Source organism: Sphingomonas sp. SRI_018, from assembly GCF_057586275.1.
In genome coordinates this window covers 111,493-223,446 of record NZ_JBYCZO010000001.1, presented here as the reverse complement: position 1 = coordinate 223,446, position 111,954 = coordinate 111,493, and the positions used below count along the sequence as shown (strand labels likewise).

Annotated in this window: 112 protein-coding genes, 2 tRNA genes and 1 riboswitch (2 of these 115 cut by a window edge); of the genes, 64 read left to right on the top strand and 50 right to left on the bottom strand. The window is 68.2% G+C overall.

Features of this window, described 5'->3' with window-relative positions:
• Positions 1–556: the beginning of a chromate efflux transporter gene (gene chrA / locus AC2YHA_RS01105; RefSeq protein ID WP_487400041.1), read on the bottom strand. The gene continues 635 nt to the left of window position 1, outside the view; the window shows 556 of its 1,191 coding nt (coding positions 1–556); its start codon is at positions 554–556; its stop codon lies off the left edge, out of view.
• 118 nt (positions 557–674) lie between these two features.
• Positions 675–1,583: a LysR family transcriptional regulator gene (locus tag AC2YHA_RS01100; RefSeq protein WP_487400040.1), complete on the bottom strand. Its 909-nt coding sequence runs from the start codon at positions 1,581–1,583 to the stop codon at positions 675–677.
• Between the two features lie 102 nt (positions 1,584–1,685).
• Between AC2YHA_RS01100 and AC2YHA_RS01095 the strand changes: the two genes are divergently transcribed.
• Complete coding sequence (locus AC2YHA_RS01095) at positions 1,686–2,678, top strand: aldo/keto reductase (protein WP_487400039.1); 993 nt, start codon at positions 1,686–1,688, stop codon at positions 2,676–2,678.
• 163 nt (positions 2,679–2,841) lie between these two features.
• On the opposite strand, the gene AC2YHA_RS01090 is transcribed toward AC2YHA_RS01095, so the two are convergent.
• Positions 2,842–4,005, bottom strand: a complete 1,164-nt coding sequence (locus AC2YHA_RS01090; RefSeq protein ID WP_487400038.1) for a hypothetical protein — start codon at positions 4,003–4,005, stop codon at positions 2,842–2,844.
• 136 nt (positions 4,006–4,141) lie between these two features.
• On the opposite strand from AC2YHA_RS01090, the gene AC2YHA_RS01085 reads away from it, so the two are divergent.
• On the top strand, positions 4,142–4,786 hold the full coding sequence (locus AC2YHA_RS01085) for a DUF4893 domain-containing protein (RefSeq protein ID WP_233783449.1): 645 nt from the start codon (positions 4,142–4,144) through the stop codon (positions 4,784–4,786).
• A 59-nt stretch (positions 4,787–4,845) separates the two neighbouring features.
• The gene (locus AC2YHA_RS01080; RefSeq protein ID WP_487400037.1) at positions 4,846–5,997 is read left to right on the top strand and encodes a lipase family protein; all 1,152 of its coding nucleotides are present in this window, start codon (positions 4,846–4,848) and stop codon (positions 5,995–5,997) included.
• 112 nt (positions 5,998–6,109) lie between these two features.
• Here the strand turns inward: AC2YHA_RS01080 and AC2YHA_RS01075 are convergent, their stop codons facing one another.
• From AC2YHA_RS01075 to AC2YHA_RS01060, 4 genes are all read right to left on the bottom strand, one after another.
• Positions 6,110–7,354: a threonine synthase gene (locus AC2YHA_RS01075; RefSeq protein WP_487400036.1), complete on the bottom strand. Its 1,245-nt coding sequence runs from the start codon at positions 7,352–7,354 to the stop codon at positions 6,110–6,112.
• 44 nt (positions 7,355–7,398) lie between these two features.
• On the bottom strand, positions 7,399–8,553 hold the full coding sequence (locus tag AC2YHA_RS01070; protein ID WP_487400035.1) for a helix-turn-helix transcriptional regulator: 1,155 nt from the start codon (positions 8,551–8,553) through the stop codon (positions 7,399–7,401).
• Positions 8,554–8,767: 214 nt separating this feature from the next.
• Positions 8,768–10,696, bottom strand: a complete 1,929-nt coding sequence (locus AC2YHA_RS01065; RefSeq protein WP_487400034.1) for a CocE/NonD family hydrolase — start codon at positions 10,694–10,696, stop codon at positions 8,768–8,770.
• Positions 10,697–10,777: 81 nt separating this feature from the next.
• Positions 10,778–12,163, bottom strand: coding sequence for a hypothetical protein (locus AC2YHA_RS01060; RefSeq protein WP_487400033.1), 1,386 nt, complete (start codon positions 12,161–12,163; stop codon positions 10,778–10,780).
• Between the two features lie 339 nt (positions 12,164–12,502).
• On the opposite strand from AC2YHA_RS01060, the gene rpoB reads away from it, so the two are divergent.
• Positions 12,503–16,657 carry a DNA-directed RNA polymerase subunit beta gene (gene rpoB / locus AC2YHA_RS01055; protein WP_233783462.1) on the top strand — a complete coding sequence of 1,385 codons (4,155 nt, stop codon included), beginning with the start codon at positions 12,503–12,505 and terminating at the stop codon, positions 16,655–16,657.
• 131 nt (positions 16,658–16,788) lie between these two features.
• Entirely contained in the window at positions 16,789–21,063 is a 4,275-nt protein-coding gene (gene rpoC, locus AC2YHA_RS01050) for a DNA-directed RNA polymerase subunit beta' (RefSeq protein ID WP_487400032.1), read from the top strand.
• An 84-nt stretch (positions 21,064–21,147) separates the two neighbouring features.
• Here rpoC and AC2YHA_RS01045 read toward each other — a convergent pair whose 3' ends face one another.
• Positions 21,148–21,438: a hypothetical protein gene (locus AC2YHA_RS01045; protein ID WP_487400031.1), complete on the bottom strand. Its 291-nt coding sequence runs from the start codon at positions 21,436–21,438 to the stop codon at positions 21,148–21,150.
• Positions 21,439–22,620 (bottom strand): family 16 glycosylhydrolase, encoded by a 1,182-nt coding sequence (locus tag AC2YHA_RS01040; protein ID WP_487400030.1) that lies wholly within the window; start codon positions 22,618–22,620, stop codon positions 21,439–21,441.
• 529 nt (positions 22,621–23,149) lie between these two features.
• Here AC2YHA_RS01040 and AC2YHA_RS01035 point away from each other — a divergent pair.
• Both AC2YHA_RS01035 and AC2YHA_RS01030 read left to right on the top strand, forming a co-directional pair.
• Positions 23,150–25,357 (top strand): TonB-dependent receptor, encoded by a 2,208-nt coding sequence (locus tag AC2YHA_RS01035; RefSeq protein ID WP_487400029.1) that lies wholly within the window; start codon positions 23,150–23,152, stop codon positions 25,355–25,357.
• 19 nt (positions 25,358–25,376) lie between these two features.
• Entirely contained in the window at positions 25,377–26,450 is a 1,074-nt protein-coding gene (locus tag AC2YHA_RS01030; protein WP_487400028.1) for a PepSY-associated TM helix domain-containing protein, read from the top strand.
• 26 nt (positions 26,451–26,476) lie between these two features.
• On the opposite strand, the gene AC2YHA_RS01025 is transcribed toward AC2YHA_RS01030, so the two are convergent.
• The 3 genes from AC2YHA_RS01025 to metE all read right to left on the bottom strand — a co-directional run bounded on the left by AC2YHA_RS01025 (position 26,477) and on the right by metE (position 31,313).
• Positions 26,477–27,436 carry a hypothetical protein gene (locus tag AC2YHA_RS01025; RefSeq protein ID WP_487400027.1) on the bottom strand — a complete coding sequence of 320 codons (960 nt, stop codon included), beginning with the start codon at positions 27,434–27,436 and terminating at the stop codon, positions 26,477–26,479.
• Positions 27,437–28,182: 746 nt separating this feature from the next.
• The gene (locus tag AC2YHA_RS01020; RefSeq protein ID WP_487400026.1) at positions 28,183–29,001 is read right to left on the bottom strand and encodes an acyl-CoA thioesterase; all 819 of its coding nucleotides are present in this window, start codon (positions 28,999–29,001) and stop codon (positions 28,183–28,185) included.
• Positions 28,998–31,313, bottom strand: coding sequence for a 5-methyltetrahydropteroyltriglutamate--homocysteine S-methyltransferase (gene metE / locus AC2YHA_RS01015; protein ID WP_487400025.1), 2,316 nt, complete (start codon positions 31,311–31,313; stop codon positions 28,998–29,000). The genes AC2YHA_RS01020 and metE overlap by 4 nt, the downstream gene beginning before the upstream one ends.
• A 108-nt stretch (positions 31,314–31,421) precedes the next feature.
• A riboswitch (cobalamin riboswitch) is annotated at positions 31,422–31,631 on the bottom strand.
• A gap of 104 nt (positions 31,632–31,735) precedes the next feature.
• On the opposite strand from metE, the gene AC2YHA_RS01010 reads away from it, so the two are divergent.
• Positions 31,736–32,251, top strand: coding sequence for a DUF1993 domain-containing protein (locus tag AC2YHA_RS01010; protein ID WP_487400024.1), 516 nt, complete (start codon positions 31,736–31,738; stop codon positions 32,249–32,251).
• On the opposite strand, the gene AC2YHA_RS01005 is transcribed toward AC2YHA_RS01010, so the two are convergent.
• The 5 genes from AC2YHA_RS01005 to AC2YHA_RS00985 form a co-directional block, all read right to left on the bottom strand.
• Positions 32,224–33,183, bottom strand: coding sequence for a bifunctional helix-turn-helix transcriptional regulator/GNAT family N-acetyltransferase (locus AC2YHA_RS01005; RefSeq protein WP_487400023.1), 960 nt, complete (start codon positions 33,181–33,183; stop codon positions 32,224–32,226). The two genes, AC2YHA_RS01010 and AC2YHA_RS01005, sit on opposite strands and share 28 nt — an antisense overlap.
• 55 nt (positions 33,184–33,238) lie before the next feature.
• On the bottom strand, positions 33,239–33,838 hold the full coding sequence (locus tag AC2YHA_RS01000) for an ATP-binding cassette domain-containing protein (protein ID WP_487400022.1): 600 nt from the start codon (positions 33,836–33,838) through the stop codon (positions 33,239–33,241).
• The gene (gene modB / locus AC2YHA_RS00995; protein ID WP_487400021.1) at positions 33,828–34,505 is read right to left on the bottom strand and encodes a molybdate ABC transporter permease subunit; all 678 of its coding nucleotides are present in this window, start codon (positions 34,503–34,505) and stop codon (positions 33,828–33,830) included. The genes AC2YHA_RS01000 and modB overlap by 11 nt, the downstream gene beginning before the upstream one ends.
• A 141-nt stretch (positions 34,506–34,646) precedes the next feature.
• Positions 34,647–35,396, bottom strand: a complete 750-nt coding sequence (gene modA / locus AC2YHA_RS00990) for a molybdate ABC transporter substrate-binding protein (RefSeq protein ID WP_487400020.1) — start codon at positions 35,394–35,396, stop codon at positions 34,647–34,649.
• Positions 35,397–35,633: 237 nt separating this feature from the next.
• The gene (locus AC2YHA_RS00985) at positions 35,634–35,963 is read right to left on the bottom strand and encodes a phasin family protein (RefSeq protein ID WP_233783481.1); all 330 of its coding nucleotides are present in this window, start codon (positions 35,961–35,963) and stop codon (positions 35,634–35,636) included.
• 144 nt (positions 35,964–36,107) lie between these two features.
• On the opposite strand from AC2YHA_RS00985, the gene AC2YHA_RS00980 reads away from it, so the two are divergent.
• The 8 genes from AC2YHA_RS00980 to AC2YHA_RS00945 all read left to right on the top strand — a co-directional run bounded on the left by AC2YHA_RS00980 (position 36,108) and on the right by AC2YHA_RS00945 (position 42,264).
• Positions 36,108–36,248: a hypothetical protein gene (locus AC2YHA_RS00980; protein WP_233783482.1), complete on the top strand. Its 141-nt coding sequence runs from the start codon at positions 36,108–36,110 to the stop codon at positions 36,246–36,248.
• 217 nt (positions 36,249–36,465) lie between these two features.
• On the top strand, positions 36,466–37,245 hold the full coding sequence (locus tag AC2YHA_RS00975) for a CDP-alcohol phosphatidyltransferase family protein (RefSeq protein ID WP_487400019.1): 780 nt from the start codon (positions 36,466–36,468) through the stop codon (positions 37,243–37,245).
• Positions 37,246–37,252: 7 nt separating this feature from the next.
• Positions 37,253–38,344: an inositol-3-phosphate synthase gene (locus tag AC2YHA_RS00970; RefSeq protein WP_487400018.1), complete on the top strand. Its 1,092-nt coding sequence runs from the start codon at positions 37,253–37,255 to the stop codon at positions 38,342–38,344.
• Position 38,345: 1 nt separating this feature from the next.
• Complete coding sequence (locus AC2YHA_RS00965; RefSeq protein WP_487400017.1) at positions 38,346–39,074, top strand: phosphocholine cytidylyltransferase family protein; 729 nt, start codon at positions 38,346–38,348, stop codon at positions 39,072–39,074.
• A gap of 72 nt (positions 39,075–39,146) precedes the next feature.
• Positions 39,147–39,632: a hypothetical protein gene (locus AC2YHA_RS00960; protein ID WP_487400016.1), complete on the top strand. Its 486-nt coding sequence runs from the start codon at positions 39,147–39,149 to the stop codon at positions 39,630–39,632.
• 145 nt (positions 39,633–39,777) lie between these two features.
• Positions 39,778–40,185 carry a hypothetical protein gene (locus tag AC2YHA_RS00955; protein WP_487400015.1) on the top strand — a complete coding sequence of 136 codons (408 nt, stop codon included), beginning with the start codon at positions 39,778–39,780 and terminating at the stop codon, positions 40,183–40,185.
• The gene (locus tag AC2YHA_RS00950; RefSeq protein ID WP_487400014.1) at positions 40,185–41,246 is read left to right on the top strand and encodes a hypothetical protein; all 1,062 of its coding nucleotides are present in this window, start codon (positions 40,185–40,187) and stop codon (positions 41,244–41,246) included. The genes AC2YHA_RS00955 and AC2YHA_RS00950 overlap by 1 nt, the downstream gene beginning before the upstream one ends.
• A 34-nt stretch (positions 41,247–41,280) precedes the next feature.
• A complete protein-coding gene (locus AC2YHA_RS00945; RefSeq protein WP_487400013.1) occupies positions 41,281–42,264 on the top strand; it encodes a hypothetical protein in 984 nt (327 codons plus the stop codon).
• A gap of 177 nt (positions 42,265–42,441) precedes the next feature.
• Here AC2YHA_RS00945 and lepA read toward each other — a convergent pair whose 3' ends face one another.
• Complete coding sequence (lepA, locus tag AC2YHA_RS00940; RefSeq protein ID WP_487400012.1) at positions 42,442–44,247, bottom strand: translation elongation factor 4; 1,806 nt, start codon at positions 44,245–44,247, stop codon at positions 42,442–42,444.
• A 162-nt stretch (positions 44,248–44,409) separates the two neighbouring features.
• Between lepA and AC2YHA_RS00935 the strand changes: the two genes are divergently transcribed.
• Positions 44,410–45,423 (top strand): CsgG/HfaB family protein, encoded by a 1,014-nt coding sequence (locus tag AC2YHA_RS00935; RefSeq protein ID WP_487400011.1) that lies wholly within the window; start codon positions 44,410–44,412, stop codon positions 45,421–45,423.
• 54 nt (positions 45,424–45,477) lie between these two features.
• Here AC2YHA_RS00935 and AC2YHA_RS00930 read toward each other — a convergent pair whose 3' ends face one another.
• Positions 45,478–45,996 (bottom strand): AAA family ATPase, encoded by a 519-nt coding sequence (locus AC2YHA_RS00930; protein WP_487400010.1) that lies wholly within the window; start codon positions 45,994–45,996, stop codon positions 45,478–45,480.
• Positions 45,993–46,550, bottom strand: a complete 558-nt coding sequence (pnuC, locus tag AC2YHA_RS00925) for a nicotinamide riboside transporter PnuC (RefSeq protein WP_487400009.1) — start codon at positions 46,548–46,550, stop codon at positions 45,993–45,995. The genes AC2YHA_RS00930 and pnuC overlap by 4 nt, the downstream gene beginning before the upstream one ends.
• A gap of 123 nt (positions 46,551–46,673) precedes the next feature.
• Between pnuC and AC2YHA_RS00920 the strand changes: the two genes are divergently transcribed.
• Both AC2YHA_RS00920 and AC2YHA_RS00915 read left to right on the top strand, forming a co-directional pair.
• Positions 46,674–47,972 (top strand): FAD-dependent oxidoreductase, encoded by a 1,299-nt coding sequence (locus tag AC2YHA_RS00920; protein WP_487400008.1) that lies wholly within the window; start codon positions 46,674–46,676, stop codon positions 47,970–47,972.
• Positions 47,973–48,175: 203 nt separating this feature from the next.
• A tRNA-Pro gene (locus AC2YHA_RS00915) sits at positions 48,176–48,252 on the top strand.
• 32 nt (positions 48,253–48,284) lie between these two features.
• Here the strand turns inward: AC2YHA_RS00915 and AC2YHA_RS00910 are convergent.
• The 10 genes from AC2YHA_RS00910 to AC2YHA_RS00865 form a co-directional block, all read right to left on the bottom strand.
• The gene (locus AC2YHA_RS00910; protein ID WP_487400007.1) at positions 48,285–50,156 is read right to left on the bottom strand and encodes an ABC-F family ATP-binding cassette domain-containing protein; all 1,872 of its coding nucleotides are present in this window, start codon (positions 50,154–50,156) and stop codon (positions 48,285–48,287) included.
• A 40-nt stretch (positions 50,157–50,196) separates the two neighbouring features.
• Positions 50,197–51,585, bottom strand: coding sequence for an efflux transporter outer membrane subunit (locus AC2YHA_RS00905; RefSeq protein ID WP_487400006.1), 1,389 nt, complete (start codon positions 51,583–51,585; stop codon positions 50,197–50,199).
• Between the two features lie 3 nt (positions 51,586–51,588).
• On the bottom strand, positions 51,589–52,668 hold the full coding sequence (locus AC2YHA_RS00900) for an ABC transporter permease (RefSeq protein ID WP_487400005.1): 1,080 nt from the start codon (positions 52,666–52,668) through the stop codon (positions 51,589–51,591).
• Positions 52,669–52,822: 154 nt separating this feature from the next.
• Positions 52,823–53,938, bottom strand: coding sequence for an ABC transporter permease (locus AC2YHA_RS00895; RefSeq protein ID WP_487400004.1), 1,116 nt, complete (start codon positions 53,936–53,938; stop codon positions 52,823–52,825).
• A gap of 118 nt (positions 53,939–54,056) precedes the next feature.
• Positions 54,057–55,781 (bottom strand): ATP-binding cassette domain-containing protein, encoded by a 1,725-nt coding sequence (locus tag AC2YHA_RS00890; RefSeq protein WP_487400003.1) that lies wholly within the window; start codon positions 55,779–55,781, stop codon positions 54,057–54,059.
• A 134-nt stretch (positions 55,782–55,915) separates the two neighbouring features.
• Positions 55,916–56,923, bottom strand: a complete 1,008-nt coding sequence (gene hlyD, locus AC2YHA_RS00885) for a secretion protein HlyD (protein WP_487400002.1) — start codon at positions 56,921–56,923, stop codon at positions 55,916–55,918.
• The gene (locus tag AC2YHA_RS00880) at positions 56,920–57,540 is read right to left on the bottom strand and encodes a CerR family C-terminal domain-containing protein (protein ID WP_233783501.1); all 621 of its coding nucleotides are present in this window, start codon (positions 57,538–57,540) and stop codon (positions 56,920–56,922) included. Before AC2YHA_RS00880 ends, hlyD begins: the two co-directional genes overlap by 4 nt.
• A 66-nt stretch (positions 57,541–57,606) precedes the next feature.
• Entirely contained in the window at positions 57,607–58,494 is an 888-nt protein-coding gene (locus tag AC2YHA_RS00875) for a type II secretion system minor pseudopilin (RefSeq protein WP_487400001.1), read from the bottom strand.
• Positions 58,491–59,063 carry a type II secretion system protein GspJ gene (locus tag AC2YHA_RS00870; protein ID WP_487400000.1) on the bottom strand — a complete coding sequence of 191 codons (573 nt, stop codon included), beginning with the start codon at positions 59,061–59,063 and terminating at the stop codon, positions 58,491–58,493. Before AC2YHA_RS00870 ends, AC2YHA_RS00875 begins: the two co-directional genes overlap by 4 nt.
• A 118-nt stretch (positions 59,064–59,181) precedes the next feature.
• Positions 59,182–60,114: an ABC transporter substrate-binding protein gene (locus AC2YHA_RS00865; protein ID WP_487399999.1), complete on the bottom strand. Its 933-nt coding sequence runs from the start codon at positions 60,112–60,114 to the stop codon at positions 59,182–59,184.
• Between the two features lie 206 nt (positions 60,115–60,320).
• Between AC2YHA_RS00865 and gspN the strand changes: the two genes are divergently transcribed.
• Genes gspN through AC2YHA_RS00850 form a run of 3 tightly spaced genes read left to right on the top strand, consistent with a single transcriptional unit; the run spans position 60,321 to position 61,329 of the window.
• On the top strand, positions 60,321–60,950 hold the full coding sequence (gspN, locus tag AC2YHA_RS00860) for a type II secretion system protein N (protein ID WP_487401675.1): 630 nt from the start codon (positions 60,321–60,323) through the stop codon (positions 60,948–60,950).
• Between the two features lie 8 nt (positions 60,951–60,958).
• Positions 60,959–61,147 (top strand): YkvA family protein, encoded by a 189-nt coding sequence (locus tag AC2YHA_RS00855; protein ID WP_487399998.1) that lies wholly within the window; start codon positions 60,959–60,961, stop codon positions 61,145–61,147.
• Positions 61,117–61,329, top strand: a complete 213-nt coding sequence (locus tag AC2YHA_RS00850; RefSeq protein WP_487399997.1) for a hypothetical protein — start codon at positions 61,117–61,119, stop codon at positions 61,327–61,329. Before AC2YHA_RS00855 ends, AC2YHA_RS00850 begins: the two co-directional genes overlap by 31 nt.
• A gap of 105 nt (positions 61,330–61,434) precedes the next feature.
• On the opposite strand, the gene AC2YHA_RS00845 is transcribed toward AC2YHA_RS00850, so the two are convergent.
• Positions 61,435–62,667: a polyhydroxyalkanoate depolymerase gene (locus tag AC2YHA_RS00845; RefSeq protein ID WP_487399996.1), complete on the bottom strand. Its 1,233-nt coding sequence runs from the start codon at positions 62,665–62,667 to the stop codon at positions 61,435–61,437.
• Positions 62,668–62,956: 289 nt separating this feature from the next.
• Between AC2YHA_RS00845 and AC2YHA_RS00840 the strand changes: the two genes are divergently transcribed.
• Positions 62,957–64,732, top strand: a complete 1,776-nt coding sequence (locus AC2YHA_RS00840; RefSeq protein ID WP_487399995.1) for an ABC transporter transmembrane domain-containing protein — start codon at positions 62,957–62,959, stop codon at positions 64,730–64,732.
• Positions 64,733–64,877: 145 nt separating this feature from the next.
• On the opposite strand, the gene AC2YHA_RS00835 is transcribed toward AC2YHA_RS00840, so the two are convergent.
• Positions 64,878–65,519: a hypothetical protein gene (locus AC2YHA_RS00835; protein WP_487399994.1), complete on the bottom strand. Its 642-nt coding sequence runs from the start codon at positions 65,517–65,519 to the stop codon at positions 64,878–64,880.
• Between the two features lie 94 nt (positions 65,520–65,613).
• Here AC2YHA_RS00835 and ispH point away from each other — a divergent pair, with 94 nt between their 5' ends.
• On the top strand, positions 65,614–66,558 hold the full coding sequence (gene ispH, locus AC2YHA_RS00830) for a 4-hydroxy-3-methylbut-2-enyl diphosphate reductase (RefSeq protein ID WP_233783509.1): 945 nt from the start codon (positions 65,614–65,616) through the stop codon (positions 66,556–66,558).
• A gap of 257 nt (positions 66,559–66,815) precedes the next feature.
• Positions 66,816–68,126 (top strand): cation:proton antiporter, encoded by a 1,311-nt coding sequence (locus AC2YHA_RS00825; RefSeq protein ID WP_487399993.1) that lies wholly within the window; start codon positions 66,816–66,818, stop codon positions 68,124–68,126.
• An 81-nt stretch (positions 68,127–68,207) separates the two neighbouring features.
• Here the strand turns inward: AC2YHA_RS00825 and AC2YHA_RS00820 are convergent, their stop codons facing one another.
• Together AC2YHA_RS00820 and AC2YHA_RS00815 are read right to left on the bottom strand one after the other, a co-directional pair.
• On the bottom strand, positions 68,208–68,543 hold the full coding sequence (locus tag AC2YHA_RS00820) for a hypothetical protein (RefSeq protein WP_487399992.1): 336 nt from the start codon (positions 68,541–68,543) through the stop codon (positions 68,208–68,210).
• Between the two features lie 159 nt (positions 68,544–68,702).
• Positions 68,703–70,097 carry an NAD-dependent succinate-semialdehyde dehydrogenase gene (locus tag AC2YHA_RS00815; protein ID WP_487399991.1) on the bottom strand — a complete coding sequence of 465 codons (1,395 nt, stop codon included), beginning with the start codon at positions 70,095–70,097 and terminating at the stop codon, positions 68,703–68,705.
• A gap of 193 nt (positions 70,098–70,290) precedes the next feature.
• On the opposite strand from AC2YHA_RS00815, the gene thrB reads away from it, so the two are divergent.
• Both thrB and rnhA read left to right on the top strand, forming a co-directional pair.
• Complete coding sequence (gene thrB, locus AC2YHA_RS00810) at positions 70,291–71,247, top strand: homoserine kinase (protein ID WP_487399990.1); 957 nt, start codon at positions 70,291–70,293, stop codon at positions 71,245–71,247.
• Positions 71,244–71,693, top strand: coding sequence for a ribonuclease HI (rnhA, locus tag AC2YHA_RS00805; RefSeq protein WP_487399989.1), 450 nt, complete (start codon positions 71,244–71,246; stop codon positions 71,691–71,693). The genes thrB and rnhA overlap by 4 nt, the downstream gene beginning before the upstream one ends.
• Here rnhA and AC2YHA_RS00800 read toward each other — a convergent pair whose 3' ends face one another.
• Genes AC2YHA_RS00800 through AC2YHA_RS00790 form a run of 3 tightly spaced genes read right to left on the bottom strand, consistent with a single transcriptional unit; the run spans position 71,694 to position 73,933 of the window.
• Positions 71,694–71,864: a YegP family protein gene (locus AC2YHA_RS00800; protein ID WP_233783516.1), complete on the bottom strand. Its 171-nt coding sequence runs from the start codon at positions 71,862–71,864 to the stop codon at positions 71,694–71,696.
• A gap of 57 nt (positions 71,865–71,921) precedes the next feature.
• Entirely contained in the window at positions 71,922–72,989 is a 1,068-nt protein-coding gene (locus AC2YHA_RS00795) for an NAD(P)/FAD-dependent oxidoreductase (protein WP_487399988.1), read from the bottom strand.
• Complete coding sequence (locus AC2YHA_RS00790) at positions 72,986–73,933, bottom strand: alpha/beta fold hydrolase (protein WP_487399987.1); 948 nt, start codon at positions 73,931–73,933, stop codon at positions 72,986–72,988. The genes AC2YHA_RS00795 and AC2YHA_RS00790 overlap by 4 nt, the downstream gene beginning before the upstream one ends.
• A 50-nt stretch (positions 73,934–73,983) precedes the next feature.
• On the opposite strand from AC2YHA_RS00790, the gene AC2YHA_RS00785 reads away from it, so the two are divergent.
• From AC2YHA_RS00785 to AC2YHA_RS00755, 7 genes are read left to right on the top strand one after another with little or no spacing between them, the layout of a single operon-like run.
• A complete protein-coding gene (locus AC2YHA_RS00785) occupies positions 73,984–74,454 on the top strand; it encodes an A24 family peptidase (protein WP_487399986.1) in 471 nt (156 codons plus the stop codon).
• Positions 74,455–74,503: 49 nt separating this feature from the next.
• Complete coding sequence (gene cpaB, locus AC2YHA_RS00780) at positions 74,504–75,580, top strand: Flp pilus assembly protein CpaB (protein WP_487399985.1); 1,077 nt, start codon at positions 74,504–74,506, stop codon at positions 75,578–75,580.
• A 1-nt stretch (position 75,581) separates the two neighbouring features.
• Positions 75,582–77,213 carry a type II and III secretion system protein family protein gene (locus AC2YHA_RS00775; RefSeq protein ID WP_233783521.1) on the top strand — a complete coding sequence of 544 codons (1,632 nt, stop codon included), beginning with the start codon at positions 75,582–75,584 and terminating at the stop codon, positions 77,211–77,213.
• A gap of 11 nt (positions 77,214–77,224) precedes the next feature.
• Complete coding sequence (locus AC2YHA_RS00770; RefSeq protein WP_487399984.1) at positions 77,225–77,860, top strand: CpaD family pilus assembly protein; 636 nt, start codon at positions 77,225–77,227, stop codon at positions 77,858–77,860.
• Positions 77,860–79,170, top strand: coding sequence for a CpaE/TadZ family protein (locus AC2YHA_RS00765; RefSeq protein WP_487399983.1), 1,311 nt, complete (start codon positions 77,860–77,862; stop codon positions 79,168–79,170). Before AC2YHA_RS00770 ends, AC2YHA_RS00765 begins: the two co-directional genes overlap by 1 nt.
• Positions 79,171–79,202: 32 nt before the next feature.
• A complete protein-coding gene (locus AC2YHA_RS00760) occupies positions 79,203–80,180 on the top strand; it encodes a type II secretion system F family protein (RefSeq protein WP_487399982.1) in 978 nt (325 codons plus the stop codon).
• 40 nt (positions 80,181–80,220) lie between these two features.
• Positions 80,221–81,189, top strand: a complete 969-nt coding sequence (locus tag AC2YHA_RS00755; protein ID WP_487401674.1) for a type II secretion system F family protein — start codon at positions 80,221–80,223, stop codon at positions 81,187–81,189.
• A gap of 107 nt (positions 81,190–81,296) precedes the next feature.
• Here AC2YHA_RS00755 and AC2YHA_RS00750 read toward each other — a convergent pair whose 3' ends face one another.
• The 13 genes from AC2YHA_RS00750 to AC2YHA_RS00690 form a co-directional block, all read right to left on the bottom strand.
• Positions 81,297–82,430, bottom strand: coding sequence for an HD-GYP domain-containing protein (locus tag AC2YHA_RS00750; protein WP_487399981.1), 1,134 nt, complete (start codon positions 82,428–82,430; stop codon positions 81,297–81,299).
• A gap of 150 nt (positions 82,431–82,580) precedes the next feature.
• Positions 82,581–82,835, bottom strand: coding sequence for a hypothetical protein (locus tag AC2YHA_RS00745; protein ID WP_233783526.1), 255 nt, complete (start codon positions 82,833–82,835; stop codon positions 82,581–82,583).
• Between the two features lie 109 nt (positions 82,836–82,944).
• Positions 82,945–83,018: transfer RNA gene (locus AC2YHA_RS00740), tRNA-Gly, on the bottom strand.
• A 17-nt stretch (positions 83,019–83,035) separates the two neighbouring features.
• Entirely contained in the window at positions 83,036–84,097 is a 1,062-nt protein-coding gene (locus AC2YHA_RS00735; protein WP_487399980.1) for a tyrosine-type recombinase/integrase, read from the bottom strand.
• A gap of 101 nt (positions 84,098–84,198) precedes the next feature.
• Positions 84,199–84,411 (bottom strand): hypothetical protein, encoded by a 213-nt coding sequence (locus AC2YHA_RS00730; RefSeq protein WP_487399979.1) that lies wholly within the window; start codon positions 84,409–84,411, stop codon positions 84,199–84,201.
• The gene (locus AC2YHA_RS00725) at positions 84,408–84,932 is read right to left on the bottom strand and encodes an MmcB family DNA repair protein (RefSeq protein WP_487399978.1); all 525 of its coding nucleotides are present in this window, start codon (positions 84,930–84,932) and stop codon (positions 84,408–84,410) included. The genes AC2YHA_RS00730 and AC2YHA_RS00725 overlap by 4 nt, the downstream gene beginning before the upstream one ends.
• Positions 84,929–85,390 carry a hypothetical protein gene (locus AC2YHA_RS00720; protein WP_487399977.1) on the bottom strand — a complete coding sequence of 154 codons (462 nt, stop codon included), beginning with the start codon at positions 85,388–85,390 and terminating at the stop codon, positions 84,929–84,931. The genes AC2YHA_RS00725 and AC2YHA_RS00720 overlap by 4 nt, the downstream gene beginning before the upstream one ends.
• Before the next feature lie 18 nt (positions 85,391–85,408).
• Positions 85,409–86,419 carry a hypothetical protein gene (locus tag AC2YHA_RS00715; protein ID WP_487399976.1) on the bottom strand — a complete coding sequence of 337 codons (1,011 nt, stop codon included), beginning with the start codon at positions 86,417–86,419 and terminating at the stop codon, positions 85,409–85,411.
• Positions 86,416–87,114: a hypothetical protein gene (locus tag AC2YHA_RS00710; RefSeq protein WP_487399975.1), complete on the bottom strand. Its 699-nt coding sequence runs from the start codon at positions 87,112–87,114 to the stop codon at positions 86,416–86,418. The genes AC2YHA_RS00715 and AC2YHA_RS00710 overlap by 4 nt, the downstream gene beginning before the upstream one ends.
• Positions 87,114–87,419, bottom strand: coding sequence for a hypothetical protein (locus tag AC2YHA_RS00705; RefSeq protein ID WP_487399974.1), 306 nt, complete (start codon positions 87,417–87,419; stop codon positions 87,114–87,116). Before AC2YHA_RS00705 ends, AC2YHA_RS00710 begins: the two co-directional genes overlap by 1 nt.
• Complete coding sequence (locus tag AC2YHA_RS00700) at positions 87,416–88,189, bottom strand: hypothetical protein (RefSeq protein ID WP_487399973.1); 774 nt, start codon at positions 88,187–88,189, stop codon at positions 87,416–87,418. The genes AC2YHA_RS00705 and AC2YHA_RS00700 overlap by 4 nt, the downstream gene beginning before the upstream one ends.
• A complete protein-coding gene (locus tag AC2YHA_RS00695; protein ID WP_487399972.1) occupies positions 88,186–88,560 on the bottom strand; it encodes a hypothetical protein in 375 nt (124 codons plus the stop codon). Before AC2YHA_RS00695 ends, AC2YHA_RS00700 begins: the two co-directional genes overlap by 4 nt.
• Positions 88,561–88,881: 321 nt before the next feature.
• Entirely contained in the window at positions 88,882–89,469 is a 588-nt protein-coding gene (locus AC2YHA_RS00690; protein WP_487399971.1) for a LexA family protein, read from the bottom strand.
• Positions 89,470–89,562: 93 nt separating this feature from the next.
• Between AC2YHA_RS00690 and AC2YHA_RS00685 the strand changes: the two genes are divergently transcribed.
• From AC2YHA_RS00685 to AC2YHA_RS00540, 30 genes are all read left to right on the top strand, one after another.
• Positions 89,563–89,865: a carph-isopro domain-containing protein gene (locus tag AC2YHA_RS00685; RefSeq protein WP_487399970.1), complete on the top strand. Its 303-nt coding sequence runs from the start codon at positions 89,563–89,565 to the stop codon at positions 89,863–89,865.
• Positions 89,858–90,349: a phage regulatory CII family protein gene (locus AC2YHA_RS00680; RefSeq protein ID WP_487399969.1), complete on the top strand. Its 492-nt coding sequence runs from the start codon at positions 89,858–89,860 to the stop codon at positions 90,347–90,349. The genes AC2YHA_RS00685 and AC2YHA_RS00680 overlap by 8 nt, the downstream gene beginning before the upstream one ends.
• Positions 90,346–90,921, top strand: coding sequence for a hypothetical protein (locus AC2YHA_RS00675; protein WP_487399968.1), 576 nt, complete (start codon positions 90,346–90,348; stop codon positions 90,919–90,921). The genes AC2YHA_RS00680 and AC2YHA_RS00675 overlap by 4 nt, the downstream gene beginning before the upstream one ends.
• 48 nt (positions 90,922–90,969) lie before the next feature.
• A complete protein-coding gene (locus tag AC2YHA_RS00670; RefSeq protein ID WP_487399967.1) occupies positions 90,970–91,527 on the top strand; it encodes a hypothetical protein in 558 nt (185 codons plus the stop codon).
• Positions 91,524–92,642, top strand: coding sequence for a DNA polymerase III subunit beta (dnaN, locus tag AC2YHA_RS00665; protein ID WP_487399966.1), 1,119 nt, complete (start codon positions 91,524–91,526; stop codon positions 92,640–92,642). Before AC2YHA_RS00670 ends, dnaN begins: the two co-directional genes overlap by 4 nt.
• Before the next feature lie 12 nt (positions 92,643–92,654).
• Positions 92,655–92,906 (top strand): hypothetical protein, encoded by a 252-nt coding sequence (locus tag AC2YHA_RS00660; protein WP_487399965.1) that lies wholly within the window; start codon positions 92,655–92,657, stop codon positions 92,904–92,906.
• Positions 92,907–93,163: 257 nt separating this feature from the next.
• On the top strand, positions 93,164–93,400 hold the full coding sequence (locus AC2YHA_RS00655) for a DUF2312 domain-containing protein (protein ID WP_487401673.1): 237 nt from the start codon (positions 93,164–93,166) through the stop codon (positions 93,398–93,400).
• 1 nt (position 93,401) lies between these two features.
• Positions 93,402–93,953: a hypothetical protein gene (locus AC2YHA_RS00650; RefSeq protein WP_487399964.1), complete on the top strand. Its 552-nt coding sequence runs from the start codon at positions 93,402–93,404 to the stop codon at positions 93,951–93,953.
• On the top strand, positions 93,950–94,393 hold the full coding sequence (locus AC2YHA_RS00645) for a hypothetical protein (RefSeq protein ID WP_487399963.1): 444 nt from the start codon (positions 93,950–93,952) through the stop codon (positions 94,391–94,393). The genes AC2YHA_RS00650 and AC2YHA_RS00645 overlap by 4 nt, the downstream gene beginning before the upstream one ends.
• Positions 94,390–94,701 carry a hypothetical protein gene (locus AC2YHA_RS00640; protein ID WP_487399962.1) on the top strand — a complete coding sequence of 104 codons (312 nt, stop codon included), beginning with the start codon at positions 94,390–94,392 and terminating at the stop codon, positions 94,699–94,701. The genes AC2YHA_RS00645 and AC2YHA_RS00640 overlap by 4 nt, the downstream gene beginning before the upstream one ends.
• A gap of 217 nt (positions 94,702–94,918) precedes the next feature.
• On the top strand, positions 94,919–95,413 hold the full coding sequence (ssb, locus tag AC2YHA_RS00635) for a single-stranded DNA-binding protein (RefSeq protein ID WP_487399961.1): 495 nt from the start codon (positions 94,919–94,921) through the stop codon (positions 95,411–95,413).
• A 108-nt stretch (positions 95,414–95,521) separates the two neighbouring features.
• Positions 95,522–98,290, top strand: a complete 2,769-nt coding sequence (locus tag AC2YHA_RS00630; RefSeq protein WP_487399960.1) for a phage/plasmid primase, P4 family — start codon at positions 95,522–95,524, stop codon at positions 98,288–98,290.
• Between the two features lie 233 nt (positions 98,291–98,523).
• The gene (locus tag AC2YHA_RS00625) at positions 98,524–99,072 is read left to right on the top strand and encodes a hypothetical protein (RefSeq protein ID WP_487399959.1); all 549 of its coding nucleotides are present in this window, start codon (positions 98,524–98,526) and stop codon (positions 99,070–99,072) included.
• Positions 99,020–99,616 (top strand): HNH endonuclease, encoded by a 597-nt coding sequence (locus AC2YHA_RS00620; RefSeq protein ID WP_487399958.1) that lies wholly within the window; start codon positions 99,020–99,022, stop codon positions 99,614–99,616. Before AC2YHA_RS00625 ends, AC2YHA_RS00620 begins: the two co-directional genes overlap by 53 nt.
• 66 nt (positions 99,617–99,682) lie before the next feature.
• Positions 99,683–100,315, top strand: coding sequence for a P27 family phage terminase small subunit (locus AC2YHA_RS00615; protein WP_487399957.1), 633 nt, complete (start codon positions 99,683–99,685; stop codon positions 100,313–100,315).
• A 1-nt stretch (position 100,316) separates the two neighbouring features.
• Positions 100,317–102,044 (top strand): terminase large subunit, encoded by a 1,728-nt coding sequence (locus AC2YHA_RS00610; RefSeq protein ID WP_487399956.1) that lies wholly within the window; start codon positions 100,317–100,319, stop codon positions 102,042–102,044.
• A complete protein-coding gene (locus AC2YHA_RS00605) occupies positions 102,044–103,405 on the top strand; it encodes a phage portal protein (protein WP_487399955.1) in 1,362 nt (453 codons plus the stop codon). The genes AC2YHA_RS00610 and AC2YHA_RS00605 overlap by 1 nt, the downstream gene beginning before the upstream one ends.
• A gap of 2 nt (positions 103,406–103,407) precedes the next feature.
• Positions 103,408–104,124 carry an HK97 family phage prohead protease gene (locus AC2YHA_RS00600; RefSeq protein ID WP_487399954.1) on the top strand — a complete coding sequence of 239 codons (717 nt, stop codon included), beginning with the start codon at positions 103,408–103,410 and terminating at the stop codon, positions 104,122–104,124.
• 11 nt (positions 104,125–104,135) lie between these two features.
• On the top strand, positions 104,136–105,449 hold the full coding sequence (locus AC2YHA_RS00595) for a phage major capsid protein (protein WP_487399953.1): 1,314 nt from the start codon (positions 104,136–104,138) through the stop codon (positions 105,447–105,449).
• Between the two features lie 53 nt (positions 105,450–105,502).
• Positions 105,503–105,715: a hypothetical protein gene (locus AC2YHA_RS00590; protein ID WP_487399952.1), complete on the top strand. Its 213-nt coding sequence runs from the start codon at positions 105,503–105,505 to the stop codon at positions 105,713–105,715.
• Positions 105,716–105,718: 3 nt separating this feature from the next.
• Positions 105,719–106,300, top strand: coding sequence for a head-tail connector protein (locus AC2YHA_RS00585; protein ID WP_487399951.1), 582 nt, complete (start codon positions 105,719–105,721; stop codon positions 106,298–106,300).
• Entirely contained in the window at positions 106,300–106,647 is a 348-nt protein-coding gene (locus AC2YHA_RS00580; protein WP_487399950.1) for a phage head closure protein, read from the top strand. The genes AC2YHA_RS00585 and AC2YHA_RS00580 overlap by 1 nt, the downstream gene beginning before the upstream one ends.
• A complete protein-coding gene (locus AC2YHA_RS00575; RefSeq protein ID WP_487399949.1) occupies positions 106,647–107,183 on the top strand; it encodes an HK97 gp10 family phage protein in 537 nt (178 codons plus the stop codon). The genes AC2YHA_RS00580 and AC2YHA_RS00575 overlap by 1 nt, the downstream gene beginning before the upstream one ends.
• A complete protein-coding gene (locus tag AC2YHA_RS00570) occupies positions 107,180–107,575 on the top strand; it encodes a hypothetical protein (protein WP_487399948.1) in 396 nt (131 codons plus the stop codon). Before AC2YHA_RS00575 ends, AC2YHA_RS00570 begins: the two co-directional genes overlap by 4 nt.
• Before the next feature lie 15 nt (positions 107,576–107,590).
• Positions 107,591–107,785: a hypothetical protein gene (locus AC2YHA_RS00565; protein WP_487399947.1), complete on the top strand. Its 195-nt coding sequence runs from the start codon at positions 107,591–107,593 to the stop codon at positions 107,783–107,785.
• A gap of 67 nt (positions 107,786–107,852) precedes the next feature.
• Entirely contained in the window at positions 107,853–108,302 is a 450-nt protein-coding gene (locus AC2YHA_RS00560) for a hypothetical protein (protein WP_487399946.1), read from the top strand.
• Positions 108,303–108,401: 99 nt separating this feature from the next.
• Positions 108,402–108,842, top strand: a complete 441-nt coding sequence (locus AC2YHA_RS00555) for a hypothetical protein (protein WP_487399945.1) — start codon at positions 108,402–108,404, stop codon at positions 108,840–108,842.
• Positions 108,843–108,859: 17 nt separating this feature from the next.
• The gene (locus tag AC2YHA_RS00550; RefSeq protein ID WP_487399944.1) at positions 108,860–109,270 is read left to right on the top strand and encodes a phage tail assembly chaperone; all 411 of its coding nucleotides are present in this window, start codon (positions 108,860–108,862) and stop codon (positions 109,268–109,270) included.
• Positions 109,271–109,308: 38 nt separating this feature from the next.
• On the top strand, positions 109,309–109,794 hold the full coding sequence (locus AC2YHA_RS00545; protein WP_487399943.1) for a hypothetical protein: 486 nt from the start codon (positions 109,309–109,311) through the stop codon (positions 109,792–109,794).
• Positions 109,795–109,888: 94 nt separating this feature from the next.
• Positions 109,889–111,954 carry the 5' end (the start) of a phage tail length tape measure family protein gene (locus AC2YHA_RS00540; RefSeq protein WP_487399942.1) on the top strand. Its footprint extends 2,881 nt past the window's final position, so the window shows 2,066 of its 4,947 coding nt (coding positions 1–2,066); the start codon lies at positions 109,889–109,891; its stop codon lies beyond the right edge, outside the window.

The window sequence follows — 111,954 nt, the reverse complement described above, 5'->3', positions numbered from 1 at the left end:
GCCGGATCGCGAAGGCATAGACCAGCCCTGCCGTGGCGAGCGGGATCCAGAAGGAGCCGCCGGCCAGCGTGGCGATCAGGCTCGCCAGCGCGAGCAGGCCCAGCAGCCGGTCGGTAAGCGCATGCCGGCCGATCCGCTCGACCGCGCGGGCGATGATCGCGACCACGACGATCTGCACGCCGAGCAGCACGCCGGCGAGCCCTGCCCGCCCCGCGATCAGCGCCTGATAGGCCGCGGCGCACCCCAGCATCAGCACGAAGCCGGGCAGCATGAAGCCGAGACCGGCGAGCAGCCCTCCCCAGCGGCCGCGGGCGACCATGCCCATATGGACGCAGAGCTCGTGCGCCTCGGGTCCCGGCAGGACCTGCATGACGGCGAGCAACCGGTTGAAGCGGGCGCCGGTGATCCACCGCTCCTCTTCGACCAGCGCCTGGCGGACCATCGCGATCTGCGCGACCGGCCCGCCGAAGGCGAGGCAGCCGAAGCGCAGGAACTTGAGGAAGAGAGGGGCAAGGCCGATGGCGGGCGGTGCCGCATCGCTGTCGATGGACGTCATCAGGCGCTCCTTGGCCGCAGGCGCGGCCGCTGGAGCGGACTTGGACGACAATCGTCTGAACGGGCGTCCGCGCCAGGCCCGTAGGCCGACTATCGCACGAACGCGCGCAAAAGCAACGTCAGGGCAAGGCCCTACCCTGTTCTCCGCGCAGATAGTCGACGAACGCACGCAGCGGCGCCGGCATGAGGCGTCGGCTGGGATAGTAGAGGAACGGGCCGGAGAAGCTCTGCCACCAGTCCGGCAGCACCGGCACCAGCCGGCCGGCGTCGAGGGCATCCGCCACCAGCTCCTCGAAACTAGTGAGGATGCCGATGCCCGCCTCGGCCATCGCCAGCTCCAGCTCGAGGACGTTGGTGGCGACGACGCTGGCGGGGTCGACGCGGACCAGCCTGCCGCCCTGCTCGAATTCCCAGGTCGAGCGGGTACCGTGGACGAAGCGATGGCGGATGCAGCGGTGCGCGAGCAGGTCGCGCGGATGTGCAGGCGTGCCGTGGCGGGCGAGATAGGCGGGCGCGGCGACGGTGGCGAAGCGCTGGACGCGCGGGCCGATCGGGACGGCGATCATGTCCTGCTCCAGCCGCTCGTCGTAGCGGACGCCGGCGTCGAAGCCGGCGGCCAGCACGTCGACGAAGGCGTCCTCCGCCTGCACCTCCACCGCGATGCCGGGATGGGCGGCGAGGAAGCCGGTGAGGATCGGCGGCAGGATACGGCGCGCGACGATCGTCGGCACGTTGAGCCTCAGCGTGCCGGTCGGGCTGTCGCGGAAGGCATTGACCGCGTCTAGCGCCGCCCTCACCTCGCCCAGCGCGGGTGCGAGGCGATCGAGCAGCCGTTCGCCCGCCTCGGTCAGCGTGACGCTGCGGGTGGTGCGGTTGAACAGGCGGACGCCGAGCCGCTCCTCGGCGCGGCGGACCGCCTGGCTGAGGCTGGAGGGCGAGACGCCCTGCATCGCCGCGGCGCCGCGAAAGCCGCGATGGCGCGCGACGGCGACCACCGCGCCCAGATCGGCGAGGTCGAGCTCAGTCATTGTGCAATTTTGCGCACAGCATGTGCAGATCATGCCCAATTATCGAACGCCGCGCCAGCGCGCATATTGGCGTCATCCCCCTCCAATGAAGGATAGATGACGATGGAACAGCACCAGCTTGGCGCGACCGGCCCGATGGTTTCGGCATTGGGCCTAGGCTGCATGGGCATGTCGGGCATGTACGGCGAGTCCGACCGCGGCGAGAGCATCGCGACGATCCACGCCGCGCTCGACGCCGGGATCAACCTGCTCGACACCGGCGACTTCTACGGCATGGGCCACAATGAGATGCTGCTCGCGGAGGCGTTGAAGGGCGTGCCGCGCGATCGCTACCTCCTTAGCGTGAAGTTCGGCGCGCAACGCGATCCGGCGGGGGGATGGCTCGGCTTCGACGGCAGCCCGGCGGCGCTCAAGACCGCGCTCGCCTATTCGCTGCAGCGGCTCGGCGTCGATCATGTCGACATCTACCGGCCGGCGCGGCTCGATCCGAGGGTGCCGATCGAGGAGACGATCGGGGCGATCGCCGAGATGGTCCAGGCAGGATACGTGCGTCACATCGGCCTGTCCGAGGTCGGCGTGGAGACCATTCGCCGCGCGGCCGCGGTGCATCCGATCGTCGACCTGCAGATCGAATATTCGCTGGTCTCGCGCGGGCCCGAGGACAGGATCCTGCCGGCGCTGCGCGAGCTCGGCATCGGCACGACCGCTTATGGCGTGCTCTCGCGCGGGCTGATCGGCGGGCATTGGCAGAGCGGCGCCGTCGGCGCGGGCGACTTTCGTGCGATGAGCCCGCGCTTCCAGGGCGAGAATCTCGACCGGAACCTGGCGTTGGTCGAGGCGCTGCGCAGCGTGGCGGCGGCGCGCGGGATCAGCGTCGCGCAGGCGGCGATCGCCTGGGTGGCGGCGCAGGGCAAGGACATCGTGCCGCTGATCGGCGCGCGCCGGCGCGACCGGCTGAGCGAAGCACTGGGCGCGCTCGACGTGACGCTCTCGCCGGAGGACCTCGCCGCGATCGAGACGGCCGTTCCGCGCGACGCGGCGGCAGGGGACCGCTATCCGGCGGCGCAGATGACCGCGCTCGACAGCGAGCGGTGAGGTAGGCTTTAGAGCGGATCGATCTTCAAATCCTCCCCCGCCAGGGGGAGGTGTCAGCCGCAAGCTGACGGAGGGGGAGGACGGCGACTCACTATCGACCGGCTTCCGCCCCCTCCGTCACGCTTCGCGTGCCACCTCCCCCTGGCGGGGGAGGATTTTGGTTCTAAGCGGCGCGCGGCCTGGCGGGGGCCGGGTCGAAGCGCCGCGCGCTGACCGGGGCGTAGCGGCGCTGGCCGCGGTCGAGCCAGATCGGGCCGAGCTTGGCCACGCCGGCGTCGCCGGTGCCGATCATGAAGGCATTGCCCTGGCCGCGGATGCTGAGCCCGCCGCGCCAGCGCAGGTGGATCAGCACCACCGGCACCACCATCGGACGGCCGCCGACGTTGGCGACGTGCATCGCCTCGACCGGCAGGGTGAGGCTGCCGCGGGCGCGGTGCGTCTCGCCGGGAGCGAGCGACAGCGGCTCGCTGGCCGGCATGGCGCCGGCGCTGGCGCTGAAGGCGGCGATGCGCGCTTCGAGGTCGGGGCCGGCGGCGACCATGCCCGCCGCGATCCGGATACCGTCCGCGGCCTGCCCGCCGGTGTTGATGACGGCGAGCTCGAACTCGACCGTCGCCGCGCCATTGCCGATGCTGACGCCGGCGGGAAACAGCTCGACGGTGAGCGGCTGCGCCGGTGCGGCGGGAGTAACGGGCGATAGCGCCGGAGATGGCGGCGCTGGTGGTGGCGACGGCCGCGCGGCGGCAAGCGGCGGGGTCGGCGCGACCTCCGGCTGGAGGATGAGCTCCTCCTCATCGACGGCATCGGATCGACGACGGCGGCGCCAGAGGAAGGCACCGGCCGCTGCAGCCAATGCCAGCGCGGCCCCGCCGGCGAGCCATAGCCAGGACGGGACGCCCTGTCCGGATGGCGCGGGAGCAGGCGTCGCTTGCGACGGCGCCGCGGCCGGTGGGAGCTCCGGCGCGGACGGGGTCGGCGTGATCGCCGGAGTCGGGCTGGCGCTCGGCGTCGGGGTTGCGATCGGCTCGGGAGCTGCTCGGGCGGGTTCTGTGCGGGGCGGTAGCGTGGCAGCGGGCGGCGACGGACGCGAGGTCTCCCGCACCGTCGGTACCACCGGCGGGGGCGCGGCGACCGGCGCGGCGCTCGGCGTCGGGGTCGGCGTGGGCGCAGGCGTCGGGGCCGGCGTCTGCGTGCCCGAGGGGGGCAGGCTGTAACGCTCGACGCCGGGGACGGTGATGATCATCGGCGACTGGCTGTTCTGCGCCATGGCGGCAGGCGCGGCGAAACCGCCCGCGACGCCGGCAGCGAAGATGACCAGGCCCCTCATCGCCTCGGGCCTAGCGCGCGGTGCCTGAACCGCGGCTGCACGGGGCTTTTGCGGCGAAGCGCGTGGCGGCGTTAACCAATTATTTACCATTTGGATTCATTGTCCGTTTACTCCCGCTAACGCGAGATGACATCCCATGCGAGCCCTTGGGCCCCTGTTCGTGCTGCTTTGCGCGCTCAGTGCGTGCGCCTCGTCGACGACCCGTTCGCGGGCGACCGTCGCGATCGAGCCCGCGCCGGCCAAGCCCGGCTGGCGCGACACCGCCGACCCCGCCGACGCCGCCGCGCTCGATTCGCTGCCGGCGCTGTGGAGCGAGGCGCTGACCGCCCCCGCAAAACGCGGCCGGCGCGCGGCGGCGATGGGCGACACCACGCTGCTCGATCCCAAGGCGGCGCTCGATCACCCTGCCCTGCCGCCCGGGTCCTATAATTGCCGCGTGCTGCGCGTCGAGCGCGGGCGGACGCAGGGCTTTCCAACGCAATTCTGCTTCGTCGGCGGCGAGGCGGACGGGCGCCTCAGCTTCAACAAGCAGACCGGCAGCGACCTGCCCAACGGCTGGCTCTATGCCGACGAGAGCGACCGCTATGTCTTCCTCGGCGCGCAGCAGAAGAAGCCGGGGGACAATTCGATCGCCTATGGCGCGGACCGTTCGCGCGACGTCGCCGGCGTGGTCGAGCGGGTGGGGCCGTTCCGCTGGCGGCTGGTGGTGCCGCGCAGCGAACCGAAGGCGCTGTGGATCTATGAGCTGACGCCGGTGCCGACCGAGCGGCAGCCGGGGTGAAGGACCGGTTCCGGGACCGTAATATTCCGTCACACGCCGCGACGTGGTAGAATGCCGCCATGCGTCGCCTGCGAGGAATCCTGGGGAGCATCCTGGCAACGGCCCTTCTGGCCGTGCCCGGCGCCGCAATCGCCCAGCGCGCCGGAACGCTGATCGCAGCCCAGCCGGTCGATGACGCTCCCGCGGGGATGCGGGCATGGCGGGTGCAATATTGGACGACGAACGAGCGGAACCGGCCGATCCGGGTGACCGGCATGGTGATCGCGCCGGATGCGCGCGCAGCTGTTGACCTTGGCGGCACGCCTCGTCCGGTGATCGCCTGGACACATGGGACGACGGGCGTGGCACAGCGCTGCGCGCCGTCGCGGAACGGCAGCAACTTCACCGTCATCCCCTCGCTCGGCGAGGTGATCGGGCGCGGCTATACCGTGGTGGCGCCGGACTATCCGGGGCTCGGTTCCGACATGGTGCATCCATATCTGGTCGGGGTCGATACCGGCCGATCGGTGCTCGACGCGGTGAGAGCCGCCCGGAGCATCCGGGGTGCGGCGGCCGGCGCGCGCTTCGCCGTCTGGGGTGAATCGCAGGGCGGCCATGCGGCGCTGTGGACCGGGCAGGTGGCGCGGCGCTATGCGCCCGAGCTCGACCTGGTCGGCATCGCCGCGATCGTGCCGCCGACCGATCTCGCCCGTAACATGTCGGAAGGCAGCGACCTGCGTGCGCGGGCGATGCTGACGGCCTTTACCGCGACAAGCTGGTCGCGGCTGTACGGCGCGCCGATGTCGACCTTCGGCCGCAAATCGACGCAGAACGTGATGACGCGGCTCGCCGACAACAACTGCATCGAGCCGAACGCCAAGCCGCGGCTGGGCACGATCGTCGGCATCGCCGTGGTCCAGCGCGCGATCCGCAACCTCGACCTCAGCCGCGAGGAGCCGTGGGGGCGGCTGATGCGTGCCAACAGTCCGTCGCCCGATGCGGTGGCGGTGCCGCTGCTGATCGCGGAGGGAAGCGCCGACGTCATCGTCGCGCCGGCGGTGACGCTCGATTTCGCCCGGCGCGCCTGTGCGCGCGGGAAGACGGTGCGCTACATCTCCGTGCCCGGCGGCGAGCACGCGACCGTGGCGCGCACCGAGGCGCGGGCGACGCTGGACTGGATCGATGCTCGCTTCGCGGGGCGAAGGGCGCCGAGCGATTGCGGGCGGCTGTAGGGATCTTCAGTTAAACCCGTTTCCCCGGCGAAGGCCGGGGCCCAGCTCCGACCGGCTCGCAACTGGGCCCCGGCCTTCGCCGGGGAACAGATTCAGCTGACCGGAGACAGTTCTACAAGCCCGCCAGATCGATCTCCCCGTGCCGGTCGAGCGTGCGGGACTTGTCCGGCATCGGGTACTTAAGGCCGGTCGCGCAGTTGAACAGGACGACGCGCTCGTCCTTGCCGACCATGCCCTCCGCCAGCGCGCGATCATAGGCGGCGAGCGTGGCGCCGCCTTCGGGGCAGAGCAGCAGGCCGTCACCGGCGGCCTCGTCGACCGCCGCCAGGATCGCCGCGTCCGACACCGCCAGCGCCGCCCCGCCCGAGGCGCGGACGGCGTCGAGGATCAGGAAGTCGCCGACGGCGCGCGGCACGCGGATGCCGGCGGCGACGGTATGGGCATTCTCCCAGCGCTCGGCGTGGCGCTCGCCGGCCTCGAAGGCCCTGACCATCGGGGCGCAGCCTTCCGCCTGGACCGCATACATGCGCGGGCGCCTGGGGCCGATGAAACCGATCGCCTCGAGCTCGTCGAACGCCTTCCACATGCCGATCAGGCCGGTGCCGCCGCCGGTCGGGTAGAAGATCGCGTCGGGCAGCTCCCAGCCGAGCTGCTCGGCGAGCTCCAGGCCCATCGTCTTCTTCCCCTCGATCCGATAGGGTTCCTTGAGCGTCGAGAGGTCGAACCAGCCGTTGGCCTTGGCCCCTGCCCCCACGATCGCGCCGCAATCGTCGATCAGGCCGTTGACGCGGTAGACGCGCGCGCCCTGCGCGGCGATCTCGCGCACGTTGATCTCGGGCGTATCGTCGGGACAGAAGATGATCGCCTCGATCCCGGCGCGGGCGGCATAGGCCGCCGCGGCGGCGCCGGCGTTGCCGTTGGTCGGCATGGCGATGGTGGTCACGCCGAGCGCCTTGGCCATGCTGATCGCCATCACCAGCCCGCGCGCCTTGAACGAGCCGGTGGGGAGCCGGCCTTCGTCCTTGACGATCGGGGGGCGCCCGCCGCGCTTGGCGCCGACGCGATCGAGGGTGACCAGCGGCGTCGCATTCTCGCCCAGGCTGACGATGTTCGCCGGCGAGCGCACCGGGAGCAGCTCGCGGTAGCGCCACAGGTCGGCCGGGCGGGCGGCCAGCGCCTCCCGGGTCATCGCCGCCTTCACCCCGTCGAGATCGTAGCGCACCAGCAGCGGCCGGCCGGCGCGGGACAGGCCGTGAAGCGTGTCCGCCTCGTAGCGCTCGCCGGTCATCGAGCATTCGAGGTGGGTGACGAAGCTGGGCAGCTCGGCGGTCAGGTTGGCGAAGGGATCGAGACTCATGACGGGCGCATCGGCGCTCGCAGGGGCGCCGTCAATGGCGGCGATCAGCTCCGCACCGGCAGCGCAAAGGAGGCGGCGAGCGCGACGAGGTCGGCCTGGCGGTGGACGTTCATCTTGTCGAACAGGTGGACGAGATGGGTCTTGACTGTGCTGACGCCGATGTCGAGCGCCGCGGCGGCCTCGACCACGGTGTGCCCGGACACGATCTTCTCGAGGACGCGCCGCTCTGCCGCCGTCAGGTCGAACAGCGCGGCGATGATCTCGGCAGGCGGTGAGGCCGGCGTCTGGAGCGGCGAGACGAAGATCGCGGCGACCGCGGCAGGGGCGATGCCGGGGCGCAGCCGGCCATGCTGAAGCGGCAGGACGTGGAGCGCGCGGGGCTGGTCGCGCAGGCCGCGGATCGGGATGCCGAAGCCCTTGCGGCCGAGCGCGCTCTCGTCGTCGGCCGCCTGCCTGACCGCGACCGCAAGTGCGGCTGCGGCGCCCTTCGTGCGCGGCGTCACCAGGTTATTCTTGAGCTGCAGCAGATCGCCGCGCGCAAGCATGTCCTCCGCCGCGCGATTGGCGTGGATCTTCTGCAGGCGGGAATCGACGAGCACCACGGGTGTCGCCAGGGTGTCGAGCACCGACTGGAAGGTCGCCGCGGCGATCGTCTTGATGTCGAGCAGCCGGCTGATCGCAGCGGCGCGCCGAAGATGCGGAATGAGCAGGCGCAGCGTTTCGACCTCCCGCTCGCCGACCAGGCCCACGCTCTCATGCCGGTTGAAGCCGATGAAGCCGATCGACCGCGCATCGCGGACGAGGCCGACCGAGATCGAATCGACGAACCCCTGCGGCCGGTTGAACTCGATATGGAAACGGTCGCTGGTGTCGGGGGCGATCGCCGCCGGGTTCACCCGCGAGAGGACGGCGGGCTCCTCGACGGGCAGGCTGGCGAGGACTTCGGGGCCGCCCCATTGCGCGACGAGCTCAGGGCCGAAGAAGCTCGCCCGGTCGAGCCAGGGCGCCTCGAAGCCCGTGGTCGCGGACAGCAGCTGTTCGCCGTCGGGAAGCGCGATCAGGCCGATCGCTCCGGTGCGGAAGTCGAGCTCGCGGCAGATCATGTCCATCGTCGCCGGCCATAGCGCCGGGTCGATCGCGCAATCGTAGATCGCACCGATGATGTCCGACAGCACGGTCAGCGAAATCGGATCGCGCACGCCCTGCCCCCGTTAAGCAACGCCACCGACTGCACGGGAAATACTGGAAAAAGGGGGGAGCGCCAAGCGGACTCTCCATCGTACGATGGACGCGTGCCCCCTCCCGGCGGCGATAATCGTCGTCGAATCGATCCCGCCGGATCAGGACATGGGAGCTATTCGACGACGAACCGGGGGCCAGCTTCCAGGTGGCCCGGTAGCGCGCCGCCCCCCGTCAGTCCGCCGCCTTCACCGCCGACTGGTCGACCGGCACCACCGGCAGCAGCACCCGGCTGGGCGTCGCGCCGCCGCGCATGATGGTGACCGTCGCCTTCTGATAGTCACCCTTCTTCGCGTAGAAGATGTTGGGGACGTACTTCTGCGGGTTGCGGTCGTAGACCGGGAACAGGCTCGACTGGACCTGGATCATGATGCGGTGGCCGGGCTGGAAGACATGGTTCACCGTCGGCAGGCGGAACTTGTATTCCTGCACCTTGCCGGCCGGGATCGGCTTGGGGTTCGCCGGATCGTCGCGGTAGCGGCCGCGGAAGATGTCCATCGCGATCGGCCATTGGTAGCCGCCCATCTTGGGATCGGTGGCATATTCGGACGGATAGACGTCGATCACCTTGACCACGAAGTCGCCGTCGGTGCCGGTGGTCTTGGCGAAGATGTCCGCGATCGGTGCGCCGGAGACGCGGACCGGCGCCTTCAGCACCTCGGTCTGATAGGTCATCACGTCGGGCCGGCCGTCGACGAAGCGCTGGTCGGTGACGAGATAATCGCCCCAGCGGCCGTCGCCGAAGTTCACCGGGCGCGGCAGGTGCGGCACCGGCTTGGCGGGATCGGAGACATAGCTGTCGCCGCCGGCCGCGCCCGCGTCGAAGCCGAGGCCGCCGTCGGCATGGAGGTAGATCGGCTTGAGCGGCGACGGGCAGCCCTCCTGGCAGGCGAGCGGCCAGTCCTTGAGCTTGTCCCAGTGGTTCTCGCCGGTGTTGTAGATCGCCACCGTCGGCAGGTTGGCGGGAGGGCCGTCCTTCAGATACTGGTTGAAGAAGGGCAGCACCATGTCCTCGCGGAACTGGGCGGCGGTGTCGCCGTTCCACTCGAACGGACCGAGCTCGCGTCCCTCGCGATTGACCTGGCTGTGGCGCCAGGGGCCCATCACCAGATAGTTGTTGCCGACCTTGCCGGCCTTCTTGAGCGCTTCCCAGCTGTGGATCGCGCCCCACATGTCCTCATGGTCCCACAGGCCCTGTTCCCAGAGCGTCGGCACGTTGGAGGGATTGGCGGCAACCAGCTTGTCGAGCGCCTGGCCCTGCCAGAAGGCGTCGTAGGCGGGATGCTCCGACATGCGCTTCCAGAACGGCAGCTGGGCATAGCCGGACTTCGCCGCCCAGTCGCCGGCCGAGCCGGTGCGGAAATTGTCGTAATCGTCCCAGCCGCCGGTCGGAGGGGGCGACCCCCTGCCCTTGAAGCCGGTCTGCCCGCCGATCCAGGCGATGTTGGCGAGGCGGAAGGCGCCGTAGTGGAACCAGTCGTCGCCCATCCAGCCGTCGACCATCGGGCTCTCCGGCGCGGCGACCTTGAGCGCCGGGTGCGGATTGAGGAGCGCCATCACGACGGTGAAGCCCTCGTAGGACGAGCCGATCATGCCGACGCGGCCGTTCGATTCGGGCAGGTTGGCCTTGTTCACCAGCCAGTCGATCGTGTCGTAGGCGTCGGTGGTGTGGTCGACCTTGGTCGGGTTGAGCGGGCCGATCGGCGGGCGGGTCACGACATAGTCGCCCTCCGAGCCGTATTTGCCGCGGATATCCTGGTAGACGCGGATATAGCCGTCCTTCACGAAGATCTCGTCGGCGAGCGGCAGGGTCGAGAGCATCGACGGGCTGTCGTCGGTGCGCGCGGCGCGGCCCTTGGCGTTATAGGGCGTGCGGGTGAGCACGATCGGCGCGTTGGTCGCGCCCTTCGGCACGACGATGACCGTGTAGAGCTTGGTCCCGTCGCGCATCGGGATCATCACTTCGCGCTTGTCATAGTCCTGCTCGGGCGAGGGCGGCACCGCGAACTTGGGCGGGATGTCGCCGCCGGCGGGGGCGGTCTGGGCGATGAGCGGCGCGGCGGCGATGAGCGCGGTGGCGGCGAGCAGGATCGGCTTGAGCATGAAGACGGGCTCCGGAGGAAGGATGCGCGATCAAACATCCGGAGCCCGACGAAATCAACAGGCTAGCAACCTAGTTAAGGATCAGACGTGCTCCGCGGTGCCGTGGAGCCGCGCCTCGACGTCGTCGTCGTGCATCCGCCGGTCGGCCATATCGAAGCCCCGGAGCTCGCCGTCCGCATCGCTGACACCGATCACGAACGAGGCCGAGGTGCGCCCCTCGCTGCCGTCGGGCAGCCGATAGCGGGCATCGGCGACCACGATCGGACGGAAGCGGTCGACCCCGGCGAGGTCGGCGCGCAGCCTGGCCAGCGTCGCCTCGATGCGGGTGCCCTCCCCCGGCGCGATCGTCACCGGCTCGACCGCGGCATCGGCGGGCGGGGAGACGAGCAGCCGCTCCATCTCACCCGCATCGGCTTCAGGCAGCATGAAAGTCGAGACGCGTACGTCCTCCGCCGCGACATTGCCGGCGTTGGCGACGGTGAGCTCGATCTCGACCAGCGCCTCGTCGGCGCTGGTACCGGCGCGGAGCGGGCGCATCGCCATCTCGATCCACGGCCGGTCGGCCGCCGGCGCGGCGGCGGTGAGCGCGGCGACGTCCTCCGACTCCGCCTCGCCGACGCTCACCTCCTCGGGGGTCGAGGGTGCGACGCTCTCCTCGGCAGGGATCGGCTCGGCGCCGGCGGCATAGGCGGCTGCGGCAGGTTCGGCGACATAAGGCTGCGGCTCGGTCGCGATCACCGGTTCGGGCGCGAGGTGCGGCTCCTCATAGGTTTCGTCGTAGGTTTCGACATAGTCGTCCCGTTCGCGGCGGCGGAACAGGAGGAAGGCGAGACCGGCAAGCACGATCGCGCCACCGATCAGCCACGGCCAGATCGATCCGCCACGCTGCGCCTCGGTCTGCGTGGTCTGGGTCGTGGTGGTGACGGTTTCGGCCGGAACCGCCTGCTCCGGCGCGGGCGCAGGCTGCGCGGCCGGCGGAGGCGGCGTCGGGGTCGCCTGGGCAACCGGGGCGCTCGCCGGCTCGGCCGGAGCCGGAGGGGCTACCGGTGCAGGCGCAGCGCGTTCAGCGCGTTGTGCGGGAGCCTCGGCCCGCTGCGGCGCTGCGCGGCGTTCCGACCGTTCGGCCGCCGCCGCGCGTTCGCGGCGTTCCGCGCGCGCCGCGGCGGCGCGTTCCTGGCGGGCCGCCTCCTCGTCGAGCGCGGCCTGGGCCTCCGGGGCGACCGTCGCTCGGGGGCGTTGGGGCTCGGCCGGCGTGGTCGAGGGCGCCGGCGTCGCAGGAACCGGAGCCGTCGTCGCGACCGGCGGCGGCGGTGCGGCGGGCGCCGGGGTCGGCGTCGTCACCGTCGGACGCACGGGCGGCGGCGCGGTCTGCGTCGTGTCCTGCGCAGCGGCAGGCATGGCAAGGAGCGCGGCGGCCGATATCGTCGGCAGGGCCGCGCGGGCGAAGCTGTAAGCATTGTGTTTCATGACGCAGCTACAACGAGCGGGCGGACGATCCGGCTCCGCAACGGACGGAACCGTCGGCAAGGCGTTGATCGTGAGCGACGAGGCGAAGCTGACAGAAGCATTCGGCAACACGTTGACAGCGCTTGGCGCCCCTCCTATATGGCGCGTTCCACCACAGCCTCGGGAAATGATGCGTCGTCGCGCAGCGCATCGGTCGGATTGGGGTTCGTGGGCTAGAAGACGCTTCGAAGGCTGCAGTTTCCGAACACCGGAGACATGCGGCCTTTCATGTCTTCCGCTGCGGCCGGCCCCAGGTTCACGGGGCGAGAGTTTCGACGGCTGACGAGGCAAAACACACATATGGCGACCAAGGCGATCGAGAGCGGCACTGTGAAGCGCCGCATCCGCAAGGTGTTCGGCGACATCCACGAAGTGGTGCAGATGCCGAACCTGATCGAGGTTCAGCGTGAGAGCTACGAGCAGTTCCTCCGCTCCGACAAGGCCACCGGCCATGTCTCGGGCCTGGAGAAGACGCTGCGCTCGGTCTTCCCGATCCAGGATTTCGCCGGCACCGCCTATCTCGACTTCGACGACTATGTGCTCGAGGACCCCAAGTTCGACGTCGAGGAATGCCGCCAGCGCGGCATCACCTATGCCGCGCCGATGCGCGTCACGCTGCGCCTGACCGCGTTCGAGGTCGATCCGGATACCGAGGCCAAGTCGGTCATCGATATCAAGGAGCAGGACGTCTACATGGGCGACATGCCGCTCATGACCGAGAACGGCACCTTCTTCATCAACGGCACCGAGCGCGTCATCGTCAGCCAGATGCACCGTTCGCCCGGCGTGCTGTTCGACCATGACCGCGGCAAGACTCATGCCTCGGGCAAGTATCTGTTCGCCGCGCGCGTGATCCCCTACCGCGGCTCGTGGCTCGACTTCGAGTTCGACGCCAAGGACATCGTCAACGTCCGCATCGACCGCAAGCGCAAGCTGCCGGTGACGACGCTGCTCTATGCCCTCGGGCTGAACAGCGAGGACATCCTCAACTATTTCTACAACCGCGTGACCTATGTCCGCGGGCCGGGCGGCTGGCAGATCCCGTTCGCGCCGGAGAACTGGCGCGGCGCCAAGCCGATGTTCGACATCGTCGACGCCAAGTCGGGCGAGGTCGTGTTCCCGGCCGGCCAGAAGATCAGCCCCCGCGCCGCCAACAAGGCGCAGAAGGACGGTCTGGAGACGCTGCTGATCCCGACCGAGGAGATCTTCGGCCGTTACAGCGCCTATGACCTGATCAACGAGCAGACCGGCGAGATCTACATCGAGGCGGGCGACGAAGTGTCGGCCGAGAACCTCGAGAAGCTCGACAAGGCGGGCATCGACCGCATCGAGCTGCTCGACATCGATCACGTCACCACCGGTCCGTGGATCCGCAACACGCTCAAGGCCGACAAGGCCGAGGAGCGCGAGCAGGCGCTGAGCGACATCTACCGCGTGATGCGCCCCGGCGAGCCGCCGACGCTGGAGACCGCGGAGTCGCTGTTCGCGGGGCTGTTCTTCGATCCCGACCGCTACGACCTGTCGGCGGTGGGCCGCGTCAAGCTCAACATGCGCCTCGACCTCGACTGCCCGGACACGGTGACGACGCTGCGCACCGAGGACATCCTGGCCGTCGTCAAGACGCTGGTCGACCTCAAGGACGGCAAGGGCGAGGTCGACGACATCGACAACCTCGGCAACCGCCGCGTGCGTTCGGTCGGCGAGCTGCTGGAGAACCAGTATCGCGTCGGCCTGCTGCGCATGGAGCGTGCGGTCAAGGAGCGCATGTCGTCGGTCGACGTGTCGACGGTGATGCCGAACGACCTGATCAACGCCAAGCCCGCGGTCGCCGCGGTGCGCGAGTTCTTCGGCTCGTCGCAGCTCAGCCAGTTCATGGACCAGACCAACCCGCTCTCCGAAGTGACGCACAAGCGTCGCGTCTCGGCGCTCGGGCCGGGCGGCCTCACCCGCGAGCGCGCGGGCTTCGAGGTCCGCGACGTCCATCCGACCCACTATGGCCGCATCTGCCCGATCGAGACGCCGGAAGGCCCGAACATCGGCCTGATCAACTCGCTGGCCAGCTTCAGCCGCGTCAACAAGTACGGCTTCATCGAGACGCCGTACCGCAAGGTCGTCGACAACAAGGTGACCAACGAGGTCGTCTATCTGTCGGCGATGGAGGAGGCCAAGCACACGATCGCGCAGGCCAACGCCGAGCTCGACGCCGACGGCCGCTTCGTCGAGGAGCTGGTCTCGGCCCGCCAGGCCGGCGAGTTCCTGATGGCGCTGCCCGAGCAGATCACGCTGATGGACGTCAGCCCCAAGCAGCTCGTGTCGGTCGCGGCCTCGCTGATCCCGTTCCTGGAGAACGACGACGCCAACCGCGCGCTGATGGGATCGAACATGCAGCGCCAGGCGGTGCCGCTAGTCCAGGCCGAGGCGCCGTTCGTCGGCACCGGCATGGAGGAGACGGTGGCGCGGGATTCGGGCGCGGCGATCGCGGCGAAGCGCGACGGCGTGGTCGACCAGGTCGACGCCAGCCGCATCGTCATCCGCGCGACCGGCGACGTCGAGGCGACCGAGAGCGGCGTCGACATCTACACGCTGATGAAGTTCCAGCGCTCGAACCAGTCGACCTGCATCAACCAGCGCCCGCTGGTGAAGGTGGGCGACGTGGTGCGCGCCGGCGACGTGATCGCCGACGGCCCGTCGACCGAGTTCGGCGAGCTGGCGCTCGGCCGCAACGCGCTGGTCGCGTTCATGCCGTGGAACGGGTACAACTATGAGGACTCGATCCTGATCTCCGAGCGGATCGTGAAGGACGACGTGTTCACGTCGATCCACATCGACGAGTTCGAGGTCATGGCCCGCGACACCAAGCTCGGGCCCGAGGACATCACCCGCGACATCCCCAACGTCGGCGAGGAGGCGCTGCGCAACCTCGACGAGGCGGGCATCGTCTACATCGGCGCCGAGGTCGAGCCGGGCGACATCCTGGTCGGCAAGATCACGCCGAAGGGCGAGAGCCCGATGACGCCGGAGGAGAAGCTGCTCCGCGCGATCTTCGGCGAGAAGGCGAGCGACGTGCGCGACACCTCGCTGCGGCTGCCGCCGGGCGTGTCGGGGACGATCGTCGACGTGCGTGTGTTCAACCGTCACGGCATCGACAAGGACGAGCGTGCCCTGGCGATCGAGCGCGAGGAGATCGAGCGCCTGCGCAAGGACTCGGACGACGAGCGCACCATCCTCAACCGCGCCACCTGGTCGCGGCTCAAGGAGATGCTGCTGGGCCAGACCGCGACCGCTGCGCCCAAGGGCATCAAGAAGGGCTCGGTGATCGACGAGGAACTGCTCGACAGCGTCGACCGCCACGAGTGGTGGAAGTTCGCGGTGCAGGACGACGCGGTCCAGGCGAACCTGGAGGGCGTGAAGGGCCAGTATGACGAGGCCGTGAAGCGCATCAAGGACAAGTTCGAGGACCGCCGCGAGAAGCTGGAGCGGGGCGACGAGCTGCCGCCGGGCGTGCTCAAGATGGTCAAGGTGTTCGTCGCGGTGAAGCGCAAGCTGCAGCCCGGCGACAAGATGGCCGGCCGCCACGGCAACAAGGGCGTCATCAGCCGCATCCTGCCGCAGGAGGACATGCCGTTCCTCGAGGACGGCACGCCGGTCGACCTGGTGCTCAACCCGCTGGGCGTGCCGTCGCGCATGAACGTCGGGCAGATCTTCGAGACCCATCTCGGCTGGGCGGCGCGCAACCTGGGTCAGCAGATCCACCGCGCGCTCGAGGATTGGCGCGAGGCCAATCCCGACGCCAAGGGCGGCGAGATGCCCGAGGCGGTCAAGACGCGGCTGCTCGAGGTCTATGGCGAGCATTACGCCGACGACATCCAGCGGCGCGACGCCAGCCAGATCGTCGAGCTGGCTGAGAACCTCAAGACCGGCGTCCCGCTCGGCACCCCGGTGTTCGACGGCGCGCGCGAGAAGGACGTGTCGGACATGCTGGCGCTCGCCGGCCTCGACACCTCGGGCCAGTCGACGCTGTTCGACGGGCGCACCGGCGAGGCATTCGACCGCAAGGTGACCGTGGGCATCATCTACATGCTGAAGCTCCACCACCTGGTCGACGACAAGATCCACGCGCGTTCGATCGGCCCCTACAGCCTCGTCACCCAGCAGCCGCTGGGCGGCAAGGCGCAGTTCGGCGGCCAGCGCTTCGGCGAGATGGAGGTGTGGGCGCTGCAGGCTTACGGCGCGGCGTACACGCTCCAGGAGATGCTGACGGTGAAGTCCGACGACGTCGTCGGCCGCACCAAGGTCTACGAGGCGATCGTCAAGGGCGACGACACCTTCGAGGCCGGCATCCCCGAGAGCTTCAACGTGCTCGTCAAGGAGATGCGCTCGCTGGGCCTCAACGTCGAGCTCAAGTCCCTCGAGGACCAGAGCGAAGGCGACGGCCTGGCCGAGGCGGCGGAGTAACAGCCTTCAAGCCCCTCCCCTTCAGGGGAGGGGTTGGGGGTGGGGCATCGCCCCAAGCAATTCCGGTGGTGGCCTGCGGACAGGCCCCACCCCAACCCCTCCCCTGAAGGGGAGGGGCTAAGGAGTTCAAGATGAACGAACTGACCAACTTCGCGAACCCGATCGCCAAGCCCGAGACCTTCGACCAGATCCAGATCGGGATCGCCTCGCCCGACCGCATCCGCTCGTGGTCGTTCGGCGAGATTAAGAAGCCCGAGACGATCAACTACCGCACGTTCAAGCCGGAGCGTGACGGCCTGTTCTGCGCGCGCATCTTCGGTCCGATCAAGGATTACGAGTGCCTGTGCGGCAAGTACAAGCGCATGAAGTACAAGGGCATCGTCTGCGAGAAGTGCGGCGTGGAGGTGACCGTCTCGAAGGTCCGCCGCGAGCGCATGGGCCATATCGAGCTCGCCGCCCCGGTCGCGCACATCTGGTTCCTGAAGTCGCTGCCGTCGCGCATCGGCCTGCTGCTCGACATGCAGCTCAAGCAGCTCGAGCGCGTGCTCTATTTCGAGAGCTACATCGTCACCGAGCCCGGCCTGACCCCGCTCGAGAAGTTCCAGCTCCTCACCGAGGACGAGCTGCTCGACGCGCAGGACGAATATGGCGAGGACGCGTTCTCGGCGGGCATCGGCGCCGAGGCGGTCAAGGCGATGCTGATGGACCTCGACCTCGAGGGCGAGCGCAAGGCGCTGCTCGAGGAGCTGGCGGTCACCAAGTCCGAGCTCAAGCCCAAGAAGATCATCAAGCGGCTGAAGGTCGTCGAGAGCTTCCTGGAGTCCGGCAACCGTCCCGAGTGGATGATCCTCGACGTCGTCCCGGTGATCCCGCCCGAGCTGCGCCCGCTGGTGCCGCTCGACGGCGGCCGCTTCGCGACGTCGGACCTCAACGACCTCTACCGGCGCGTGATCAACCGCAACAACCGCCTCAAGCGCCTGATGGAGCTGCGCGCGCCGGACATCATCGTCCGCAACGAGAAGCGCATGCTGCAGGAGGCGGTCGACGCGCTGTTCGACAACGGCCGCCGCGGCCGCACGATCACCGGCGCCAACAAGCGTCCGCTCAAGTCGCTGTCCGACATGCTCAAGGGCAAGCAGGGCCGCTTCCGCCAGAACCTGCTCGGCAAGCGCGTCGACTATTCGGGCCGCTCGGTGATCGTGACCGGGCCTGAGCTCAAGCTGCACCAGTGCGGCCTGCCCAAGAAGATGGCGCTCGAGCTGTTCAAGCCGTTCATCTACGCCCGCCTCGATGCCAAGGGTCTGTCGATGACCCTCAAGCAGGCCAAGAAGTGGGTCGAGAAGGAGCGCAAGGAAGTCTGGGACATCCTGGACGAGGTGATCCGCGAGCATCCGGTGCTGCTCAACCGCGCGCCGACGCTCCACCGCCTGGGCATCCAGGCGTTCGAGCCGGTGCTGATCGAGGGCAAGGCGATCCAGCTCCACCCGCTGGTGTGCTCGGCGTTCAACGCCGACTTCGACGGCGACCAGATGGCCGTGCACGTTCCGCTGAGCCTCGAGGCGCAGCTGGAAGCGCGCGTGCTGATGATGTCGACCAACAACATCCTGAGCCCCGCCAACGGCAAGCCGATCATCGTGCCGTCGCAGGACATGGTGCTCGGTCTCTACTATCTGTCGATGGAGAAGACCGGCGAGCCGGGCGAAGGCATGCTGCTCGCTGACATGGCCGAGGTGCACCAGGCGCTGGATGCGGGTGCGGTGACGCTGCACTCGAAGGTGATCAGCCGCGTGCCGCAGACCGACGAGGACGGCAACGAGTATCTCAAGCGCTACGAGACCACCCCGGGCCGCATGCTGCTCGGCGAGTGCCTGCCGAAGTCGCACAAGGTGCCGTTCGAGACCGTCAACCGCCTGCTGACCAAGAAGGAGATCGGCGACGTCATCGACACCGTCTATCGCCACACCGGCCAGAAGGAGACGGTGCTGTTCGCCGACGCGATCATGGCGCTCGGCTTCCGCCACGCGTTCAAGGCGGGCATCTCGTTCGGCAAGGACGACATGGTCATCCCGGCCGAGAAGGAGAAGCTGGTCGACGAGACCCGTGAGCAGGTGAAGGACTTCGAGCAGCAGTATCAGGACGGCCTGATCACGCAGCAGGAGAAGTACAACAAGGTGATCGACGCCTGGAGCCGCTGCGGCGACCAGGTGGCGGCCGCGATGATGGACGAGATCAAGGCGGTGAAGCGGCTCGACGACGGCCGTGAAGCCCCGATCAACTCGATCTACATGATGGCCCACTCGGGCGCCCGCGGCTCGCAGGCGCAGATCAAGCAGCTTGCCGGCATGCGTGGCCTGATGGCCAAGCCGTCGGGCGAGATCATCGAGACGCCGATCATCTCGAACTTCAAGGAAGGCCTGACCGTCCTCGAATACTTCAACTCGACCCACGGCGCCCGCAAGGGCCTGGCCGACACGGCGCTCAAGACGGCGAACTCGGGCTACCTCACCCGCCGCCTCGTCGACGTGTCGCAGGACTGCGTCGTCATGGAGGAGGATTGCGGCACCGAGCGCGCGCTGGAGATGAAGGCGATCGTGCAGGGCGGCTCGACCATCGCGTCGCTGGGCGAGCGCATCCTCGGCCGCACCACGGCGGAGGACGTGGTCGATCCCAAGACCAACGCGGTCGCGATCCCTGCGGGCACCTTGCTCGACGAGGCCGCGGTCGCGCAGATCGAGGCGATCGGCATCCAGTCGATGAAGATCCGCTCGCCGCTGGTCTGCGAGGCGCAGTTCGGCGTGTGCGCCAAGTGCTACGGGCGTGACCTCGCCCGCGGCACGCCGGTCAACATCGGCGAGGCGGTCGGCGTGATCGCGGCGCAGTCGATCGGCGAGCCGGGCACGCAGCTGACGATGCGGACCTTCCACATCGGCGGTGCGGCGCAGCTCAACGAGCAGTCGAACCTGGAGGCGCCGGCCGACGGCACCGTCCAGTTCCGCGACTTGCGCATCATCGAGGACCAGCGCGGCCGCCGCGTGGTGCTGAGCCGCTCGGGCGAGCTGGCGATCGTGGACATGGACGGGCGCGAGCTCGCCGTGCACAAGATCCCCTATGGCGCCTATGTGCTGTTCGACGACGGCCATATCGTCACCAAGGGCGACCGCATGGCCGAGTGGGACCCCTTCACCATGCCGGTGATCACCGAGACCGGCGGCACGGTGAAGTACCAGGATCTGATCGAGGGCAAGACGATGGCGGAGCAGGCCGACGAGGCCACCGGCATCACCCAGCGCGTGGTCACCGAGTATCGCGCCTCGGCGCGCACCAAGGAGGACCTGCGTCCGCGCCTCACCCTGCTCGACGGGGGGTCGGGCGAGACCGCACGCTACATGCTGGCGCCGGGCGCGGTGCTGTCGGTCGACGACGGCGCCGAGGTGAAGGCGGGCGACGTCGTCGCGCGCGTGGCTCGTGAATCGGCCAAGACCCGCGACATCACCGGCGGTCTGCCGCGCGTCGCCGAGCTGTTCGAGGCGCGCAAGCCCAAGGAGAATGCGATCATCGCCAAGGTCTCGGGCCGTGTCGTGTTCGGCAAGGACTACAAGGCCAAGCGCAAGATCGGCATCCAGCCTGAGGATGGCGGCGAGGTGGTCGAGTATCTGGTGCCGAAGTCGAAGGTGATCGACGTTCAGGAAGGCGACTACGTCAAGCGTGGCGACAACCTGATCGGCGGCAGCCCCGATCCGCACGACATCCTCGAGGTGCTCGGCGTCGAGGCGCTGGCGGAATATCTCGTGTCGGAGATCCAGGAGGTCTATCGCCTCCAGGGCGTGAAGATCAACGACAAGCACATCGAGGTGATCGTTCGCCAGATGCTGCAGAAGGTCGAGATCACCGACGGCGGCGACACCACGCTGCTGGCGGGCGAGCAGGTCGACCGCGACGAGATGGACGAGCAGAATGCCAAGCTCCCGGCCGGCCAGCAGCCGGCGCAGGGCAAGCCGGTGCTGCTCGGCATCACCAAGGCGTCGCTGCAGACCCGGTCGTTCATCTCCGCCGCGTCGTTCCAGGAGACGACCCGCGTGCTCACCGAGGCTTCGGTGCAGGGCAAGGTCGACACGCTGAACGGCCTCAAGGAGAATGTCATCGTCGGCCGTCTGATCCCGGCGGGCACCGGCGCCGGCATGAACCGCCTGCGCGTGGCGGCGACCAGCCGCGACGCGGCGCTCCGCGCGCAGCAGCGTGCCCTCCAGGCGACGCTGATCGCGCCGGAGAGCGCGGCGCAGGAGCATGCGGCGGAGCTGGCCCGCGACGTGCGCGACAGCGGCGGCACGGGCGACGATCCGCTCGCGGCGGTGACGCCGTCGGGTCACGGCACGGACGAGGACGCGGGCGAGTATCTGAACCCGTAAGCGTCCTCGGCCGCGGCCGAGGTCAAGGACAAGGAAGCCGCCGTCCGGGATGCCGGGCGGCGGCTTTCTGTTCGGCGCGAGTGTTCAGATCGCCGGGAGCACGCCGATCTCGGCATAGTTGGGCGAGCCGGGCTCGTGCGGGGCCGGCGGATCGTCTCTCCGGCCCGGTCTGTCGCCAGTGTCGACCGGAGCCGGCGGTGTCGGAGTCGCGGCCGGCTCCGCGGGAACGGATAGAGCTTCCTCCGACGGCGCGGAGACGATGCGGACGACACCCTCCTCGCCCGCGTCCTTGTCGGCGTCGGACAGCAGGAGGGCGCCGGCCGTACCGATCGCCAGCGCCGCCGCGCCCAGCACCATCGCGCGCCGCACGCGCATCTACACCTCCCGCACGAACTTGACCGCGCCGGCGCGCTGGCAGCCGGCGTGGACGGTGTTGGTGACGCCGATCGCGGGATTGGTGGTGCCCGCGTTGAAGCTGTGGACGCCGAGGTCCACCCAACCCGAGCTGCCGGTCGCGAAGTTGATGGTGGTGGTGGTCGTGCCCGACGCCGCCTGCACCTTCACCTCGCCCTGGGTGTCGGCGTTGGCATTGGCCGTCTTCCAAATATAGACGTGGTAGCTGCCCGACTGGTTGAAGCCGGGGGCATAGGTCGACTTGTCGCCGGCGGTGCATGAATAGCGCTGCGGCATCAGGCCGAAGCCCGCCAGCGTGCTGTCCTGCCACCCCGTGCCGCTCTCGGTATAGCCGTAGCGGGCGTTCATCACATACTGGTCCTTCTTGTAGAAGCGGACCGTGTCGTAATATTGTGGCGTGCCGCCGACCGAGACCGGCGCCCGATAGGCGATCGCGGTCAGCCAGATGTTCACCGGGTCCTGGCGGTATTGGGTCGTCGAATAGGCGATCGTGCAATATTTGATGCCGTCGAAGTAGAAGTCGATCGCCCCTTCCCGCCAGTCGGCGCCGTAGGTGTGGTAGGCCGCCGTCAGGTTGACGCCCGGCGCATAGGTCGCGCAGCGCGGCGCGGCGAGCTTTCCGCCGGTGCCCGCTTGGCCGTTCCAGATGTTGAGTCCGCTGGGGATATGGGTCTGGTCCGCGGTCTCGATCTCGGCCTGGTCGATCTCGAGATAGCGGCCGGCGGCGTAGGTGTTGCTGCCGTCGCCGGCCATCATCCAGAAGCTGTTGTGCCAGCCGGTGTTGGTGGTGTTCTTGGCGCGGACCTCGAAATAACCATAGCCGAACTGCTGCTTGCTGACGACGCCGGCGCCGGTGTAGCTCATGCCGCTCACATTCTCCTGCTTCATCAGCAGGCTGAGCTGGCCGTTGTCGATGACCGCATTGGCGGCGAGCTGGGCGCTCAGCACCTTGACGTCGGTCCGGAAGTTCCAGCGGCTGGTATCGACCGCGCTGCCGCTGAACGTCTCCTCCCAGGCGAGGCCGTAGAGGGTCGAGGGTGGATCGGCCAGAACCGTTCCCGGGGTCAATGCCGCGGCCAATCCCGCCGCAGCAAGCGAAGGCCGCAACATGCGGCGGGCACATGACGCAACGATCGTGTTCATGTCGCTTCTCCTCTCCTTGGCGGCGTTATCGTCGGGGCCGCCCTCCCGATCTCGACCGGTTGCGTTCCGGCCTCGCAAAGGGCCTCGCGGAGCGGCGTCTCGGCATGTCAGGGTTGCATTGCGCGAACGGACGGAACCCGCCGGCATCGCGCATCGGCAGGCGCGGCGGAATGCGGACCAATCGGCTGACGGGCGCTAATCGCCGGCGACACCTCTCCTCCCGCTCTCGATTATTATTGCCACCAATAATATGGCTAAATTAGCAACATATCAAGCGGCGGCAGTGAGGTATCGCGTGGCGCCCGCAGACTTTGTTGCTTTCAGTGTCACAGTTAGGAGACTTGACTTGAGCCCCTCCCCTTCAGGGGAGGGGTAGGGGGTGGGGCAGTGCGGCATGCCATATCGCTTGGGGCCAGGCCCCACCCCAACCCCTCCCCTGAAGGGGAGGGGCTTAGTTGTCGCCAGCTAATGCGATTGATTTGCATTTACCCGATCGCCCTGCTAGCCGCGCCGCGCTGGGAGGGCATTGATGCTTCGTCGTTCGTTCTGGTCGTTGCCGTTGGTGGCGCTGCTCGCGCCGATTCACCCCGCCTGCGCGCAGGAGCGTGCGGCCGAGGATGACGGCGACGGGACCGAGATCACCGTCACCGCCGCGCGCACCGTGCTGCCGCCCACCGCGCTGCCGCTCACCATCGACATCATCGACAAGACCGCGCTCGACCAGCAGATCGCGATCTCGGGATCGGTCACCGATGCGGTGGCGAACCTGACCCCGTCCTTCTCCCCCACCCGCCAGAAGCTGTCGGGCGCCGGGGAGTCGCTGCGCGGCCGCTCGCCGCTCTATGCGATCAACGGCATCCCGCAATCGACGCCGCTGCGTGACGGCAGCCGCGACGGCTTCACCATCGACGGCTTCTTCGTCGACCGGGTCGAGCTGATCTACGGATCGAACGCGCTGCAGGGGATCGGCGGCACCGGCGGCATCGTCAACCAGGTGACCGTCGGCGCGCCGAAGACCGAGGGGCTGAGCGGCCGCGCGCTGCTGCAGGGCACCGCGAGCGAAGGGTTCCAGGACGACGGCTTCGGCGGCAAGGCGGCGGGGCTGGTGCAGTACAAGGCGGGCCGCTTCGACGCGAGCGTCGGCGCCGCCTATGAGACGCGCGGCGCCTATTACGACGGCGACGGGCACCGGATCGGCGTCAACTCGACGCAGGGCGAGACGCTGGATTCGCGCGCGCTGTCGCTGTTCGGGCGGTTCGGATACCAGCTCGGCGAGACCGGGCGGATCGACCTGATCGCCAGCCGGTTCCAGCTCAAGGGCAACGGCGACTATCTCGCCATTCCCGGCAACCGGGCGACCGGCGTGCCGACCAGCGCCGTCCGCGGCGACGCGCCGGGCGATCCCGCCGCGAGCCGGACCGAGAGCGTCGCGCTGTCGATCACCGACACCGCGCTGTGGGGCGGCAATTTCGTCAGCCAGGTCTTCTTCAACCGCAGTCGCGACACCTTCGGCGGCGAGGTCGCTCCGGTTCCCACGTTCCAGGACCCGGCGATCGCGCCGATCGGCACGCTGTTCGACCAGTCGCAGAACCGGTCGCGCAAGATCGGCGCGAAGATCAGCTACGAACGCGCCATTCCCGGCTTCGAGGCGCTGACGGTGACGCTCGGCTTCGACGCCTTGTGGGACAAGACCGAGCAGCGGCTGATCGCCACCGATCGCGTGTGGGTGCCGCCGACCGACTTCCGGAGCCTCGCGCCGTTCGGCCAGGCCAACCTCAAGCTGTTCGACGGGCTGGTGCGGCTGGCCGGCGGGGCGCGGTGGGAGAATGTCGAGATCAAGATCGACGACTATCACACGCTCGCGTCGACCACCTTCGTCGCCTGTTCGCCCACGCTGCCGCCCGGCACGCCCTGCGGTCCGTCGACCTACGGCGGCGTCGCGGTCGCCGGCGGCAAGCCGAAGTTCGAGGACCTGCTGATCAATGGTGGCGTGATCGTCGAGCCAACGGAGGGCATCCGCGCCTATGCGAGCTATGCCGAAGGCTTCACCGCTCCGGATGTCGGCCGCATCACGCGGGCGATCAGCAAGCTGAACGTCGACCTCGACACCTATCTCGACATCAGCCCGATCGTCTCGAACAACCGCGAGATCGGAGTGGAGGTGAAGCGCGGGCCACTCGACGGCAGCGTCACCTATTTCTGGTCGTCGAGCGACAAGGGCCAGCTGCTGATCGCCAATCCTGGCGGCATTTTCGACGTGCAGCGCCAGCGGGTCGAGATCCAGGGGCTGGAGATCAATCTCGGCGTTCGCCTGCCGATCGAGGGCGCGCGGCTGGGGATCGGCTATGCGCATCTCGACGGGCGCTACGACAGCGATGCCGATGGCCGGGTCGATACCGACCTCGACGGCACCAACATCTCTCCGGACCGGCTCAACCTGACCGCGAGCTATGCGCGGGGCCGGTTCTCGGCGCTGGTGCAGACGCAATTCTACCTGTCCCGGACGTTCAAGGGCCTGAAGCGCGATCCACGCAACGACTTCGGCGGCTACACACTGACCGACGCGACGGTGCGCTACGACGCCGGCCGGCTCGGCGCGATCCGGCTGAGCGCGCAGAACCTCTTCAACCTCCAGTACATCGACTACAGCAGCGACACCCGGCTGCCGACCGACAACCTCAGCTATTTCGCCGGGCGCGGGCGCACGCTGACGCTCGGCTGGGACTACCGGTTCTAATGACGTGGCGGTTCTGACGATGAAGTGGCTCGACCTCATCCATCGTTGGACCGGCGGGCTGGTCGGGCTCGTCCTCGCGATGATGGGGCTGACCGGCGCGATCCTGGTCCATGAGGACGCCTGGCTCGGCTGGACCTTGCCCCATGCCGGCGATGCGCTGAACCGCGATCCCGCCGCGCTCGCTGCCGTGACCACGCGGCTGATCGGCGACGGGCACGGCGTGCAGGGCATCGTCTATGCGAGCGACGGCTTCGGCCTGCACCAGCTCCGTCTCAGTGGCGGCGCCGGTGCCTACGCCGATCAGGCAGGCGCCATCGTCACGCGCTGGGGCAGCCAATGGGAGCGGCCCGAGCTGTGGCTGTTCGACCTCCACCACCATCTGTTCACCGGCGACGTCGGCGAGACGGTGATCGGCATCGCCGGCCTCTGCGCGATGCTGTTCGTGGTGACCGGCACCATCCTGTGGTGGCGGACGCGGCGGACCTTCGCGTTCCGGCTGTGGCCCAAGCGGATGAGCCGCCCGGCGATCGTGATGCAGCACCGCGACCTCGGCATCGTCATGGCGCCGCTGCTGCTGCTGTCGGCGGTGACGGGGACGATGATGATCTTCAAACCCGTCGCGGCGATCGTGATGGCGCCCTTCTCCTCCTCGGCTGAGGCGCGGGCGGCGATGGCGCCGCCCAAGCTCTCCGGCGGCGCGCTGGCCGCGCATCCGGACTGGGCGGCGATGCTGGCCGCAGCCCATGCCCGGTTCCCCGACGCCGATTTCCGTACGCTCACCCTCCCCCGCAAGGCCGGCGAGCCGATCAGTTTCAGGATGCGGCGCACTGCCGAATGGCTCCCGAACGGCCGCACGATGCTGTGGTTCGACGCCGCCACCGGCCGGCTGCTCGCCGCACGCGACGCGCTGGCGCTGCCGCGGGGCGCGCAGGTGTTCAACACCGCCTACCCGCTTCACGCCGCCAAGGTCGGCGGGCTCGGCTATCGGCTGGTGATGACCTGCTCGGGCCTGGCGATGGCGATGCTGGGCAGCTTCGCGGTGTGGAGCTTCTGGTTCAGGCGGCCGCGCCTGAAGCCGAGGCGGGCGGTGTAGCGACCATATCACCGCCTGCCAGGCGCTCAGTTCCTCTCGGCCGTGCCGGCCATCTTCGCCATCAGCGGCTTGGCTTCAGCAAGCTTGCCTGCGTCGATCAGCGCGATCACCTGGGCCGCAACATTCTTGTCGTCGTCGTCATGAGGAGCGAAGGCGATCGGCTGGAGCAGCGTGCGGGCGCCGGGCGCATCGTCGTGATCGAAGAGGTGGCGGGCAAGCTGAATACGTACCTGCGGGTCTTCCGCGGCGAGGACGAATGCGCGACGCAAACCCTTGACCGCGCCGGGAGTAGGTTCGGTTCCGGCAGCGGCGAAGCTGCGGAAATAGGCGAGGAGCGGCGCCGCCGCGTTGGGATCGGCGTGGTTGGCCTTGATCAGCCACGCACGCGCGGCCGTCCAGGCAGCGGCATCGGTCGACTTCGCGGCGACGAGCCGCCGCACCTCCGCCTGCCCTTTGGCGAGCATCGCCGGCAGCGAGCCGGGCGCGAGCGCGAGCGCGCGATCGGCGGCCGCCGCGGCGAGATCCGGATGCCCCGCCACAAGCTCGGCTTCGGCATATTCGGTCTGCACGCGCGCGTCCGCCGGATAGTCTGCGGCGATCTTCGCGGCATCGCGCGCCAATTCGCGCGCAAGTCCGCCACGCGCACCGTTCACCGATCGCGCGCGCAGCGGCATCAGCGCGGCGACGCCCGGCGAGAGCTTCGTCACGGTCGCATGCGGTGGCTTCGCCGGCGGCGGTACGCCGAGCGGCGGCAGCAATATGCGGCCCTCGAAATAGGCGAACATCTCGCGCCACAGTGCCTGCACGTCGCCGAATGCCTCGCCCGCCGCGTCGAGGCTCGGTTTGCCGCGGTTCATCAGCTGGAGATACTTGGCGAGCTGCCCCTGCCGCTTCGGCGTGAGCATCAGATAATGGGTGAGCAGCCAGCCGCGTCCATAGACCAGGGGCGACGCCGTCGCGGTGGTGAAGAATTCGCCCAGCGGCATCGAGAGATAGTCGCCGGGTGCGAATCAGACCCGCGCGGTAATTGGCGGGCAGTCCGATGACGATCGACCCGTCGTCGCGGAACTCGACGTTCGCGTTGAACTCGGCAAAGCCTTCCGAGAACCAGACCGGATAGGCGATCGGCTCGCTCGAATACATCATGTGATGGGCGTATTCGTGGAGCAGCGTCACCTGCGAGGTCATGTCCCCCGCCTTGGCATGACGGTCGAAGCCGGGGGCATAGAGGCTGAAGATCACCGATCCGCCCGCGCGCGGACGGTAGTAGCCGGCAAGCCCGCCGCACTGGCATACGCGCGTGAACAATCCGGCCTTGAGCACGAAGATGCGCACCGGATTGGCATGCGTCGCCGGGTCGTCGGGAAGGCCGTACAGCCGACGCAGCGCCGCATCGTAACGCTCGAGCCGCTCGGCGAACTCGCGCGCGGCCGGTTCGTCGGCGTCGATATCGATCACGAAATGATCGGTGCGCGCCTCATACCATTCCGCATGCGCGGGCGCTGCACATGCCAACGCCCCGGCAGCAAGCGCACCGAACCATGCCCTCACGAGCCCCCTCATTCCGTCATGTCCCCCCCAGGGCGATTCCCTCCCGTCCATCTTAGATCGGGATTTTCCGGAGGAAAGCGAGCGCCGCCTTTGATCCTCCCCCGCCAGGGGGAGGTGTCAGCCGCAGGCTGACGGAGGGGGAGGTCGGCGACAAACTATCGGCGTGCTTCCGCCCCCTCCGTCACGCTTCGCGTGCCACCTCCCCCTGGCGGGGGAGGATTCGTTCCAAATGGCGATGAGTCCTAGAATACCTCCACCCGCCGCGGCCGACCTGCCGGGTCGACCGCGACCATGGTGAAGGCGGCCGAGGCGGCGTGGCGGCGGTCGCCGGTGAGCAGGTCCTCCGCCCACAGCTCGACACGCGTCCTGAGCGAGCTGCGCCCCCCACCGCGTCGACGGTGGCGGTCAGCTCGATCATCTCGCCTTCCGCGATCGGCGAGCGGAAGTCGACGCGCTCGGATGCCGCCATCACCATCACCGCGCGGGCATGGCGGGTGGCGGCGACGAACGCCGCCTTGCCGAGCATCCTGAGCGCATCGCCCCCGAACAGCGTGCCGTAATGGTTGGTCTGCGGCGGGAAGACGATATCGGCCATGCGCAGCCCGTCCGGCTCGGGCGCCGGCTCGGCGAGGGGCTGGAGCGGCGCGCCCTCCCCGTTCATCGCGACCAGCGTGAAGCGGCCGCGCGTGCACAGCCGCCGCTCGCCGGAGAGAAGCGCCTCCGCCACCAGCTCGACCTCGACGTCGAGCGACGACCGGCCGACGCGCACGACGCGGCCGCTCGCCTCGATCAGCTCGCCCTTGAGCGCCGGTGCGGCGAAGTCGATCCGCTCCGACGCGGCGGTGACGAACGGCGCCCGGCCATGGCGCGAGGCGGCGAGGAACGCCACCTTGTCCATGTGCGCGAGCGCCACGCCGCCGAACAGCGTGCCGTGATGGTTGGTGTCGCCCGGGAAGATCATGTCGATCAGCCGGACGACACCGCCACGCGTGCCGGTCATGCCGGCTCCAGCGCCTCGACCCGCAGGCGCCGCGCCGTCTCGACCATCGCGGCGATCGCCGGCTTCACCTCGTCCCACTTGCGGGTCTTGAGCCCGCAGTCGGGGTTCACCCACAGCTGCTCGGGGGCGAGATGGAGCTGGGCGAGGCGCATCAGCGCGACCATCTCCTCGACGTCGGGCACGCGGTGCGAGTGGATGTCGTAGACGCCCGGGCCGATCGCGCTCGGGTAGCGATAGTCGGCGAAGCCCTCCAGCAGCTCCATCTGCGAGCGCGCGGTCTCGATCGAGATCACGTCGGTGTCCATCGCGCCGATCGCGGGCAGGATGTCGTTGAACTCCGAATAGCACATATGGGTGTGGATCTGGGTCGCGTCGCCGACGCCCGCGGCGGTGAGGCGGAAGCAATCCACCGCCCAGTCGAGATAATGCGGCCAGTCGCGCCGCCTGAGCGGCAGACCCTCGCGCAGCGCCGCCTCGTCGATCTGGATCGCCTTGGCGCCGGCCGCCTCGAGGTCGAGCACCTCGTCGCGGATCGCCAGCGCGATCTGGCGGCAGGACGCCTCGCGCGGCTGGTCGTCGCGGACGAACGACCAGTTGAGGATGGTGACGGGTCCGGTCAGCATCCCCTTCATCGGCCGGTCGGTGAGCCCCTGGGCGTAGCGCCACCACTCGACCGTCATAGGCCGCGGCCGCGACACGTCGCCGTAGAGAATCGGCGGCCGCACGCAGCGCGAGCCGTAGCTCTGCACCCAGCCGTTCACCGTGAAGGCGAAGCCGGCGAGCTGCTCGCCGAAATACTGCACCATGTCGTTGCGCTCGAACTCGCCGTGGACGAGCATGTCGAGCCCGACCTCCTCCTGCCAGCGCACGGTGCGCTCGGTCTCCTCGCGGAGGAACTGCTCATAGGCGGCATCGTCCAGCGTGCCGCGATTGCGCTCGGCGCGGGCGCGGCGGACCTCGGCGGTCTGCGGGAAGGAGCCGATGGTGGTGGTCGGGAAGCGCGGCAGCCCCAGCACCGCCGCCTGCGCCGCGATGCGCTCGGCGTGGCCCGAGCGCCGCTCGCGCATGTCGAGGGTGACCGCGGCAACACGCGCCGCCACCGCGGGATCGTGGATCCGGGGAGAGGTGCGGCGGTTGGCGGCGGCATTGGTGGCGGCCGCCAGCGCGCCGGCGACGCTCGCGCGGCCCTGGTTGAGCGCGGTCTTGAGGATCGCCAGCTCCTCGACCTTCTGCACCGCGAAGGCGAGCCATTGCGCGACCTCCGCATCGATCTTGGTCTCCAGCGCGAGGTCGACGGGGGTGTGGAGCAGCGCGCACGACGGCGCGAGGATCAGGTCGCGCTCCGCGGCGATCGGCTCCAGCCGGTCGAGCAGCTTGGCGAGGTCGGCGCGCCAGATGTTGCGGCCGTCGATCACGCCCAGGGACAGCAGCAGCTTCTTCGGCGCCTTGGCGAGCACCGCGTCGAGCTGGCCGGGCGCGCGGACGAGGTCGACGTGGAGCCCCGAAACCGGCAGGTTGGCGGCAAGCGCGAGATTGTCCTCCAGCCCGCCGAAATAGGTCGCGAGCATGATGTCGACGCCGACCCGCGCCAGCCGGGCATAGGCGCGGGTGAGCGCGGTGCGCTGGCGTTCGGTGAGGTCGAGCACCAGGCAGGGCTCGTCGATCTGTACCCATTTGGCGCCGGCCGCGGCGAGCTGCTCCAGCACGGTCACGTAGATGCCGAGCGCCTGGTCGAGGAAGTCGAAGGGATCGACGTCGCGCCCCTTCGCCAGCGTCAGCCAGGTGACGGGGCCGAGCAGCACCGGCCGCGTCTCGTAGCCGAGCGTCTTGGCCTCGCGATAATCGTCGACCGGCTTGGTCGAGGCGAGGGCGAGCTGCTGGCCGGCCGTCAGCTCGGGGACCATGTAGTGATAGTTGGTGTCGAACCACTTGGTCATCTCGAGCGCGGTGCGGCCCCCATGACCATGGCTGTGCCCGTGGCCGCAGCCCTCTCCCTCCCCGGTCGAACCGCGCGCCATCGCGAAATAGGTGGCGAGATCGACCCGGCCCGGCGCGGCGCCGTAGCGGTCGGGGATCGCGCCCAGCATCACGCTGGTGTCGAGGACATGGTCGTAGAGCGAGAAATCGTTCGACGGCAGCCAGTCGGCGCCGAGCGCCTTCTGCCGCGCCCAGGCGGCGGCGCGGAGCGCGGCGGCGGATTCGATAAGCTCGGTCCCGGACGACTGGCCCGACCAGAATTTCTCCAGCGCGAACTTGAGCTCGCGCCGCGGCCCGATGCGCGGGAAGCCGAGCGTGGCGACGGTGACGGTCATTGGTCTTCATACCCCGATGAAGGCGGGCGACCGGACGGGCACAGGCGCGCGCGGACGAGCCTCCCCGGCCGCGGCACGTCAGCGACCGACCCGGACACCCCGCCGGTGGACGTTATCGCGTCGGAGGCAGGTCTCCTGGCTCACGGGTCGTCACGCCGGCCTGGCCTTCCCGGAGCGCTTGCCGCCCCAGTGACACGTATCGGCCGCCGCTCGCCGCTCACAGTTGCGGGGGCAGCGCCGGAATTGGACCAAGGCCCGCACCGGCTTCCCGTCTTAGCTCCGCCGCAAGGGCGGAGAACCTCGACGATGGGAATGTCGCCGATCGGGAGCACGACGTCAAGTAAGATATAAAGATATCTTTATATTGTTATCTCTTTTTCCGTCGCTCGACAGTGACGGCGCGGCTGCCTAATTGCGCGGGCATGGCGACCGAACTCTACGATCTCACCGTTCCGGCCCTGCTGCGCGGCTTCGCGGCGATGGCGGCGTTCCTCGACAAGGGCCGGGCCTGGGCCGACGAGCAGGGCATGGCGCATGGCGAGCTGATCGAGGCGCGGCTGTTTCCGGACATGGCGCCGCTGACCGGCCAGGTGCAGCGCGCGAGCGACACCGCCAAGCTGGCGCTGGTCCGCATCGGCGGGGTCGAGAACGTGCCCATGGCGGACGACGAAACGAGCTTCGCCGAGCTGCAGGCACGGATCGCGAGGACGGTCGACTTCATCAAGTCGGTGCCGCGCACCGCGATCGACGGCAAGGAAGCCGCCGAGGTGATCCTGCAGACCCCGCACGGCGGCATGTCCTTCACCGGCCTCAGCTATGTGCAGGGCTTCCTGCTGCCCAATTTCTATTTCCACGTGACCACCGCCTACGCGATCCTGCGCATGAAGGGCGTGCCGGTGGGGAAGCTCGACTATCTCGGCGCCGCTTCGTCCGCGTAACGCATCGCCACATCGCACCGGGCGTAGCGCGCACCGTAGCGGGCCATGATCCCGGCATCGTGGACGAAGCCGACCTTCTCGTAGAGGTGGATCGCCGCCGCCGATTTGCGGTTGGAGAGCAGGTAGAGCGTCGTCGCGCCGAGCTCGCGCGCGCGGCGGATCGTGGCGCGGAGCAGGAACTCGCCGGCCTTGCGGCCGCGCGCCGCCTCGCGCACGCCCATCTTGGTCAGCTCGAACACGCCGTCGCCGCTCTTCCGGAGCGCGCAGGTGCCGATGATGCCGAGTTCCCGGTCCTCGACGAACAATATGTCACCGCCCGGAGCGACGATGATCTCCTCCGGATGCTCGAGCGTCTCGCGGTCAGTGTCCTCGACCTCGTACATCGCCGCGACCCATTCGAGGTTGATGTCGTGGAAGTGGCGCGCGAGCTCGGGCGCCCAGCCGCGGATCGCCAGGCCCGAGGCCGCGACCGTGCGCCGATGGAGCGGCGCCGCGGCAAGCGACGCCTCGATCGCATCGAGCTGTTCGAGCAGCGGCCCGGTTCCGCCCGCGGCCAGCTCGGCGGCCGCCGCCTCGACCCGCGGCCACACCGTGGCCTTCGATCGCGCCATCGCCGCGCGTCCCGCCTCGGTCAGTGCAACCGCCCTACGGCGCGCGTCGCGTCCGCCGTCGACCGTAGCGACCAGCCCGATCTCGACCAGCTTCGCGAGATTGCGCGTGACGCCGGGCTGGCTCACCCCCATCGCCGCCGCGATCTCCCCGACGGTGATCGGCTCATCTCGCTCGATCACCGCGAGCAGCGGATATTGCGCCGGCTGGATCGGCAGCCCTTCGGCCTCGACGATCCGCAGCACGTCCGCCTGCATCCGCTCGCCGAGCCGCTTCAGGCGGCTGCCAAGGAAGAGATAGCCGCCGCTCAATATATCGTTCATCGCATCGCCCTTTCGATGCGAAGTTATATAACTTGTTATGGAACGAGCAAGGTCGCTATCCGATCTCCACGATCTGTCCGCCGAGCCGCTCGGCCTCGGCATGGTCGTGCGTCACCAGCAGGATCGGCAGGCGCACCTCGTCGCGCAGCCGCTCGATCACCTGCATCACCTCCTCGCGCCGGGCGCGGTCGAGCGAGGCGAGCGGCTCGTCGAGCAGCAGGACGGCGGGATCGCGCAGCAGCGCGCGGCCGATCGCGACCCGCTTGGCCTCGCCGCCGGACAAGGTCGCCGGCCAGCGGTCGAGCAGATGGCCGATGCCGAGGAAGTCGATCTCATCCCCCAGCCGCCGGTCGTGGGGACGGCCGTAGAGGAGATTGTCGCGCACGCGCATATGCGGGAACAGGCGCGACTCCTGGAAGACATAGCCGACGCGGCGCGCCTCGGCGGGCACGTCGGTCGCGGCATCGAACAGCGTGGCCCCGTCGACCCGCACCCAGCCATCGTCCGGCCGCACCAGCCCGGCGATCATGTTGAGCACGCTGCTCTTGCCTGCCCCCGACGGGCCGAACAGCACAGTCAGCGCAGCGTCGCTGGCGAAGGACGCGGCAATTTCGGCGTCGGCGAAGCGCCTGCGGACCGAGACGTCAAAGCGCATGGGTGCCCCTCCCCGCGCGGCGCGCCAGCAGCTCCGAGGCGATCAGCGCAACCAGCGAGATCGCCACCGACACCGCCGCCAGCCGCCACACCGTCGCGTCCTGCCCCGGCACCTGCAGCGCGGCGTAGATCGCGAGCGGCAGCGTCTCAGTCTCGCCGGGGACGTTGGAGACGAAGGTGATGGTGGCGCCGAACTCCCCCAGCGCACGGGCGAAGCCGAGCACGGTGCCGGCGAGCACGCCAGGCACGCTGAGCGGCAGGGTGACGGTGCGGAACACCCGCCAGCGGCCAGCGCCGAGCGTGCGCGCGGCATCCTCCAGCCGGCGGTCGACCGCCTCGATCGACAGACGGATCGCCCGCACCATCAGCGGCAGCGCCATCACCGCCGCCGCGATCGCCGCGCCGGTCCAGCGGAACAGGACGTGCTCGGAGAGAAACCCGAACGGCCCCGCCGGCGCGAACAGCAGCAGCAGCCACCAGCCGGTCACCACCGGCGGCAGCACCAGCGGCAGGTGGACCAGCGCGTCGAGGAGGATCTTTCCGGGAAAGCGGGCGCGGGCGAGCAGCCAGGCCAGGCCGAAGGCGATCGGCAGCAGGCCGAGCATCGCGACGACGCCGACCTTGAGCGAGAGGAGGACGATGCCCCATTCCTGCGCGGAGAGGATCAAGGTCGCACATCTCCCCTCCCCGTCATGCCGGACTTGGTCCGGCATCCACCGTGCCGCACATCGCTCACGCTGCGGAGATGCTGCACGGTGGACCCCGGACCAAGTCCGGGGTGACGATCGCTTGTGGCGACGTACTAAGCCTCATCGCACCGAGAACCCGTAACGCGCGAAGATCGCCTTCCCCCGCGCCGACAGCAGGAATGCCCGGAACGCGCGCGCGTCCGGGCTCCGCGACGACTTGAGCAGCGCCAGCGGATAGCGGATCGGCGGATGGCTGCCGGCCGGGAACACCGCCACCACCCGCACCGCACGCGAGGCGGCGGCGTCTGTCGCATAGACCACCCCCATCGCCGCGGCACCGCGCTCGACCAGCGCCAGCGCGGCGCGGACATTCTCCGCGCGGACCACCCTGCCCGCGACCCCGCGCCAGGCGCCGAGCCGCGTCAGCGCCGCCTTGCCGTACCGGCCCGCCGGCACAGCATCGGGATCGGCCATCGCCAGCCGTCCGCGCCCCAGCACTCCCGCGAGATCGGTGCCAGGCACCAGCCGTACCGCCGCCCGGCTCGATCGCGGCGCCACCAGCACCAGCCGATTGCCCAGGACATCCGCCCGGCTCCCCGGCACCAGCAGCCCGCGCTGCTGGAGCGCGTCCATCCATTCCTCGTCGGCGGAGACGAACAGGTCTGCCGGCGCCCCCGCGATCGCCTGCCGCGCCAGCGCCGAGGACGCCGCGAAGGAGATGGTCGGCCGCGCATGGCCCGATCGCGCCCAGGCGTCGGCAGCCGCGCTCATCGATTCCTGCAGGCTCGCGGCGGCGAGCACGAGCGGCGCGCGCGGCGCCGGCGCGGCGCCGGCCAGCAGCAGCGACAGACATGCAAGCGCAAGACGCAAAGCGCAGGCTCCGGTGGTGACCGGACCTTCCTAACGCCTCCGCCGCCGAGCGCCAGCCGGCGCTGGGATCGATGGGAGGTGCGGACCCGTTTCAATCCTCCCCCGCCAGGGGGAGGTGTCAGCCGCCGGCTGACGGAGGGGGAGGACGGCGACTCATCATCGGCGCGCGTCCTCCCCCTCCGTCACGCTTCGCGTGCCACCTCCCCCTGGCGGGGGAGGATTGGGATACGGGCCATCCTATTCCTTGCCGGTGAGGCCCCCGATCGTGGCGCGGCCGAAGCTGGCGATCATCTCGCCGATCTCGCGCGCCTGGGTCACCGCGCGGCTGCCCTGGTCGCGCAGATAGTCGCTCTGGATGCGCATCACCTCGCCGATGTCCTTGGCGCCGGCGGCGGCGCGCATCGCGGCGAAGGCCTCGCGCGTGTTCGCCTCGGCCTGGTCGAGCATCTTGATGCCGAGCTGCTGGCCGTGGTCGGCCATGGCGCTGCCCGCCGCCTGGAAGCGCTCGGCCGCGTTCTGCGCCATATCGGCCGCGCTGCCACCTGTCGTCTTCGTCTCGTTTGCCATGGAAGCTCCTGCGGTTGGCGCCGTCTTGGCCGCGGCGCTCGCAACGCGAGACGCTCGGAAGGCGTCCGGGTTCCCGCCCGGCGCGCTATTTACCGTCCGGTGATCATTTCGCGCGATTCTATCGAGTCGAGAGGGATCATGCCGATGAAGCTGCTGATCGTCATCGCCGCCGTCGTCTTCGCCACCGTGTACGACCTGCTGTTCGGCAATGGGCATCACGTCCATGCCGTGCTCGATTGGCTGCAGGCCATGGCCGGATCGCTGGGAAGCTGGCGGATCGACTGATTCCCGCGCGAAAGCGCCGTCTCCAGCCCGACCTGACCGGGAATGCGACAAGCAGATGTCCCACGCATGACGGTTCCGTTGCAAATCGCTTGCTGAACAGGCACGCGGCGCGGTACGTGACACTCCGATGACAGCTCCTCCGCCGGATCGGTCGCGGGATCGCCGGATCGAGGATCCGACGAACCTCTGGATCATCCACCCCGCAGGCCGGTTCCTGTTGCCGTGGTTCATTGCGCGCGGGATCTCGGCCAATGCCGTGTCGCTGGGCGGATTGACCCTCGGCACGCTGGCGGCGCTTGCCTATGCGCACTGGGACGTGCGGCCGTTCGCGTTCGCCGGGCTGCTCCTGTCGATCGGCTGGCTGATCGCCGACGGGCTGGACGGGATGATCGCCCGCGCGACGGGCACCGCCAGCCCGCTGGGGCGCACGCTCGACGGCCTGTGCGATCACGGCGTCTTCGTGCTGATCTATGTCGTTCTGGCGCTGTCAATCGGGACGGCGGAGGGCTGGGCGCTGGCATGTACGGCAGGGGCGGCGCATGCGCTGCAGTCCAATCTCTACGAAGGCGAGCGCGCACGGTTCCACCGCCGCTGCAAGGGCATCGCGGCCGTCGCGCCGGCCCCAAGCGGCAATCCGGCCGCAAGACTCTACGACCTGGTCGCGGGAACGCTGGACCGGTTCGCGGCGCCCTTCGACGACAGCCTGCGTCGCCAGAACGACCCGGCACGGCTTGCCGACGCATACGGCGCGCGGGCCGTCGGGCCGATGCGGCTGATGAGCCTGCTGTCGGCCAATGTGCGCGTCTGCACGATCTTCCTCGCCTGCCTGGCCGGCGATCCCCGGCTGTTCTGGTGGTTCGAGCTCGGCCCGCTCACCGCGATCCTGGTCGCCGGTCTGGTCTGGCACCGCGCCGTCGAGGCCCGCCTGATCCGAAGCGCGGGCACGGCGCGCGAGCATCATTCTTCACCTACTACCCTACCCACTCAAAGGACGTGACGAAGTCATGAAGACCATCAACATCGCCGTGGTCGGCGTCGGCAATTGCGCCAGCTCGCTTGTTCAGGGCCTCACCCATTACCGCGACGGCGCGAACGAGACGATCGGGCTGATGCACTGGGACCTCGGCGGCTATCAGCCGAGCGACATCCACGTCGTCGCCGCCTGGGACGTCGACCGGCGCAAGGTGGGCAAGGACGTCGCCGAGGCGATCTTCGCCAAGCCGAACTGCACCGCGATCTTCTGCGAATCGATCGAGCCCACCGGCGCCATCGTGCAGATGGGGCGCATCCTGGACGGCGTCGCCGACCACATGGCCGATTATGCCGACGATCGCACCTTCCTCGTCTCCGACGCCAGGGAGCCGACCAAGGACGAGGTCGTCGCGATGCTGCGGGCGACCAAGACCGACGTGCTGATGAACTACCTGCCGGTGGGATCGCAGGCGGCGAGCGAATTCTACGCCGAATGCGCGCTCGAGGCGGGCGTCGCCTTCGTCAACAACATCCCCGTGTTCATCGCCAGCAACCCCGAATGGGCCGACCGCTTCACCCAGGCCGGCGTGCCGATCATCGGCGACGACATCAAGGCGCAGCTGGGCGCGACCATCGTCCACCGCGTGTTGACCGACCTGTTCGCCAAGCGCGGCGTCAAGCTGGAGCGGACCTACCAGCTCAATACCGGCGGCAACACCGACTTCCTCAACATGGCCAACCACCGCCGGCTCGCCTCGAAGAAGATCTCCAAGACCGAGGCGGTGCAGTCGGTCGCGGCCGAACGGCTGGAGGACGAGAACGTCCACATCGGCCCGTCGGACTACGTCCCCTGGCAGAACGACAACAAGGTCTGCTTCCTGCGCATGGAGGGCGCGATGTTCGGCGGCGTGCCGATGAACCTCGAGCTGCGCCTGTCGGTGGAGGACAGCCCCAATTCGGCGGGTGTGGCGATCGACATGATCCGCTGCGCCAAGCTGGCGAAGGATCGTGGCCTTGCCGGCCCGATCGACGCCGCGTCGGCCTTCTTCTGCAAGCATCCGCGCACGCAGATGACCGACGATCTGGCCGCGCAGGCGGTCGAAGACTTCATCACCGTCCAGTGAGATGATCCGGACGGCGATCCTGCTCGCGGCCGGCGAAGGCAGCCGCCTTCGCGCCGCGGCGCCGTTGAAGCCGCTGTGCATGGTGGGCGGCCGTTCGCTGCTCGGCCATGCGCTCTGCGGCCTTGCCGAAGCAGGGCTCGCGCGGGCGGTGATCGTGCTCGGCTATGGCGCCGAGCGGATCGAGGCGCATATCGCGGCGCATCCATGGCCGCTCGCGGTCGAGACCGTCAGGACCGACGACCACCGCAAGCCCAACGGCGTGTCGGTCCTGGCCGCGGAGCCGCTCGTCGGCGGCGAGGACGCCCTGCTTGCGATGTGCGATCATCTCGTGGAGCCCGAGCTTTATCGCCGGACCGCCCGGGCCGGGGCGTCGGCCGGCGCCCGGCTGGCGATCGACCGGCGGATCGGGAGCGACTGGGTCGACCTCGACGACGTTACCCGCGTGCGGACCGACGGCGAGCGGATCGTCGCCATCGGCAAGGGGCTGGAGCCCTATGACTGTTTCGATACCGGCGTGTTCGCGATCGGGCCGGCCCTGTTCGCGGCGCTTCGCGGGCTCGAGGCGCCGTCGCTGACCGAGGGGATGCGCGTCCTCGCGGAACGGGGGACGGCGCTGACGCTCGACTGCGGCGACCTGGGCTGGATCGACGTCGACGACCAATGGGCCCTCGACAAGGCCAGGCTCTGGCACGGGACGCCGGAGCGGCGAGCAGGCATCCAGGCCGCCTGAGCCCTGGAACCAACAACTTCCGGCGATCCGAGACACTTTCCCGTCCTTCTCAGTCGTCGTTCAACCCGATGAATGTCGATCCGTCCTGGGACGATCGCCGGGGGCCTCCCCCATTCTGGAGCGCTACGGCGCAAGGTCTGGACCGAGCGCCGGCACCTTCTGGCCGGCGAGGTCGTCGCCGCCGACTTCACGCTGCGCCAGCTCACCCATATCGAGCTGATCCTCGACTGCGGCGGCCGCGGCCTGGCGCTGATCGATGCGTGGACGCGTCGGCCGGGCCTTTACGGCGATACGGAGGCGCTCTTCGCCAGCCCGATCAGCAGCCACCTGGAGGAGATCCGCCGCGCCGTCTGGGAAGAGCTGGGCGATCCCCCGCGCCCGCCCCTCCCGCTCGACGCGAAACTCCAGAGCACCGCCCTCTCGGGCGGACCGACCAACGTCGAACGGCGCAAGGCCCGCCGCGACGCGGAACGCCGGATCGCCGGGGCCCAGCGCGAATGGGAGGCGGCGGCGCGGGAGGATAGTTGGGAGGCGTGGAAGACGGGGCGGGGTGGGTGAGGTTTGGGCCGATTGCGGGCTGACAGGTCTCGGTCGCGATGGACAAAACGGTCGTGTCAAGAACAGAGGTTTGGCGGACACTCGCTCCGCTGTGGTTGAACATCCCTTGGCGAAGGGCGACGAACTGTGGCAAATGATTGCCCATATGAGCGAAGAACCGGCCAACAATAACGAATTTGCAGAGGATTTGCCGCCACAATGTCCGCCGAAGGCGGCGATATCGCCGCAGGACTCGTTGCTGATACGACTTTGGAAGACCGATACGCCGACGAAGGCCGCGTTCGCTTCGCATGCCGCGCGCCGACTGCCGATCCGGGGCGATACATCGCCCTGCCAACATGCTAGCTGTTCGATGTTCGAACACGATGTGGAGGGCGAGCAACTAAACGCAATGCGCGCGCTGCCTCAATTCCGGAATTTTTCTCATGCCTTCGTCGTGAAGGTAAGTCCGTCGTGCGGCATGGCGCTCTATGGCGGAAAGAAGCACGTTGATCTTTGGATGTTCAAAAGCTTCGATCCTGTTAGCGCCGTGCAAGAAGTTGTGAATATGTGATGGCACGCGCTGCTCGAAAGCCACCGTTTGCACGAACTGCATATCTTAAGCAGACTCTCGTCTTTTATGATGGTCCGCAGGTCGTTCTTATGCAATCCGATCGCGGTTTCCCGATGATGGCGGTCGCCGTTGGCGAACCGGATGAAGACACGTATCCGATGTTCGTCACGGAAGTTACCGACGAAAGTATGCGTCGCTACCTTCGTGAGAAAGTCGATCTTCGTTATCTGTTTAGGGAGGGGTCGAAGCGCCGCTATCTCGGCAATTGGGCGGACTTGGACGAGCAAGGTTGGCTTCGCGTCAGCCGAGCCGACGATATAACTGATGATGCATACTTCCCCCGGCATGGCTTTTGGTCACGGCATCACACCGTCGAAGTTGGGGCCGACGCTTTCGCAGCCGATAGCTTAGCGAAGTTCGCCATTGATGGAGCGTGGGACGCGAGCGACTTCTCACGCTTCTATGGCAAAGTTGCAGACCTGTACGCCTATCTTGCGATAACATCGCACGATGCCGCGGCGCACTTCTCGGCGCCTGCGGCTAGCTCTATAAAGGACATTATTCGAGGTTTGGGATGGCGCGGCGGTGGCAGCTACGTCGGGTTCTATGACTCTGTCTTCGCCAAAGTCGATAATATCAGTCCTTTGCGCGTGAACCGCATTGCCTATGCCTCGCCGGGCACGATTGAATTAAAAGGTAGCGAACAGCCGCTAGCCGATGTTGAACGCGTTGTAGCAAACTTCGGAAACGATGAGGGTTCTCTCAAGCTATCCTACGACTTTGTTTACAAGATACTTGGCAAAGAGGAATTGCGAACAGCTTCGCCGGACAAAAGCTTCTCTACTGACGAAGTTCGGGATGCGGTAATTGAGCATTGTTTTACGCTCAACCGGGGCCTTGGCGTGGATGCGCCGGAAGACTTGCTGGCGCTCTGCGACGGGAATGCGGTCGTGTTCGCTAAGATTACTCTTTCATTCTATCGCCGCGCCAAAGACCTTCATGCATTCCATGCCGAAGGTCGGGTTGCGGGCGAGGGTATCTTCCAAATCACGGCGGAGTGATGATGATTGCAGAGTGATCGGTTAGGCTCGCGCCATGTCCGATAATGCCTGCACCTTCCTTGAAAGCCTGCAACGCTTCGATTTATCGATGCTGTTGCGGCATTGCCAAGCGTCCGTCGAAGCACTCGAAACGGCGTTAGATTGGTTCACGGACCTAGAAGACGAAGCGATCGTCGTGCGTGCGCCTGTTCCGATCGCCGAAGCCCTAACATCGCTCCCGCCGCAGGATCGCAAACGGATCGCTGAAGCCGTCGCAAGCAATCAGCAAGTTAACAAACAACACGACGATATTCGTGTAGAAACGCTAGATGCTCCAGAAGCGATAGGCGCAGCCGCGCTATTGTCCGAACTTCTTATTCACCGCGCGATGATGGTTGCCGTCGCCACGGGAGGGCCGCGCATTCAGGACGTTGACGACTACTATCGTGCGCGAGAAGCACGCATTCGACGCAGCCTACCCGAAGGCGTCACCTATGAGAACCCGCACCCCGATCTGTGGGCATGGTATCATCATTGGAGCGCAAACCTTCCGCAATACAAGGACCGTCGCTTCTACGTTCGCCAGCTATTCGCCTCGGCGATCGACGCCATCGCTACGCGATCGTCGCTGCCATCGGAGCCCCGCGAAGCAACGGGATGGGAGCGCGTTGATCGCACTTTGTCGAAGGCGCGAACACAACTCCAAACCGCGTCGGCCGAAGAAGACTGTCAAGCGATCGGGTTGCTATGCCGCGAAGTCATCATATCGCTGGCGCAGGCTGTCTATGATCCGCGCATTCACGAATCGCTCGATGGAGTGAAGCCGAGCGCGACCGATGCCAACCGGATGCTGGAAGCCTACATCGCACATGCGTTCCCCGGCGAAAGCTTTAAGGAAGTGCGAGCCCACGCCCGAGCATCGCTCGCGCTAGCACTAAATCTGCAACATCGCCGAACGGCAACCCGGCAGTTGGCCGCGCTTTCCGTCGAAGCCACCGCCTCAACAACCGCCGTCATCGCGATTATCGCACGCGCCTAATGAGCCGTCCGTAGACACCCGCGCCATGTGATAGCTGAAGTGGTATAACGGCCAAACCCTAGCCAAGTTGTTAATTTTGAAAGATTGATTGAGACGGAGGAAATCGAGCTGTCACGACCGTTTTGCGTCGGCACACAATCATCTCCGAATGGCCGAAATTGGGCGCAAAGCCGCCCCTTACTCCTCCCCCATCCGCAGCGCCGCGATGAACGCCTCCTGCGGGATCTGCACGGACCCATACTCCCGCATCCGCTTCTTGCCTTCCTTCTGCTTCTCCAGCAGCTTGCGCTTGCGGGTGATGTCGCCGCCGTAGCATTTCGCGGTCACGTCCTTGCGCAGCGCCGCGATCGTCTCGCGGGCGATCACCTTGCCGCCGATCGCCGCCTGGATCGGGATCTTGAACAGGTGGCGCGGGATCAGGTCCTTCAGGCGCTCGCACATGCCGCGGCCGCGCGCCTCGGCGCTGGCGCGGTGGACGATCATCGACAGCGCATCGACGGGCTCGTTGTTGACCAGGATGCTCATCTTGACCAGGTCGCCGGGGCGGTGGCCGATCTGCTCATAGTCGAAGCTCGCATAGCCGCGGCTGATGCTCTTCAGGCGGTCGTAGAAGTCGAACACCACCTCGTTCAGCGGCAGCTCGTAGGTGAGCTGCGCGCGGCCGCCCACGTACGTCAGGTCCTTCTGGATGCCGCGGCGGTCCTGGCAGAGCTTGAGGATCGAGCCGAGATACTCGTCGGGGACGTAGATCACCGCCTTGATCCACGGCTCCTCGATCTCCTCGATGCGGTTGGGATCGGGCATGTCGGCGGGGTTGTGGAGCTCGATCGCGCGTGCCTCGGCCTCGCCCGCGGCCTTGGTCAGCTGCAGCTTGTAGACCACCGACGGCGCGGTGGTGATGAGGTCGAGGTCGTACTCGCGGGTCAGCCGCTCCTGGATGATCTCGAGGTGGAGCAGGCCGAGGAAGCCGCAGCGGAAGCCGAAGCCGAGCGCGGCCGAGGTCTCCATCTCGAAGCTGAAGGAGGCGTCGTTGAGGCGGAGCTTCGAGATCGATTCCCTGAGCTTCTCGAAGTCGTTGGCGTCGACCGGGAACAGGCCGCAGAACACGACCGGCTGGACTTCCTTGAACCCCGGCAGCGCCGTGGCCGCCGGCCGCTTGGCGTCGGTCAGGGTGTCGCCGACGCGCGCCTGGGCGACTTCCTTGATCTGCGCGGTGATGAAGCCGATCTCGCCCGGGCCGAGCTCGGGCAGGTTCTCGATCTTGGGCCGGAAGCAGCCGACGCGGTCGACGAGGTGGGTCGTGCCGGCGGCCATGAACTTGACCTGCTGGCCCTTGCGGATCGTGCCGTCCATGACGCGGACGAGGATGACGACGCCGAGGTAGGGGTCGTACCAGCTGTCGACCAGCATCGCCCTCAGCGGCGCGGCCGGGTCGCCCTTGGGCGCCGGGATGCGCTCGACGATCGCGTCGAGCACCTCGTCGATGCCGATGCCGGACTTGGCGCTGGCGAGGACGGCGTTGCTGGCGTCGAGGCCGATGATCTCTTCGATCTCCGCCTTCACCTTCTCGGGCTCGGCGCTGGGGAGATCGATCTTGTTGATGACGGGGATGATCTCGTGGTCGTGCTCGATCGACTGGTAGACGTTGGCGAGCGTCTGCGCCTCGACCCCCTGCGCGGCGTCGACGACCAGGAGGGCGCCTTCGCATGCGGCGAGGCTGCGCGACACCTCATAGGCGAAGTCGACGTGGCCGGGCGTGTCCATGAGGTTCAGGACATGGCCCTTCCATTCGAGGCGCACGGTCTGCGCCTTGATGGTGATGCCGCGCTCCTTCTCGATGTCCATGTTGTCGAGCACCTGCGCCGACATCTCGCGCTCGGACAGGCCGCCGGTGCGCTGGATCAGCCGGTCGGCCAGCGTCGACTTGCCGTGGTCGATATGCGCGATAATGCTGAAATTACGGATCTTTTCGAGTTCGGTCACGAAGCGTCATCTTTTCCGGGAAGAGGATTTGCGCCGCCGATAGCACCGCCGCCGCCCGATCCCAAGCACGGCGCTTCGTCGCGCGCATTAACCCACTCGACCTATTCCCACGCCGCGCGCGGTCGGGTATCGCGACTCGGCATCCATAAGGGGGAAGCATCGATGTTGAAGTATCCGGCGGTGGCCCTCACCGCGCTTGCGTTGTGCCTGACGAGCGGGGCCGAGGCACAGCGACTCGCGAAGCAGAGCAGCGGCCAGAAGCTGCAGGAACAGACGATGAGCGACGTGCCGCGCTGCGCGCGCAAGCTCGGCACCGTCTCGGTCGTCGACGGCGACGATCCCGTCGGCTGGACGCAATATTCGCTGGCGCCGCCGCAGAAGTTGCTCAAGGTGCTGATCCAGCGTTCGGGCTGCTTCAATCTGGTCGACCGCGGCAGCGGCCTGCAGGCGGCCGAGCGTGAACGGCAGATCGGCGGCCACCTCGGCCTCCAGCGCGGATCGAACGTCGGCCAGAACCAGATCAAGGCGGCAGACTATGTGCTGGTCGCCGAGATCCAGGGCGCCAACAGCAACGTCAGCGGCAGCGGCGCCGGCGGCCTGATCGGCGGCTTGGTCGGCGGCCGGCTCGGCGCGCTCGCCGGCGGCTTCCGCACGAAGAAGATGGAGGCGAACACCGTCCTCTCGCTGACCAACGTCCGCACCACCGAGACAATCGCGACGCAGGAAGGCTATGCCGCCAAGAACAGCACGGTCTTCGGCGCCGGCGGCGGCGCCGGCTTCCTCGGCGGCGCAGCGGGCGCGGTCGGCGGCGGCTATGACAACACCGACATCGGGCGGATCGTCACGCTCTCGTTCATCCAGGCCTATACCAAGATGGTGACCGACCTCGGGCTGGTGCAGCCGGGCGATGCGGGCACCGCGCAGGCCTCCCCGGTCAAGGGCTACACCGCGCAGCGGCCGGTGGCGATGCGCGCCTCGTCGATCGGCTCGTCCAAGCTGATCCGCACGCTGCCGGCGGGCTCGACGGTCTATCCCACCGGCAACAAGAACGGCCTGTGGTGGGAAGTCGCCGACGAGAACGACAATGTCGGCTGGGTGCTCAACACCGGCCTCGCGCCGACCGAGCATGCGCCGCAGGACGAGCATGGTCCGACGGTGGTGATCAAGAACAGGTAAGGTCAAACCTGATGCAAGGGGCCCGTTCCGCCAGGCGCGGAGCGGGCCTTTTTGCTATGCGAGCCCGGCGTCGCGGATCGCCGCCATCGCGCTCTCGAACCGTGCCTCACCCTCGCCCCGCACCCAGGTCCAGCGGAGGCCGCGCCGCTCCAGTTCCTCGCGCGAGACGTCGAGGAAGCGCTGGCGGAGCTCGGCCGTGCCGAACAGGCGGGTGCCGTCGTCGATCCACGGCAGGTCGATGTCGAGCAGCAGATAGAGGTCGGCGGTGCCGCTCCAGCGGTCGAACCAGGGATCGCGGCGCCCGAACAGCATCACCGCCCAGGCCGCGGTCATCAGCGGATCGGTGTCGAGGATCACCGGATCGACGCCACGCGCGACCGCTTCCTGCGTCAGCCGGTCGTGCGTCTCGGCAATCTCGACCAGGTCGGCCATGGTGAAGTCGGTCCCGCGCTCCTCGGCGAAGGTGCGGCCATATTCGGCGACCACCTCGCCGCCGAGCGCCGCCGCCAGCCGCGGCGCGAGCGTCGACTTGCCGGTGCTTTCCGGGCCGTGGAGACAGATCAGCCGGCTCACACCCGCATCGCCCGCCGCCAGCCGATCAGGCCCCACACCGACATCGCCAGGAAGACCGCATAGAGCGCGGAGGTCGCCCACAGGTCGCGCACCGCGTAGAGCGGGATCGCGAGCAGATCGACGGCGATCCACAGCACCCAATTCTCCCAATAGCGGCGCGACAGCAGGATCTGGCCCGCGACGCTCAGCATCGCGATGCCGGCGTCCCACCAGGGATAGGCGGCGTCGGTATGGCGGTGCATCAGCCAGCCCCAGCCCGCCGTCGCCGCCGCCACGGCGGCGATCCAGGCCAGCCGCGCGGCGCCGGAGAGCCGCTCGACCCGCACCTCGCCCTGTTCGGCGCGGCTGCGCGACCAGTTCCACCAGCCGTAGAGGTTGACCGCGAAGAAGAAGAGCTGGAGCAGCGCGTCGGAGTAAAGCTTCGCCTCGAAGAAGACGATGCCGTAGAGCGACACCATCGCCAGCGCGAACGGGTAGTTCCACACGCTGCGGCGGACGACGAGGACGATGTTGGCGAGGCCGAGCGCGGCGGCGGTCAGCTCGATGGGGCTCACGCGGGCGTCTTCGTCGTCATCGTGAGCGGCGCCTAGACGAGGCTTTCGAGCGCGGTCAATCGCTCGGCGCTTGCCCTCCCCTGCCGGGCCGCTAGCATCGCACCCACAGACGCGGGAGGATGCATGCGGCATATCGCGGTGATCGGCTCCGGGCCGGCGGGATACTACACCGCCGAGGCGGCGCAGAAGGCGTTCGGCGACCAGGTCCGCGTCGACATCATCGATAAGTTGCCGGTGCCGTTCGGCCTGATCCGCACGGGGGTCGCACCCGATCACCAGTCGATCAAAGCGGTGTCACGCCGCTATGAGGCGACCGCGCTGACCGAGAACGTCCGCTTCGTCGGCAATGTCGCGGTCGGCCGCGACGTCTCGATCCACGAGTTGATCGACCTCTATGACGCGGTGGTGCTGGCGACCGGCGCGCCGGCGGACCGGCCGCTCGGTATCCCCGGAGACGACCTGCCCGGCGTGATCGGGTCGGCGGCGTTCGTCGGCTGGTACAACGGGCATCCCGACCATGCCGGGCTCGCGCCCGCGCTCGACGGCGGCGGCGCGGTGGTGGTCGGCAACGGCAACGTCGCGCTCGACGTCGCGCGCATCCTCGCCAAGGCCGAGGCGGAGTTCGCCGGCTCCGACATCGTCGGCCATGCGCTCGATCGGCTGAAGGCGGGTCATGCCGGCGACATCACCATCCTCGGCCGCCGCGGGCCGCACCAGATCGCGATGACCCCCAAGGAGCTGGGCGAGCTCGGCGAGCTTCAGCGCGCCGCGCCGGTGGTCGATCCCGCCGACCTGCCGCCCGTCGAGGCCGATGCCGCACTCGAGCCGGGCGTGCGCAAGTCGGTGACGCACCTGCGCGACTTCGCCGGCCGGACGCCGTCGGACAAGCCGATCCGCGTCATTTTCGACTTCTTTGCCCGGCCGGTCAGGATTGAGGGCGACGGCAAGGCCGACCGTGTAATCGTCGAACGCACCGCGCTCGACGCCGCCGGCAACGCCCAGGGCACCGGCGAGACGTACGCGGTGCCGGCGCATCTGGTGGTGAGCTGCATCGGCTACCGTACGCCGCCGATCGAGGGCGTGCCCTATGATGAGAAGCTCGGCCGCTTCGCCAACGAGGAAGGACGGATCGTACCCGGCCTCTATGCAGTGGGTTGGGCGCGGCGCGGGCCGACGGGGACGATCGGCACCAATCGGCCGGACGGCTTCGCGATCGTCGACAAGATCGCCGAGGATACGCGTGACGACAGCGGCAAGCCCGGCCGCCCCGGCCTCGACGCGCTGCTGGCGGAACGCGGCGCCGAGGTCGTCACCTTCCGCGACTGGCAGCGGATCGACGCGGCCGAAGTGGCGCGTGCCAGGATCGGTTCCCCGCGCGAGAAGTTCGTCGCGGTCGAGGACATGCTGGGGGCGCGGGGATAAAAAGCTCCTCCCCGGGACGGGGAGGGGGACCAGCGAAGCTGGTGGAGGGGGCTTGCCTCCTCGGACTCGCTCGCAGTGGGCCCCCTCCACCGCGCAAGCGCGGTCCCCCTCCCCGTCCCGGGGAGGATTATGGAGCTTGAAACCCTCAGCCGTGGTGGTATAGGCCGCCCCTCGCTGACGGGGCTCGCCCCGGAAGCGCCGGTCGGGGAATAGCTCAGCCTGGTAGAGCACTGTGTTCGGGACGCAGGGGCCGGAGGTTCGAATCCTCTTTCCCCGACCAATTTCTCTCCCGCTTTTCGCGAATAGACCCGCTCAGGCGGCGGCAAGCAGCTCCAGCGCCTCGCTGGCGTCCATCCACGCCGCTTCCGCCGCTGCGATTCGCGACTCCAGCTCGGCACGGCGCTTCATCAGCTCGGTCATCGTCAGCTTCGCCAGCGCCGCATCGGCCGAGGCTGGATCGAACATCGCCCGATCGATCGCGCTGCGCTGCTCGGTGAGCTTCCCCAGCTCGCGCTCCGCCTCCTGCGCGCGCTTACGCAGCGCGGTGCCCTTCTCGCGCGCCTCGGCGGCCTGGCGTCGCGCCTCCTTGCGGTCGACCTTCGGGGCGCCGGCGGCATCCTTCGCGTCCTTGGTCAGCACGAACGCGATATAGTCGTCTAGCGAGCCGTCGAACGGCCGCGCGGTGCCGCCGTCGACCAGCACCAGCCGGTCCGCGGTCATCTCCAGCATGTGGCGGTCGTGGCTGACGATCACCACCGCGCCGGTATAGGCGTTGAGCGCCTGCACCAGCGCCTCGCGCGCATCGACATCGAGGTGGTTGGTCGGCTCGTCGAGGATCAGCATGTGCGGCGCGTCGCGGGTGATCAGCGCCAGCGCCAGCCGCGCGCGCTCGCCGCCCGAGAGCCTGCCGACCTTGGTGGTCGCCTTGTCGCCCGAAAAGCCGAACCGCCCGAGCTGCGCGCGCACCGCCGACGGGGTCGCGCCCTTCATCAGCCGCGCCATATGCTCGAGCGGAGTGTCGTCGCGGTCGAGCTCCTCGACCTGATACTGGGTGAAATAGCCGACGCGCATCTTGCCCGAGGCGGTCATGCCGCCGTCCATCGGCTTGAGCTGCGCGCACAGCAGCCGGGCGAGCGTGGTCTTGCCGTTGCCGTTGCGGCCGAGCAGCGCGACGCGATCGTCGGGATCGAGCCTGAGGTTCAGCCGCTGGAGGATCGGCGTGTCGCCATAGCCGACGCTCGCCATGTCGAGCGTGATCAGCGGCGGGCGCAACTCGTCGGGATTGGGGAAGTCGAACGACAGGCTGGGGTCGTCGAGCACCGCCGCGATCGGCTGCATCTTCGCCAGCGCCTTGGCGCGCGACTGCGCCTGCTTGGCGGTGGAGGCGCGGGCGGAATTGCGGGCGATATAGTCCTGGAGCTTGGCGCGCTCGGCGAGCTGGCGTTCGCGCGCCGCCGCCTGCTGGGCCTGCCGCTCGGCGCGCTGGCGCTCGAACGCGTCATAGCCGCCCGGGTAGAGCGTCAGCTTGCCGCGATCGAGGTGGAGGATGTGGTCGACGACGTTGTTGAGGAAATCGCGCTCGTGGCTGACGATCAGGATCGTCGCCGGATAGGCGCGCAGGAAATCCTCCAGCCACAGCACCGCCTCGAGGTCGAGGTGGTTCGACGGTTCGTCGAGCAGCAGCACGTCGGGCTGCGAGAACAAGAGCGACGCCAGCGCCACGCGCATCCGCCAGCCGCCCGAGAAGCTGTCGAGCGGGCGGTGCTGCGCCGCCTCGTCGAAGCCAAGGCCGACCAGGATGCGGGCGGCACGGGCGGGCGCGGCATGGGCATCGATCGCGTTCAGCCGCTCGTGGATCTCGCCCAGCTGGTCGGGATCGTGGCTGGTCTCGCTCTCGGCCATCAGCGCGGCGCGTTCGGTGTCGGCCGCCAGCACCGTCTCGAACGGGGTCGCGGCACCGGCGGGCGCTTCCTGCGCGATATAGCCGAGCCTGGTGCCGCGCGGCATCTCCGCCGAGCCGCCGTCGGGCTCCAGCTGCCCCGCGATCACGCGCACCAGCGTCGACTTGCCGGCGCCGTTGCGCCCGATCAGCCCGACACGGCTGCGCGGCGGCAGCGCGGCGCTGGCGCCGTCGAGGATCGTGCGTCCGCCGAGGCGGACGGTGACGTCGGTGATCGTGAGCATCGGGCGCCCCTAGCAACCGGTCGGCCAAAACAGAAGGGTGTCAGCTCCAGCCGCCGCCCAGCGACTTGAACAGCGCGATCGCGGCCTGGCCCTTTGCCGCGGCGGCGGAGTCGCGGCGGCGTTCGGCGGCAGTGAGCGATGATTGGGCACGCATCAGGGCGAGGCGATCGTCCTCGCCGCGGGCGGTGCGTTGCTCGGCGAGCGCGAAGGCGGTGCGCTCGCGGCCGAGTGACGCCTCCGCCTCGACCAGTGCGGCGCGGGCATTAAGGAAGCGGTTGATCGCGCCCTCGCTGTCGGAGAGCGCGCCGACCACCGCCTTCTCGTAGCGGGCGGCGGCACCCTGGGCGCGGGCGTCGGCGGCGCGGATCTGCGCGCGGATCGTGCCGCCCGAGAAGATCGGCCAGGAGAAGCTCGGCCCGACCTGGAGCCGCGTGCTGTCGCCCGAGAAAAGGTCGCCGACATTGCGGGCCTGCTGGCCGACACTGCCCATCAGGCTGAAGCGCGGGAACAGGTCGGCGGTGGCGACGCCGATGTCGGCGGTGGCGGCGGCCAGCTCGCGCTCGGCGCTGCGCACGTCGGGGCGGCGCTCGAGCAGCTCGGAGCGGACGCCGACCAAGATCTCGTCGGGCGCGACCGGCAGCGGCGCGGCGGTCTTGAGCTCCGGCGCCACCTCCTCCGGCGGCACGCCGACGAGGGTGGCGATGCGGTAGGTGGCCGCCGCGGCGCTGGCGCGGGCCTGGGTCACCGCGCCAGCGCTGGCGCGCGCCTGCGCCTCGGCGCGGTCGGCGTCGATCTTCGAGCTTTCCCCGGCGCGGTAGCGCAGCGCGGTCAGCCGCGCGGTCTCGGCATCGGCAGAAGCGGCGGCTTCGCCGGTGGCGATGTCGGCTTGGGCGGAGCGCAGATCGTAATAGGCGCGCGCGACCTCGGCGATCAGCGTCAGCATCACGTCCTGCCGGCTCGCCTCGGCCGCCTGCATCCGCGCGGTGGCCGCCTCGACCTGCCGGGTGCGGCGGCCCCAGAAGTCGAGCTCCCAGCTCGCGTCGAAACCGAGGTCGAACAGCGGGAAATCGCGCGTGAAGACGGGAATCTGGCCGATCGGGATCTGGCCGTTCTCGCTCAGCACATTCTCGGTGGCGGAGCCGGTCGCCTGTACCGTCGGCAAGCGGCCGCCCGCTGTGGCGTCACGGTTGGCGCGCGCCTCGGCGAGCCGGGCGGAGGCTTCGGCGAGATCAGGGCTCGATTTCAGCGCGCGCTCGACCAGCGCCGTCAGCTCGGCGTCGTTGAAGCGCCGCCACCAGGTGAGATCGACCGCGCCGGGCGTGCCGGGCTCGACCCATTGGGACGCGGCCTTGGTCTCGGGGCGGTGATAGTCGGGGCCGACGGTGCAGCCGGCGAGGAGACCCAGGGCAAGGAAGGACAGGCGGCGCATCGGTCACTCCATTCGCGCGCGGAACAGCCAGGCCGCGGCGGTGAGCGTCACGCAGGCGATGATCGCCAGCGGCCAGAGCTGGTGGAACACGGCCTCCGCCGGCATCGCCTTCAGGAACAGCCCCTGGACGATGACGAGGAAGTAGCGCGCCGGATCGGCGTAGGTGATGACCTGCAGCCAGTCCGGCATGTTGTCGATCGGGCTGGCATAGCCCGACAGCAGGATCAGCGGCGTGATCGCCAGGAACACGCCGAGGAACGCCTGCTGTTGCGTCGCCGAGGCGGCCGAGACCAGCATCCCCACGCCGATCAGCGCGAGCAGATAGACCGACAGCGACAGGAAGAAGAGGGTCAGCGAACCGAGGAACGGCACCCCGAACACCAAAGGCGCGATGACCAGGTAGATCGAGCCGTTGAACATGCCGAGCAGGAACGGCGGCACCATCTTGCCGATCAGTATCTCGTGGACGCGCAAGGGGGAGACCATCAGCTGATCGAAGGTGCCGAGCTCGCGCTCGCGCGCCACCGACTGCGAGGTGACGGCGAGGCCCGACACCGACACGATGATCGCGACCAGCGAGGGCAGCGTGAACCAGATATAGTCGAGCGAGGGGTTGTACCAGTTGGTGACGACGCTGCCCGGGCTCGCCGAGGCGCGGGGCATCAGGTCGGCGCCGACCCCGCCGGCGATCTGGCTGAGGTAGCCTGAGACGATCTGCGCGGCGTTGGACCGGCGGCCGTCGAGCACTACGCCGATCGTCGCCGGGCGGCCGGCATCGACGGCGCGGTCGAAATCCTCGTCGATCACCACCGCCGCGATCACCTCCTGCCGGTCGATCGCGTCGGCGAGTTCGTCGGGCGAGCGCAGCGGGAGTACCTTGCGGAAATTGGGGCTGCCGGCGACGCGCGAGACGAACTCGCTCGAATGCACGCCGGTCGCGCGGTTGAGCACGCCGATGTCGACGTTCTTGACGTCGAGCGTGGTGGCGAAGGTGAAGATGAACAGCTGGATGAGCGGCGGCACCACCAGCACGATCCGCGAGCGCGGGTCGCGCAGCACCGCCCACATCTCCTTGACGATCATTGCCCGCAACCGCCTCATGCCGAACGCTCTCGGTCGTCATTCCCGCGAAGGCGGGAATCCATTGGCACTGCGCTCAGGATTAGAGACGCGAAGGCAGCCAGAATGGATTCCCGCCTTCGCGGGAATGACGGGGGATAAGGGGCACGCGCAGCCATCAGTCCAGACTCCGCCGCGTGACGCGGAACGCCAGCAGGAAGAAGCCCATGCCGAACAGCAGCATGATACCGATGTTGGGCAGGATCAGCCCCCAGAGGTCGCCCGCCAGGAACACCGTCTGCAGCGACGGGATCAGGTAGCGCGCCGGCACCGCATAGGTGATCGCCTGGATCGGCCAGGGCATCGACCCGATCTCGAAGATGAAGCCCGAGAGCAGGAAGGTCGGCAGGAACGCCGAGAGCAGCGCCACCTGGCTCGCGACGAACTGGTTCTTGGTCGCCGCCGAGATGAACAGGCCGAGCCCCAGCGCCGGCATCAGGAAGGCGCTGGCGATCGCGAACAGCGCGAACACGCTGCCGCGGAACGGCACGCCGAACGCGAACACCGCGATCAGCGTACACAAGGTCATCGAGCCAAGCGCGAGCAGGTAATAGGGCAGCACCTTGCTGGCGATGAACTCGGCCATGCTGATGGGGGTCGCCATCATCGCCTCCATCGTGCCGCGCTCCCATTCGCGGGCGACAACGAGCGCGGTGAGCAGGGTGCCGATCATCGTCATCACGATCGCGATCGATCCGGGGACGAGGAAATAGCGGCTCTTGAGCTCGGGATTGTACCAGAAGCGGGTCGACAGCCCGACCGGCGGCTGGCGGTCGTCGTCGCCCGCCGCCCAGGCGGCGCGCACGCCCTCCCCATAGGCGGCGGCGAAGTTGGCGGTGTTGGGCTGGGAGCCGTCGGTGATGATCTGGATCGGCGGAGGATTGCCCTGCTTCACCCCCTCGCCGAAGTCGGGCGGGATGACGATGATCGCGCGGACGCGGCCGTCGACCATCCACTGCTTCACCGGCTGGACCGCGCGGGCGAAGGTCACGTCAAAATAGGGCGAGTGCGCATAGCTCTGGGCGAGGCTGAGCGCCGGCGCGCTCGAATCCTGCACCACCAGCGCGACGCGGGTGCGCGTGCTGTCGAGCGACACCGCATAGCCGAACAGGAACAGCAGGATCAGCGGCAGCACGAAGGCGATCAGGAAGGTCGAGGGATCGCGCACGATCTGCGAGCCTTCCTTCGCCACCAGCGCGGCGAGGCGACGGGGGGAGAAGCGGATGGAGGTCATAGCCCCTCCCCTTCAGGGGAGGGGTAGGGGGTGGGGCAGTGCGGCAGGCGAAATCGCTCGGGGCGAGGCCCCACCCCAACCCCTCCCCTGAAGGGGAGGGGCCTATGATGGATCGCGCTCACGCCGCCGCCCTCCCCTCGGCTTCGCGCTTGCGGTCGAATTCCTCGATCAGTGCGATAAAGGCATCCTCCATCGTCGGGTCGTCGAGGTTTGCCAGCTTCGCGGCCTCGGCCTTGAGCTCGTCGGGCATGCCGGTCGCGATCTGCTCGGCGCGGTAGATCAGCGTCGCGCGGTCGCAATATTCGGCCTCGTCCATGAAGTGCGTCGTGACCAGCACGGTCACGCCCTTCTCGACCAGGCCGTTGATGATCATCCAGAATTCGCGCCGCGACACCGGGTCGACGCCCGAGGTCGGCTCGTCGAGGAACAGTACCGGCGGCTCGTGCATCACCGCGCAGGCGAGCGCGAGCCGCTGCTTGAAGCCGAGCGGCAGGGTGCCGGCGTTGACGTTGACGTGCGGCCCGAGCTCGAAGATGTCGATCATCGCCGCGATCGCCCGCGCCGCAGTGCCGCGGTCGAGGCCATAGGCGCCGGCGAAGAAATCAAGGTTCTGCCGTACCGACAGATCGCCGTAGAGCGAGAATTTCTGCGCCATGTAGCCGAGCGAGTTGCGCGCGTCGGCGGCGGCGTGGCGGAGGTCATGCCCCGCCACCGCGCCGGTGCCGCTGGTGGGCGTGAGCAGCCCGCACAGCATCTTGAAGGTGGTCGACTTGCCCGCCCCGTTCGGGCCCAAGAGGCCGAAGATCTGCCCGCGCGGGATCGAGAACTCCATGTCCTTGGCGGCGGTGAAGTCGCCGAAGCGCTTGGTCAGCCCCTTCGCCTCGATCGCCGGTGCGTCGTTCTCGGGGATGGTGCGATAGCGTTCGGCGAGCGGGCTGGTACCCTTCGGTCCACCACCCAGGATCTCGATGAACCCGTCCTCGAAGCGCGGCGCGGCCTGTTCGATCGTCGCGCCCTCGAACTTGGGCTGCGCGGTCCCTTCCTTCAGCAGCAAACGCACCGCCCGCCCCTGGATGGTGCCGTCGATCACGTCGTCGCGGTCGAGCGCCCTGGTCAGGAACTGACGGCGGCGTTCCTTGAAGCCGGCGACGCGGATCACGCGGTCCTTCACCCTGCCGGTGAGCTCGGCAGGCGGGCCGTCGAACAGCAGCTTGCCCTCGTTGAGCAGATAGACGCTGTCGCACTTCTCCGCTTCGTCGAGATAGGCGGTCGACCACAGCACGCCGATCCCCTCGCCGGTCAGCTCGCCGACCATCGCCCACAATTCGCGCCGCGAGATCGGGTCGACGCCGACCCCCGGCTCGTCGAGCAGCAGCAGCCGCGGCGTCTTCACCAGCGCGCAGGCGAGGCCGAGCTTCTGCTTCATGCCGCCCGAGAGCTTGCCGGCGAGGCGGCTCTGAAAGCGCTTCAGGTCGGTAAAGTCGAGCAGCTTGTCGAACGCCGCCTCGCGCTCCGACCGGTCGAGCCCGCGCACCTCGGAATAGAGCACGAGGTTCTCGCGTACGCTCAGATCCTCATAGAGGCCGAAGCGCTGCGGCATGTAGCCGAGATCGTCGAGCGCCTCGCCAGGCGGTTTGCCGAGCACCTCGACGGTGCCGTCGGTCGGCGCCATCAGGCCAGCGAGGATGCGGATCAGCGTGGTCTTGCCGGCACCGTCGGGGCCGACGAGGCCGGTCACCTGCCCCGGCGGGATTGCGATACGCACGCCGTCGAGCGCGGTCAGCTCGCCGAAGCGCTTGACCAGCCCCTCGGCACGGGCGGCGGGATGCGATTCACTCGCCACGCCACGCCCCTCTCGTCACCCCGGCCTTGTGCCGGGGTCCACGGTGCCGCGAGCCAATCAGCCGAAGTGAACGCTGCACGGTGGATGCCGGAACAAGTCCGGCATGACGGATGGGATGCGAGGACATGGAGCCCTCAATCCCGATGCGCCGGCCGCGCGCCGGGCACGCGCACCGTCACCGGCTGTCCCTGGCGGAGCGCATCGTCTGGATCGTTGACGATGATCCGCAGCCGATAGACGAGGTCCGTCCGCAGCGCCTCGGTCTCGACCGACTTGGGGGTGAACTCGCTGCGTGGCGAGATGTAGCCGATCGTCCCGTGATAAACCTTCGGATTGCCGTCCGCCCTCACCTCGACTGCCATGCCCGGGCTGATACGGCTCAAGTCCGGCTCGGCGATATAGGCGCGCACGCGCATCGGGCGATCGATCGACAGAGTGAGCAGGGTCTGCCCCGGCTGGACGATCGCTCCCGGCTCCTGCGCACGGGTCACGACCGTGGCGGCAGTCTCCGCGATCAGGCGCGTATCGCCGAGGTCGGTCGCGGCGCTGCGCCGGGTCGCCTCGGCCGCGCGGAGTTGCGCCTCGCCGGCGGCAACATCCTCGCGCCGGCTACCCGCCTCCAGCAGCGACAACGCCTGCCGCGCCTCGGCAAGCTGGGCGTTGGCGTTGTCGCGCGCCGCCACGGTCTGGTCCCACACGGCCCGGCTGATCGCCCCCGGCGCGACGAGCGGCTGGCGACGGGCATAGTCGCGCTGCGCATTGGCCGCCGAAGCCTGCGCCGCGACGACTCGCGCGCGGGCCTGGGCGATGTCCTGCGCGCGATTGCCGTTGCGCAGCTTGTCGAGCTGCGCGCGCGCCTGCTGCACCTGCGCGTCCGCCTCGCCGATGCGCGCGTCGAGCGTCGCGGTGTCGAGCGTCGCCAGCAGCTGCCCCGGCTGGACCTTGGCGCCTTCCTCGACCGCGATCGTCTTGATGCGCCCGCCGACGCGGAAGCCCATGTCGACCTCGCGGATGTCGACATTGCCGTAGAGCTGGAGCGGCTTGTCGCGCTCTCCGCCGAACAGGCCGAACCCCTTGGTCGCGACTGCGGCGATCGCGAGCGCGGCGAGCACGACGACGGCAATGATCAGGCGGCGGTTCATTCCGGTTTCTCCGAAAGGATGCAGCGGGCATTGGCGCGCAGGCGCCGGATCAAGAGGTCGGCAAGGTCACGGTCGATCTCGAGCACCTCGAATACGCGGCATACCGCCGCATGGCCGGCGCGCAGCATCAGCACCTGGCCGACCATCAGCACCGCGGTCGCCCGCAGCTCGCGCGGGTCGAGATCGGTGCGGACCTGCCCTACCAGGCCGATCAGCGTCTCGGCGATCGGCTGCATCGCGCCGCCGAAGATGCGGTGGAACGCCTCGGTCGGAAATTGCTGCTCGCGAATGATGAACCGGGCCCAATGCTCGGTATCCTTGGCCAGCATCATGCGAGCGAGGCTTTCGAGCAGCATCAGCACCTCCTCGATCGCCTGTTCGCGGGTCGCGGCACCGGCTTCGCGCACCCTCTGCAACACTTCCGCCTGCCGCTCGGCGATGCCCGCGGCAATGTGATCGGCAGCGGCGAGATAGAGTCCTTTCTTGCCGCCGAAATGATAGGTGATCGAGGACATGGCGGTGCGCGAGGCGTTGGCGATCGCGCGCGTGCTCGCCCCCTCATAACCGTTGCGCCCGAAATGCTCGATCGCAGTGTCGAGAAGAACAGAGGAAAGCATTGCCTCTTTTGTTCGATCGAACGAACAGAGTCAAGGTCGGCAATCGCCGATGTCGTTCGACCTCGGCTATTTCCTTGCGAGAAATGCCGGCACGTCGGGCGGGATGGCGGCATTCCACCAGCGTTCGACCGCCACGGTCTCGGGCGGCGCGCCGGGCTCATCGGAGCGGCGCTGGATCAGCGTGGCCCCCTGCTGGACGGTGTCGCCGATCGTGGCGCGGGTGCGCACCCAGAAGGTGTTGGAGCGAAAGCCCGTGGCCGGCGGCATCGCGACATTCTCGTCCGCCAGGTCCTTCATCGTCAGCATCCCCTGACGCTCGCGCACCTTGACCAGCCGGTCGGCGACGACGGAGTCGTGAAACAGGATCGCCAGCATCTCGGGGGAGGCGGCGTTGAGGTTGATCTGGGTCTGCCCGGGCAGCGCCGTCACCAGCCGCTCGAGCTGCCCCGCCACCTTGGGATCGAGCCCGGCGAAGCGCAGCGGGCGCAGGTCCGTCACCGGCCCGGCGAGGCGCACGAACGCGATCGCCTTGGCGATCTGGTCGTCGTCGAGCCCGACCGAGCGGGCGATCTCGCCGAACAGGATCACCGGTCCCGCCTGCCCGCTCATCAGCGTGTTGAGGTTGAAGCGGCCCTCGGCATCGGCGATCGTGAGGTCGAAGCTGCCGCCCTCGATCGGCGCGCCGCTCTCGGCGAGCGCGCCCCAGGGTTCGGAGGCGGCGTCGTAGTCGCGCTCCTCGGCGATATCGCGGCGCAGCGCCACCACCGCCGACAGCTCGCCGCCCCGCACCACCGCCTGCGCCCGTGCCGCCTCGCGGGTGCGCAGCGCGCGGTCGAGCGCCAGCTCCTCACGGTCGACCATCAGCAGCACCAGCCCCGCGGCGATCGCCACGAACATCAGCACGTTGACGAGGATCATGCCGCACTCGTCCTCATGGGGGCGTCGCGGCGTCATTGATCCGCCTCCGTTTTCGCACGGGCAGGCAGCAGGACCACACGGCGGAGCTGCCCTTGCGGTCCCCGCCCCGCCACCGTCAGCTCCAGTTCGACCGCGCGCGGCCAGGCCGCCACGGCCTCATCGTCCTCCGACAACGGCCATCGCGTCTGCCAGTCCTGGTCGAAGAAGCGCCAGCGCGCGCCGGTCACGCCGGTGAGCAGCAGCTGCGGCCGCCCGCCGACGCTGCGGATCAGCGCGCCGCCGCGCACCACATAGGTCACCGGCACCGGCGGTCCGCCGAGCCCGGGCGCGGCGCGGGTGAAGGTCAGCCGGTCGCCACCGCCCGAGACGTTGCCGAGCGCGATCTGCTCGACGTCGCTCGTCACCACCAGCATCGTGCGCTGGAGATCGGCGAGCCGGTCGAGCCGCGTCTCGGTCCGCCCCTGCACGCCCAGCACGCTGTCGACCAGCGCCAGCCCCGCCACCGCGATCAGCGCGAACAGGACCAGGCTGATCATCAGCTCGATCAGCGTGAAGCCGGATTCGCCGGCCGTGACGTTCCGGTGCCTACACCCTCCCCTCGTCATCCCCGCGAAGGCGGGAATCCATTCTGGCTGGCTTCTCGAAAGAGTCGCTCCACCAGCGACAATGGATCCCCGCCTTCGCGGGGATGACGGGAATGGGAAGCGCCGCACGGCAATCACCTCACGCTCCCCGCGAGGTCGCCACGCTCTCATAGCCGCTGCGCCGCGCCACCAGGATCGCGAGCTCGCGCGCGCAGCTTCCGTCGGTGCGGAAGCGGACCGCGCCGGTGACGCAGGGGAAGCTGTCGGTCCCGAGCAGACCGGCGCGGTCGAGCTGATGGTTGGCGCGCAACGCCTTGGCGATCCCTGCCGCGTCATAGGCGAGCGCCGCCAGCGCGCCGGGCGAACCGCCGACCTTCGTCTCGAACTCCGAGGAGAAGGTGCCGAACGACTTGGGATCGGGCGCCGCGATCCAGGCCCCCTCGAGCGCCTCCAGTGCCGACGGGCGGTTGTCGAGCGCCTGCACGGTGCCGAGCAGCTGGATGCCGGTCTCCTTGAGATTACGCGCTGCCGCGAGCACGGCGTCACCGCCGCCGGTCGCGAGCACCGCATCGGGCGGCTCGCCGGCAGAGGGCAAGGGCTGGCCGGCGGCGATCGTGATCGCGCGTACGTCGATGCCGAGCTCGCCCTGCAATGCCTGCGCCGCCTCGACCGCGGCGGCACTCCACGGGGTGCCGTCGCCGATCGCCAGCACCGATTTGATCCCACGCGAGCGGGCATAGCGCAGCACCGCGCTGGTCGACTGCCGCGGCGTCAGGCCGAACACATAGGCGCCGCTCGCGGCGACGCTCATGTCGTTGGTGAAAGCGATCACCGGCACCTTTCCCGCCACGACACCCGCCGCGCCGCGCGCCTCCTCGGCGGAGAGCGGGCCGAGCACCATCGCGACGCGGCGCTTCATCGCCTCGGCCGCGGCGCGCGCGGCGCCTTCGGCGGTGCCGCCGGTGTCGAGCAGCTGCATCAGCTTGCCGTCACTTTCGGCAAGCGCGGCCGCGCGGCTCATGCTAAGCCCCAGCGCCGCCCGCTCGCCGGTGAGCGGGAGCAGCAGCGCCACGGGCCGTTTGTCGGGTTTCGGCTTCCGCTCGGCGGCAATCGACGATGAGGGCAGGACCAATGACGCCGCTGATCCGACGAGGCCTGATCGCAGAAGCCTCAGCACGTCCCGGCGGTCCACTCGATCTCTCCGCAATTGCGCAAACCGGCGCGCGACGCCGTCTTATCCTCTTCGTCGGCATCGGCATAGCCGCTTACGTGCTGGCGATGATCTGGACGATCCCGGCGAGCACCGTGTTCAAGAACCGGCCGTGGCGGACCGGGATCGCCGGCACGGTCTGGAACGGCGAGGTCGGCATCGCCGGCGGCAGCGTGCTTTCGTGGCAATGGGCGCCGCTGCGGTCGCTGGTGGGCCTGGGCTTCGCAATCGACTGGAAGGTGACCGGCGCCGACACCGCTCTGGGTGGCCGCGCGCTGCTGAAGCCCGGCCGCACCGTGGTCGATTCGGTGAGCGGCTCGGCCGACGCCTCGCTGCTCCAGGCGCTGCAGCCGAACCTGCCCTTCACCTGCAATTTCGTCGGGCAGGCAGATTTTCCGAGGATCGTCGTCAGCGCCTCGGGGGCCATGGCGCAGGGCCGGCTCGTCACCGACCCGGGCTCCTGCCAGACCAAACAGGGCGGCGCGCCGATGGCGGTCCCGTCGCTGCTGCTGACCGCCGAGCATATCGGCGACGAAAGCCGCCTCCGCCTCGCCCCGGCGACGCAGCGGCTGCGCACGCTGATGACGATCACGCTGGGCGAGGACGGCACCGTCGACATCGGCATGACCCGCGAGGGCGCCGCGGCGCTGCCGTTCGTCGGCCTGCCCGGCGGCGCGAGTATCAAGGGCGGGATGTAGGCCGGGTCATGCCGTCGCCTTCGCTGGTCCACCGCCTCCGCGTCGAGACGCACGCCATCTGGCTGGCGGTGCGTGATCCACGCACGCCCTGGCCGGCGCGGGCGATCGGGCTGCTCGTCGCGGCCTATGCCCTGTCGCCGATCGACCTGGTGCCGGACTTCATCCGGTGCTCGGCCTCGTCGACGACGCCATCCTGATCCCGGCCGGCGTCTGGCTCGCGACCCGCTTCATCCCGCCCGCGGTGATGGCCGAGCATCGCGCCGCCGCCGAGGCCGCCGCCGAACGCCCCGCCTCGCGCTGGGGGCTCGTCCTCGTGCTGCTCACCTGGGCGGCGATCGCGTGGCTGGCGTGGTCGCTGGTGCGGACCTTGTACGACTGAGCCGTCAGGCCAGACCGACGTTCAGGCAAGACATTCGCTCCTACCCCGTCACCCGTGACGGTTGGAAACGGGCAAGCGATGATCCAGAACTTCAAATGTCGCCCGCTATGCCGCGTGCGCGGCGATCCAATCCTCGACCACCGGCGCGATCTGGCCGCGCCACTTGGAGCCGTTGAAGATGCCGTAATGGCCGACCTTCGGCGCCATGTGGTACTTCTTCTCCCTGGCGGCCAGCTTGGTCGCCAGCGTGAGCGCCGCCCTGGTCTGTCCCAAGCCGGAGATGTCGTCGCGCTCGCCCTCGATCGCGAGCAGGCCGATGTCGGTGATCGCCGCCGGATCGACCCGGCGCCCGCGGTGCTCCATCTCGCCTTTCGGCAGCGCATGGCGCTGGAACACCACGTCGATCGTCTGGAGGTAGAACTCCGCCGTCATGTCGCAGACCGAGCGATACTCGTCGTAGAACGCCATCGTCGCCTCGGCGCTGTCGTCGTCGCCCTGCACGAGATGCTTGAACAGCTCCCAATGCGAGATCATGTGGTTGCCGAGGTTCATCGTCATGAACCCGGCGAGCTGCAGGAAGCCCGGGTAGACCCGCCGTCCGGCACCCGGATAGAGCAGCGGCACGGTGGCGATGACGTTCTGCTCGAACCAGGCATGCGGCCGCTCGGTCGCCAGCGTGTTGACCGCGGTCGGCGCCTCGCGCGTGTCGATCGGGCCGCCCATCAGCGTCAGCGTACGGGGACGGTTGGGGTGCTTGTCGGCGCTCATCAGCGCCGCGGCGGCATAGCAGGGCACCGACGGCTGGCACACGGCGAGCATGTGCGGGCGCGGATCGCCCTCGCGGCCGATGAGCTCCAGGAACTCGACGATGTAGTCGATGTAATCGTCCAGGTCGAAGCGTCCCTCGTCGGTGGGCACCAGCTTCGCGTCGCGCCAATCGGTGATGTAGACGTCATGCTTCGGCAGCATCCGCTCGACCGTGCCGCGCAGCAGCGTCGCATAGTGCCCCGACATCGGCGCCACGATCAGCAGCTTGGGGCCGCCCTCGACGCCTTCCCGCGCGAAATGCTTGAGCTGGCCGAACGGCTTCTTGAGAACGACCTCCTCATGAACGGCGACCTGGCGTCCGTCGATGGTCGTGCGATCGAGCCCGAAGTGGGGCTTGCCGCGCGGCGCTGCAGCATGGGCGAACACCTCCAGCGCCGAGGCGAGCACCGGCCCGCCGCCGAAATAGGCGAACGGGTTTGCCGGATTGTTCAGCAGTCCGGCCGAAAAATTCGCGAACGCGCTCGCCCCCGCAAGCATCGATCGTTGCACTTCATACGCATCATAGAGCATTCGGTATGTTCCCCACCGTGGGTGGAAGCCACGGCCCCGATATGGGTATAGCGTGCCGCAGTTGCGAGACAATGCGGATGACGGGGAAAGCGACGAAGCGAGTTGGGGAACTTTAAAGCCCCTCCCCTTCAGGGGAGGGGTTGGGGTGGAGAAGTGCGGCAGGCTCGTCGCTCGCGGATAGCCCCCACCCCCAACCCCTCCCCTGAAGGGGAGGGGCTTGCAAGCCCACACGCCTCGCTATCCTTCCGAATCCATTGCCCATCGCCCCCGCAAGCCCTAGTCCCCGCGCATGGCCGACGCCCCACCCCCGCCGCGCGCCTCGCTCGGCAACCTCGCGCTCGTCTGGCGCTTCACCGCGCGCTATCCCTTCCGCATCCTGCTCGCGCTGATCGCGCTCGTCACCGCCGCCGGCGCGACGCTGTGGGTGCCGCGCACGTTCAAGCAGGTGGTCGACAAGGGCTTCGCCAGCGGCGACTTCAACGCCACCACCGTCGCGCCCTATTTCGAAGGCCTGATCCTCGTCGTGGTCGTGCTCGCCCTCTCGACGGCGGTTCGCTTCTACATGGTCTCATGGCTCGGCGAGCGCACCGTCGCCGACATCCGCGCGGCGGTGCACCGCAACCTGCTCCGCCAGCCGCCCGGCTGGTTCGAGACCAACCGCCCGTCTGAGATCGCCTCCCGCCTCACCGCCGATACCGCGGTCATCGAGCAGATCGTCGGCGGCACCGTGTCGATCGCGCTCCGCAACCTGCTGGTCGGCGTCGGCGGCGTCATCACCCTGTTCGCGTTGGCGCCCAAGCTCGCGGTCTATCTGATCATCGGCCTGCCGCTGGTGACGCTGCCGATCATGATCCTCGGCCGCCGCGTGCGCAGCTTCTCCCGGACCAGCCAAGACCGTATCGCCGACATCGGCGCGATGACCGCCGAGACGCTGGGCGCGATGCGGATCGTCCAGGCGTTCGGCCAGGAGGACCGCGAGAGCGAGCGTTTCCGCGGCGCGGTCAACCGCGGCTTCCAGGCGGCACGACGCCGCTTCGCCACCCGCGCGGCGATGACCGCCGCCGTCATCTTCCTGCTGTTCGGCGCTATGACGATGCTGTTGTGGGAGGCGGTGCAGGACGTCGCCAACGGCACCATCTCCGGCGGATCGATCACCGCTTTCGTCATCACCGCCGGGCTGGTCTCGGGCTCGTTCGGCGCGCTGACCGAGGTCTATGGCGACCTGCTGCGCGGCTCCGGCGCCGCCGCCCGCCTCGCCGAGCTGCTCCGCGTCGAGCCCGAGATCAGCGCGCCGGCCGACCCGGTGCCGCTGCCCGAGCCGGCGCGCGGCGCGATCGCCTTCGATCATGTCACCTTCCGCTATCCCACTCGCCCGGAGCTTGCCGCGCTGCACGATTTCTCGCTCGAGGTGAGCCCGGGCGAGACGGTGGCGGTGGTCGGCCCCTCGGGCGCGGGCAAGTCGACGCTGTTCCAGCTCGTCCAGCGATTCTACGATCCCCAGTCGGGCGAGATCCGCGTCGACGGCGTGCCGGTGCACCGGGCCGATCCGGCCGAGGTCCGCGCCCGCATCGCGATGGTGCCGCAGGAGACGGTGATCTTCGCCGCCTCCGCCCGCGACAACCTCCGCTACGGCCGCTGGGATGCGAGCGACGAGGCGATCTGGGCGGCCGCCGAGGCCGCCAACGCCGCCGAGTTCCTGCGCGCGCTCCCCGACGGGCTCGACACCTTCCTCGGCGAGGCCGGCGCGCGCCTGTCCGGCGGCCAGCGCCAGCGCGTCGCGATCGCCCGCGCGCTGCTGCGCGACGCCCCGATCCTGCTGCTCGACGAGGCGACCAGCGCGCTCGACGCCGAGAGCGAGCGGCTGGTCCAGTCCGCGCTCGACCGGCTGATGGCGAACCGCACCACGCTGGTGATCGCCCACCGCCTCGCCACCGTCCGCGCCGCCGGGCGCATCGTCGTGATGGACGCCGGCCGCATCGTCGAAACCGGCACCCACGCCGAGCTGATCGGCGGCGGCGGCCTCTACGCGCGCCTCGCCAGCCTGCAGTTCAGCGAGGCGGCGTAGCCCTAGCTCCTCCCCGGCACGGGGAGGGGGACCAGCCGCAGGCTGGTGGAGGGGGCCCTCCATGAAACGAATCGCTTGCGGCTGGCCCCCTCCACCATCCGCTAACGCGGATGGTCCCCCTCCCCGTACCGGGGAGGAGCTGAGCTCAACGTGTCGCGTTGTACTTGAGCTGGTCGTCGGTGAGCTGGAACCCCACCAGCGCCTCGAAGGTCGCCTTCAGCACCGCCTGGCGGACGGCGGGATTGGCGAGCGGGTCCATCGCCGCCTCCTGCTGCCCGGCCTTGCGCCGCTGCATGATCTGGCTGCGCACCTCGGGCGGCAGCGTCGCCGCGGCGCGGTCGACATAGGCGCCGGCGGTGCCGCTCGCGGTCGCGCGCGCCTGGCCCGCATCGAAATGCACGGTGATCTGGCTCACCCGCTTGGCGGTGACGACGGTGCCGCCCTGCACGACCGCGCTGTAGAAGGGCAAGGTCACGTCGCGCGCGCCATCGGTGCGGGTCCGCCGCGCCTGCACGTCGAAGGTGATCGACGTATAGATCGGGTCGACCGTATCGTTGCAGGTCGAGCGCACGTTGGTGATGCTCGCCACCACGTCGATCGCGTCGGCGGTGCGTGCCGTCTCCGGGTTGAACAGCGTGACGTCGCCGGTCGCGGCCGGCACGCCCACCGACGGGCAGGCGGTGCGCACCGCGGTGATGCCGCCCGACGGATCGATCTCGCCCCGATTCGAGCAGCCGGCGGCAAGCAGCGCCAGGACGGAGAGGGCAGTGAGGCTGCGGACGTTCACGAATGACCTTTCAAATACGGGCGGGCACGGCCGCAGCCCGCGTGGCTACCAAGCGCCTTCCGCCTGCGCAAGCAATCGCGTAGAGCGGCAGGCGATGACCAAGCCCGCGCTCACCCTGCTGATCGCCGCCCCGCGCGGCTTCTGCGCCGGCGTCGACCGCGCCATTCGCATCGTCGAGCTCGCGATCGAGCGCTACGGCGCGCCGGTCTACGTCCGGCACGAGATCGTCCACAACAAGTTCGTCGTCGACAACCTCAAGGCCAAGGGCGCGGTGTTCGTCGAGGAGCTCGACCAGGTGCCGGACGGCGTGCCGGTGGTCTTCTCCGCCCACGGCGTGCCCAAGGTGGTGCCGGCGAGCGCGGCGGAGCGCGGCCTCGAATATCTCGACGCCACCTGCCCACTGGTCTCCAAGGTCCATCGCCAGGCCGAGCGTCTGGTCGCCGCCGGCAAGCACATATTGTTCGTCGGCCACGCCGGTCATCCCGAGGTGATCGGCACCTTCGGCCAGGTGCCGGAGGGATCGATGACCCTGGTCGAGACCGTCGCCGATGCCGAGGCGCTCGAGCCCGCCGATCCCGACAATCTCGCCTTCCTCACGCAGACCACGCTGTCGGTCGACGATACGGCCGCTGTGGTCGGCGTGTTCACCCGCCGCTTCCCCAGCATCGTCGCGCCGCGCGCCGACGACATCTGCTACGCGACGTCGAACCGCCAGGCCGCGGTGAAGGCGATCGCCGCCACCTGCGAACTGATGCTGGTGATCGGCGCCCCCAACTCGTCCAATTCGGTCCGCCTGGTCGAGGTCGCCGAGCGCGAGGGCACGCCGGCCAAGCTGATTCAGCGCGCCACCGACCTCGAATGGGACTGGCTGGAGGGCGTGACGACGCTCGGCCTCACCGCCGGCGCCTCCGCGCCCGAGCTGCTGGTGCGCGAGCTCGTCGATCGCCTCGCCACCCGCTACGAGGTCGCCGAGCGCGAGGTGGTCACCACGCACGAGGACCTGACCTTCAAGCTGCCGCGGGGATTGCAGGCGGCTTAGAGGGCCGGATCGACTCCCGATCCCCCGGGCAGTGCGCCCCTTTTCAATCCTCCCCCGCCAGGGGGAGGTGGCACGCGAAGCGTGACGGAGGGGGAGGAAGCACGCCGAGAGTTGAGTCGCCGTCCTCCCCCTCCGTCGCCTTCGGCGCCACCTCCCCCTGGCGGGGGAGGATTTGGCTCCCTGTTGCATAACCCTCGGCGTGTGACATAAGTTACCGCTAACAAAAAGCGGCAACGACCGCATCAGGAGGGGCATCCATGACACCGGCCGAGCTCAGCGTCGTCTTCTTCCTCGAGCTGTTCGTGATCGTCGCCGCGGCGCGCGCGGTCGGCTGGCTCGGCAAGCGCTTCCTCGGCCAGCCCCAGGTAGTCGGCGAGATGATCGCCGGCGTGCTGCTCGGCCCCTCGCTGTTCGGCCTGATCGCGCCGGACCTGCAGGCGCAGCTGTTCCCCAAGGACGCCAAGGGCGTGCTCTACGTCGGCGCGCAGCTCGGCGTCGGCCTCTACATGTTCCTCGTCGGACTCGGCTTCGACCGGTCGCATTTCCGCAGCAACGTCAGGAGCGCGAGCGCGGTCTCGCTGTCGGGCATGGCGGCGCCGTTCCTGATCGCCGTGCTGCTGGCGCCGTGGCTGATGAGCCTCGGGCTGTTCTCGCCGCGACTTGGGCTGGCGCAGGCGACATTGTTCATGGGCGCGTGCATCTCGATCACCGCCTTCCCGATGCTGGCGCGCATCATCCACGAGCGCGGGCTGTCGAAATCGCCGCTCGGCTCGCTGTCGCTGTCGGCGGGAGCGATCGACGATGCCGGCGCGTGGACGGTGCTGGCGGTCGTGCTCGCGACCTTCGGCGCCGGACCCGGCGTCGCGGTCAAGGCGATCGTCGGCGCGATCCTGTTCGCGGTGCTGGTGCTGGGATTCGGGCCGAGGCTGCTGGCGCCGCTCGGCGTGGCGGCGGAGAAGGCGAACGGCGTCAGCCAGGGCCTGCTCGCGACCGTGCTGATGCTGTTCCTGCTCGCCGCCTTCGCGATGGACTGGGTGGGGATGCACGCGGTGTTCGGCGGCTTCCTGCTCGGCACGGCGATGCCGCGCGGCGTGCTGACCCGCGAGCTTCGCGCCAAGCTGGAGCCGTTCACGGTGGTCCTGCTGCTGCCGATGTTCTTCACCTTCTCCGGCCTCAACACGCAGCTGAACATGGTCGCGACGCCCTCGCTGCTGCTGGTCGCGCTCGCGATCCTCGCCGCCTCGATCCTCGCCAAGGGCGGCGCGTGCTGGGCGGCGGCGCGGCTGACGGGTCAGGACAATCCCACCGCGCTCGGCATCGGCGCGCTGATGAACGCGCGCGGCCTGATGGAGCTGATCATCATCAACATCGGCCTGCAGCGCGGCCTCATCGGCGTCGAGCTGTTCTCGATGCTGGTGCTGATGGCGGTGGTGACCACCTTGATGGCATCGCCGCTGTTCGAGGTCGTCTACGGCCGCAAGGCTCGCGAGCGCGGCGAGCTCGGCGCGATCCGCGACGTGCGGGAGGATGGCTCGGCGGCAGCCCCGGCGGGTCAGCCGGCCGGCTGACGGGCGCCTGCTCCTCGGAAGACGCGCCGCGCCGGAATGTTCGCGATTGGTGGTAACGGTCGCTGAATTGAAGGTTCGCCGTCAGCAGGGGCCGTGCCAGAACACGCCAGGGTATAGCTCTGAGTAACATTCTTCCGGCATCGGTAGATCGCTCTTTTTCCGAGCAATCTGATATCCCCAGCCCCCGTCGAAATATGGCTTTGTAGTTATATTTACGCCCCATCGATAAACGGTGACGAATTCTGGATGAAGACTAGCAATCACCTTTGGAAATTGATCTTTGGAAATATCGTTCCATTCGTGCGGCGGTTTGATTGGATGATTTTCCGCCAATGCTTCAGCTTCAGCCTTTATCGCCTTTAGCTTGACAGGATTATATGTAGGCCAGTCACAACCGCCAAGCACCGTGAGAAACACGAAGGCTGCGCGCGCGGGAAAATGGCTCCTTCGCTCTTTCATCGGAGAAAGTTAGGCGCATGGAGGTCATGTCCGCAACTGGGATGGAGGCTGTCGTTCCACATTGCGGGGCTGCGCCTGGCAAACCGGAGCAGTGCCGCCGTCACTTTGCGAAGAGAATCATTCCACCCCGTCGCTGACCGCCTCGCCCGCCGTCCGATACACCGCCTTCAGGTTCATGAACTCGTGCAGCCCGAACGGACCGAGCTCGCGGCCATGCCCCGAACGCTTGATCCCGCCGAACGGCGCCTCCGGAGCCGAGGCGAGCATCTGGTTGATCGCGACCATGCCTGCCGCGATGTCGCGGACGAAGCGCTGCTGCTCGCCGGGCTCGTCGGTCCAGACCGACGATCCCAGGCCGAACGGCACGTCGTTGGCGATCCGGATCGCCTCGTCGATGTCCGCGGCGCGGAATACCATCGCGATCGGCCCGAACAGTTCTTCGTTCGCGAAGGGGCTGTCCAGCGGCACGTCGGTCAGGATGCCGGCGGTGAGATAGGCGCCCGGCAGGTCGGGCTTCTCGCCCCCGACCAGCAGCTTCGCCCCCAGCCGCTTCGCTTCGTCGAGCTGCCCGAGCACGGTGTCGCGCTGGCCGAAGCTCGACAACGGTCCCATGTCGCTCGCCGGGTCCATCGGATCGCCGGCCTTCACCGCTGTCATCGCCGCGCTGAACCTGTCGAGGAACGCATCGTAGATGTCGGCATGGACGATCATCCGCTTTGCGCAGATGCACGACTGCCCGGTGTTCTGGATACGTGCCTTCACCGCCTGGCCGACCGCCTTGTCGAGATCGGCCGAGGGCATCACGATGAACGGATCGGACCCGCCGAGCTCGAGCACCACTTTCTTGAGGTTACGCCCCGCCTGCTCCGCCACCGCCGCGCCGGCGCCTTCGCTGCCGGTCAGCGTCACCGCCACCACCCGGTCGTCGGCGATGATGCCGCCGACCGCGCCCGACTTGATCGCCAGGTTCTGGAACAGCCCTTCCGGGCCGCCCGCGGCCAGCACCATCTCCTCCATCAGTCCGGCGACGCCCTGGACGATGCTGGCATGCTTCAGCAGCCCGATGTTGCCGGCAAGGATGGTCGGCGCGAGGAAGCGCACCACCTGCCAATAGGGGAAGTTCCACGGCATCACCGCCAGCACCGGTCCCTGCGGCTGCCACTGCGCCTCGGCGGTGCCGCCGTTCGCCAGCCTGAACGTCTGCGGCTCGAGCATCGCCGGTCCGTGCTCGGCATAATGGCGGAAGGCCGCGGCGCATTTCTCCACCTCGGCGACCGCGGAGGCATAGGTCTTGCCCATCTCCTCCGTCGCCGTCCGCGCCAACCGCGCCTTGTCGGCCTCGTACCGGTCGGCGATGCGGGCTAGCAGTTCGGTCCGCACCGAAAGCGGTGTCGTGCGCCACTGCCGGTAAGTATCGGCGGCACGGGCGAGCTTCGCATCGACCTCCTCATCCGTCAGTTCCGCATGGGTCGCGATCTCTTCGCCGGTGGCCGGGTTGATACTCTTGAACATGGCTGGTCCTGGATGGTTGCGGGCTTGGCTGAAGCTGGGCGATGAGCCGGATCGGCCGAGGATGCAACGCCGACCTGCGATCGGAGTTTCCGCTCGCCCGTCGAACCATCCTCGCCGTTGCCAGCCACCGGCGGCACCCGTAAGGCCGGCTGCTGGAATTCCGGCGGGAACCGCCGCTCTCAGGGGGCATGGCTTGGCAGTCTACACGCAGGTTTCGGCGGAAGCACTCACGGCCTTCCTCGCGCGCTACGACGTCGGCGAGCTGGTGTCGGCGAAGGGAATCGCGGAGGGAGTCGAGAACAGCAACTATCTGGTAGACACCACCCGGGCACGCTTCATCCTGACTCTCTACGAAAAGCGCGTCGCAGCCGCCGACCTGCCGTTCTTCTTCGCGCTGCTCGATCATCTCGCCGCGCGCGGCAATCCGGTGCCGCCGGGCATCGCCGACCGCGAGGGCCGGGTGATCCACGAATTGGAAGGGCGACCGGCCTGCCTCATCAGGTTCCTGCCCGGCGTATCGGTCAGCCATCCGACGGCGATCCAGGCGCGCGCGGCGGGCGCGGCGATGGGGCGGATGCACGGCTCGCTCGCCGATTTCGCGCCCGTGCGGCCGAACAGCCTCGGCGTCGAGTCCTGGCCCGGCCTGCTCGCGCAATGCGGCCGCTCGCTCGACGAGATCGAACCGGGACTCCACGCGAGGGTCGAGGCGGCGCTCGCCGAGGTCCGTGCGCAGTGGCCCACCGGCCTCGCCACCGCCGCCATCCATGCCGATCTGTTCCCGGACAATGTGCTGATGCTCGGCGACGAGGTGACGGGGCTGATCGACTTCTATTTCGCCTGCACCGACATTCGCGCCTATGACCTTGCCGTGATGCATTCGGCGTGGAGCTTCGACGCGACTGGCGCGCCGCTCGATCCAAGCGTGGGCCATGGACTGGTCGAGGGCTATGCCGCAGCCTTCCCGCTCGCGCCCGAGGAGCGGGCCACGCTGCCGGTGCTCGCGCGGGGCGCCTGCATCCGCTTCCTGCTGACGCGCGCCTGGGACTGGCTCAACACGCCGGCCGACGCGCTGGTGACGCGCAAGGACCCGCTCGCCTATCGCCGCCGGCTCGACTGGTACGACGCCAACCCCGACGCCTTCGCCGCATGACCGCCCTCCCCCATGTCGAGATCGCCACCGACGGCGCGTGCAAGGGCAATCCCGGCCCCGGCGGCTGGGGCGCGGTGCTGCGCTTCAACGGCAAGGAGAAGGAACTGTCGGGCGGCGAGCGGCTCACCACCAACAACCGCATGGAGCTGACCGCCGCGATCCGCGGGCTGGAGGCGCTGACCCGGCCGTGTTGCGTCACCCTCTCGACCGACAGCCGTTACGTGATGGACGGCCTCACCAAATGGATCCACGGCTGGCAGCGCAACGGCTGGAGGACCGCGGACAAGAAGCCGGTCAAGAATGCCGAGCTATGGCAGGAGCTGCTCGCCGCGGCGAAGCCCCACAAGATCGACTGGATATGGGTGAAGGGCCATGCCGGCCACCCCGACAACGAACGCGCCGACCGGCTGGCGAGCGACGCCGCGCTCGCCGCCGGGGCCGGGTAATTACTCCTCGACCGGCGCGCCCGGGCCGTTCTTGAGGATCGAATCGATGGCGTTCTTGGCCGATGCCTTGCTGGTGTAGCCTTCGGTCCAGAAGATCACTTCGCTGTTGTACTTGAACTTGGCGACATACTCGCCGGCCTTGTTCTGCTCGATCACGAACTTGTGCGCCATCGCTCACTCTCCCGAATCACTTGGGCTAACATATGTTAGTAGGGGCCCCGGGAGCTGTCACCGTGCGAAACGATCCGGCGCATAGGGGGCCGGATCGAGCTCCGGTGCCGTCCCGAGCAGCAGCGCGGCGGCAAGCCGGGCCGCGGCGGGTGCGGTCTGGATACCGAAGCCGCCCTGCCCTGCGCACCAGAAGAAGCCCGGCCGGTCGGGAGCGAAGCCATAGACCGGCCGCCGGTCGGGCGCGAAGCTCCTGAGGCCCGCCCATTTCCGCTCGACCGCGGCGACGCGCCAGTCGACCACCCGCTCGAAGCGGTCGACGGCGACGGCGACGTCGATCTCCTCGGGCTGCGCGTCGCAGGGATCGGTGGGAATCTCGTCATGCGGGCTCAACCACAGCCGGCCGCCCGTCTCGGGCTTGAAGTAGAAGCTTCCGCCGATGTGCACGACGAGCGGCAGCGTCATCGACGCCGCCGGATCGGTGCGCAGCTGCGCCATCGTCCGGCGATAGGGCCGGATGCCGAGCGGTCTGGCACCGCAGCGCTCGGCCACCGGATCGGCCCAGGCCCCCGCGGCATCGATCAGGATGCCGGCGACGACCGGTCCGTCCGCCGTCTCGATCCGCCAATCCGCCCCCTGTCGCTCGGCGGCGCGGAGGCCCGCGTTCAGCCGGATCACCGCTCCCGACCGTCGTGCCCGCGCGAGCGCATCGGCATGGAGCCCGGCGACGTCGATATAGGCGCAACTCGGCTCGATCACCCCGAGCGCCCATTCCGATCGCAGCCCAGGCACATAGGCAGCGGGATCGACCGGGCGAAGTTCCACACCGCTGCCTTCGAACTCGGCGAGCAGAGCGTCGATCGTCGCAGCTTCCTCCACCCGTCCGATATGGAGCGAGCCGAGTGGCGCCAGATACGGATCGAGCGCCTCGCGCGAGGCGGTGGTGAGCGGCTGGACGGCGGGCCCGCCATAGGTTTCGGACCAGAAGGCGGCCGAACGCCCGGTCGCATGATAGCCCGCGACCTCCTCTTCCTCCAGCACCACCACCGATCCATGCGGTGCCAATTCGGCAGCCAGCGTCGCACCTGCGATCCCCGCGCCGACGATCGCGAAGTCGAACCGGCTCACCGCGATGCCTTCGCCTCGAGAAACAGATCGATCTCCTCGATCGCGCGGTCGCGCACCGGATCGGCCTCGCGCAGGATCTCGTGCGCCGATTCCTTGCCGAAGCGCACCACGCGCACGTCGGGCAGCTTCTCCGCCACCGCCAGCGCCGCCCGGGCGTCGACCAGCCCGTCCGTCTCGGCGATCAGCATCAGCGTCGGCACGTCCATCGTCGCGAGCGCCGGTGAGGCATTGAGCGTCCGGGTCGAGGCGAACGCCTCGATCACCCAGCGCCAGCTCGGCGGGCCGGTGAGCAGCGAACGGTCGTGCTGCTGCCACCACAGCTCGTCGGCATAGCGGTCGGGATCGAAGGTCAGCAGGCTCTGCCGCGTCTCGGTGGTATAGGGCTTCTCGTTCCCCTTCCACGCCGCCCGCGCCGGATTGCCGAGGCTGCCCATCCGCCGCGCCAGCCACTCGCCGAACCGCGGCCCGATCGGTGCGTGGAGGCCGAGCATCGGCGCCACCAGCACCGCCGCGTCGGGCGCAACTGCCCCCTCCGCCAGCGCGCGGAGCAGCAAATGGCCGCCCATCGAATGCCCCATCGCTACCCGTGGCCCCGGGGTATCCGCCGCCCAGTCATGCCAGAAAACGGCGATGTCCTCGATAAACTGCCCGAAGCTCTCGATATGCCCGACATGCGGCCGTTCGGTGAGTCGGCCCGACCCGCCCTGCCCTCGCCAGTCGAACGAGGTCACCCGCCAGCCGCGCTCGTGCCAGTGCGCGAACGTCTCCAGATATTTCTCGAAGATGTCGCCGCGCCCGCCCTGGAACAGGATCGATCCGCGCGGCTCCACGCCCTCGGGCGCGGGCCAGTCGAAGGTGCGCAGCGCATGGCCGTCGGGCGCCATCCAGCGGCCGACGACGGCACCCGCCGGATAGGCACGGCGATCGAAGGCGGGAGAGGTCATGCCCGCTGGTTACGTTTTGGAAAGCGCGCTCGTCTAGGCAATTACGATTGATGGGGGATTATCTTTCTTTGGCGCTGCTCGGCGCGCTCGCGCTGCTCCTGGTCTCGGCCGGGATCGAGGACGTGCGCACCCGCGAGATCGCCAATTGGAAGAATGGACTGATCGCGCTGCTCGCGCCCGCCTGGTGGTGGGCGAGCGGGCTGGGAGTTTGGCCGGGCGCCGCGATCCAGCTTGGAGTCGCGCTGCTCGTGTTCGCCGTCTTCGTCGGCGCCTTCGCGCTGGGACAGATGGGCGGGGGCGACGTCAAGCTGATCGGCGCGCTGGCGCTGTGGCTGCCGCCGATGCCGCTGATGTGGATGCTGGTGGTGATGTCGCTGGCCGGCGGTGCGCTCACGCTGGTGATGCTGGCCGAGAGATGGTGGCGCCCCGCAGAGCGCCCGCTCGAGATTCCCTATGGGGTCGCGATCGCCATCGCCGGCCTGCTCAGCCTTCACGAACCGATAATTAACCAATTGCGGTGATTGCTTAATCGCGGATCAACCCCGCCGAATCTGGAAAGGCCTGCTCGGCATGGATGGACGGAAGATAGTGCTGCTGGTGGCCGCGTTGCTCGTCGCCGCCGTGACCGCCTTCATGGCGCGCAGCCTGATGCAGGGCGCCGCCACGCCGGTGGCTGCCGCGAACAATGTCGCGCCGAACGCGGACGGCCCCCAGGTGCTCGTCGCCACGCGCGCGCTGCCGGTCGGGACGATTCTCGACGAAAGCTCGATGAAGTTCCAGCCCTGGCCCAAGGAGCTGGTCGAGGGCGCCTATTACCTCAAGGACAAGACGCCCGACCTCAAGGCGCTGCAGGGGACGGTGGTGCGCTTCGCAATTCCCGCGGGCCAGCCGATCACCCAGGGCGCGCTGGTCAAGCCCGGCGACCGCGGCTTCCTCGCCGCCGCGCTGGCACCCGGCATGCGCGCGGTCACCGTGCCCGTGTCGGCGCAGACCTCCGTGGCAGGCTTCATCTTCCCGGGCGACCGCGTCGATCTGATCCTCACCCAGTCGGTGGCGGGCGGCGGCGATGGTTCCCCGCTCAAGACGTCGGAGACGGTGCTGCGCAACCTGCGCGTGCTCGCGACGGATCAGAAGACCGACAAGAGCGTCGACGACAAGGGCAACACCGTCGTCAACACCTATTCGATGGTGACGATCGAGGCGACGCCCAAGATCGCCGAGAAGATTGCCGTGGCGCAGACGCTCGGCTCGCTGTCGCTGTCGCTGCGCTCGATCGCCGACAATGCCGGCGAACTCGAGGAGGCGATCGCGTCCGGCGAGGTCAACGTGCCGGACGGCGACAAGGCCGAGAAGGCGATGCTGGCATCGGTCGCCGCGCGCCCGATCGACGGCAAGGGCACCTTCTCGACCGGTGCCGACGTGTCGCGCTTCCAGCGCAGCACCGTGCCCGGCAAGCCGGTGGAAGCCGGTGGGGCGGGCGGCGCTCCGCAGGTGCTGGCGGCGCCGAGCGGACCGATGGTGCGCGTCGTGCGCGGCAATAATGTCCAGGACGTCGTCATCGGCAGCAAGGTCACGCCGGCTGCGGTTCCGGTTCCGGCACCGCCGCCGGTCCACGCCGGCGGCACGCCTTCGGGGGGGACGAATTAAGATGCATAGGAAAACCTTCCTGCGGCGATCGCTCGCGGCGACGGTGGCTACGGCCCTTGTCGCGGGCACCGCAGCCACCGCACGTCCGGGCCCAGCGGAACGGGCAGGACCGGCCCGAGTCGCCAAGTTCCCGGCCGGTGCCCAGCGCCCGACCACTGAGGTCACGCTGTCGGTCGGTCAGGGCGAACTCGTCAACCTGCCCGCGAGCGTGGCAAGCGTGTGGACGTCGAACCCGGCGGTCGCGGACGTCTTCGTCAACAACCCGCGCCAGATCCATCTCTTCGGCAAGGAGTTCGGCGAGGCGACCGTGTTCGCCACCGCGGCCAACGGCTCGGTGGTCTATGCCACCAACGTCCGCGTCAGCCAGAACATCACCTCGATCGATCGGATGATGAAGCTGGCGATGCCCGACGCCGACGTGAAGGTCACGACGGTCGGCCAGATCGCGGTGCTGACCGGCACCGTCGCCTCGCCCGACGACAGCGCCGAGGCGCAGCGGCTGGTGACGGCGCTGCTCAACCCCGGCGTCAACGTGAACTCACCGGACGCGCAGCTCAAGATCGGCGTGGTGAACCGCCTGCGTACCGCGACGCCGCTGCAGGTCAACCTGCAGGTGCGCATCGCCGAGGTGAGCCGTAGCTTCGTCAAGAATATTGGCGTCAACATGACCACGTTCGACCCGACGGGCGGGTTCAAGTTCGGCATCGGCCAGGGCCGCAAGATCTTCAACCAATATGCTCCCGGCGGACCGCTCGGCGTCGGCGACGAAGCGTCCAACGGCGTCACCTCGGTGATCAAGAGCCCGAACGGCACCTCGCTGTTCGGCAATGGCAAGCTGTTCGGCATGGACGTCCTGGGCGGGCTCGACCTGGGCGAGCAGCTGGGTCAGGTGACCACCCTCGCCAACCCGAACCTCACCGCCCTGTCGGGCGAGACCGCGACCTTCCTCGCCGGTGGCGAGGTTCCGATCCTGATCAGCCAGCCGCTGGGCGGCGTCACGGTCGAATACAAGCAATATGGCGTCAGCCTCGCCTACACGCCGACGGTGCTGAGCGACGGGCGTATCTCGCTGCGCGTCCGGCCGGAAGTGTCGGAGCTGTCGGCCGCGGGCGCGATCGTGGTCGGCAATACGCAGATTCCCGCGATGACCACTCGCCGCACCGAAACGACGGTCGAGCTGGGCTCGGGCGAAAGCCTTGTGATCGGCGGCCTGCTGTCGAACCGGCACGACAACGGTTTCGACAAGACGCCGGGCGTCGGCGACCTGCCGATCCTTGGCGCCCTGTTCCGCTCGAACAGCTTCAAGCGTAATGAATCCGAGCTGGTCATCGTCGTGACGCCGTATCTGGTGAAGCCGGTCAACGCGAACGAGATCGCCCTGCCCACCGACGGCTACAAGGCGCCGACCGACCTCGGCCGCATCTTCATGGGCGAGCTGGCGAGCGGCCAGAGCGGCGCTTCGCGGCCCAAGCCGTCGATGGCGACGCCGTCGGCGCCGTCCCCGTCGATCGGCGCAGTGGCGCCCCTGACCCCGGCACCGGTGGCGCCGCAGCGGCAGGAGACCGCCCCGGCGCCCGAACCGCGCAAGGTCAAGAAGGACGCCGGCGCCATGCCCGGCTTCAGCTTCCGGTGATGGAGATCGAGATGACGATGCCTGGACGTCTGTTGGCCCTTCTCGCGCCGGCGCTGCTGCTCGGCGGATGCGGGGTGGGCAATCGCGACCTCGAATCGGTCCACCAACCGGTGGTATCGCGCGCCGATTACGCGCTCGACCTCGCCGTCTCGGGCGATGGGCTCGCCTCGGGCGAGCGGCAGCGCCTCGCCGGCTGGCTGGCCTCGCTCAACGTCGGCTATGGCGACCGTATCGCGGTCGACGACGGCAGCCAGGACTATGCGGGCGGCGTGCACGCGGCGGTCACGGACGAAGCCGCACATTATGGCCTCCTGGTGAGCGACAAGGTGCCGGTGATCGCAGGTCCGCTGACGCCAGGCACGGCGCGCGTGGTCGTCTCACGCATGACCGCCTCGGTTCCGGGCTGTCCCGATCATAGCGGACTGCGCGGTAGCGACCTCAATGCCAACACCTGGTCCAACTACGGCTGCGCGACCAACACCAATCTGGCGGCGATGGTGGCCCGGCCGGAGGATCTGATCCGCGGCCAGCAGGGTGACCCGACCGCCGACACGATGACGACGTACAAGGCCGTGACCACGTTCCGTGCCAAGGCGCCGACGGGTGCCGGCGACGTCAAGCGCGAATCGACGAAGGGCGGAAACTGATGAACGCTCCCTGGAATCCCGCACGCATCGGCAACCGCGATCCCTTCGTCGCCTTCGTCTGCGACGAAACGACCGCCGAGGCGATCCGGCCGATCGCGATCGAGATGGGTTGGCCGTCGGAGAAGGTGAACAAGGGCGGCCTGCGCAACGCCGTGCAGACGCTGTCGGTCACCGCCAGCCCCAACATCCTGTTCGTCGACCTGTCCGAATCGGGCGATCCGCTCAACGACATCAACGCGCTGGCCGAGGTCTGCGAGCCGGGCACGGTGGTGATCGCCGCCGGCCAGGTGAACGACGTCCGCCTCTATCGCGACCTCGTCGCCAGCGGCATCCACGATTATCTGCTGAAGCCGCTCAATCCCGACATGCTGCGGGATAGCCTCGCTCAGGCGCAGGCGATCCTGAACGCCCCTCGCGCCGCCGAGGCGGCATCGGAGCGCCCGCATTGCGGCATCGCGGTGATCGGCGCCCGCGGCGGCGCCGGCGCATCGACCGTCGCGACGTCGCTCGCCTGGCTGCTGAGCAGCAAGAACAGCCGCACCACCGCGCTGCTCGATCTCGACGTGCATTTCGGCACGGGCGCGCTGGCGCTCGACCTCGAGCCGGGCCGCGGTCTCACCGACGCGATCGAGAACCCGAGCCGTATCGACGGACTGTTCATCGAGCGCGCGATGGTCCGCGCGTCGGACCGGCTCGCCGTGCTCTCCGCCGAGGCGCCGATCCATTCGCCGATCGTCACCGACGGCGCGGCCTTCTACCAGCTCCAGGAGGAGCTGAGGGGCGCGTTCGAGGCGACCATCGTCGATCTGCCGCGGGCGATGCTGGTCAACCACCCGCATCTCGTCAGCGACCTGCAGATCGCGGTGCTGGTGACCGAGCTGACGCTCGCCTCCGCCCGCGACACGATCCGCCTTCTCGCCTGGTTCAAGTCGAACGCGCCGCACCTCAGGCTGCTGGTCGTCGCCAATCGCGTCCATGCCGCCTCGCAGCTCGAGATCAGCCGGCGGGATTTCGAGAGCTCGATCGAGCGCAAGATCGATTTCACCGTGCCGTTCGAACCCAAGCAGGCTGCCCAGGCCGCCAAGCTGGGCAAGCCGCTCGCCGAGGCCGCGAAGGGCGTCAAGTCGCTGCAGCCGCTCACCGCACTGGCCGATCAGCTGGCCGGCATGGCCGAAGCCGATGACGACGAAGCTCCCGCAAAGGGCAAGAAGGTGCCGGGCAAGGCGCAGAAGTCGGACAAGAACGGCGGCTCGCTGCTGGGCAAGCTCACCCAGCTGACGGCGAAGCTGCCCAGCAAGGCGCGGAAGTGATCGGGTTTGAACCCTGAGGGGGAGTTGATCGGGTGGAATTGATGCCGCTGATGATGCTCGGGGCCGGCGCGTTCCTGACGCTCGCGGTGCTCGCGATCGCGTTCAGCGGTCCGTCGCCGACCCGCGTCGCCGCTCGGCGGCTGACGACGGTGCGCGAACGTCATTCCGGCGGCAATTCCGCGATCGCGATCGAGGCGCAGGTCCGCAAGATATCCGCCAACCGCGCGACCCGGATGGACGAGACCTTCTCGCGGCTGTTGCCCAATCCGGCGCAGCTCCAGAAGCGCCTCAACATGACCGGCCGCAACTGGACCGTCGGCCGCTATGGCCTGGCGACGCTCACCCTCACCGCCGTCCCCGCGCTGCTGCTCGCGCTGCGTGGCGCGCCGATCCTGCTCGCGCTGTTCATCGGCCTGTTCTTCGGCGTCGGTCTGCCGCACATGGCCGTCGGCTTCCTCATCAAGCGCCGCATCACCCAGTTCAACGCCAAATTCCCCGACGCGATCGAGCTGCTGGTGCGCGGCCTGCGCTCGGGCCTGCCGATCACCGAGACCATCGGCGTCGTCGGGCAGGAGGTGCCGGGTCCCGTCGGCGAGGAATTCCGCGCGATCGCCGACCGCATGAAGATCGGCCGGACGATGGACGCGGCGCTGCAGGAGACCGCCGACCGGCTCGGCACGCCCGAATTCCAGTTCTTCTGCATCACCATCGCAATCCAGCGCGAGACCGGCGGCAACCTCGCCGAGACGCTGTCCAATCTCGCCGACGTGCTGCGCAAGCGTGCGCAGATGAAGCTCAAGATCAAGGCGATGTCGTCGGAATCGAAGGCGTCCGCCTACATCATCGGCGCGCTGCCGTTCATCGTCTTCGGCCTCATCTGGTACATCAACGGCCGCTATATGCAGAATTTCTTCGTCGACGAACGGCTGATGATCGCCGGCGGCGGCGGGCTCGTCTGGATGGCGATCGGCGCGTTCATCATGCGCAAGATGATCAACTTCGAGATTTGAGAACGGCACCGTGACCCCTCCTCCCCACAGCCCGACCATCATGGGCATCGACGTGATCTGGGCGGCGACCCTGCTCTCGGGCGTCGCCGCGCTGGCAGTCCTGTTCGCGATCTACACCGCCACCACGGTGCGCGACCCGATGGCCAAGCGCGTCAAAGCGCTCAACGACCGGCGCGAGCAGCTGAAGGCCGGCATTACCGCCTCGACGTCGAAGCGCCGCGCCAAGCTCGTCCAGCGCAACGAGACCACCGACCGCATTCGCGCGCTGCTTTCCTCGATGAAGGTGCTGCAGGATTCGCAGATCAAGGACGCACAGCAGAAGCTGCTCCAGGCCGGCATCCGCTCCAAGGACTGGGCGGTCGCGGTGATCTTCGGCCGGCTCGTGCTGCCGATCGTGCTCGGCGGGCCGATGCTCTACTGGGTCTACGGCACCGATGGGTTTGCCGACTGGAGCCCGGTCAAGGCCTATGGCCTGGTCGCTGGCACCTTCATCCTCGCCTACAAGGCGCCCGACCTCTATCTCAAGAACAAGATCGACAAGCGCTCGGCGGCGATCCGCAAGGGCCTGCCCGACGCGCTCGACCTGCTGGTGATCTGCGCCGAGGCGGGCCTGACCGTCGATGCCGCCTTCCACCGCGTCGCTAGGGAGCTGGGCCGCGCCTATCCCGAGCTGGGCGAGGAATTCTCGCTAACCGCGATCGAGCTGGGCTTCCTCACCGACCGGCGGCAGGCGTTCGAGAATCTCGCGCATCGCGTCAAGCTCGACGCGATCAAGGGCGTCGTCACCACCATGATCCAGACCGAGAAATACGGCACCCCGCTCGCCTCGGCGCTGCGCGTGCTCTCGGCCGAGTTCCGTCACGAACGCATGATGCGCGCCGAGGAAAAGGCGGCGCGCCTGCCGGCAATCATGACGGTGCCGCTGATCCTGTTCATCCTGCCGGTGCTGTTCATCGTGATCCTGGGCCCGGCGGCCTGCTCGATCAGCGACGCGCTGATCGCCAAGTAAGGGAATCGGCGAGATCCGTTTCCACCTGCAGCCCGTCTCATGATGGGTGACGGCGAAGGAAAGACGGACGTTACCGCGGCGCGCGCCGACTGCACCGCCCTCCCGGATCACGCGGCCAGGCCGCACTCCCGGCCATGCGCGAGCAGGCGATCGCGCAGCGCCTCCCACTCCTCCGGCGACCAGCGGTGGGGCCGTTCGATCGCGACGATCGGATCGAACGCCGTATCGATCCGCTCATAGGGCACCGCTCGGCTGGTCGCGTTGCAGTGGAAGGTGAGCACCGGCGGGGTCGCGGTGCTGCCACCCCCGCCGTCGAGCACCACCGCCAGCCGGTCGCTCGCCAGCCGTACCAGCGTGCCGGCGGGAAAGGCGCCGACCAGCCGGCGGAACGCCAGGAACATGCGCCGGTCGAAATGCCCCTCGACCCCGGTCATCCACTCCAGTGCCTGCGCCGGCGACCAGCTGTCCTTGTAGGGCCGGGCCGAGGTGATCGCGTCATAGACATCGCAGATCGCGGCGATGCGCGCGAAGACGCTGAGCTCTTCGCCCGCCAGCCCCTCCGGATAGCCGGTGCCGTTGAACCGCTCGTGATGGTGAAGGCAGACATCGAGCACGATCGGCGCGTCGCAGCCGCAGCGCTTGAGCAGCGCGTGGCCCAGCGCCGGATGCGTGACGATCGTCGCCCGCTCGTCGTCGGTGAGCGGCCCCGCCTTGTCGAGCACCGCCACCGGCACGCGCGCCTTGCCGATGTCGTGCAGCAGGCCGGCGAGCGCGATCTCGTTGATGAGCGATTCGTCGATGTCGAGCTCGCGCGCCAGCCCGACCATGAAGGCGCACACACCGACCGAATGCACATAGGTATAGTCGTGGCGGGACCTGAGCCGCGTCAGCCCGGTGATCGCGAAGGGATTGCGCAGCATCGAGCTCGCGATCTCCTCCGCCACGTCGGCGAGCGTGTCGAGCGGCAGGCTGCGGCCGAAGCGAACCTCGTCGAATGTCTCGATCAGCGCGGTGCGTGAGCGCTCGACGATCGCCTCGGCCTGCTTGCGTTCGACCGCGAAACTGGTCGGGCGGGTGGAGGGCTTGCGCTTGACCGGACCACGCTGGCGCGTAGGGCGCGGTTCCTGCCCGCCGCCGAAGCGCGATAGCTCCGGGCGCCAATCGCTCTCGAGCAGAATCTGCTGCGTCGCCGCCGGTCCGCCAGAGGAAACCCTGTCCCCCTTGCGGCGCCTCGGTATCATCGGTGCCGGCCCGCGTTCCATCCAGCCTCCCCCGCCGTGGACGCGGAGGCTAGCAAGCGATGGATTAAGAAATATCCAATCAGCCGGTGAGGGAAGGTAACGGGCGGCCGCCGGCGGCGAGGAGGGAGGAGCCGGCGACCGCCCGCGACGTCACGCCGCCTTGGAACCCGGCGTGCCGCACTTCACGAACTTGCCGCCCAGCCGGCAGCGGGCCGGCGACGCCTTGGCGGTCTTGGCGGGCATCGTTCTTGCCGCCGTCATCGTCTTCGTGGCCTTCACGGTCTTTGCCGCCGCCGTGGGACAGCGCACGAACTTGCCGTGCGCATCGCGGCACGGCGCAGCAAAGGCCGGCGCGCCGGCGAAGAGCATCGCGGACGCGGCGGCAATCAGGAGCGAACGGGTCATCGACAGTCTCCTCGGCCGAGGATCGGCCATGGGGCGGACTATCGGACAGCGCGCATGGCGTGCCGGTGACGGGGCGATGAAAAAGCCGTCATGGAAGGGGATGCTGCCGTGGAGCGGGTAGCGGGAATCGAACCCGCGTATTCAGCTTGGAAGGCTGCTGCACTACCATTGTGCTATACCCGCAAGAGCCTGATATTTAATCAGTTTCCTGCGCCACTGCCAGCTTGTTTTGCAATCTGTTTTGCAGCGATGCGAGCGCCCAGTGCCACAACGACCGCCTTATGGTCAACATAGACCCGGCGAATATGGGCCACCCTGGCGGGCGACCAGCCCATGATTTCGGCCGCCTCGTCGTCGGTGAGGTCCCACTCTGTCAGCAGCATCGTGCAGAACGTGCCGCGCACGTCGTGCAGGTGCTTCGGGGTCTCGTTGCCCTCCTCGTCGACGTGAACGATCCCGGCCTCGCCTTTGATCGCCGAGAAGGCGACGCCGAAGCCGTTCACCGACCATGGCTTGCCGTGGTTGGTGACGAGGACGGTCTCGACGCCTTCTTTGCGCGGCCGGGTGCGCAGCTCGGCGAGCACCGCCTCCAGCTGGGGCGTCTGCGGGATCACAACCCGCCGCCGCTTGCGTCGGCTCACCTTGAGCGCCTTCTTCACGATCGCGAACTCGCCAACTTGCGACCAGGTCAACGTGATCAGGTCCTCGCGGCGCAGCCCTGTCACCGCCGCGAGCCTGAGCCCGTCCAGCAGCGCGCGGCGGTTCCGCTTCTCGGTGATCGCCGCCGCCTCGAACTTGGCGAAATCCTCCTCGGTCCAGATGACCTCCGCTCGATCGGCGCCATGGTAGAGCGCCGGCACCTCAGCCGCGACGTTGAGCCGCACCCGACCGCGCAGCTTCGCGTAGGTCAGGATGAAGTCGAGGACCTGGACGCCGATGTCGGCGGTTCGGGGCGTGGCGGCGCGCTCGTCGCGCCACTTCATCACCTTCTCGACCATGCGCGGGTCGTCCCATACGCTCGTCGGGAACTTGCCCCAGCGCGCCTCGATCAGGTCGACGTGCGGGCGCCAAACGCGCTTCGTGTTGGCGGAACAGGCCTTCCACTCCTCGCTCGCCTCCTCGTCGTCCTTCGCCGGGTTGACCGGGATGCAGGCGCGGATGACTGAGCGGAAGCTCCGCGGGTCGATGGCGCGATCGTCGGTGATCGCGGCCGATATTGCCGCGTGATCCGCCGACGTGAGCTTCGGCTTGCGCGGGCTCACCTCCTTGCGGATCAGCGGGCCGCCGCGAAAAGCGTAAATGTACCAGGTGACCGGCTTGCCCTTGCGCGCCGACTTGATGAATTGGACGGCCATGCCTTCCCTCAGAGTTGATCGGCGAACCGGTCGAAGTCGTTGCCGCCCTTCGGCGCCTCGCGCGATTCGATCACCCGGATCGCGCCGTCAGGGGATACCTCGATGCCGGTCACGTCAAGGCCACACTCTCGCGCGACCGCGACCAGCGTCGGCGCCAACGCCTTGATCTTGGCCGTGGTGGCGTAGGTGCGCTTGTGCGCCTTGGTGCTGAGCGCGTTCATAGATTGATGCCGTATTGCCAAGGCTGCCTTCCCTCGGCCTTCAGCTGCGCCGCGGCAGCGCGAAGCTGCGAAAGGTAGTAGCTGCGCTGCTTCTTGATCACGTCGTCGTCGCGACGAACGCGACCGCTATTGCGCAGCAGGGAGACCACTAGCTCCCAGCTGGGCGCGTCCTTGTCGCGCAGCGGCGCCGGAACGATGATCTTCTTCTTGCCGTCGACGAGCTCGACGAGCCCCGCCCAGTCGGGCACCTCGTCGGGTGCGATCAGCCCCGGCGGGGTGGCATAGTAGAAGCGGTCGCTGAAGAGGCGAGCCTCGCGCTGCTTCTCGTGCGTGTCGCGGCGATAGTCTCCGCGACTCACCTTTATTTCGTAGGCGGTGGCCGCGTATCCCTTCGACTGACAGGGGGCCAAGGTCCAGAAGTCGCACCGGCGAGTGCCCGTCGACAGCGCTAGCTCGCTCGCCCAGATCATCGTGGAATCACATTCGGCGATCAGAGCCTCAAGGATTTCGGCCGCCGTCATGCCGCGAGCCTTTCCGCCTGCTTCCGCTTCGCGCGGTGCTCCTGATTGATCATGTGGCAAAAGATGATCATCGGCGTCCCCCAAGCGCCGCCGTGATACGGCCGATGATAGGCGAGGAGCGTGTCGGCGAGCGCGCTGGTGATCGCGGTGCCGCGCTTATATCCCTCCTCGACATCGCTGCGCGCCGCAGCTCGCTCTGCGCGGGCCTTGGCGCGCGTAGCGAGGACCTCGATGTCCGCCAGCATCTCGCCCCAGTAGGCCCCGAGCTGCTCGAATTCCTCGTAGGCGGAGACATCCTCCTGCGCCTCGACGCAGCGCCAGGTCTCGGCGATGGCGGCCATGACGCGGATGCGGTCGTCGTCCTCGTGATACGAGTTGCGGCGATCGGCGAGCAGCTTGCGGGTGAAGCGCGCGAGCGCTTCCCAGTCGCCGCTGAAGGCTGGGGCCTCATCAGGCATGGGTGGCCTCGGTCGCGTTCATCCGTGGCACGTCCCGCATACCGGGCGACGCCTCATTGCCTTCGGGTCAATTGAGAAGTCGCCGGCCAGCACCTCGTCCCGAAGCTGCGCCATGGTCTTTCGGTCCGGACGAAAGAATCGGTTGCGCTCTTTGCCGTTCCGCTGGTCGATGCCGCGATCCACGCCTTCCATGGCGATCCACGGCTCCACGCTCGACGGATCGAGCGCGATTCGGTTTTTCATGGTGGCTTCGGCCGCCATGAAGCAGTTGTTGCAGTTGCTCAGCCAGCTCGGGATTCTGAGGCGCCAAGGGATGGCGTCGCCGAGGGGCCCGCGATCGTCGAGGCCGAGGTTGAGCTGGAAGCGATTGAATAGCTCATCCGCATCCCATGCCTCGCCTCCCCAGAACCGAAGAACATCGACCTGGTCCAACCGCGCGTCGTAAAGCGGGAACAGGCCGATGCCGCCTTCGACGACACCGGGGCCCGCCTTCGCATCCTGCTTCTTCCGGCGCTCGACCCGGCCCCGTTCGTCAGCACGAAAGCCTAGCGTCGTGTAATAGCGGCTCCAGCCCAGCGACCGCAGGTAACGGTGCGCGGTCTTAGTCTTCAGCTCCCCGGAGCATAGGCGGCGGGGTCCATCGCTCGGTAGCGGTCTCGGCCCGATGGTGCCGTCGCGGCGCTTGATGGGCTCGCTGACAAGCTCAAGGAAGGGTTCGCCAGCGCGGGATAGTCCGTTGTGCCCTACAACCTCCACGGCGCCCTGAGACCGACGCTCCAGCATCGTTATTGGAATGCCAGTGTGCCGCTGGAAGTCGCTCCAGAAGTCGAGCGACTCGGCGCGCTCAAAGCCGGTGTTGGTCGTTAGAACCTGCCAGTTTGGCGCAATGCCCCCGTTCGCCTCGGCAATCGCCCACACCTTCAACGCGGACGAGCTGCCCATGCTGAAGGTGATCTGGATATTCTGCTCGGGGTCGAGCTTGAACGCATCTAGATTGGGAATGCCGAGGCGATCGAGGACGAAGCTCACGCGACCCTCCGCAGCTCTTCGAGCAGCAGGGCGCCCCACTGGTCGGCCATGGCGGCCGCCATGCCGGGGAAGAAGCGCGAGCGCTCCTTGCCGCGGTCCTCGCGGGGCGACATGCGCCAGACGCGGTTCCATGCCTTCCACTCGTCGCTGTTCGGGGCGGGCTCGGGCAGGCGACGGGTTTCGACCAAGGGCGGCAGGCCGCGGAGATACCAACCGGTCGCCTTGTATTCGGGATGGCCGAACCAGAACGGATGCACGATGCTCGGGGCGGGAACGTCCGCCGGCATCCTAGCCCGAGCCAGGTCGTGCATCACCGGGTTCTCGATCGCGACGCGCTCGATGGGCGCGCGCCAGCACGCGATGAACAGATCAACGCCGTCCTCGAACTCGGAAATCATGCTTGCCCAGCTGCGCCCTTTCGGCAGCTGCTTGGGCGGCGTCATGTTGCCCGGCCCCGAGAGCCAGCGGCGACCCGAGCGGCAGAGGCGGGTGCAGGGCGGGTGCGCCACGACCAGCAAGTCCCAGCCATCCCTGAGTACGTCGCGGACGTCGCCGCGGATATGGCGATTGCTGCCGCCTTCGTCGGGCAGGAGGTCGCACGACCATGCATCGAACCCGCGGTCCAAGAAGGCGTTGCGCACGGTGCCCGAGTATTCGCAGGCGACGAGGACGCGCGGGACGAAGCCGGGGCGCATCACATCGGCTCCTGATGGTGCGCGTAGCGCAGCTTCTTCTGCCATGCAGCGACGGTGGGCGCGGGATTGGGCAGCTCGTAGGGGTCGCCCGCAGCGTGCATACCGAGCAGGACCGCGTGGAAGTCGACGATCTCACGGTTGAGCTGCTCGACGTTGGAGCCGTCCTCCGGCGCGTCCGGGTTGTAGCTGCCCGGTCCGTGGCGCAGAATCTTCGCCACAGCGACGATGATTTCCGCGGCTTCCTCGGCCAGCATGTTGAGGCGTTCAGCCTGTGCGGGCGTCAGCCCGTTGAAAGGCGCGCTCACGTCGTCGGCTCCGAGCGGTCGCCCAGCGCGTGCGGGAAGTGGAATTTCTCCGACGTCGCGTTGAACTTGGCGACGGTCGCTGCGATCAGGTCGATGTCGAAGCGGCGGGCCAGCTTGTCGAGGCAGATCAGGACGTCGGCGCACTCGTTCGCCAGCTCGGACGGATCGACCCGAGAGCCACGCCATCCACGCTCCTCGCGCTCCAGCTTCTTGACGATGTTCAGCAGCTCGCCGACCTCGCCGCCGAGCTCCAGCGCATCGAACATGGCGCCGGGGTCCTGGCCCGCGGTCCATGTGTCGTAGCGCGCGCTGTTGACCTCGCGCAGCTCGTTCAGGAACTCGCCCTTACCGAGCGGCAGATGATGCAGCCCGGTGGGGCGAGTCCGCCGCTTACGGAGCCACAAGGCATGGTCCTCGGGATCGGCAGGCCGCAGCGACGCGGTCGCGTGCCACACCCATCCGCCGAGGACGTGGTCGATGTGGAAGCCGGACGAGTGATCGGAGATGATCACGCCGATAGCTGTCGGCCCGTCCGAGTAGCGCACCAGGTCGCCAAAGGTGAAGATTGGCGCGGCGGGGTCTTTGATCGAGCGGAGCAGGTGCGCCGTGTGGGTCTCCAAGGGTGAGCCCGCTTCCTTCACTGCGCGTTCGGGGCAGTGACTCAGGTTGCCGATCACCGCAAGTTCGCGGTTGGTCGCGCAACAGTGAATGCAAACCTGCTCGCCGTGACCGAGGCGGCTGTCCTGCCACTCGTGGGGGACCGCGATCATGCCTGCACCTGCGGGATCGAGGCGAGGATGCGGTCGAAGCGGGAGAGGCGGAATCCGTCGAGGCTGGGCAGCGTCTCGTGCAGCGTGGCCGTGGCCTGCCGCGGCTCGCCGACGGCCAGGTCGCGCATCAGCGTCGAGCGGACGCGCGGGGCCTCGCCGAAGCGAGCGTCGCCGTGCAGTGCGCGTGCTGCGGCGACCAGCGCCAGCAGATCGTGGGCGTGCGCCTCGACGTCCTCGGGCGTGGCGAAGGCGTTCGCGACCGCGCGACCATCCTGGCCGATGTAGCTGAGGTTGATGCCGCGGCATGCGCCGCCAGCGAGCAGCGCAGTCACGCGGACTGTAGCGGCGAAAGGTGTGGGGTGCGTTTCCATGCTGGCCTCCATCTGGTGGAGGCGTTCTGCGATATTCGCAGACTGCTAGTCAATACGATTTCTGCGAATATCGCAGAGTGATGTAGCTACACCTTGTAAACTGTTCGCTGTATGTTCCTATTTCCACTGAGTCGCGCAGAGAGGTTGGTGTGGCGCTGCTGTATCGAGTCGTTGCATTTGGTGAGCCGCGGGGTCCTTGGCGAGCTCGGGAGCGTCAGGCGAAGATGGACGCGGTAGCCGCGGGCTTGGCCGAATATGACGAATGGGGGCAGCTCTGGTTCGACGGCTGCGCCGAGATAGAGTGGAAGCGGGATGAAGAGCTTAGGTTAAGCGCCTAGGGGCGTCGCGCATCATGTAGGCGATCACTCGGCCTTCGATGATCACGGCCTCAGAGCCTAGCGGTATCTCGTGATGCTGCGGGTTGCTGGAGCACGGCACGAGCCGCGCGGGGCCTTCCTGATATTCCTTGAATGTGGTCTCTCCGTCCGCAGTTCGCACGACGTAGCGAAAGCCCGGCCAGAGCTTCTTGTCGTCCGGATCGATGATCACCGTCGACCCAGAAGGTACGATCAGGTCCATCGAATCGCCCTTCACGGTGAGCCCGTAGGCACGTGCTGGTACGTCCGGATCGCTGACTAGAAGCCGACGTCCGCCACGCTGCTCTTGAGGCTGGAAAGACCCCGCCGGAACGTCCCCTAACAGGGGAATCGTCCTGACGCCGAGATGATCCTCAGTCCCCGGCTCCGGGGCGAGCTCGCGGCGAATCGCGTCCATCTCGAACGCCTTCCACTGCCGGCGTCCGGCAAGCGCCTTCGTCAGATGGTTCTCGTCCATGCCTATGGCCTGGGCGAGGTCGCGCTGGCTCATATTACGGCGGCGCAGTTCTTCCCGGATTTCGGCGTTGTCCATGGCTCCATGAACAGCCGCTCTGCGATAATCGCAACTTCGATTATCGCAGATTTCCTCTTGCGCTTTGTCTGCGATTATCGCAGACACTCGGCCATGACGACCGTTTCCGATCGCATCATCGACGCATTCGGCGGCAGCACGGAGCTGTCCCGTAAGTCGAAAGTACCGCTCTCCACCGTCCATAGCTGGCGGAAGAACGGCATCCCGCTTGGCCGTCGTGGCCACCTCGACCTTCTTGCCGCGACCGAAGGCAAGACGATCGATTGGCAGACGGGCTGCTTGGTGGCTGGCGATGGCTGCTCCGCTGATCATGCCGCCACCGATACGACCCGCATGGCAGCGCCGTCACCGGGAATCGACACCAAGTTTTCCCCCATGGAGGCCGTGCATGGCTGAGCGTGCCCTGAGCGCCGAAGAGCAGCGCCTCGCCCGAGCTACGAAGCTGGGCGTGCAGCTTGCCGGCGGGCTCGACGACTGCGCCCGCGAGACGGGCAAATCCACCTCGCAACTCTCGCGCTGCTGCTCGCCCGAGCATGTCGACAGCATCTCGATTCGCGATGCGGTGATCATCGACAGCATCGGCTTCGGGAAGGCCGGGCACCCCGCCATCCTGAGCGCCTACGCCCGCCTGCTGGGCGGCGTCTACGTCCAGCTGCCCACCGGGCCGGACGATCCCGAGGGCGTCACCTTCTCGCTTACCGAAATGACGGCCGAGCTGGGCGACGTCGCCGCCGAGGTCCGTCGCGCGCTGAGCGACGACGGCAAGGTCGATGCCAAGGAGGCGTGGACCATTCTGGAGCAGCTGCACGACCTCGAAACCAAGTCCGCCACGATGCGCGTGCTTCTTCAGCGCATCATCGACGAGGAGGCCAGAAAGTGACCAAGATTTCCGACCGGACCGCCGAGGTCCTGCTCGACATGCGCGCCTGCGAAGGGTCGCGCGTCGCCGTCAGCGAAGGTGCCGTCGCGCTGGCGACGATGGTCGCCGAGGACGATCCGGCCCTCGACAAGCTCGCCATCGCCGTGGGCGGGTATCGCAGCATCGAGCGCATGATCGCGGGCACCGTCTCGCCGTGCCAGTCGTGGTGCGAGATGCTCGGCCAGCTGACGGACGGGCGGATCACCTCGCGCATGTTCGGCAAGAAGTGGCAGGGCACGCTGCCCGAACGGGCGGAGCCGCAGGGCGGGCCCGAGGGCGATCCCCCGCATCCGTCCGCGCCGGGTGCCGCCATGCCGGCGATCCGCGGACGCCTCGGCGAGGTGCCGAGCGGCCCGCTGTTCACCCATATGATGGACCCGCGCACGCCGGGCAGCTTCATCGTCACGGGGCTGGGTCTCGCGCTGCACGTCGACGAGGTTACCGGCTTCGCCCTGCGCTCTGCCCTGGCGGCGGGCCTGCTCGACCTGAAGGGCATGCAGGCGGCCACTGCCACCGCTCGGGCCGCCGCATAGTCCATGTCCGGGGGGCTCGCCTTCTCATATCCGCCGCCATCCCCAGAAATGGGGATTGACGAGGCTCGCAACTGCTATGCGACGCCGGACCAGGTGCGCGCATGGGTCGGGGGAGCCCGCAAGGGCGACGAATTCGCCTATGCGACCCGGTGCGTCAGCCTGCTGCCGGGAGGCCGCGCGGTCGCCGCGGCGGTCACCGAGCTCTACCAGCGCGGCTACGTCGTGCCGGTGCAACGGCTCATTCCCGGCGGGTTCGACAAGAACTACGTCGTCCAGCGGACCGGCAAGGTCTGGAAGGCACCGGCAGAGGAAGTTGCGCCCGCCGTTCGCGGCAAGTCGCCCAGCGTTGTCATCGTGGACGAGCTGCACGAGGTCGATGCGGTCAACGCCCTGTTGCCCTTGCTGGAGCGCTTCGCGCGCTTCGGCCGACCGTGCCCGACCGATGCGCAGCTCGCCCAGCGTGCGGGCATCCCGAAGGCGCAGGTGAAGGCCGCGCTGGACGCCATGTGCAACACCGGGGCGATCAGCGTCACCAGCGCGCCGGCCCCGACCCTTCGACAGATAACAATCATGGCCACGGGCCAGAGCACGGGGATGGTGAAATGAAGATCGAAGTCGAGCGCGATGCGCTCCACGCTGCGTTGCGCCAGGTCGTCGGCGTCGTGCAGAGTCGGGTGACAATCCCGATTCTGGCAAACCTGCTGCTGGTCGCCGAGAAAGGCGAGCTCCGGATCACCGGGACCGATCTGGACCTACAGGCGACCGCGCGCCTGCCCGCCGCAGGCGAGCTGCGCATCACGGTCGACGCAGGCAAGCTGGACAGTGCGGTCCGCAGCTTCAAGACGGGCAAGCTGACGCTGGGCGTCGAGAAGCCCGGCGTCATGCTGATCAAGCAGGGACGCGGCCAGCGCTCGCTGTCGACGCTGCCGGCGGAGGATTTCCCGCTTCGTGGCGAGCTCACCGAGGGCGTGACCTTTCGCATGCCGGGCTCGGTCCTCGCGCGCCTGTTCGACAGCGCGGCCTGCGCCATGTCGAGCGAAGAGACGCGCTATTATCTGTGCGGCATCTTCCTGCACGTCGTCGACGACAAGCTCCTCGCCGCGGCGACCGACGGGCACCGCATGGTGCGCGTCGAGACCGCCATGCCCGAGGGCGCTGCCGAGTTGCCGGACACGATCGTTCCGTCCGGAACCGTCAATCATGTGCGCAAGCTGCTCGGCCAGGTCGAGGCTGAGGTGACACTCCGCGTCACGCCGCGCGCCATCTCGTTCGAGCTGGGCAGCACCGAGATTGTCTCCAAGGCGGTTGAAGGCACGTTCCCCGACTATCAGCGGATCGTGCCCGCCGAGACGGGCCGCAAGATCGAGCTCGCGCGCGTGGCGCTGCTGGAGCCGGTCCAGTGCGTGGCCGCGGTGCTCAACGCCGAGGGCGACAAGGTCAAGGTCCGCTCGGTCGCGTTCGACCTCAAGGAGGGCGAAGGCGGCTGCGTCGTCACCGGACGCGACAATGCCGGCACCTCGGCCGAGGAACCGCTCGACTGCGAATTCACCGGCGAGCCGGTGCGGTTCGGCATGAACGAGCGCTACGTGCGGAGCGTCGGCGAAATCTTCGCCGAGAGCGGCAAGCTCACGCTCTGGGTGAACGCGGCCGACGCGCCCGTTCGCATCACCTCCGAGAAAGACCCCGATTTGCTCGCCCTCATCATGCCGATGCGGGCCTGAAGGAGACGTATCATGGGCAAGCCGACCCGATTTGACCAACCCGTTACCTGCGGTTCCTGCGGCGCCTCGACCGAGGGCCGGATGGAGCATCGCTTTCTCTATGCTCCCACCGACGTTCTCGATCAGTCGCAGGTGATGGCCTTGGCCGCTGCGATCAAGCGCGGCGACACCGCTGCCGCCACGCTGGAACTGGACATCCTGTTCCGCGACGAGCCGCTCGTCACCGAGTGGATCGCTCTGGGGCGGAGCCAGGTGCGCCGGTGACCAGCAAGAAGACCCTCGACATGATGGTCTCGGCGGCGGTGGGCGCGATGCTCGTCGGGCGCGAGGCCATCACGCTTGAGGAGGCCGAGCGGGAGATGCCGGAGCATATCCGCTCCGCGCGGCCATCGCATAAGTCGATCGCGCGGGCGATCGTCGCCGCCGGGTGGGAACCGCGGAGGTCGCACGGGCACGTGATCTACATGCCCGCCAGCGAGGTTTCCGATGCGGAAGACGCTGACGGCGCCCGCAAGCGCGGGATCGGCGACAATGTCTCGGCGGAGCAGCTGCGGCTGCTGATCGAGCGCATCGAGGGCATCCGCGAGGCGAAGAAGGAGCTCGGCGAGGACGAGAAGGACGCCTTCGCCGAGGCCAAATCGACGGGCTTCGATTTGCCCGCGATGCGCACCCTCCTTCGGCTCCGGAAGATGGAGAAGCATCACCGCGACGAGGCGGACGCGCTTCTCGAAATGTACCGCAACGCGGTGGGAACCTGACATGGAAAAGACCAACCCCGCAGCCGAGGCTCTGCTGCGTGAAATCATCGCGTGGGTGTCGGCGACCAAGTCGAGCACCGGGCAGCTCGGCCAGATGGTGCTGAACCATGGCGGCTTCGTGCCGCTGCTTCAGAAACGGGGCTCGCTCAATCCTGAGACCGGCGCGCTGATCCGCGCCTTCATGGAGGCATTTCCCGACCAGGCGGCGCTGCCCAGCGGCCTCGCGGTGAAGATCAAGGAGGCCGCCCGCGCAGGCTCGCCGTGGCGGCCCGAGCGGCATCGTTCGATGCTGATCCGGTTCGGCTATGTCGATCATCCGAGCCTGTCGGATCGCCAGCTCCAGCGGCGCTGGGTGTTGCCCGATCCGGAGCCTGCCGCGCCCGCACCCGCCGAAGCCGACCAAGGGGGGCGCAAGCCGCGCATTTCGGCGCCGGTGATCCGTGCCGCCAAGCTGGACGGGCGAGACCTTCCGACCTTCGTCACGGCCCTGATCGAGATGGGCCTGGAGTGCTGGCGTGACGATCGCCTTCTCCATGGGGAGCCGGTCGCATGAATCCTGTCCGGATCGAAGGCGCGACGATCGCGCTCGGGGCGCCCGACGTGTGGGACGAGGAGCAGCATGGCCGCTGCTCGACCTTGTGGGTGCGCTCCGAGGTCGACGGCGGCTTGCCTTTCCTGCGCAGCGCGTGGGAGGTCTCGCCCAGCGAGGTCGGGCTGCTGCTGGCGGGCGCCAAGGTGCATCTCGGCGTGTGCGCCAAGGCGCATCCGGTCGTGAACCTCGGCCTTGGACCGATTCCCGAGGACTTCGAGCCGCCGCTGATCGTCGAGCGCACCGTGCATCACGGCGCCGCGGCGATCCGCGTGTCCATGTTCTTCCCGAATGCCCAGCGCGTGTGGGCGGAGGCCTATGTCGGGCCCGATGGTCTCGGCGCCGCGGTGAAGCTCGCGGTCGACCAGGTCGAGGAACGGGCGAAACAGGAGGGCTGGCTGTGAGCGCGGTCTATGTCCTGCACTTCGATCCGCCGCTCCAGCACGCGCGGCATTATGTCGGGTGGACCGATCAGGAGGACGTCGCCTCGCGGATCGAGGAGCATTTGAAGGGCACCGGATCGCGCCTTGTGCGCGCGGCGGTCGCCGCCGGCAGCTCGGTCCATCTCGCCCATGTCTTCGTCGGCGCCGACCGTCATTTCGAGCGGCGCGTGAAGAAAAGCACCGACGTTTGTCGCTGGTGCAGAATGTGCGGTCGCAACGAACGGCCTCGCCCAAAAATCAAACCAGCTCTGGAGAAGAAGAAGCCATGACACCCGATCAGGTCCGCGAGGCAATGCAGGCCATCCACACTCTAAATTTCGTTGAGTGTGAACAGGCAAGATCGAAGCCGGGCGAGGAGGATACTCTGACTATTAAGTCCGCAAGGTTCGGCTCTCACGAGCTCGGTCCGCGTGAGCGGGTCATCGTCCTCAATGTTCTCCGGGGGGAAGCGGAGATGAAGCTCAAAACCCTTGGAGTGTCGTTCCAATGAGCAGCGTCAACAAGGTGATCCTCGTCGGCAATCTGGGGCGCGATCCGGAATCGCGGTCTTTCCAGAACGGCGGGAAGGTGGTCGAGATGCGCATCGCCACGTCCGAGAGCTGGAAGGATCGGCAGACCGGCGAGCGCCGCGAGCGCACCGAGTGGCATACGGTCAAGATATTCTCGGAGGGCCTGGCGAACGTTGCCGAGCGCTACCTGCGCAAGGGCAGCAAGGTCTACATCGAGGGCCAGCTCCAGACCCGCAAGTGGCAGGACCAGTCCGGCGCCGACCGCTATTCGACCGAGGTCGTGCTTCAGGGCTTCCATGCCCAGCTCGTGCTGCTCGGCGATCCCGGCGGCCAGCGCGACGGCGGTCGCAGCGATCGTGGCGGCGGCAACTCGGGCGGCGGTTCCGCTGGCGGTGGGGATTTCGGCGGGGGTGCCGGGGGCGGCTTCGGCGGTGGGTTCCCCGACGACCTGGACGATGACGTGCCCTTCTAGAGACTCTCAACCGGGGGCTGGCAGGCACCCCAGAGGCTAACCGACAGGCCCTCGGGCCGGGTCACTTAAACCCGTCTGCCACCGCATTTCATTCGAGGGGTTCCTGCCGTGGCTTCGCCCGTAACATTCACGTCGCTGGAAGACGCGGCGATCCATTTCGCGCGCCGGGGCTGGCCCGTCTTTCCGTGCAGCGCCAAGACCAAGCGCCCCCTGTTGCCGCGCGACAAGGACCCGGTGACCGGCGAGCCGATCAAGGGCAGCGGCGGCGTGACCAAGGCCACGACCGACGAGGCGCTTATCCGCCAGTGGTGGCGCAAGTGGCCTGACGCGATGATCGGCATGTCGGTCGGCGAGGCCGGTCTGCTGGTGCTCGACTTCGATCCGCGCGTTGACGAGGAAGTCGACGGCGACGGCGTGATCACCGAGCGGGAATGGACGCTGGCCGAGCTGAAGGCCGCCCTGGAGGAGCAGATGGGCTGCGTCCTGCCGCCGACGCTGGCGGTGCGCACCCAGTCGGGGGGCGTCCACCTCTATTTCCACATGCCCGCGGGCGAGCCGATCGGGAACCGCGGCAACCTGCCCAAGCACGTGGACGTGCGCGGACAGGGCGGATACGTGATCATGCCGCCGAGCGAGTATCTCGCTGACGGCGGGCCTCGACCGTATCGCTGGTTGCGCGACGACGCCGACGCGCCGATCGCGGACATGCCGGACGAACTTGTCCGCATCCTGCGGTCGCCGGTGCAGAAGGCGTCGCCGGCCTCCATGCCGCCGGCTCCGCGCCACGAACCGCGTTTCGCCGTCGACCTCGACCAGGCGCACCGGAGCTACGCCCTCCGCGCCCTCGACGAAGAGGTCCGCGAGCTGGAGACAACGCCAAAGGGCGGCGGCCGCTATGGCGGTCGCAACCAAGGCGCCTATTCCGCGGCGTTCAACCTTGGGCAGCTCGTTGGGGCTGGTGCGCTCTCCGAATCGGTCGTGCGCGCCGCGTTGCTCGACGTCGTGCGCGGGTTCGATCCCGCCGCCTATCAGCAGCACGCCACGGCGATCGAGAACGGCCTCACGAACGGCATGGCGAAGCCGCGTGACCTTTCGACCATCGGCGCGCGGTCGAGCGGCGGACGGTCCTCTTCGCCGCCGCGCGCTTCCGCGCCGATCGAGGCCTATTCCGACGATGCCGACCGATGGCCGCGGGGAGCGTCGGCCGACGAGGATGTCGAGCCCGACGCGGCCTTCCAATCCGGAAACGTCGCCGACGACCCCATCTATGCGGGGGGGCGGGGGCGGATCGACGCCGAGCCCGACGACGAGCTCGACCGCGAATGCTCGGCTTTCCCCTTGACCGACCTCGGCAACGCCGAGCGGTTCCGCGCGCGGCATGGCTGGCGCTTCCGCTTCTGCAACGAGCTGGGCTGGTTCATTTGGGACGGGCGGCGCTGGTCGTTGCTGTCCGAGGAGAAGGACAAGGTGCCGGGGCCGGTGAGCCTCGCGGTTTTCGCCACGGTCCGCGCGATCCGCAACGAGGCCATCCTCGTGCGCGAAAGCGGGCTGCGGGAGGAAAGCCCCGATGATCCGACGTGCCTGGACTTCATCGCGGGGTGGCGGGGCAGCGGCGATAACCGCGAGCCGATCCTCTATAGCGAGCTGCTGGCGAAGCACGCCACGGCCAGCGAGGGCAATGGCCGGCTCGGCTGCATCGCCAACCTGGCGAAGGCGTTCGGCGAGCTCGCAATCCGCGCGGACGCCATGGATCGCGACCGCATGTCGATCAACGTGCTGAACGGCACGCTGCGCATCGGCCTCGACGGCAACAAGGCGGTGATGCGGCTCGATCCGCATCGGCCCGAGGACCTGATCAGCAAGATCGCCAACGTGATCTACGATCCGAACGCGACGTGCGAGAACTATGACGCCTTCCTCGAACGGGTGCAGCCGGACGAGAAGATGCGGCGCTTCCTGCACCAGTGGGGCGGGCTCAGCCTTACCGGCGACATCGGCGAGCAGAAGCTGGCGTTCTTCCACGGCAAGGGCCGCAACGGCAAATCGACCATGGTCGATGCCTGGGCGCATGTCGCGGGCGACTATGGCGGCTCGGTCGGCATCGAGACGTTCCTTGACCAAGGCCGGGGGCGCAAGGGCGGCGATGCCACGCCGGACCTTGCCCGCCTGCCCGGCATCCGCTTCCTGCGCACCTCCGAGCCGGAGAAGGGCGCCAAGCTGGCCGAGGCGCTGATCAAGCTGATCACCGGCGGCGAGGAAATCACGGCGCGGCACCTCAACAAGGGGTTCTTCACCTTCCTGCCGAGCTTCAAGGTCACCGTCTCGGGCAACCACAAGCCAAAAATCACCGGGCACGATGACGGCATCTGGCGCCGCGTGATGCTGGTGCCGTGGGACGTCCAGATTCCCGCCGAGGAGGTCGACAAGAAGCTCCCGGAGAAGCTGAAGGCGGAGGCCTCGGGGCTGCTGAACCGGCTGCTGGAGGGGCTCGTCGACTGGAAGATGGAGGGCCTGATCGAGCCTGACACCGTGAAGGCCGCGACGGCGAAGTATCGCGAGCAGAGCGACCAGCTCGGCCGCTTCCTGGCCGAATGTACGCGCGACCAGAGCGGCGCCCGCTCGAAGTCGTCCGTGCTGTTCAAGCTCTTCAATGCGTGGGTGAAGGCCAACGGCGCGGCCGAGTGGCAACAGGTGGGCTTCACCAAGGCGATGGAGGACCGCGGGTACGAGACGATGCGGTCGAACGGGATGCAGTGGCTGGACCTCGAAATGGTGAAGACCGTCGAGGACTATGCCGACGCGATCCGCACCTCGGACGACGATCAGGAGCCGGATGCGCGCCCGTCCTATCCCGATGACGACGACGAACCGCTCTGATTGGAAGGGATCGGGGTTCCATGTGGAAGGGGCAGTTGGAAGCGTGAAATGGCGGTTTTCTGCGGGTTTGGAAGTGTTGGAAGGGCTTTGCTCGGTCCCGCCACACATGCGCAGGCGCGGGCGCGCAGGCGCGCGCACGATCATCACCCCATTTTACCCTTCCAACCTTTCCAATCTTCCTGATCGCTAGATCAGGCACCAATAGAAACCGAAGAAATCCAAGGGTTTGAACGATGAAAGGCAGCGAGAATATGGAAGGACAGGCGCAGCAGCAGGCGGTTCCAGTGGAAGGGGCCTCCCTTCCCGCCCTGGCATGGACGTTCGAGGCGGTGCAGGACCGTCTCGTCGAGGCGATGATTACCTGCTGGCGCAATCCCGACCGCGAACGGGGATGGCAGCGCGTCCGCTCCACCTGGCCGGAGATTACGCGCGAGCAGGCCGCCGGTGACTATGATGCCCGCGGTGGCGACCTCAGCAGCTCGGACGTGGAAATCCGACCGGCGGCGCTCACCCGCCGCGACGTGGCCGAGATGGACGAGGCGTTCGGTTGGGTGGACGCCATCGCCCCCGACGACCGCAAGGTTGTCGGTCTCGTCGTTGTCCAGCTCGCTCGCGGTGCGCGTGAGGTGCCTTGGACCTACCTGCTGAAGCAGATGGGCCTGAAGCATGGCGTCCATGGCCTGCGTAAACGTTACGGAAGGGCTATCGCTGACATCGCGGCGCGGCTGAATGGCGGAAATCCACCGCCGAGCGTGTCAACCCCAGAAAAGTGCGGCGCGTGAGATTTTCCATGTCCACATATCGGGTGTTTTCGGTCTATTTCTTGTCACGCTGGGACGGGCCTTCGGGTACGGCGTAGCGCTTCATGCTCCCCCTCCTGCCAAAGGGCGGCGCGGCTTCGGCCTCGCCGCCCTTTGGCGTTTTCAGGCCATGCCGTCCAAGCCCAGAACCCTCCGCCCGCGCGGCCAGCCCAAGGCTGGCGAGTACGATCGCGAGCGGGGAAGCGCGGCATCGCGGGGTTATGATCGGCGGTGGCAGGCTGCGCGTGAGGCGCATCTGCTCGCGCATCCGCTCTGCGCCTATTGCCAGCTGGAGGAGCGGATCACGGCGGCGACGCTGGTCGACCACCTGTATCCGCACCGTCGCTTTCGGGGCGTGTTCTGGCGGGTCGAGTGGTGGGTGTCGGCCTGCGAGCCCTGTCATGCTGGGTTCAAGCAGCGGGTCGAGCAGCTCGGGCGCCGCGCGCTCGACGAGCTCGCCCGCCAGCTGGGCCGCGCCCCCATGGGGGTGGGGGGGGTCGAAAGTCAGGGCCCTCCCGAGGGGTAGACCGGTCCGCAGCCCCGAGATTTCCGGCGCAGAATTGCGCAAAACTTTTTTTGTTGGAGGTGCGAAATGCGAGGTCGGAAGCCCGACGCGCCCGGCCTTCAACAGGCCAAGGGCAACCCCGGTCGGCGGAAGTCGGCGGTGCAAAAGCGGATCGACGAGGCCGACCGGATCGCCGGTCTGTTGGCGCAGGCGCCGACCACCGGCGATCCGCTGGCGCCGCCCGCGATCATCGAAGAGGGCCCGGCGACGGCTGCTGCGGTCGCAGTGTGGCGCGACCTCGCGCCGAGGCTCCGCGCGACCCAGCGGTTGCAGCCGCAGCACCGTCCAATGTTCGCGATGTTCTGCGTCTACTTCGCCGAGTGGGTGATCGCCAACGAGGACATCAAGGCGAACGGCCTCACCCAGCGGGTGAAGACCGTGGCCGGCGGGATGATGGAGCGCACGCGCCCTATCGTCGCGATCCGCGACAAGGCCTTCGACCTGGTGATGAAGCTGTCGGAGCGCTTCGGCCTGACGCCCTCGGACGAGTATTCGCTCTTCCGCGAGCAGGCTGTCGCCTTCGCGGCCAACCCCGGCCTGTTCGATCGCGAGCAGCCGCAGAAGGCGGACGCCGAACCGAGCGCCGAGACGCAAGCCGATAGCGGCAGTCTGATCGGCGCCATGGATCGAATGGACTCGGCGCCGCCGACTCTGAACTAGCATGGCCGCAAAGACGGGCTCGATAGAGGGTCTGCCCGAGTGGCTCGCGTGCCGGGCCGACGAGCCGATTTACGAATGGGCTCGTCTCGCCTGGAAGCGTGCGGCGGAGGTGGCCGGCGCGTGGTTCGACCACGCCAAGGCCGACAAGGTCGTCGAGCTCTGGCCGAAGGTCTTCCGGCTGACGGAAGACCGGTTCGCGGGCAAGCCGTTCCGGCTCGTTGCATGGCAGGAGATTATTGTCCGGCTGCTGGTCGGATGGAAAATCCCGGTCGAGGTCCTCGACCCCGACACCGGAGCGCCGCAGCTCCTGCACGTCCGCCTCTTCCGGCGGCTGCTGCTGTGGGTGCCGCGCAAGAACGGGAAGTCCGAGTTCCTCTCGGCCCTCGCCTTGCTGTTCTGGGCGATCGAGGGTGTCGTCGGCGGGCAGGGCTTCGTGTTCGCCCGCGACGAGAAGCAGGCGTTCACCGTCTTCAACAAGATGAAGGCGATGGTCGCGCTGGAGCCGCGCCTGGCGTCGGACATCCAGCCCCACAAGAAGACGATCTACCTCAAGCCGTGCGGCGCCCTGTTCGAGGTCGTCACCGGCGCCGAGGCAGGCAAGCACGGCAAGTCGCCGACCGTCATCGTCGGCGATGAGATGCACGAATGGCGCAGCCGCACCGTCGAGACGACGCTGCGGCAGGGCACCGGCGCGCGGCTCCAGCCCATCGAGCTCTACGCCTCGACCGCCGGCCTGAAGTCGAACGTCACCGGCATGACGCTGTGGGACGAGAGCCTCGGCATCATCGAGGGCCGGATCAACGACCCGTCGACGCTGGTCGTCCTGTTCGCCGCTCCCGCCGATGCGGCGTGGGACGACGAATCGGTCTGGGCGCTGGCGAACCCGTCCCTCGGCTTGTCGCCGACGATGCAGTTCCTGCGTCGCGAGGCGGCCATTGCGAAGGACAACCCGAGGGCTCAGGCCCATTTCAAGTGCTACCACCTCAACCAGTGGGTCGACACCGTCGTCCGCTGGCTGAACATGAAGGCCTACGACGCCTGCTCTTCCGACCGGAAGGGCTGGGAAACGGCCTGGCAGCGCATGAAGGGCCGGCGCTGCTACGCCGCAGTCGACGTGTCCTCGACGCAAGACGTCACGGCGCTAGTGCTGCTGTTCCCGCCCGAGGGCGACGAAAAGCAGTGGACGGTGGTCTGCCGGTTCTGGGTGCCCGAGGACACCATGGCCGAGCGGGTCAAGAATGACCGCGTGCCCTACGACGACTGGGTCGCCGCCGGTGCGATGAAGACGACGCCGGGCAACTTCGTCGATCAGAACTTCGTGCAGAAGGCCCTGCTCGACGCGCTGGATGATTTCGAGGTCCTCGGGACCGGCTTCGACCCGTGGAACGCACGGAAGTTGATGGCCGACCTTCAGGCCGATGGCATGGACCCCGAGCTCCAGCTGGAGGTGCGGCAGGGCATCCCGTCGCTGGGCGAGCCGACCAAAGCCTTCGAGCGCTTGGTCTATGCGGGCCTGCTCGATCACGGATGGCATCCCATCCTGCGCTGGATGGCGAAGAACACCGTCGTCCGGTTCGACGAAAACCTGAATTTCATGCCCGCGAAGAAGCGGAGCGCGGAGAAGATCGACGGCGTCGTCGCGGCAATCATGTGCCTCGCCGTCGCCATGTCAGCTGAAGAGGAGACGGGCGTGGACGACTTCATCGCAGCGATGAAGGAGGCCGCGTAATGAGTTGGCTATCCGGCGCGTGGTCTTATGTGACCGGGCAACAGTCCGCCAAGCTCAGCGGGGCCCCGGAGGACGAGCCGACGCGCGTCCGCATCGAAACCGGAGCTGCGCTCGCCTCCGAGCGCGTCGACGAACGCTCGACCCTCGGCCTCGCCACGGCGTGGGCGTGCATCGCGCTGAAGTCCGAGCTGATCGGTTCCATGGGCACCGGCGTCTTCAGCAAGGTCGCGGGCGGCGGGCGCAAGGAGCGCTCGGACCATTGGCTCTACGACCTCCTCCACGAGGAGCCGAACGCCGATCAGACGCCGGGCGAATTCTGGGCGGGACAGGTCGCCGCGCTGGACCTCTATGGCAACGCCTACGCCGAGAAGACCAGCGTCGGCCAGCGCGTCGCTGCGCTGACGCCGCTGCGGCCCGACCTGACCACCACGTGCCGCCGCGATACCGGCGAACGGTTCTACCGCTACTATGATCGCGGCAAGCTGGAGGAGTTGCCAGCGGAAAAGGTGTTCCACCTCCGCGGCATGACGTTCGGCGGCGACGTTGGCCTCTCGCCGATCGAATTCGGGCGGCGGACGTTCAGCACCGCGCTCGCCGCCGATCGCACGGCCAACGGCCTATTCCGGCGCGGCCTGCACAATTCGGGCTTCATGGAGACCAACGAGACCAAGCTCTCGAAGGATCAGCGCTCCGACCTGGTCGACATTTTCGCGAAGTTCACCGGCCCCGACAGCGCCGGCAAGATCATGCCGCTGGAGCGCGGGCTCAAGTTCGTGCCGCTGGAGATGAAGCCGGAGGACGCCGAGCTCCTCCTCAGCCGCCGCTGGAGCGTCGAGGAAGTCTGCCGCTGGTTTGGTATGTTGCCGATCCTGATCGGCCACGCCGCGCAGGGGCAGACCATGTGGGGCAGCGGCATCGAGCAGTTGCTGCTTGGCTGGCAGACGCTCCGCCTCAATCCGCTGCTCCGCAAGATCGAGCAGGCGGCGAAGAAGCAGCTGCTGCCGGCGGGCGAGCGCAAGCTCGTCTATCCGGAATTCAACCGCGAGGCCGTCATGGCGACGGACAGCGCGGGCCGGGCCGCTCTCTATTCGGCCTTCGGGCAGAATGGCGTGATGGACCGCAACGAGATGCGGTCGCGTGAAAACCTCGACCATCGCCCCGGCGGCGATTTCCTGACGGTGCAGTCCAACCTCGTCCGGCTCGACCAGCTCGGCGAGGCAGGGGCCGCTTCGTCCGAGCAGCAGCTGCGGTCCGCGCTGCTGGGGATGCTCGGCGTCCAAGAAGGCGACCTTGAGGCGATGATCGCGGCGAAGGTGAAATCAATGCTCGGGCACAATGGCGGCCCGGCACTGGAGGACTGACGATGGTGACGCGGGAATTCCGCCGCAAGCATGCGGGCGCTGGCGCGCTGAAGGTGCGCGACTTCGACTTCGAGGTGAAGTCCGTGAACGAGGACGGCACCTTCTCGGGCTACGGCTCGGTCTGGGACGTCGTCGACAGCTATCAGGAGGTCGTCGCCAAGGGCGCCTTCACCGAGAGCCTCGCCGAAATCGCCGCCAAGGGGCGGCCCGTGCCGGTCCTCTGGCAGCACCGGTCGAGCGAGCCCATCGGCGCCTGGTCGAACCTGAAGGAGGACGAGCACGGCCTCTGGGGCGACGGGCAAATCCTGCTCGAAGCCGGGTCGATGGAGAAGCGCGCCTATGCGCACATGAAGGCCCGCACGGTGACCGGCCTCTCCATCGGCTATTGGGTGCGCGAATCGTCGTATGACGAGAAGACGGGCATCCGCACGCTTACCAAGCTCGACCTGGTCGAAATCAGCCTCGTCACGTTCCCGGCCAATGACGACGCGCGCGTCGAGGCGGTCAAGTTCAAGCTGGCACACGGCCAGCTCCCCACCCTCCCCGAATTCGAGAAGCTCCTGCGCGAGGCAGGTTTCTCGAAGACGCAGGCCGCAGGCGTCGCCAGCCGCGGCCTCGCGCATTTGCTCCGGAGCGAGTCCGAGGGCGATCCGGCGCCGAGTGAGGGCCTGAAGGCCCTTCGTGACACCCTGGCCGGCTTCCGCCTGCCCCAACTCTGAAGGAAATCGAAATGACGAAGTTGATCGCTGGCGCGGCCCTCGCCGCGTCGCCCGCCCTCGTTGCGTCCTCGGCGGATGCCGCCTCGGCCGCGCAGGAGAATATGTCGCGCATCCGCGAATTCGGCCGCAAGGACGGCAATCAGCCGCGCGACGAGAAGACCATCGAGCGCGAGCTCAAGGAGACCCTCGACACGGTGAAGAAGTTCGCCGAGGACTTCGAGAAGAAGGCCAAGGCGGGCGAGGACGCCACGACCGAGGCGAAGAAGAGCGCCGACGAGGCCCTCGTCAAGCTGACGGAGCTGCGCGGCGAAATCACGGACCTCGCGCAGAAGTTCGCGCAGGGCCGCAACGGCGACCGCGAAGAGCAGGGCCGCAAGAGCCTCGGCCAGCTGGTCGGCGAGCATGCCGACCTGAAGGAGTACATCGAGAAGGGCGCGATCGGCAGCGTCTCGATGCAGATCAAGGCGGTCACCAGCGCCGTGGGCTCGGGCGGTGCCTTGATCACGACCGATCGTCGGCCGGAGATTATCGGCATTCCTCGTCAGCAGCCGCGCGTGCGCAGCCTCCTGACGCCGGGCCGCACCGCGTCGAACATGATCGAATATGCGCGCCAGGTCGCTCGCGTGAACAACGCAGCGCCCGTCGCCGAAGGCGCGCAGAAGCCCGAGTCGAACTATGCCTGGGAGGAGGCAACGGCGCCGGTGCGCACCATCGCGCATTGGGTGCCCGCGTCGCGCCAGGCGATGGACGACATTCCGCAGCTCGAATCGCTGATCGACGGCGAGCTCCGCTACGGGCTCGACGACAAGGAGGACGAGCAGCTCCTCATGGGCGACGGCGTCGGCCAGAACCTGTCCGGGCTCTATCCGGCGGCGACGGCCTATGCGGCGCCGATCGAGATTGCCGGCCTCACCCGCATCGATCAGCTGCGTCTCGCCATCCTTCAGGTCGAGCTCGCCGACTATGCACCGGACGGCCAGATTCTGCACCCGACCGACTGGGCGAGCATCGAGCTCACCAAGACGGTCGACGGCGCGTACATCTTCGCCAACCCGACCGGCATCGCCGGTCCGGTCCTCTGGGGCCGCCCGGTGGTCTCCACCAAGCGCATCGGCGTCAGCAACTTCATGGTCGGCGCGTTCAAGATGGCCGCGCAGATTTTCGACCGGATGGAGACCGAGGTCCGCATCTCCGATCAGGACCGCGACAACTTCATCAAGAACATGCTGACGGTGCGGGGCGAGAAGCGACTCGCGCTGGCGATCCGCCGCGCCGCGGCGATGGTCAAGGGCGAGCTGATCGACCTCCCGGTCGAGGGCGCCTGATCCTCTCCACGCGGGGCGCCTGCGGGCGCCCCGCCTTCCTCGCGAGGTGAACCATGAAGAACGCCTATACGCTGGTCGCCCATTCGGGCGACGACGGCTTCGCACCCAAGGGGCGCGTGCTGCTCGACGTCACCAACGATCGCTTCAAGGCGCTGGAAAAGCAGGGTCTGGTGCGTGTCGCGACCGACGAAGAGGTCGCCGCGGCCAAGCAGGCCGCCGAGCACCAGAACAAGATGGCCCCGGCTCCCGAGAACAAGGAAGCCTGAGCTATGCGCGTCGTCGTCGTCACGCCGCCGGCAGACCCGGTGGTTACGCTCGAAAAAGCCAAGCAGCATCTGAGGATCGACGGCAACGACGACGACGCGCTGATCACCGGCATGGTGGCCGCGGTCACCAACCATATCGACGGTCCGCAGGGCTGGCTTGGTCGCTCGCTCGGCGTGCAGACGCTGGAGCTGCGGCTCGACCACTTCTCCTATCCCGCCTGCCGCTGCGATATTCGGCTCCCCTATGCCCCGGTGATCGAAGTCCTGTCGGTCAAGTATATCGGCAGCGCTGGCGGCGAGCAGACTGTCGATCCCGCCGCCTATGAACTGCTCGGCGACGAAATCGCGCTCGCGTTCGGGCAGACCTGGCCGACCACGCGCGTGCAGCGCGAGGCGATCCGCATCCGCTACCGCGCCGGCTACGAGGAACTGCCGCCCGCGATCACCGCCGCCATCCTGTTGATGGTCGGCGACCTCTACGCGAACCGCGAGGGCGTGATCACCGGTCCCAGCGCCGCCGCCATCGCCGTGCCCATGTCGACCACGGTCGAGGCGCTGCTGACGCCGTTCCGGGTCTTCCGGTGATGGCGTTCGGGGCTGGCCGCTTCGATCGGCGCATTTCGATCCAGCGCCCGGTTGCCGACGACTCCTTCGACGGCGCCGGCGCGGGCAACTGGGCGGAGGTCGCCAAGGTCTGGGCGAACGTGCAGGACAATCTGCCGAGCCGTGGCGAGAATCTCGGTGAAGGCTTCACCAACATGATGCGGCCCGCGCGCGTCCGCATCCGCTTCCGCACCGGCATCACGTCGAACATGCGCTTCGTCCTCGGTGATCGCGAGATGTACATCATCTCGGGCCCGGCGGAGCTCGGCCGCCGCGAGGCGCTCGAATTCGTTGTCGCCGAGTACATGCCCCGTGGGAACCCGGCCTGATGCCGACCGTGACGGGGAAGCGCGAGGTCCGCGACTTCATCGCGCAGGTGCCCGCGAAGATGGACAAGGTCCTGCGCGGCGCTGGTCGCGCGGGCGCCAAGGTGATTTCAGAGGAAATCAAGGAGCGCACGCCATCGGAGGAGGTCCGCGAAGGCCTCCGCACCCGCACGAAGGCGAGCGACGGCCGGATCGTCGTCCGGATCGACCTCAAGCCCGGCTGGGCGCGGTCGGTCGGCACCTGGCTCGAATACGGCACCGCGCCGCACTTCATCACCGTCGACGACGCGCAGCGGGAGGGCCGCAGCGTCAAGCGCATCAACGAGATGCAGAAGGGCAAGGCCGGCTCGCTCGTGATCAATGGCGCCTTCGTCGGCAGCACGGTCTTTCACCCTGGCGCCCGCGCGCACCCCGCCTTTCGCCCGGCGCTCGACATCAAGGAGAGCGAGGCCATCGCCGCGGCCCAGAGCTACATCAACAGCCGCGTCACCCGGTCAGGGATCATCGCGACCGCCGAACCCGAGGAGCAGTCCGAATGACCGGTGCCAGCATCGTCGGCGAGCTGCTGCGCGCCAGCGCGGCGCTCGGCGTCGTCGTGCCCGCCGCCCAGATCAAGGGCGGGCGGTTGCCGGAGGACATCACGCTTCCGGCGCTGCTGGTCCGCACCGTCAGCGTCATTGACCGCCAGCCCCTGAAGCGTGGTGCGACGAACCGCAGGACCGACCGCGTGGCGGTGACCGTGCGCGCGGCCAGCTGGCGCGAGCAGCTCGCCATAATCGAGCTCGTGCGGACGATATGCGCGGGCCGCACCGGCGACGTGGGCGGCGGCAAGCGCGTCTCGATCCTCACCGCCGGCACCGGCCCCGACCTGGACGGACCCGGCAACAGCTTCGAGCAGACCCAAGATTTCCGCGTCAGTTTCGACGCCTAGCACGAGGAGAAGACCGTGAGCGACGCAAAGAAGAAGGGCTTTGCCCAGAGGAATTTCAAGGACGCCGGCACCGGCGAGCGCTTCGAGAGCGGCAAGCCCGTCGAGCTGCCCGCCGGTGTCTATGCCAACTACGAGGCCGCCGGTCTCGTCGGCGACAAGGCGCCCAAGGCGGCCGAACCCGCCACCGCCACCACGCCCGCCAAGGCGTAAGCCCTCCGGCCCGGCAAACGGGCGGACCATCGTCGGCATCGCCGGCTCGCCACCATAGGAGATTGAAATGGGTTCCACGACTGCGGCGGGCTCGACGCTCGCCATCTCGGCCACCCCGCCGGCCACTCAGGACGCCGCCGGCTACGGGGCCCTCGCCGCCACCGAAATCGGCGGCATCGACAAGATCGGCGCGATCGGCGCGTCGTTCGCCAAGGTCGAATTCCAGCCCCTCAAGGGTCCCAAGGACAAGCACAAGGGCTCGGCGGATTACGGCTCGCTTCAGCCCAGCATGGCCTACGACGACGAGGATGCGGGGCAGATTCTGCTGCGCACCGCGGCGGCGGACACGACCTCGAAGCTCTATTACTTCGTCGCCACCTATCCGACCGGCGACAAGCGCGGCTTCGGCGCGCGCGTGTTCGGCGCTCCGGAGACGATCGACAGCGCCGACACCGTGATCACCGCGGCCTCGACCATCGAGATTTGCACCGAGGTCGTGAAAATCCCGGCGGCCTGATCCTTCCATCCGGCGCCCGCGCCGCCGGCAATCCTATGCACTGGCTCGCTCCGCTAGCGCGGGTGCGGGGCGGGTCAGTGCAACCCGCGAGGTAAGATCATGAAGACCAGTGTTTTCGACATCACGACGCAGGCGGTGGACGATACCGCCGTCATCCACGTCAAGAACGCGGCCGGCGAACCGCTCTATGCGGACGCGGAGCGCCAGCTGCCCGTGCAGATCATCATCCACGGCCCCGGCAGCGACGCCTATGGCGTCGTCGAGGCCCGCCAGTCCGCCCGCGCCGTGAAGCGCATGCAGGACAATGACGGCAAGATCACCATGCCGCCCTTCGAGGATCGGCTGCGCGAGACCGCCGAGGACCTGGCCGCGATCACCGTGGCCTTCAACAACTTCAGCTATCCGCCCGCGGGCGACGCGCAGGGCGCCAAGCTGTTCGAGGCGGTCTATCGCGACCAGAAGCTCGGGTTTATCGCCAAGCAGGTGACGAAGTTCGTGGCCGACTGGGGAAACTTCAAACCCGGCTCGGCCGGGAACTAACGCTTTTCGTGCGGCAGATGGCGTGGCTCCATGCCACGCCCAAGCCGCCTGAAGGGTCGCGGCGTGCGAAGAACGCGGACGGGGCGAAGATCAGCCGCCTCGACCAGATGAAGAAGGACGGCATCACCCCCAAGATGCCGCCGAACCCCGCGCCGCACATCATCGCCCGGCTGATCGAAATCGGCATCACCGAGACGACCGGCATGGGCCCCGCGCCGCTCACCTGGCGGGAGATTGACGCATGGTGCAGACGCACTCGCGTCGACCTCCCGCCATGGGAAGCGCGGGTGATCCGCCAGCTTTCCCTCGCGTACATCGCGGAGGGCCGGCGAGCGGAGAACGAAAGCTGTCCGCCGCCGTGGCGCGCCGAGGTCACCCAGCGCGAGCTGGACGTCGCCGAGGCGAAGCTGCGCATGGTGCTCGGCTGATCGTGCGTGTATCGTCGCATCCTCGTGAAGGATTCGATATGCGCGCAATCGCCTTGGCTATTGGTCTTCTGTTCGCATCGCCGACCCATGCGCAAGAGCTTAAGGCTTTTGATTTCATGGGCTTCACGGCGGGCGATCCGGTGCCGCCGGAGAAGTTGAAGAAGTGCGGCAAGGGCGCCCACGTCACGTGCGTCGAAGCTCTTGCCAAGGTCTCGAATGTATATGTCGGATATTCTGTCACCGTCCACGACGGCCGGTTGTCGACTGTTTACATTGATGCCCATCCCAACAGCTATTCCGATTTGCTGCGCGCGTTCACCGCGAAATATGGTGAGCCATGTGAGACGAAGGATGCCGTCTGGAAGAATGCGGCTGGGGCCGAGCTCACCAATCCGACCACCTATTGGTGCTTCAAGTCCGGTAAGTTAATGTTTGCCAAGTATGGTGCGCGCATCGACCGGATGGCGATCTTCTACGAGGACGCCAACAAAGCACCCGAGCGGGCTCCAATTATCAACTTCTGAGTTTCTCGCCGACTGATTGGCGAAATTCACTCGGCCGCCAGGCCATCTCAACCAGCCCCGCTTCGGCGGGGCTTTTTCGTATCGGAGGAACGTCATGGACGACGACACGCCGACCCTCGGGGTGGGTTTCGCGATCGACGCCTCCTACGAGTCCCTCGTCCAGCTCCAGAGCGTGATGGACAGCGCCGAAGCGAAGATCGTCGCCGATGCAGCCAAGATCGAGCGCGCGACCGGCAACATGCTCGACCTGGGCGGAGCGAAGGCCAGCATGATCGCCTTCGGAAACGCCGCGAGCAAAGAAGCCCAGAGCGCCGCCCGCGAGCTGAACCGTGTGGAGCGCGCTGGTGAAACGCTGTCGCGCCAGCTGGAGCGGGATGCCGCCACCTTCGGAAAGACCCGCGAGGAAATCCGCTCGATGAAGGTCGAGGCCGCCGCGCTCGCCGCCGAGCAGCAGGGGCTCACCGAGCTCGCCGCGCGCCTGCGCGCGCAGGAGCAGGCGCTCTACGACGCCAAGTTCGCCGCCGCGCGCCGCGCGCGCTTCGAGGCCGAGGCCGCCGCCGAGGAGGAGCAGCGCGCCGCCGCGGCGGCAGCTGCCGCTATGCAGGCGGAGGCCAATGCCGCCGAGCGTCTCGCCCGCGAGCATGCCGAGCTCGCGGCGATGGTGCGCGGGTCCCACGCCGCGCAAGAGGCCGATGCCGTCGCCGCCGAAAAGATGCGGATGGCGACCGACCCGCTCTATGCCGCGGTGAAGCGCCTGAATGCCGAAATAGCAGAGAGCACGCGCCTCTATCACAGCGGCGCGACCGCACCGGCGGAATATGCCCGGCAGCAGGAGGTGCTCACCCAGCGGCTCAAGCAGGCCACCGACCAGCATAATGCCTCGGCCGTCGCAGGCACGAAGAACGCGCAGTCGCTGAAGATGGTCGCGCTTCAGGTGCCCGACGTGGTGCAGGGCCTGCTCACCGGACAGAAGCCCCTCACCGTCCTGATCCAGCAGGGCGGGCAGCTGGTGCAGGTCGGCATGATGGCCGAGGGCGGACTGCGCGGCATGGCCTCGGCGATCGGCCATGTGTCGAAGGCCGCACTCCTGGCCGTGGTCACCAATCCCATCCTGCTCGGCATCGCCGCCGCCGCCGCCGCGGTTGCGGGCAGCATCGCACTTATGCAGCGCTCGGCCAACGAAGGCGCCGACATGAAGAAGTATGCTGCGTCGCTCGGCCTCACGGCGAAGGAAATCCGCAATCTGGACGACGTGACGGTCACGTTCGGCGACACGACGAAGGCAGTTTTTCAGGTCGCAGGGCGCAATCTGTGGACCGCCATCGGGCCCGCCGTCACCACCGTGTGGGACACGATGAAGGAGTGGCTCTCGTGGCTGGTGTCGGCTGCGAAGACGTCGAGCAACTTCGTGATCGGCGCATTTGTCGGCGGCTACAACGCGATCAAAGCCACCTGGTCGACGCTGCCCGCCGCCATGGGCGACATTTTCTACAGCGCCGTCAATGCTTCTATCGAGGCGATCAACTGGCTGATCCGCAAGTCGGTCGAGGGCATCAACTCGTTCATCGCGGGCGCCAACACGGTGCTCGACAAGGTCGGTCTCCATCTCCCCAGCCTCGATGCGCCGCAGATCGCCAAGGTGAACAACCAGTTCGCCGGAGCCGCGGCCAAGGTCGGAAAGACCTTCCGTGACGAAGTCAGCAAGGCTGTCGGCAGGGATTATATCGGTGAGGGCGCGTCCGCGGTGATCCAGCAGGCCCAGCAGAACGCCCGCGACCGGATCAAGAAGCAGGCGCAGGACAAGGGCTATCTCGATCCCGAAAAGCCCAAGACCGACCGCCACGCCGCGCAGCTCGCGCGCGAGGCCGAGGCCGTCGAGGCCCAAATCCGCAACCTCTATGCGCTCGCCGATGCGTACAAGGTCTCGGGCGCCGCGGCACTGATCGCCGAGGCGCGCGTGAAAGCCGAATCCGACGCGATCAAGAAGCGCGGTGACATCGAGGCGATGGTGGACCGGCAAATCCGCCTCGCCATCGCCCAGCGCGTTTCCGATGCCGCCAAGAGCACCGCCGCCATGCGCGACCAAGCCGATGCGCAGGCGGTGGTCAACGCCATGGTCGCCGCCGGCACCATCCCCGCAGAGCGTGCGGCCGACCTGGT

Bases quoted from the DNA above. Each gene is read 5' to 3' on its own strand.
- AC2YHA_RS00985 (WP_233783481.1), bottom strand. From the start codon at position 35,963: ATGGCAAACGAGACGAAGACGACAGGTGGCAGCGCGGCCGATATGGCG.
- AC2YHA_RS00965 (WP_487400017.1), top strand. From the start codon at position 38,346: ATGATCCGGACGGCGATCCTGCTCGCGGCCGGCGAAGGCAGCCGCCTT.
- AC2YHA_RS00590 (WP_487399952.1), top strand. From the start codon at position 105,503: ATGAAGAACGCCTATACGCTGGTCGCCCATTCGGGCGACGACGGCTTC.
- AC2YHA_RS00825 (WP_487399993.1), top strand. From the start codon at position 66,816: ATGACACCGGCCGAGCTCAGCGTCGTCTTCTTCCTCGAGCTGTTCGTG.
- AC2YHA_RS01010 (WP_487400024.1), top strand. From the start codon at position 31,736: ATGGCGACCGAACTCTACGATCTCACCGTTCCGGCCCTGCTGCGCGGC.
- AC2YHA_RS00690 (WP_487399971.1), bottom strand. From the start codon at position 89,469: ATGGACAACGCCGAAATCCGGGAAGAACTGCGCCGCCGTAATATGAGC.
- AC2YHA_RS00905 (WP_487400006.1), bottom strand. From the start codon at position 51,585: ATGCGCCGCCTGTCCTTCCTTGCCCTGGGTCTCCTCGCCGGCTGCACC.
- AC2YHA_RS00880 (WP_233783501.1), bottom strand. From the start codon at position 57,540: ATGCTTTCCTCTGTTCTTCTCGACACTGCGATCGAGCATTTCGGGCGC.
- AC2YHA_RS01065 (WP_487400034.1), bottom strand. From the start codon at position 10,696: ATGCTCAAGCCGATCCTGCTCGCCGCCACCGCGCTCATCGCCGCCGCG.
- AC2YHA_RS00670 (WP_487399967.1), top strand. From the start codon at position 90,970: ATGGGGATTGACGAGGCTCGCAACTGCTATGCGACGCCGGACCAGGTG.
- AC2YHA_RS00755 (WP_487401674.1), top strand. From the start codon at position 80,221: ATGGGCATCGACGTGATCTGGGCGGCGACCCTGCTCTCGGGCGTCGCC.
- AC2YHA_RS00605 (WP_487399955.1), top strand. From the start codon at position 102,044: ATGAGTTGGCTATCCGGCGCGTGGTCTTATGTGACCGGGCAACAGTCC.
- AC2YHA_RS00595 (WP_487399953.1), top strand. From the start codon at position 104,136: ATGACGAAGTTGATCGCTGGCGCGGCCCTCGCCGCGTCGCCCGCCCTC.
- AC2YHA_RS00955 (WP_487400015.1), top strand. From the start codon at position 39,778: ATGAGCGAAGAACCGGCCAACAATAACGAATTTGCAGAGGATTTGCCG.
- ispH (WP_233783509.1), top strand. From the start codon at position 65,614: ATGACCAAGCCCGCGCTCACCCTGCTGATCGCCGCCCCGCGCGGCTTC.
- AC2YHA_RS00545 (WP_487399943.1), top strand. From the start codon at position 109,309: ATGCGCGCAATCGCCTTGGCTATTGGTCTTCTGTTCGCATCGCCGACC.
- AC2YHA_RS00720 (WP_487399977.1), bottom strand. From the start codon at position 85,390: ATGCCTGATGAGGCCCCAGCCTTCAGCGGCGACTGGGAAGCGCTCGCG.
- AC2YHA_RS00730 (WP_487399979.1), bottom strand. From the start codon at position 84,411: ATGAACGCGCTCAGCACCAAGGCGCACAAGCGCACCTACGCCACCACG.
- AC2YHA_RS00875 (WP_487400001.1), bottom strand. From the start codon at position 58,494: ATGACGCCGCGACGCCCCCATGAGGACGAGTGCGGCATGATCCTCGTC.
- AC2YHA_RS01000 (WP_487400022.1), bottom strand. From the start codon at position 33,838: ATGCGCTTTGACGTCTCGGTCCGCAGGCGCTTCGCCGACGCCGAAATT.
- rnhA (WP_487399989.1), top strand. From the start codon at position 71,244: ATGACCGCCCTCCCCCATGTCGAGATCGCCACCGACGGCGCGTGCAAG.
- AC2YHA_RS00660 (WP_487399965.1), top strand. From the start codon at position 92,655: ATGGGCAAGCCGACCCGATTTGACCAACCCGTTACCTGCGGTTCCTGC.
- AC2YHA_RS00765 (WP_487399983.1), top strand. From the start codon at position 77,860: ATGAACGCTCCCTGGAATCCCGCACGCATCGGCAACCGCGATCCCTTC.
- metE (WP_487400025.1), bottom strand. From the start codon at position 31,313: ATGACCGTCACCGTCGCCACGCTCGGCTTCCCGCGCATCGGGCCGCGG.
- AC2YHA_RS00575 (WP_487399949.1), top strand. From the start codon at position 106,647: ATGCCGACCGTGACGGGGAAGCGCGAGGTCCGCGACTTCATCGCGCAG.
- AC2YHA_RS01030 (WP_487400028.1), top strand. From the start codon at position 25,377: ATGAAGTGGCTCGACCTCATCCATCGTTGGACCGGCGGGCTGGTCGGG.
- AC2YHA_RS00725 (WP_487399978.1), bottom strand. From the start codon at position 84,932: ATGACGGCGGCCGAAATCCTTGAGGCTCTGATCGCCGAATGTGATTCC.
- AC2YHA_RS00895 (WP_487400004.1), bottom strand. From the start codon at position 53,938: ATGACCTCCATCCGCTTCTCCCCCCGTCGCCTCGCCGCGCTGGTGGCG.
- AC2YHA_RS00750 (WP_487399981.1), bottom strand. From the start codon at position 82,430: ATGATACCGAGGCGCCGCAAGGGGGACAGGGTTTCCTCTGGCGGACCG.
- AC2YHA_RS00935 (WP_487400011.1), top strand. From the start codon at position 44,410: ATGTTGAAGTATCCGGCGGTGGCCCTCACCGCGCTTGCGTTGTGCCTG.
- AC2YHA_RS01075 (WP_487400036.1), bottom strand. From the start codon at position 7,354: ATGAGTCTCGATCCCTTCGCCAACCTGACCGCCGAGCTGCCCAGCTTC.
- AC2YHA_RS00785 (WP_487399986.1), top strand. From the start codon at position 73,984: ATGGGGGATTATCTTTCTTTGGCGCTGCTCGGCGCGCTCGCGCTGCTC.
- AC2YHA_RS01095 (WP_487400039.1), top strand. From the start codon at position 1,686: ATGGAACAGCACCAGCTTGGCGCGACCGGCCCGATGGTTTCGGCATTG.
- AC2YHA_RS00710 (WP_487399975.1), bottom strand. From the start codon at position 87,114: ATGCGCCCCGGCTTCGTCCCGCGCGTCCTCGTCGCCTGCGAATACTCG.
- AC2YHA_RS00585 (WP_487399951.1), top strand. From the start codon at position 105,719: ATGCGCGTCGTCGTCGTCACGCCGCCGGCAGACCCGGTGGTTACGCTC.
- AC2YHA_RS01040 (WP_487400030.1), bottom strand. From the start codon at position 22,620: ATGAACACGATCGTTGCGTCATGTGCCCGCCGCATGTTGCGGCCTTCG.
- AC2YHA_RS01025 (WP_487400027.1), bottom strand. From the start codon at position 27,436: ATGCCGCTGGGCGAATTCTTCACCACCGCGACGGCGTCGCCCCTGGTC.
- AC2YHA_RS01085 (WP_233783449.1), top strand. From the start codon at position 4,142: ATGCGAGCCCTTGGGCCCCTGTTCGTGCTGCTTTGCGCGCTCAGTGCG.
- AC2YHA_RS01080 (WP_487400037.1), top strand. From the start codon at position 4,846: ATGCGTCGCCTGCGAGGAATCCTGGGGAGCATCCTGGCAACGGCCCTT.
- AC2YHA_RS00845 (WP_487399996.1), bottom strand. From the start codon at position 62,667: ATGCTCTATGATGCGTATGAAGTGCAACGATCGATGCTTGCGGGGGCG.
- AC2YHA_RS00695 (WP_487399972.1), bottom strand. From the start codon at position 88,560: ATGGAAACGCACCCCACACCTTTCGCCGCTACAGTCCGCGTGACTGCG.
- AC2YHA_RS00745 (WP_233783526.1), bottom strand. From the start codon at position 82,835: ATGACCCGTTCGCTCCTGATTGCCGCCGCGTCCGCGATGCTCTTCGCC.
- AC2YHA_RS00560 (WP_487399946.1), top strand. From the start codon at position 107,853: ATGGGTTCCACGACTGCGGCGGGCTCGACGCTCGCCATCTCGGCCACC.
- AC2YHA_RS01005 (WP_487400023.1), bottom strand. From the start codon at position 33,183: ATGAACGATATATTGAGCGGCGGCTATCTCTTCCTTGGCAGCCGCCTG.
- hlyD (WP_487400002.1), bottom strand. From the start codon at position 56,923: ATGAACCGCCGCCTGATCATTGCCGTCGTCGTGCTCGCCGCGCTCGCG.
- AC2YHA_RS00900 (WP_487400005.1), bottom strand. From the start codon at position 52,668: ATGATCGTCAAGGAGATGTGGGCGGTGCTGCGCGACCCGCGCTCGCGG.
- AC2YHA_RS01100 (WP_487400040.1), bottom strand. From the start codon at position 1,583: ATGACTGAGCTCGACCTCGCCGATCTGGGCGCGGTGGTCGCCGTCGCG.
- AC2YHA_RS00555 (WP_487399945.1), top strand. From the start codon at position 108,402: ATGAAGACCAGTGTTTTCGACATCACGACGCAGGCGGTGGACGATACC.
- AC2YHA_RS00855 (WP_487399998.1), top strand. From the start codon at position 60,959: ATGCCGTCGCCTTCGCTGGTCCACCGCCTCCGCGTCGAGACGCACGCC.
- AC2YHA_RS01045 (WP_487400031.1), bottom strand. From the start codon at position 21,438: ATGCGCGTGCGGCGCGCGATGGTGCTGGGCGCGGCGGCGCTGGCGATC.
- AC2YHA_RS00645 (WP_487399963.1), top strand. From the start codon at position 93,950: ATGAATCCTGTCCGGATCGAAGGCGCGACGATCGCGCTCGGGGCGCCC.
- dnaN (WP_487399966.1), top strand. From the start codon at position 91,524: ATGAAGATCGAAGTCGAGCGCGATGCGCTCCACGCTGCGTTGCGCCAG.
- AC2YHA_RS00570 (WP_487399948.1), top strand. From the start codon at position 107,180: ATGACCGGTGCCAGCATCGTCGGCGAGCTGCTGCGCGCCAGCGCGGCG.
- AC2YHA_RS01035 (WP_487400029.1), top strand. From the start codon at position 23,150: ATGCTTCGTCGTTCGTTCTGGTCGTTGCCGTTGGTGGCGCTGCTCGCG.
- AC2YHA_RS01060 (WP_487400033.1), bottom strand. From the start codon at position 12,163: ATGAAACACAATGCTTACAGCTTCGCCCGCGCGGCCCTGCCGACGATA.
- AC2YHA_RS00910 (WP_487400007.1), bottom strand. From the start codon at position 50,156: ATGCTCACGATCACCGACGTCACCGTCCGCCTCGGCGGACGCACGATC.
- AC2YHA_RS00700 (WP_487399973.1), bottom strand. From the start codon at position 88,189: ATGATCGCGGTCCCCCACGAGTGGCAGGACAGCCGCCTCGGTCACGGC.
- cpaB (WP_487399985.1), top strand. From the start codon at position 74,504: ATGGATGGACGGAAGATAGTGCTGCTGGTGGCCGCGTTGCTCGTCGCC.
- AC2YHA_RS00580 (WP_487399950.1), top strand. From the start codon at position 106,300: ATGGCGTTCGGGGCTGGCCGCTTCGATCGGCGCATTTCGATCCAGCGC.
- AC2YHA_RS00840 (WP_487399995.1), top strand. From the start codon at position 62,957: ATGGCCGACGCCCCACCCCCGCCGCGCGCCTCGCTCGGCAACCTCGCG.
- gspN (WP_487401675.1), top strand. From the start codon at position 60,321: ATGATCTGGACGATCCCGGCGAGCACCGTGTTCAAGAACCGGCCGTGG.
- AC2YHA_RS00790 (WP_487399987.1), bottom strand. From the start codon at position 73,933: ATGACCTCTCCCGCCTTCGATCGCCGTGCCTATCCGGCGGGTGCCGTC.
- AC2YHA_RS00685 (WP_487399970.1), top strand. From the start codon at position 89,563: ATGACGACCGTTTCCGATCGCATCATCGACGCATTCGGCGGCAGCACG.
- AC2YHA_RS00775 (WP_233783521.1), top strand. From the start codon at position 75,582: ATGCATAGGAAAACCTTCCTGCGGCGATCGCTCGCGGCGACGGTGGCT.
- AC2YHA_RS00600 (WP_487399954.1), top strand. From the start codon at position 103,408: ATGGTGACGCGGGAATTCCGCCGCAAGCATGCGGGCGCTGGCGCGCTG.
- AC2YHA_RS00970 (WP_487400018.1), top strand. From the start codon at position 37,253: ATGAAGACCATCAACATCGCCGTGGTCGGCGTCGGCAATTGCGCCAGC.
- AC2YHA_RS00980 (WP_233783482.1), top strand. From the start codon at position 36,108: ATGAAGCTGCTGATCGTCATCGCCGCCGTCGTCTTCGCCACCGTGTAC.
- AC2YHA_RS00680 (WP_487399969.1), top strand. From the start codon at position 89,858: ATGGCTGAGCGTGCCCTGAGCGCCGAAGAGCAGCGCCTCGCCCGAGCT.
- AC2YHA_RS00650 (WP_487399964.1), top strand. From the start codon at position 93,402: ATGGAAAAGACCAACCCCGCAGCCGAGGCTCTGCTGCGTGAAATCATC.
- AC2YHA_RS00815 (WP_487399991.1), bottom strand. From the start codon at position 70,097: ATGTTCAAGAGTATCAACCCGGCCACCGGCGAAGAGATCGCGACCCAT.
- ssb (WP_487399961.1), top strand. From the start codon at position 94,919: ATGAGCAGCGTCAACAAGGTGATCCTCGTCGGCAATCTGGGGCGCGAT.
- AC2YHA_RS00770 (WP_487399984.1), top strand. From the start codon at position 77,225: ATGACGATGCCTGGACGTCTGTTGGCCCTTCTCGCGCCGGCGCTGCTG.
- rpoC (WP_487400032.1), top strand. From the start codon at position 16,789: ATGAACGAACTGACCAACTTCGCGAACCCGATCGCCAAGCCCGAGACC.
- AC2YHA_RS00950 (WP_487400014.1), top strand. From the start codon at position 40,185: ATGGCACGCGCTGCTCGAAAGCCACCGTTTGCACGAACTGCATATCTT.
- AC2YHA_RS00945 (WP_487400013.1), top strand. From the start codon at position 41,281: ATGTCCGATAATGCCTGCACCTTCCTTGAAAGCCTGCAACGCTTCGAT.
- AC2YHA_RS00550 (WP_487399944.1), top strand. From the start codon at position 108,860: ATGGCGTGGCTCCATGCCACGCCCAAGCCGCCTGAAGGGTCGCGGCGT.
- AC2YHA_RS00620 (WP_487399958.1), top strand. From the start codon at position 99,020: ATGGCGGAAATCCACCGCCGAGCGTGTCAACCCCAGAAAAGTGCGGCG.
- AC2YHA_RS00960 (WP_487400016.1), top strand. From the start codon at position 39,147: ATGTCGATCCGTCCTGGGACGATCGCCGGGGGCCTCCCCCATTCTGGA.
- AC2YHA_RS00615 (WP_487399957.1), top strand. From the start codon at position 99,683: ATGCGAGGTCGGAAGCCCGACGCGCCCGGCCTTCAACAGGCCAAGGGC.
- AC2YHA_RS01090 (WP_487400038.1), bottom strand. From the start codon at position 4,005: ATGAGGGGCCTGGTCATCTTCGCTGCCGGCGTCGCGGGCGGTTTCGCC.
- AC2YHA_RS00870 (WP_487400000.1), bottom strand. From the start codon at position 59,063: ATGACGAGGGGAGGGTGTAGGCACCGGAACGTCACGGCCGGCGAATCC.
- AC2YHA_RS01020 (WP_487400026.1), bottom strand. From the start codon at position 29,001: ATGACCGGCACGCGTGGCGGTGTCGTCCGGCTGATCGACATGATCTTC.
- rpoB (WP_233783462.1), top strand. From the start codon at position 12,503: ATGGCGACCAAGGCGATCGAGAGCGGCACTGTGAAGCGCCGCATCCGC.
- AC2YHA_RS00625 (WP_487399959.1), top strand. From the start codon at position 98,524: ATGAAAGGCAGCGAGAATATGGAAGGACAGGCGCAGCAGCAGGCGGTT.
- AC2YHA_RS00920 (WP_487400008.1), top strand. From the start codon at position 46,674: ATGCGGCATATCGCGGTGATCGGCTCCGGGCCGGCGGGATACTACACC.
- AC2YHA_RS00610 (WP_487399956.1), top strand. From the start codon at position 100,317: ATGGCCGCAAAGACGGGCTCGATAGAGGGTCTGCCCGAGTGGCTCGCG.
- AC2YHA_RS00800 (WP_233783516.1), bottom strand. From the start codon at position 71,864: ATGGCGCACAAGTTCGTGATCGAGCAGAACAAGGCCGGCGAGTATGTC.